This is a genomic window from Pelagibius sp. Alg239-R121 (assembly GCF_947331435.1).
In the GTDB taxonomy this organism is placed as follows: Bacteria; Pseudomonadota; Alphaproteobacteria; order Kiloniellales; family Kiloniellaceae; genus Denitrobaculum.
In genome coordinates this window covers 113614-226804 of sequence record NZ_CAMZOF010000011.1, presented here as the reverse complement: position 1 = coordinate 226804, position 113191 = coordinate 113614, and the positions used below count along the sequence as shown (strand labels likewise).

Here is a 113191-nt window from a genome sequence, read left to right as displayed (position 1 = left end):
GATCGCGCTTTCCATCCTGGCCGAAATCACCGAACTGCGCCGCCGCAACGTGAATGAAGCAGGCGTTGCAGCTGGTGGCGAGGCCTCGTCAACCCCGCAGGATAGACCCATAGAAAGTGCCTCCCGTACGCAACCCGCCAAGCGGGATTGAACTTATGAATACTTGACAGATGTCTTGCTATCGCGAGTCTGCGCAAAACCAATCCAGAGATGTAAGGAGAACCTGCCGGTGGATATGACAGGTGAATATCGGCTCAATGCGTCCCGCGAAGCGGTTTACGATGCCTTGAACGATCCGGAAATACTGAAGCAGTGCATTCCCGGCTGCGAGGAAATCGACAAGACCTCCGACACCGAAATGACGGCCCGTGTCGTGGCCAAGGTCGGGCCGGTGAAAGCCAAATTCAGTGGTGCAGTGACTCTCTCAGATTTGAACCGTCCGGAAAGTTACACCATTTCCGGTGAGGGCAAGGGCGGTGCTGCGGGTTTTGCCAAGGGCGGCGCCAAGGTCCGTCTGGAGCCGGATGGCGATGGAACTCTGATGCATTACGAAGTGCATGCCGATATCGGCGGTAAGCTGGCCCAGCTCGGCAGCCGCTTGATCGACGGGACCGCCAAGAAGATGGCCAAGGATTTCTTCGAAACCTTTGCCGGACTGGTCGATGGAGCGCAGGCGGAATCAGCCGAAGCGGCAGCACCCGCGGAAGAGGTGACCTCCGAAACGCCGGCAGCGGAGGAAGCGTCTGCTGCTCCCGAACCTGCGCCCGTTGCCGCAGCACCGAAGCCTGCGGCGGCACCCAGCACTCAGGCGCCTGAAAAATCCGGCGGGCTCAGCCCGATGGTCTGGGTTGTCGGCGTGATCCTGCTTGCAGCCGTGGCCGTTCTGATTAGTCTGTCCTGAACATCAGATTCGTTCGTCATCCGCAATGGTTCAACGCAAGAGCCGTCATTAGGGGTGGCGACTGCCAGGGAGCCGCCAGTGTCTTCGGAAGAGCCTAAATCGAGATCCTTTAAACCCGTCTCCGGTGCGGTCCTGCCGCGCTATGCGGGCATCCCGACCTTTATGCGCCTGCCGAACATCGCGCTGGATGATCTCGATGATGTTGATATTGGCGTCTGCGGGGTTCCCTGGGACGGCGGCACCACCAACCGGCCGGGCGCGCGCCATGGTCCGCGGCAGATGCGCGATCTCTCGACCATGGTCCGCAGCGTTCATCACGTCTCGAAGTTGAAACCCTTCGAACTGGCGAACTGCGCTGATCTAGGCGATTCGCCGGTCAATCCGATCGATATCGAGGATACGCTCAGTCGGGTCGAGACCTACTACAGGACTCTTCACGATGCCGGCGTCGTGCCCTTGACCGCCGGCGGCGACCACCTGATTACCCTGCCGGTTATGCGTGCGATCTGCGATAAGGGTCCGATCGGCATGGTGCATTTCGACGCCCATACCGATACCTGGGACCGTTATTTCGGCGGCTCGAAATACACCCACGGCACACCGTTCCGCCGTGCGATCGAGGAAGGCCTGCTGGATCCCAAGCGGACCGTCCAGATCGGCATTCGCGGTGGTCTTTACGGTGATTTCGACAACGACTGGGGTCTGGAGCAGGGCATCCGCGTGATCACCATCGAAGAATACTTCGACCTGGGCGTCGAGGCGGTGATCGAAGAAGCCCGGCGGGTCGTCGGTGACGGCAAGACCTACATCAGCTTCGACGTCGACGGACTCGATCCGGTCTATGCACCCGGTACCGGCACGCCGGAAATCGGTGGCTTCAGCACCCGGGATGCCCAGCAGATGATTCGCGGTCTGCGCGGGCTCAATCTGGTCGGCGGAGACGTGGTCGAGGTTTCGCCGCCCTTTGATCCCAGCGGCAATACGGCGCTGGTTGGCGTGACTATGATGTTCGAGATCATCTGCCTGCTTGCCGAGTGTGTCGCCGGTAAAAAAGGCGGATAGGTCTCCGCAGCAGTTAGACGGGCTTGGCAACCGCCAGTATCGCGACCACGACAATGCCGACGACCGTCGCAGGTCCGGCGAAACGCAGAAGGGACGGTGTTTCCTGCCCCGCCAGTCCTGTCCGCCGACGTAATCGGCCCGACAGCGCGCCATGCACGGCCGAAAGGCCAAGGACGATCGGCAGCTTGATGAGCAGCCAAGGGGCTGTGAACCAGTCCGCCTGAACCGCCATAGTGATCCCGAGGCCCCAGGCGAGAAGCATGGCAGGAGAGGTAACCCACCTGTTCCAGCGTGCCACGGCCTCTATCATCGGTGACGGAGTGGCTGGAGTTCCCGAAGCCGATGCCGGCAGCGCTGCGACGGCAAGCGACAGCATCAGCATGCCGCCGATCCAGATTGCCACAGTTGCAACGTGAAAAGCCTTGAACCAAAGGTATTCCATAGCTGTTTCCGATCAGCGAGATAGGGTCAGATCAGTCTCAATTCGTTTCAGCCTGCGCTCGTTGACGAACGCGCCGAAGGGAATGAACCCCATGACGAAGAGTGGAATGATATCGCTTTTGGGCCAGGCAAAGGACGAAGCCGCCTGTGCCAGCATCCAGATGTAGAGCAGGAACGCGAATCCATGGACTGGTCCCATGACCGAGGTTGCCGCTGGAAAGCCTGCAAAGTGCTTGAGCGGGACGGCGATAAAGACCAGAGCGACGAGCGTCGTGCCTTCCAGCAGGGACACAAACCGCATCCAACGCATCTGCGTGCGCGCCGCCTCAATGCTTGCCGCGTCCGGATATCTCATTCGACTTCGCGCAGAACCTTCTCGATGCCGGTCATCCGGTCCTTCATCTCGGCGATATCGGTCTCAAGCTGTGCCAGTACCGCGGCGCTGGCTGACTGGATGGTGGCGGTTCGGGCGGCCAGTTCTTGATAGGTGCCTTCGTTCGCAAGGAGCTGTCGTGTCCGTTGTAGCGCCGAGAAATACTTCATGCCGAACACGAGTAGAATGGTGACGAGAGAGAGGATCGTTAAGAGCAGAAAGGTATCCGCCTGTTCAGTCATATCGGGTTCCTTTGCTATTTGGCGTTTGCAGAGTGGGGTGGCAGCGACCTGACGGCGGCTGCGATAGCCTCGGGAGTCAGTTCGAAACTGAAATCCGAAGCGGTAAAAAACTTGCGGGCTTTTCCGTCGTCCATAACTTCGAACTCACTCGTGACGAGCCCTGCATCCTCGAGTTTTTGCAGATGAAGATGCAGAAGCGGGCGGCTAATCCCTGCCTCTCTGGCGAGCTGACTTACGTAGTTGCGCCCGTTGGCACTCAGGGAGGCAAGAATGCGCAACCGGTGAGGGTTCGCCAAGGCGGCAAACATCGTCAGCATTTGATCTTCAGTAGCTTTTTGCAAAAAAGCGATCTCTTCGTTTCATATGTCAGAAATTTCTTACATATGAAACGAAATAGAGTCAAATCATTCCTCGCAGCAATACGCGCCAGGCGATAAAACACCTGATTGCGGTCGGAAATCCAATAATTTGACAGCTGGTTCTGCGTAAATTCCTTGTATTCGCACAAACTTGATTTATGTCATCATGATCTTTCCGCAGAAATCTGCATAATGGATGCAGTTGATCAGGCTTGGGCGACAGCGCTAGAGGTCTGGGCCATAAAGCGTTGATGGTAGGAGTTATGGTTCTGAAGGCTGGAGATAGGCGCGCAATGGAGGCTGCTGCCGGTCACTCTGCAGTACACATTGGCGTCGAATCAACACCGAAGCGCAATGCGATCGTCAGTGCGGCGTCGCGTCTGTTCCTCGATTCCGGCTACGGTGAAACCAGCATGGATGCGATCGCCGCAGAAGCCGAGGTCTCCAAGCGCACGGTCTACAGCTATTTCCCCGGCAAGGACGCTCTGTTCGAGGCGGTTATGACCGACCTCTGCGAGAGCGAAACGGGGATGTCGAATGCTGACCTGCCGGACGATCCCGCGGATCAGGTTCTGCCCTGCGTCGGCCGTAATTTCCTGAAGATCATCTCCTCGGACATGGTCCTCACCATCTTTCGGATTGCCGCTTCGGAATCCGCAAGATTTCCCGAACTCGGCGACACCTTTTACCGGGCTGGCCCACAGCGTTCGATTCAGAACCTGGCCGCATATCTGCGCGGCCGCGAACGTGCCGGAGAGCTCCAGATCGCCGACCCAGAGATGGCCGCGGCGCAGTTCCTGGCCCTGGTCAAAAGCGACTATTTCGTGCGTCTGGTGCTTGGGGTTGGCCCAAAACCGAGCGAGGCGGATGTCGAGCGGGTGGTGAGTTCCGCTGTTCAGGTGTTTCTACGCGGGTATAGCCGACCGGCGGGATAAAGCACTTGCTGCGTTGACAAAGCGAGCGCCTGCCGAAGATTGCATTCGTCATAAATTTCATGGCGGTTGATTGGCTTGGCGGGCATTGGCCTGTCAGGACAGGGGCTGTGCACGTGCCGCATCGCGCAACGGCAGGAAGATGATTTTACGCATCATGCGTTCGGCCAGCCTGGGAGACGCGATGCCGATCCCGCTATAGAGCTTGGCGCGCCAACCCGGCACCAGGCTTTCCCGTTTGCTCTGAACCGCCCGGTAGATCTCGTCCGCGGCTGCTGCCGGGTCCAGCCGGCCGCGTTCATCTGCGCCTGGCGGGGCATGTATACGGGCATGTGCCGTATCGAGCGGTCCGGGCAGGACTGAGAGGCAGGCGATCCGGCGGCGTGCGAGCGCAGGCGTCAGGCTCTTGGCATAGGCCAGCAGTCCGTCTTTGCTTGCTGCATAGGTCGCCGCCCCCGGATAGCTGAGGTAGGAACTGAGCGATCCGACGAAGACGAGGCTTCCGCCTTCCGAGATGAGGCCCTGTTTCAGGAGCGCCGCAGTCATGAGCATCGGGGCGCGCAGGTTGACGGCGATAATCCGGTGCATCGCAGGTTGGTCAAGATTTTCGAAGGGTCCCGCCGCATTGATTCCGGCGTTGTGAATGACCACATCAATGGCGCCCGCCTCGCAGATCCTTTCAACCAGTCCGGCGATCGCAGTGCGATCGGCGAGATCGGCCCGATACCGCATTATGGCGTTGGGAACGTTGGTCTCTTCGTGTTGGTCCTGCGGCCAGGCACAGTCGATCCCCAGGACCGTATGGCGGGCCGAGAGAAAGCGCGTCGACAACGCGGCACCCAGGCCACTCGCGGCTCCGGTAACAACAATTCTCACATCAGCCCTCCGGCATGACGGACCCATTCCCCGAGCAAGGCTTTGTAGCCGAGTGTCGAGACCGCTCGGTTGCTCTGCATTGCCCGCAAGACTCTCTCTGCAACGCCCTCGGGATCCATGAAAAGGCGGGCGAGGCCGTGAGATCGAACCCCCGATTTGGCATGAAATCCGGTGCGGGTCGGCCCGGGATGGATAATTTGCACACCAACCTCTCCGGCCAGTTCCAGCCGGAGGCTGCGCGCGAATCCCGTTAGAGCCGACTTGGTCGCGCCGTAGACTGCAAAGGAAGGGCAGGGAACCCCGGCCGCGACCGAACCTATGAAGACAATCTTGCCGCGTGCCCACCGAAGATGCGGCAGCAAGAGGCTAGTCAAGGCAACGGGACTCAGCAGGTTGGTCACAAGTAACTCGTCTACGGAGTCCGCCGACTGCTGCTCCGATGGGCCGATCCATCCGACCGCCGCGTTATGCACCAGCATGTTGACCTGCTGCCAGCCGATCCGGGTCAGGGCTTCCGTCACCTGCGTCGGGCCATCCGCGTGAGAGAGATCTGCACGAACGTAACTTTGTCGAGGTGTCAGCAGGGGTTCGACTTCGGTCTCGGCGCGTCTGCCGACGATCAGTACGTCGGCGCCACGCATTGCCAGTTTCTTCGCGAGGTGCCTGCCAATGCCGTCGGTTCCACCGGTGATCACGACACGCTTGCCCGCCCACTGACGAGAATGCAACCGCGAACCTACGGTCCCTGCGCCTGCCGCCCGGTTCTTCAGCCCGGCGTGATGGGAGGGCCGGAGGGGTTCAATAACTCTTTGATACATAGGGAGATCCCTGTTGGCCTTGGGGCGAATTGATGAAAATCGACAGTCCCAGTGAACCGGCCATATAGTCAATTTGGTTGACTATTTATTAGGAGATTATTTTCAATTAGTCAACTAAATTGACAAAATTAACGCACCTGACCATAGTGCGGTCATGCAGGAGAATCTTGATCAGCGTCGCTCGCGGCTTATCGGCCGGCTGGTGACGCGCTTGTCCATGGCTTACCAGCGCCGGCTCGAAGAGCGGGGAAATGTTAGCCATAACCTGCCGCCTGCGCAGAAATCCCTGCTGGTGCACATCGAGGCCGAGGGCAGCCGCGTGACGGCACTCGCCGAGCGTCTGAGAATTTCAAAACAGGCGGTCAGCAAACTGGTTCAAGAACTCGAGGCGCAGGGATATGTGACTCGGCAGCCGGATGAAACAGACGGTCGTGCCATGCGCGTCTGCTTTACGCGCCGGGGCAGGGATCTGGTTCAGGACACCGTGTCCGTCTTCGAGGCTCTGGATCAGGAAGCTGTCAAAGTGCTCGGCAAACAGGACGCCGCTGCCTTGCGCAGCCTGCTTGAGCGCTGGGCTGCTCATCTCGATCCAAAGGCCTTTTAACGCACGAAGGGGCAGGCGTAGGTCCATGCCGCCACGTTGAAAACCGCTGCGTCGTTTTTTGCGCAGGGGCGAAGCTATCAGGCTTTGTCATCTGACGCAGACGGGACACCCGCGCGACAAAGTGCAGCGGCAAAGGTGTGAAGCGGGATTCGCGGAATGTTTTGAAAAGTCCTGAAGATGCGAACCCAGCTTCCCAGGTGAAAATTCTTAAGCTATTGAAAAATCGATAAAATACACATGGCATGATGCTTGCTCCGTGATCTGTGCATTCCCCTTGGTTCGTTTGCGCATTCATGGAGATAAGTCATGCATAACTTGGATCGAACGCGACTCGAAGCCGACTTCGATGACGAGCTCGAATATGAAGAGGAGTTCGAAGACGAAGAAGAACTCGGCGAGTACGAATTCGAAGACGACGAAGAAGAATTGGGCGAGTTGGAAGGAGAGTGGGAAAGCTCTGCCGGTACGTCCGTTTTCGATGAAGGCGAGGAAATGGAGCTCGCTCTGGAATTGCTCGAAGTCTCGGATGACGCAGAGCTCGAAATGTTCTTTGGCCGTGCGTTAAGGCGCGGATTTCGCAAGCTCAAAAAAAGGGCAAGGCGGGCGATCCGGGGCCGGCTCGGGCGGCGTTTACGTCGCGGACTTCGCTCGGTTGCACGGCGTGCCTTAAAGGGCGCAGGCCGCGCTGCAGGCGGTTTCTTCGGCGGTCCTGTTGGGGCTGCGATCGGCGGACGCCTGGCATCCGGCGCGGGCAGGGCATTTGGTCTCGAACTCGAAGGCATGAGTCCTGAGGATCAGGAATTCGAAGTGGCCCGCCGGGTCGTTCGAATGACCGGCGAAGCGGCACTTGCAGCCGCCGATATGCCAGAAGAAATCGAGGACGATGAAGCGGCGCGTGGCGCGGTACAGCAGGCCGTGCGCCGGCATGCACCCGGGTTGGCTCGAGGTGCCGGTGTCGGTCGAAAAGGAATGCGCAATGCGGGACGATGGATTCGTCGCGGACGCCGTATTGTCCTGATGGGCGTGTGAGGCAATGGTCTCCCCCGCCGCTGCCCGGCTGTTGACCCACGATGCGGGTGCCTTGATGACCCGCCTCGAGCAAGTCAAGCCGTTTGCTTTGCACATGCCGATGGTCGGGGCAGCTGCGCCGGCGGTGGCGGCACGCCAACAGATCGAGATCTTTCTGGAAAGTGCAAAGCACCGGCTCACGGGCATGCTGTCGGAGCTTCTCGCCTGGCTTAATGGGCCAGGAGGGAAGGCGGCGGAAGATCATGTCGCACAACGCCGTTTCACGGTGGTTCGCTTGCAGTTTCAAAAACTGCTGACGCAGTTCGATCTGTTCGCGGATGTCCTGACACAGCGAAGCGAGCATGAATTTGGCGTGTGGCTTGCGGGTCTCGACGTTCTTGCCGACGACGCCCTTGCGATATCCCAGGCGCCCTATCGGTCGCCGCCTCTGCTTTGCTATCTGGATCGGGGCATTGGCGCCGCGATACGCCGGGCGCGGACCAGGCTTCCCGGCGGCGGCTTGAACCCGGTGGCGATCATCCGCGTGCCCAGGGAGCGTATGGTTGGAAGCAGCGTGGGAGGTTCCCTGGTCCACGAGGTGGGACATCAGGGGGCCGCATTGCTGGGATTGGTCGACTCGCTTCGACCAGCTCTTCAGGCCAAGCACGAGGCGACGGGCCGCCGGCAGTCCGCCTGGAAACTCTGGGAACGCTGGATCTCCGAAATCGTGGCGGACTATTGGTCGGTCGCACAACTCGGAATCGGCGCGACCTACGGCATGATCGGTGTTGTGGCTCTGCCGCGCGCCTTCATCTTCAGGCTCTCTCTCGACGATCCCCATCCGCCGCCCTGGGTCCGGGTGCGGTTGAGCGCCACTTTGGGACGGACGCTTTACCCCGACCCGCAATGGGATGATTTGCTTCGGGTCTGGTCGCGGCTCTACCCGCCGGGTGGATTGGACCCGAGGATCCGGGAGGTCTTTAGGGACGTAGAGCAATCGATCCCGGATTTCGTGGCCTTGTTGGTGAGCCACCGTCCTGCCGCGCTTCGCGGGCGCAGTCTGCGTGAAATATTTCCGCTCGCCGACCGGCAGCCGAAAACCCTGCGGTCTCTCGCGATGAAAACGAAACTGTCTGCGCGCCGCCTTACGCGCCTCAAGCCTACTGCCGCTTTGGCGGTCTTGGGACAGGCACGGGCGGACAGTCAGATCTCGCCGGAAGACGAAGCACGTGTCGCCGGCGATTTGCTCAGAACTTGGGCGATTCAGCGGCAATTCGCCAAGCACTGCGGTTGTTCGCACTGACGCATATTGGAGGAAAAGGACGATGCCTAGCGAAAATGGAAAGTTTGTCGCCGAAAACTTCAAACTCGTTGCCTCGCACCGCACCCAGGTTCCCAACGGTGCCGTTACACTCGAGGTCAAAACGACGGAAGACGTGAATTTTGTGGTGGCCTGGTCTGCCGATCCTGATCGGGGTGGTTTTGATCCGGACAGCAAGGCGGGTCTGAAAACCGTATGGACATCGCCGCCGGAGATGGCGGCATCCTATATCATCCGTGCGACGATCACTCAGGGGTCCGCCGATCCTGGCACGCCGCCAAAGCCATCTTCCACCCGGGGCCAAAAGCGCAGCCGCGCGGCAACGCCGCCATCGCCGGATACGGCTGGCGACCCCATTGTGCTGAGCCATAGCATCGAGGTGACACCGGCGGCATTGCCCAACGAAGTGCTCGAAAAAATCGACGCGGGCGTTGCGGCTCTCAAGCAGGGTCTGCCCGGTGACGCAATTCGTCTGCAGCGGCAACATCCGCCGTTGGGGCCGCAAAAGGCTCTATGGGCCATTATCCGCAACCGGGCCGAAGCGATCGGCTTCAACAATTACAAAAAGTTCGTCGATGCGGTGATGTGCGACGGAAAAGTCCCCGAGACCTCCAGCGACCCGGCGCGCGACCTCGGCGAGCTGCGCTACCGGGGTACCGACGCCTATGAAATTCTGAAAAAGGCGACTGAAGCATTCCTGATGCACGAGACCGGCATAGCCCACCAAGACATTGCTTTTGACGGCAAGGAGGAAAGGCGCCGGCTGCCACAGCTGGCGGGTTCATCCGACGAAGAGGCGAAAGCTGATCTGGAGAGCAATCGAGACGCTTATCTGACCAGTTTGGACGACGAGACGCGCACCTTTCCTTATTTTGCGGTGATCCGGGACAGACTCTCGGAAATTCCGCTCAAGCCGCCGGGCGCCCCGACCGAGGGCTGTTACGGCATCTTGAAATCCCGGATTGCACCACCGGTTCTGCTCGAACTGATCTGGTCCTATTGGAATGAAGAAGGGATGCTGGTTCAGACACTGAAAGCGATCAGTATGCGGTTCCAGAACCGCACTCTGAAGAGGACAGCGGCAGGCGGCAATCCGCTCGCCTCTATGAACCTCGATCCCCTGCGCCCGCTCAGCAACATCATCTGGGGGTATGTCCAGGACGAACACAATCGGCTCACGCTGGCCCGGCGCGCCTACGAATACGATCATCACTACGGATTTACCATCGTCGGCAAAGCTGTTCCGAAGATTGAGCCGGCGGATAGCCGCATCGGTTTCTTGCCCTCGTTCCACAGTCTGCTTCATCGGGTCTCCATCTTTTTTAAGGAGCAAGCCGATACCACAAAGGTGCCTGACGGTTATCCGCTGCTCAATGCGCTGAAGGAGTGTCATCTGTTGCTCGCCCAAGGCGCCCATAACCAGTACGGAGAGTTACCCTGGACGGCGCGGCAGGAAATGCTGATCGAACAGTGGCTGCTGGCCCGCCCCGAAACGCGCGATTTCCTGAGCAGGCGCGCAATGGTCCCCTATCCGGAAGAGTGGATGCCGGCAGTCGAGCAGATGCGAGATCTGATGGGTTGGCGCGGCGCCTCGATCCGGCACTTCCAGGATCTAGCTGTGTACGGAGAGATGATTCTGCTGTCGATCCGCTTCGGTAACTGGAGCGACGAGATTGACGAAAATGTCGCCATGGTCTGGGCTCAGTATTGGCGCCAGGAACTGCAGGCCTACAACAATGCCTACCGTGCCGTCACAGGCGTCGATCTGTCCGCTGACGGTGACCAGGCCAATCAGTCGCTGCTCGAACGCCGCAGAACCAGTCCGGCAGCCCTGCTGAACGCACAGGCGAAGATTGCTGCACCTGCCAAGTAAGACCGGTGCAGTGCGCAAGGTTTCCGGGGTCGGGTATTTAGATGACCGCGATCCCGGAAGCCGAGCCAATCGAGCTTGATTTTAAGACAGCTCTTTAAGCCCACAACTCGAGCACTCTGGTCTTCGAATTCCTAGGAGGCTGATATGATTTATGACAGCTATTCCGAAACCGGCGTCGATACCGCTCATGGATTGGTCGCGCCTGAAGCGGAGTTGGAGGCGTCGGGGGGGCGCTCCTGCGTTACGCCTGGAAATCCCTACGTGCTGCATTGCTTTCCGGCATTCGGTGCCAGGCCGACGAAGCAGCATCAGGCGCATTTGAAATGGATCGCGGCGAAGATCGCGCGAAGTTTTCGGACGTCAACGCCGATTACCAAAGTGCGTATTGTTGGTCATTCTTCGACATGGCGCGGCACCTCGCGTAAGCAGTTGGAACATCGCGCCATAAAGCGTGCAGGTAATGCCGGAAACGAGTTGATTCTTCTTCTCGACTCTGGTGTTGCCAAACGCGTAAGGATCGTTACGGACGGCCGGTCTGACAACGAACCCTGGCGAGGAATAGCTTACTCATCGACCAGTGTCAGCCAGAAGTCGCGCCGGGACCGCGCCCTAAACCGGCGGGTGGAGATATTCCTTAGGGCGCGCCGGGCTCCCAAAAAGAGGCCTAAACCACGTCCGAAGCCCCGTTCGGTGCCCAAAACGCCGATCGATGCGGCCACGGCCAAGCTGATGGTTTGGGCGATTTTAGGCGAGAAGCCTTCGGACTCTGCGTGGAAGCGAAATCTGAAGATAGCGAAGTTCGCGATTGAAGGTTTAAAGGCGGCTGTAGATGGCTTGGTTGGCTCAGCTAATCCCATAGGACCAGGATTTATCCTTCAGGTGTTTCGGCAGTTTGATACAGAGCGGCAGGACCGGCCTTTCGTTGTCAGGGGAGTTGCCATGGGCATGGCTTACGCCCTGGTTGACACTGCGGCCGGGAAAAAAAGATCGTCGGACGAGTTGCGAAAACCCAGGGGGATTCCACTCAATATCCGGGACGGTTTCTCGACCGGCTATCAAAAGATGCGCCGCAGGATACAGACAATGAAGCGCGAGAATCCGAGGACCCTGAAAGTGTTGCTAAAAGCAGTTTCGGATGCGGGCGGTAAGGCATCCTTCGTCAAGCACGCCTTCAACGCCCTGTGGGCCGTTCTGAAGCGGAAAAAAGGTGTCGATCCGCACGAGTTTCCCCAATCCGAGACGATGTTGCGCTTCTGCAATTTCAAATACCCGAGGATAAAAGCCTGCTGCGGCCACAGGCCCGGTTGCAGGCTCGATCTCTGAGGTACTCGTCTGGAGGCGTCGAAGTGTTGGTAGGTGACGCCGGCGCGTGGAAGGAGACATTGTTATGCAACAGGCAAACAAACAGGCCGCTGCTGAAGATGAAGATCAATGGGTCGATCTGGACAATCCGGACGAGGTGTTCGAGGGGATGGTTCCCGACCGTATTCGGTTTGATGAGACGGCGATCAGCCTGCCGCCAGCGAATACGCTCGATATCTGCAACGATGGCGATGACGACCGCGCCGCTTTGCGCCATATGCTGGCTGCTCCCAACCGCTGGCTCTGCAAGCTTCAGGTTGCTTACGTCGATCCGGATACGGGCGCGGTGAGTTACACCGAAGGAAGCGGCCTGTTGATCGCGGATCAGTTCGTGCTGACGGCGGCGCACGTTTTGATGGATGCCGTGGAGGATGATGACGGCAAATTCCTGCGCGCGATCGATGCCGGTGCCGTGGTTGTTATTCCCGGACTGAATGGGCGCCGGCGACGTCGCAGAAGCCGCGCGGCCGATACCATGCCCTTTGGGTGGAGCCAGGGGACAGCCTTTCGAACAAACTCGCTGTTTCGCTCTGCCATGCAAAAGAGCGGCAGACAGTTTGCACACCTGGACTACGCCGTGATCAAGCTGGCGGCCCCTATCGGGCGCCGGCGGTTCAAGGCTCTCAAAAACCGCCGGCTTGGAAACTGGGGCGTGTCGACGCATCGCGGACGAACGCGGATACGTGTACTTTCGCCCAAGCGGGTTAAGAATGTGAAGGTCAATGCCGTCGGTTATCCCGGAGACAAGTGCATGGGTCGTCCGAGAAGAGGATCGATCTCCCAAACGGACCTCTCTGCCTGCAGATCCGCAGATCGCGGCTCTGTGCCATGGTATTCCTTCGACCGCGTCCGATCGGCCGGCTCGGCACCTGCGATTTTTGCGCAGTTGACGCTTGATCATGACGTGGCACCCGGAATGAGCGGCGGGCCGGTATGGCTGCGCTGGAAGGGCGTCCGCAATCTGATCGGCATCAATCATGCCTGCACGCTGGACGATGACGACAACGTGATTTCGTCATCTGCGACACGGATAACCGACAGGGTAAAACGGGATATCACAGCCTGGGTGTCGTGACGGACGTGCGACGTCCATCAAACATCATGTTTGCTGCGCCGCAGATGGATCGCGCGCGGCGTAATTCCCAGTCGCCGGGCCGCCTTGGAAACAGATCCGGCTTCCAATCGCAGCGCGGCCGTTACGGCCTGTTCGGCGGCGCTTTCCTTGATCTCGGCGAGGCTGCGGCCAAGTTCGACCATCGTCTCCACAGCCTTGTGCAGAGGGGTGCTGGGTGGTCGTGAATTCCGCGTATCCGGGAGGGCTGCAATCAGATCTCCGACTGACACGGCGGTTCCGGTCAAGCCGACGGCGATACGACGGCAGAGCTGCTGCAAGGCCCGCACGTTGCCGTCTGGAGACAGGTCAAGCAGGTGGTCACGCACAATGGGATCGAAAACCGGATCGGCGTTCAGCCCGGCTGCGGCACGCACGAAGCGCGTTGAAAGCGGTATGATGTCTTCGGGGCGGTCTGCAAGTGGTGGCAGATGAACCGTCAGCGCCGCAATTCGGTGATAAAGATCGGACCGGAAACGCCCTTCCTGCATCGCAGTCTCGAGATTCCGATTGGTGGCGCAGATCAGGCGGAACCGGCTTTCTCGCCAGGTGTTGCCACCCAGCCGGCGATAGGTACCCTCCTGCAGCACACGCAGGAACTGCGCCTGCAAGTCAATGGGCAATTCACCGATTTCGTCCAGGAACAGAACGCCGCCATCGGCAAGGGCGATCGCGCCCTCACGCATGGAAGTCGCGCCCGTGAAGGCGCCTCGTTCATGGCCGAAAAGTTCGCTGCCGATAAGGTCGGGTGACAGGGTGGCGCAATCCACGACTCTCATGGTGTCCGGCGCGCCTGAGATGAGGTAGGTCATGGCGCGCGCCACGACTTCCTTGCCAGTCCCGGTTTCGCCGGTGAGCAAGACAGGCGCGTCGGAGTAGAGTGCTGCTTCAGCAATCCGGCGCATGGCCCGGATCCAGCATACACTTTGTCCGAGCGCGACTTTTTGGAAATCCAGGGAACGTACGCGGGATTCAACCTTCAGCCACCGCGACACGCGATTGGATATGCGGTCGGCGCAGGTGTCGTCAGACCAGATCTGAACATCTTCGCAGCCGCGCGTCACCAGAGACCAGACCGCATGCGGATCCGGGTTACAGTCCGAGGGTAGAACAGCGGCAATCCGGGTGCCACAGGCACCCGCTTCCAAAACTATTTGGTCAGATAAGGCATCAGGACAGCCTAAGAACAGCACAAGAGGATAGGACTTAAATTTGCTGCGCTCCGAGATTTCGGAGAAATTAACTCTTCGCTTTATAAACGTGGCTTTTTGTCGTTCGACGATTGCCTCTGGCACCCCCCGATTTATGATCTGTGTTGCGATCATCTTCTCGGTGAGCGTTGTTCAATCACTCAGTCTACGATGGCATTCCCGTCAGAAGTCAAGTGACCGATTCGTGGCCGAAGTTTTTGGACCCTGCATGTCATTGAAATGCCGACGTTCACTCGATAAAAAACGGATGCGGACCATCGATGTCGCCGATGAAACTCTGATGTATCAACAGGCTTCCGAACCTTGAACCATCGTCCTGCCAGACATGTAGATGTAGAGAGGGCGGATCCATGTGAAAGCTGGAAGGCGCGCCCGGGCCAAGCGCGAGACTAACCGCGTGAGCCTGACTGGGACAGATGGAAGCGGGCTTGCCGGCGAAGCGGGTCAGGATGTTGCGGTGGACATGACCACAGGCCAGGGCGAGCACCTGCGGATGTGTGGACAGGACCTCCGCGAGGGCCTCGGCACCCCGGCAGTTTTGCACGTCCATATGCCCGATGCCGGTAAGGAAGGGGGGATGATGCATGGCGACGAGGGTCGGTTTTTCCGGTTCTGATGCCAGTGTGTTTTCCAGCCAGTCCACATGCCCAGCGGTTACTTCACCGTGGGGCTTGCCCGGCACTGTGTCATCGATCATGACCAGGCGCAGAGGATAACGCTCCACGGCGTAGCTGAGGTGTGCGTTGCCTGATGGCAGCTCCATACGTCCGGCGAAGGCTGCTCGAAAAGTTTCGCGCCGGTCGTGGTTGCCGGGCAGGGCCAGCAGCGGCGCCTTCAAGGGAGCGAGGAGTTTAACGACATGATCGTATTCCTCGACCGCGCCCGTATCAGCAACATCGCCGGTCAAGATAACGACGTCGGGTGCCGGGTCGAGCGCATTGATATGTGCAATCGCCTGCGCGAGAAAGGCGCCGGTATCGACCCGGCCATAGGCCAAGGATCCGGGAGGTCTGATATGGGTATCGGTGATTTGAGCGACGATCATCATGGTTTCATCGGAGACGAGAATCGGCCAGACGTCAAGCGGACGCGATTTTTTCGCGAGGGCTGCGTTGCGCCCTTGACCTTCCAGTTACTGGAATTCTTATCTTTGCTTTGAACCGGAGCCACGATTGTTCGCTCCTGCAGGGCCTATGGGTCGTACCCGCGCCAAAGAGAAATTGGATAACACCGTGAGTTCATACGTTTTCGCGATTGAGGGCATGACTTGCGCCAACTGTGCTCAGCGCGTGGAGAAGGCGTTGCGCAAGGTGCCCGGCGTGCTGAAGGCGGATGTGAGCTTTGCCCTGGAAAAGGCTGACGTGACCGGTGCCGTGGATCGCGCGACCCTGTTCGAGAGCGTGCGCGACGCCGGCTATGCCGCAGTCGATCCCGCTGCGCGGACTGGGAATGCTTTAGAGTCCGGAACGGCGATCTTTGGCCTTTCCGGCGAGCTGGGTCAGCTCGTGGTCTCGGCGCTGCTTAGCTTGCCGTTCGTCGCTCAGATGATCCTGATGTTTCTGGGCTTCGGTGAACTGCTGTCAGGGTGGCTTCAATTTGCTTTGGCACTCCCTGTGCAGTTCTGGATCGGTCGCAGATTTTACGTCGGCGCCTGGAATGCCTTGCGTTCCGGTGCTGCGAACATGGACGTTCTGGTCGCGCTCGGCACCTCGGCGGCCTTTTTTTACAGCCTCGCAGTTCTGCTGTCGGCGGAGTCCGTGATCCCGCTTTCGCTAGCCGAAGGGCACCTCTATTTTGAGGCAGCGGTGATCGTGATCACGCTGATCCTTGCCGGTAAGGTATTGGAATCGCGGGCGAAGCGGAGCACGACTTCGGCGATTCGGGAATTGATGGCTTTGCGCCCGGAAACTGCAAGGATCGTGCGCGGCGGTATCGAAGCGGTCCTGGCCATCGCCGAGGTGCGCCGGGGCGATGTGGTCATCGTCAAGCCGGGGGAGAAGATCCCCGTCGACGGTCTGGTCACCGAAGGCGCCAGCGAAGTGGACGAGGCTCTGGTGACCGGCGAGAGCCTTCCTGTTCTGCGTGCCGGGGGCGCGGCCGTGATCGGCGGGTCCATCAACGGCAGCGGACTGTTGAAGCTGGAAGCGCAGGCGGTCGGCGCGGACTCCACACTTTCGCGGATCATCCGGCTGGTCGAGCGGGCGCAAAGCGGCAAGGCGCCGGTGCAGCAGCTGGTCGACCGCATCAGCGCGGTCTTCGTGCCGGTCATCGTGCTCATTGCGATCGCGACCTTCGGCGGCTGGCTGCTGGCCGGAGCCGGCTTCGAGGCGGCGCTGGTGGCGGCGGTTTCCGTGCTGGTCATCGCCTGTCCCTGTGCCCTGGGACTGGCGACCCCGACCGCGATTGTCGCGGGGACCGGCGCGGCAGCGAAGGCGGGAATTCTGATCAAGGATGTCGAGGCCCTGGAGCGCGCCAACCGAGTGACCGCCGTGGCCTTCGACAAGACCGGCACCCTGACCGAGGGGGCCCCCGCGATCACCACCGTTGAAAGCCTTGATGGCGAGGGCAATAGCGAGAGCAAGGGCGAGGGCGACGCGCTGCTGCGGCTGGCGGCCTCTGCGCAGCAGGGCAGCGAGCATCCGCTGGCGAAGGCCTTTCTGCGGCTGGCGGCGGATAAGGCGCTGGAACTTTCCCCGGTGAAAGGTTTCGAAAGCCGCCCGGGCCGGGGCATTGCGGCCCGGGTCGAAGATCTGGACCTGGTGATCGGGAATCCCGAGATGATGGCGGAAGCCGGCATCGATACGGGCGCTCTGAAGGGCCAGCAGGACGCGATGGCAGGGGCGGGAGAGACACCGGTGCTGATCGCGGTGGACGGCGTGCTGCGCGGCCTCTTCGGCTTGAGCGACCCGCTGCGCGAAACCTCGGCGGAGGCGGTCGCCCAATTGAAGAGCGCGGGGATCGAAACCCTCATGCTGAGCGGTGACAATCAGGCCGTGGTCGCGCGCATCGGCGGGATCCTCGGACTTGACCGGTCCCTTGGGCCGCTGCGTCCGGAGGGCAAGGTCGCCGAACTCGCGCGCCTCAAGGCAGAGGGGCGGGTGGTGGCGATGATCGGCGACGGGGTCAACGACGCACCGGCGCTGGCGGAATCGGATGTCGGGATCGCCATGGGCAGCGGCAGCGACGTGGCCATGGAGACGGCGGGCATCACGCTGATGCGTCCGGATCCGCGCCTGGTGCCGGCGGCCTTGCAAGTGGCGCGGGCGACGCTTTCGAAGATCCGGCAGAACCTCTTCTGGGCTTTCATCTACAATCTGGTTTGCATTCCCCTTGCCGTATCCGGCGTTCTGAACCCGGCTTTTGCCGGGGCGGCCATGGCCTTTTCCAGCGTAAGCGTGGTGGCGAATTCTCTGCTCTTGAAGCGCTGGAAGCCGCAGATCTGATCATAAAAGGCCGATGACGGTTTCCTGCATCAAAAGGGGAATCAATGCAGGAATCGTGTAAATCACGGCCCAAATTGTCCCAAAAAGCACGCACTTTGCGGCCCTTTTCTCCTATCCTTAAAGCCTAAAAGCCATAAAGCACCGGCTGCCGATACGCCGGGCAAACAACAGCGTTTAACGGTGAGAGGGATGAGCATGGAGAACTTGCCAGCGGGATTCCGGCTGCAGAGGTCGTTCGGGGAGGCACGCGATGCTTGAACAGCTTCCACAGCCGGCCGGAGACCCGATCCTGGCTTTGATGCAGCAGGTGCGCGCGGACGAGCGGCCCGGCAAGCTCGACCTGACGGTAGGGGTCTACCGGGATGCGGAGGGGCGCACGCCGGTGATGGCGGCGGTGCGGCTGGCCGAGGCGCGGGTGCTTCGGGATCAAAACTCGAAGGCCTACGTCGGGCTGTTGGGCGATCCGGGGTTCTGTGAAGGGATCCGCCGGCTGGTGCTCGGCGATGGTATCGCCGGTTCGCAGGTAACGGGCTCACAGGTCGCCGCCACACAGATAACGGGTGCGCAGGTCGCTGCCACGCAGACCCCGGGTGGAAGCGGTGCGCTGCGCGTGCTGGCGGATCTGGTCATCGCGGCCAATCCCGGTGCAACGATCTGGCTGAGCGACCCGACCTGGCCGAACCATCTGGCCCTGTTCCGGGGCGCCGGGCTGCGCTGTAAAAGCTATCCCTACTTCGACCGTGAAAAGCAGAGCCTGCATTTCGAAGCGCTGCTTGCCGGACTGGCGGAGGCGCAAGCCGGCGACGTGGTCGTGCTGCATGGCTGTTGCCATAACCCGACGGGCTGCGATCTGTCGCCCGGGCAGTGGCAGGCGCTCGCCGAAGTCCTTTCGGCGCGGGGGCTGATCCCGCTCGTGGATCTGGCCTACGCCGGATTGGGGCAGGGCTTGAACGAAGATACCGCCGGGCTGCGGATTTTGGCGGACAGCCTGCCCGAGGTTCTGGTGGCGGTTTCCTGTTCGAAGAATTTCGGCGTCTACCGGGACCGGGTCGGCGCGGCGCTGGTGATCAACCGCGACCCTGATCTAAGCCGGCGGACGTCCGATAACCTGGCCGCCATCGGCCGGAAGCTCTATTCCATGCCGCCGCATCATGGCGCGGCGGTCGTGCATCGGGTGCTGGAAGATCCGGCGCTTCGCCAGCTCTGGTCCGAAGAACTGTCAGGCATGCGCGAACGCCTGACGTCGCTGCGCAAGGGACTGGCCGCCGCGCTGGCCGGGTTCAATGACGACGGTTCCTGGGCGCAGATCGGGTCGCAGAACGGCATGTTTTCGCTGCTGGGCCTGAGTGACGCGGAAGTCTCCTGGCTGCGCGATGAGAAGGCGATTTACCTGGTGCCCGGCGGGCGGATCAATTTCGCCGCCCTGCGCGAGCGTGAGATTCCGGCGCTGGCCGAAGCCTTGTCGGAACTGCGCCACCGGCGGGCCGCCTAACGTTCACTCAACGATCAGACTCGAGAGTGCGATCGTTCTTGATTGAAGCAATCAAGGACGTGAATCGCCCTCTAACTAAATGGAATCGAGGCTGATTCACGCTTTTCACTAAAATAGTGAAAAACGATCAGACTCGAGCAAACAAGGAACGAGCCATGTTGCCGCAACTGCGTGCCGAAGGGCCTTCGGCCGATATCCCCAAGAACCGCACCGCCGGTGCGCAGCGGGCCGCCGACTTCACCATCGATCAGGCCTGGTCGAGTTACACACCTGAGGAACATGACCGCTGGGACCGTCTGTTGGCCCGCCAGTCGGAAATCCTGCCGGGGCGGGCCTGCGATAGCTTTTTGGAGGCCGTGGCGAAGCTGAAACTCTCCGAAGCGGGGATTCCCGAATTCGAGCGACTCAGCGACCGCCTGCAGGACCTGACCGGCTGGCGGGTCGTTCCGGTGGCGGAGCTGGTTCCCGACGAGATCTTTTTCGATCACCTGGCGAACCGGCGCTTTCCCGCCGGCGCCTTTATCCGGCCCGAGGCGGAGCTCGACTATCTGAAGGAGCCGGACGTTTTTCACGATGTCTTCGGCCATGTGCCGCTGCTCGCCGATCCGGTCTTCGCCGATTTCATGCAGGCCTATGGTCAAGGTGGCCAGCGTGCCCTGGCCCGCGGGCAGCTTCCCAATCTGGCGCGGCTCTACTGGTACAGCGTTGAGTTCGGTCTGATCCAGACGGCGGAGGGTTTGCGCATCTTCGGCGCGGGCATTCTGTCGTCGCCGGCGGAATCGGTTTTCAGCCTGGATTCCGCCTCGCCCAACCGCATCGGCTTCGATCTGGAACGGGTGATGCGCACGAATTACATCATCGACGATTTCCAGCAGAGCTACTTCGTGATCGAGAGTTTTCAACAGCTGCTCGACGACTGTTACGTCGACTTCGCGGGGCTTTACGACCGGCTGGGTTCTCAGACGGATCTGGAGGCGGACGCGCTGGTTCCCGGGGATCGGATTATAACTACGGGCGATCGCAGTTACTTCGACCGGTCCCCTGTAGCAAATGAGTTCATGAGCAAGGGAGGGCGCGATGTCCATGGATAATCAACTGCCCAAAGATCTTGCGGCTGCCGGCTGGCAGGAAGAGGCGGGCGGCAAGGCCATCGTGAAGACCTACCAATGCGACAGCTTTCCCGCGGCGATGTCCTTTATGCTGCAGGTCTCCTTTACCGCTGAGCGCCTGGATCATCACCCCGAATGGTCCAACGTCTATGACCGGGTGGTGGTGTGCCTGACCACGCACGACGCCGGTGGGGTGACGGAGAAGGATTTCGCCCTGGCGCGGGCGATGGAGCAGGTGATGTCAAGCCGGAGGATCGCAGCATGAGATTTACCGATAAGACCGTCGTCGTCACAGGGGCGGCGGGCAACCTGGGCCAGGCGGTCGCTGCCGCCTTTGCGGCGGAAGGGGCGCAGCTGATACTGGTCGATGTCGATGCCGCGCGACTGGACGAAGTCTATCCCGGCAGCTCCGCCAGGCGCGGGAAACTGGCGGTGGATCTGCGCGACGAAGCGGCGACAGCCGCGGCCTTGGCAGAGGTCCTGCCGGATGGCCGCGCCTGCGACGTGCTCTGCGCCATTGCCGGCGGGTTTCATATGGGCGAAGCGGTCCATGAAACTTCGGCGGAGGTCTGGGACCTGATGCTGGGCCTCAACGCGCAAACGCTCCTGAACGCGGTGAAAGCCCTGGTGCCGGGGATGGTGGCGCAGGGGCAGGGGCGTGTCGTGACCGTTGGCGCGGCGGCCGCCCGCAGCGGCGTTGCCGGCATGGGCGCCTACACCGCCACCAAGAGCGTGGTCATGCGCCTGACCGAAGCCATGGCCGGGGAACTGGCCGGCAAGGGCGTAACGGTCAATGCGGTCCTGCCGAGCATCATCGATACGCCGCAAAACCGGGCGGCCATGCCCAAGGCGGATCCCGCAAACTGGGTGGCGCCCGCCGACCTGGCATCGGTCGTCACCTTTCTGGCTTCGGCGGAGGCACGGGCGGTCAGCGGCGCGCTGGTGCCGGTAACCGGGGGGCGCTAGAGCGAAATCGCGGATTTTTGAATTCTCTTCCCAGACTTGCGAGTTCGTTAACCCGTTAATTGTTTTTAGAAACGGGGGTGTTTTTGAAGGATTGTGAAAATCCTGAGAAAAGCGGCTTTGATCGTACAGTGCGATCAATTCCTTTCGTGCCATGTTGGAGTTTTTGAAATGGACGGCGCGGCAAGAGTGGTAGGCCAAGGTAGCGCGCACCCCGGCTTGGCGCTGTTTCATAGATCCTTTTAGCCTCTAGAGTATACTGCTTTGGTGCTCAGCGTTCGAAAGCCGACCCCTTGTGATCTGAAGGCCGTCATAAATGTCGCAACACATCTATTCAGTGCGACGCGGACAAATCTTATGATTAAGAAAATCAACAGATTAAGCGCTGTTTTCTGGCGCATGGACCACCTTTCAAAGGGCACTTCTCATGGTTTCAAGGCCAGAAACCGACCCATGGTACTGGTTTATTTCAAGAAATGGGGTGACGGTTTCTCGCCAATCCTATGTATTGCTCTAGAAATATAACGTGTTCAGCAGGGGAAATAATATGAACGAGATCTTCAAACGCTTCGCTATCGGTCTGACCGGTATCGGCCTCAGCATGTCTGCGGCTTCGGCAGAGGAATGGCGTTTCAACAATTTTCTTCCGGAAACGCGTCCGGAAAGTGCGCAGCTTGAGCAGTTCGTTTCCGAAGTGAACGCAGCGCTTGGCGGAGAGACATCCCTTAAGCTCTATAGTGGTGGCTCTTTGGGTCTTCCCAATACAGACACACTTCGGTTCTTGCCTAAGGGCGCGGTAGAGATGAGCCTGATGTGGGCAAACTACCTGGGCCGTGATGCGCCCGCACTTAGCTCTGTCGTGGTTCAGGGCACCATCGGTTCTATTGAAGAGTTTGAAAAAGCGATCCCGACTGTTCGTGATATCTACGAAGAAGAGTTCGCTGAATGGGACGTTGCTTCAGTGGGCTACGTTGCAATCCCGATGTTGTCTGTTTCGGTATTTTGCCGCGAAGAGCCCGTCCGGACAATCGAAGGTCTTAAGTCGAAGAAACTGCGGGTCTGGGCACGCGATCAGGTTGAAGCCTTCACCCGTCTTGGCGTGTCCGCGCAGATCATTCCGCAAGAAGAAATGTATGTCGCCATGAAAACTGGCGTTGTGGATTGCGCACTGTATCCCGCTCTCTACGCGCATACCGTATCGCTGCAGGAAGTATCTAAGTTTGCGTCGTTCCTATATCCGATGGCCTCTGGCCCTTATGTGATTGGCGTCTCGACAGACCGTTGGGAAAAGACGGACGACACTGTCAAAGCAGCAATTTCGGATGCAGCTGATGACTTGTGGGAACGCACGAACCAGTACGAGGCTGATTATCAGCGCGAACTAGAGGCCCGCGACAAGCTGGGCGAACAGGGCATCGCCTGGGGTGAGGATTTCTCGGATGAAGACCGCGAAGCATTCGTGTCCTCCGTCACCGAGACATGGAAGATGCTGGCTGAAGAAGCGGGCGGCAATGCACCTGCTTACCGTGAGCGTGTTCTTAAGGCATTGGGGCGCTAAGGCGCGTGCTTGAGGATGCGGATTAAAAACACCGTTGCGCTGGGGCTGGAGTATCTGGCCCTGGCCTTCGCGGCACTGGCGGCTTTGGGCCTGACACTTATTGTCGGCATTATCGTGACCAGCGTCGTGATGCGCAAATTCGCAAATTCACCCCTGCATATCACCGAAGAAGTCGTTGGCCTTTTGCTAAGCGTTGCGCTGTTCCTTGGGTTGCCGATGGTGACGCTAAGGTCAAAACATGTGCGTGTCTCACTGCTTACCACCTATGTCACAAGCAAAAGCAGGGCTGTGTTGCAAGTCGCAGGATTGCTGGTCGGTATCGGGTTCTTTGGCTGGCTGATCTGGGAAACCATTCCTTGGTTTGAATTTGCCTTCAAACGTAGCCTCAAAACGGAAACGACACGGATACTGCTTTATCCGTGGATGGCTTTGATGCCGCTTTCCTTGGCCGTGACCGGTGCCATCCTGGTCGCCCGCTTGGTCGGGATACTTGAGCGCGAAGAGAACACCGAAAGCAAATTGCCAACGTCCGGTGAGGCGCGCTAATGTCGCTTTGGCTTACATTGGTCGGTGGCGTTATTGCGACTGCCGGAACGGGTGTTGCGTTGGGCGCAGCACTTGGCATTACCGGCCTTTTCATACTGCAATTCTATTCCAACGGGGCAACGTCGGTCGCGATTGACGCGATTTGGAACGTCTTTAACTCCTTCACCCTAAGTGCCGTCCCGATGTTTATTCTACTGGGTGAAATCCTTTTGCGCAGTGGCATCAGCGAAAAAGCTTACTCCGCTTTCTCGCCTGTCTTTCGTCGGATACCCGGCGGTCTTTTGCACACCAACATCGCTGTTTGCACCTTGTTCGGCGCCGTCAGTGGGTCAAGCCTTTCAACGGCTGCTGCCGTAGGATCGGTGGCTTACCCCGAGATGTCAAAGCGCGGCTATGACAAAAATACGGTGGTCGGCAGCCTTGCTGGCGGCGGCACGTTGGGCCTTTTGATCCCACCCAGTCTGTCCTTTCTGATTTACGGCGCACTGACAGAAACATCTATCGGCAGGTTGTTTGCGGCAGGCATTATCCCGGGAATTATGGTGGGGGCGATGTTCATGCTGTATCTTCTGGTGAAGTGCATCCAGAACCCCGCTATTGCTCCGCGCGATCCGCACAAATCCTCGATTGGCGAGATCTTTGTTGGGTTCCGACACATCTGGCCGCTGCTTGTGCTGATCTTTGCAGTGATTGGCTCTATCGTTGCGGGTATCGCGACACCAACAGAATCTGCTGGCGTCGGCGTGGTGCTGGCCATTGTCATTTGCTCGATGTGGGGTGATCTGACCTTCTCCAAATTGATCGAGGCGGTGTATCAGTCAGTTTTACTGTTCTCGTCGATCGGCTTTTTGGTGTTGGGGGCAACGATCCTAGCGCAATCGGTCAGTATCCTAGGCCTTCCCCAACAGATTTTGGAGACCGTCGCCCAGAGCGGGTTCGGCAAATACAGCGTTCTGATGATCGTTGTCTTGATCTATCTTATTTTGGGCTGTTTCTTTGATGGTCTTTCCTTGATGATCATGACCTTGCCAGTTGTGTTTCCGTTGCTGACGGGTCTTGGTTTTGATCCAATATGGATCGGGGTGATTATCACCATCGTGATCGAAATCGGTCAAATCACCCCCCCGGTCGGGCTGAACCTTTCCGTTCTGACAGCGCTTACGAAAAACGAGGTCAGTCTGGGGCGTGTCGCTTACGCAACCGTACCCTATTGGCTGATCCATTTGTGTGCGATCGTGATACTGACGCTGTTCCCAATGCTCGCTCTTTTCCTTCCGAATCTCCTTTTTTGAGATCGCAGAACACCAACGAGTGTGAAAGCGAAACCGAAAACTTTTGGTCCTGTGGTTGCCTTTTATGATGGGGCTGAAACCACGCGATACGCGTCTGATCTGTTGTCAGAGCAATCCCCGCACCCGCCCGTACCTCCCGTGTAAGCCAATGGCAAAAATTATCCCCTACTGTCGTCACTGGTGAGGCGCGCAGCGAATTCACCCTTTGAACCCAAATGGCCTCTTTACGTATCGGCAAAGGTTGCTCTCAAGTGATCGGCGACAGCCGATACCGGCGCCGTGACTTCTTTGCCGGTCATCATTCCGATTGGATAGCTGGATTGTTCGGGCAATCCATGTTCCGGGCCAAGGGGAATGATGGAATTGTCGCAGGCCGAAACCGGAATGAGCGCGATTGCGCGGTCGGCCAGGATGGCGGCTTTTTGACCTGATATATGCGCACTGTCGAACACGATCTGATAGTCGCGGCCTTGTTTTTCGAGAGCCGTCAGGCCCATCGTGCGCCAGGCGCAGCCATCTTCCCAAACCGAAACCGGCAAGGGGGTCTGTTCAACGGCGATACCGTTCTTGAGACCGGCCCAGGCCAAGGCTTCGTGATAGACCGTTTCGACTTCCTCGCTCCTGGCATCGCTGGAATCAACGATGATGATTGCAATGTCGAGCTGCCTGCTGCGGACTTTCTGTACTAACTGCGGCGAGTTTTCGACAGTTATGTGAACCATGATACCAGGGTGCGTATCCGCCAGTTGGCGCAGCAGGTTTGGCAGGTACCGCTCCGCGGCGTGGACCAGGACCCCAAGCCGCACGATCCCGAAAATCTCAGGGGCAATGAATTTTTCCACGATGTCCCGGTTGAGCGCCAAAACCCTTCTCGCGTGCGTGATCAGGAGCATCCCGTGCTCAGTCGGCGTGACCGAACGGGCGCCTCGGTGGAAGATCGCTTTGCCCAATTGGTCTTCAAGCCGCTTTACCTGCATGGAAACCGCCGAAGGCGTCCGGAACAGCAGCTCTGACGCCGCAGAGAAGTTTCCGGTTTCCGAGATCATCACCAGCGTGTTCAGCAGATCGAGATCCAAAAGGGGTGTGCGGGCTTTTGAGGTCACGTTCATGGTTTGGATTTTTCTGTGAATTTTCCTGATAGCATAAGCAAATTCTATTCGTTTTATTGAAACATGAAGCCGTGCCACTGTCCAGATTGAGAGGCCGGCAACCGATCGAGGCGCACAGCTGATGAATGATGAGCTTCAGACCGGTCTTTGCCGAAGCGTCCATGATCAAAACCCACAGGAGTAACGCAATGTCCCGCCGCCTGATTTCCTCCGGCTCATTCTTTGAAAAGAAAGCCGGGTTCTATTCTCGCGCGCTAGTCGATGGCGCATGGTGTTTTGTTTCCGGCTCAACAGGCCTGGATGTGGAAACAGGGGTTTTGCCCGATGACATTGAGGAGCAATGTAAAAACACATTGCAGACGATCGAGCGCACGCTTACCGAGGCCGGCTTTAGTTTCCACGATGTCGTGCGCGTAACCTATATTCTTCCGGACCGGACGGAATTCGAGCGCTGTTGGCCACAGCTGCAAGCCGTTTTCGGCGAGGTGCGCCCGCCCTCCACATTGCTTCAGGCCGGGCTTATCGACCCCAAGATGCGTATTGAAATTGAGGTCACTGCATACGCTCCTTCCAAGGCTTGAGGATTGCCGGCGATAAAGCGAAGGAGGCCTTACACAGGTCTGGCGTCCGCGCGATAAAAGAAGCCGATAAGCCTCGGTGAGGCAGGCTGTATCAACGTGAAACAAGGGCGGCTTTTGTTCCGCGTTGCCGTCATTGGTTCAAGGTGCAACGAACTTCGGCTCTGCGCCCAAAGTGCATCCCTTCAGATCTAACAACAGTGATCAGATCCGCTTGCTATTTGGGTGTGTCTGAAAATGGCTCTGCGACGACTTGGCTCTCATCTTCATAAACAATGTATCCGATACGTTTGGATTTCAGCATTTCGATCCTGCACCCATTTTCTTCGAGCAATGAGATTAGTTCGAAAGACTTCGCAAGCGCATCTTTTGCGTTCGGTTTAAACCAACTCAGCCCCTTTGCATCGCGCCTATATGCGCCCTTTGACGTTGATTTGTTGAACTTATTGGGAATTGTTAAATGCTTTCGAAACCACGCCAACAAGGTTTCAAGACGTTCCAACGAGTGTCGGTCCAAGGTTGCATTCTCGCGCAATTCATACGCCGCACAGAAGAAACCTTCTCTCGCAGCCAAACCGTCTACCGTCTTGGAACGAACAAATCTTAAAAACATCAATTGCTAGGACTTCAGCCAATTCTTCTCAGCGTATGTACCGTCGTTTCAATTAATCTAATGTTAACCTCAAAGTCCGCAATGTCCGGATGCTGTTGAAAAAGTCTCTTGATCGCCTTCTAATCGGCTGATTCAGTTTTCCCATTGATTTGGGAGATTGCTGACGATGATGGGCCCGAGGAAGGAACCGCAGGCGGCGCTGTTCTATGAGTTCAATCTAGATCGGCACGTGCCGATTGACCACGTGCTACGCCAGATTGACCGGTTTGTGGATTTGTCCGACATCCGCTCAGTTTTAGCGCCTTACTACAGTTCCATTGGTCGTCCTTCGATTGATCCCGAGTTGATGATCCGCATGCTGCTTGTCGGCTACTGCATGGGTGTCCGGTCTGAGCGGCGCTTGTGCGAAGAGGTCCATCTGAACCTCGCCTATCGTTGGTTCTGCCGGCTGGATCTGAACGATGCGATCCCCGATCACTCCACGTTCTCGAAGAACCGGCATGGCCGCTTCCGTGAGAGCGATCTGTTCCGCCACCTGTTCAACACGGTGCTGACACGTTGCATCGCTGAAGGCCTGGTCGGTGGCGATGACTTCGGTGTTGATGCATCGCTCATCAAGGCTGACGCCAGCCGCTATACGAAGATCGAGATGGCCGATTGGTCAGTCCCCGATCAGGTGTCGAGAGCAACGCGAGAGTATCTCGACACGCTGGATGATGCGGCTTTCGGCGGTTCGACGCCCGTGCAACCCAAGGCCATTTCTCCGGCTGACCCGGCAGCGCGCTATACAGGCGCCAATGGCGACCGGCCGTTCTTTGCCTATTCCACAAACTATCTGGTCGATCTGGACAATGCCGTTATCGTCGATGTCGATGCGACCGCTCCAATCCGGCAGGCGGAAGTCGAGATCACCAAGGAGATGATCCTGCGAACCAGAGATCGGTTCGGTTTGTACCCCGCGAAGCTGGTGGCCGACACGGCCTACGGTTCAGCGCCCATGCTGAGTTGGCTGGTCGAAGAGGAAGGGATCGAACCGTACATCCCCGTCATCGACAAGTCTGAACGCAAAGACGGCACCTTCTCGCGTGACCACTTCACCTATGACCATGACAGCGACAGCTACACCTGCCCTGGTGGCAAACAGCTTGTGCGATTCAGGCGCACCTACAAGAAGCCACGCTCCGGCATCGATAAGGAAGGCCTGATGCGCTATCGGGCTAGCAAAAAGGACTGTGATGTCTGTCCGCTGAAGCAGCATTGTTGCCCGAAGGAGCCAGCCCGAAAAGTCCTGCGCTCTATCCACGAGGGCGCACGCAATATGGCGCGCGACATCACCAAGACCGACGCCTACGTTGCCGCAAGCTATGCCCGCAAGAAGGTCGAGATGCTGTTCGCCCACCTAAAACGCATCATCAGGCTTGATCGCCTGCGTCTCCGAGGACCCAACGGCGCAAAAGATGAGTTCTTGATAGCCGCGACAGTCCAAAACCTTCGCAAGCTCGCAAAGCTGGCGCCGAACCCAGCGTGATGGCCGAACCGACCACGCTCATCGCTTTGTCAAACCCAACACAAACAACGACTTTTTCAACAGCATCTCCGCACAGCCGACATTGCTTCAGAATGCAACGAACTACCCCTTGAGCCCGAGTGAGGCCTTCGCTGCGCAGTCCCCATCAACCTGCCGAATGCCCCAGCGTCCGGTCGAAAGTTCCCACAGCCTTGGTGAGGCGGTACACCTTGGCCGGCCGACGATTGTCGCCCTGACGGCTGCGGCCGGTGTCAGTCAGGATTCCAAGGCTGAGGACCTTGCGGCGGAACGAGCTGGAATCGACTCTCGTTCCCAGTGCAGTTTCGTAGGCGCTTTGCATCTCCGTCAGCGTAAAGTTCTTTCCAAGGAAGGACGCCGGGAGCGTGGAGTAAGCGCCCTTTCCCCGGAGGCGGGCGACGGCATCCTTTATTATCTTGCCGTGATCGAACGGAAGCTTGGGTAAATCGTCGATTGACACCAACGCGGCCTTACCTTCGTCGATCGCCAGCTTGGCGCCTGGAACCAGGGCGAGATGCGCAATTGAGATCGACCATCCGCGCGGGTCCCGATCCGGTCCGGAGTAGGTCGCAAGCTGTTCAAGGTACAGGCCTGTAACTCCGGCTTTGTCCTTCAAAATCCGGCGTATGGCGCTCTCGGCGTCCGCATCTTCGTCCACACGAATAAAGCCGCCAGGCAACGCCCAAGAGCCTTCGTAGGGCTGAACCGGGCGGCAGTGAAGCAGGACCTTGAGTTCACCCTCCAGGATAGAAAGAACGACTGCGTCGACGGTGGAAATTGCGGTCATCTCGTTAGGCATAGGCCCCCTCTAGATCAGCTGATTTCAGCAAGTTTAGATTTATAACTGGCAATTTGCAAGTAGCATGTTTATATCGGAGGGGAAATTACAGAGAAGGGCGCCGCGATGAAGATGACAGCCGATTACGCAGCAATCTGGGCAAACCGGAGAAATGGGCAGACTTCGCCCCTAAATTGATCCTTTCGAATCATGTTGGCGATTTCGATGCCGTCAAGGGTTGCAGCTGCAGATGAGAATGACTTGAACCCCAGCATCGGACGGATCTGCCGTTTGATGAATTGATGATCCTGTTCAACGATATTGTTAAGGTGAATTAGTTTCGATCTGATCTGGCACTGCTCCGCTGGAGGAGCGAAGGTTACCGGTTTTGATGGTGGTGCAAACCCAACCATCGAAACACTTCACGGAGGTAACCCTCATGTTGCAGAATAATCAAAAAGTCATTCGCTACAAAGTCGGTCTTCTCAATCTGGCAGAAGAGCTGGGCAACGTATCGCGCGCCTGTCAGGTCATAGACCTGTCACGCGATACATTTTACCGTTACAGGGATGCGGTCGAGGAAGGTGGCGTAGAGGCGCTGCTGGAACGAACGCGCCGGGTTCCGAATCCGAGGAACCGTGTTGATATTGAGATCGAGAATGTGGTTATCGATTACGCCATTGAATACCCTGCCCACGGCCCAGTCCGTGTCAGCAATGAGCTACGCAAGTTGGGCGTGTTCGTGTCGCCCAGCGGGGTACGCTCTATCTGGCTGCGTCATGACCTGGCCAACTTCAAGAAACGATTAAAAGCCCTGGAGGCCAAGGTCGCCGAAGAAGGCATTGTCCTCACCGAGGCTCAGGTCCAGGCACTGGAAAAGAAGAAGCTGGATGATGAGGCCTGGAGCGAGATCGAGACCGCGCACCCTGGCTATCTTGGCTCACAGGACACATTCTATGTCGGTACGTTGAAGGGCGTCGGCCGGGTCTATCAGCAAACCTACATTGACACCTACGCCAAGGTTGCTCAGGCCAAGCTCTACACCACCAAGACCCCGATCACGGCAGCCGACATGCTCAACGACAAGGTTTTAGCATTCTATGAGACCATCGAGCAGCTGCAAAACGACCTGGACGAATGGATCGTCTACTACAACAATGAACGCACTCATCTGGGTAAAATCTGCGAAGGTCGAACGCCCTTGCAGACCCTGGTGGAAGGCAAGACTATCTGGAAGGAAAAGTTTGTAGACCAAACTTGACCTGACAGACGCCACATCAAAACCGGTAACTATCAGATCGAGTCCGAACTACTACATTTCAAGTCGCCAGGATCTGCTCAATGTTTCCTTTCAATCCATGCCGCTGTCTACAATCATTTTAACATCCAGCGCCACCTGATATCCCGACGAACGCTTGGTGAAATTCGTATTGCCGCCATGGACGAATGGCACGCAGCTGTAGCCGCTTGAATCCTTAGAGAGAAGTCTTCTTGCACCCACTGTGCCGTTAATATGACAGTGCCTCACAGCTCATTCGGCAGGATTTCAACAAGGCATGAAAATTCCCCCTGCTTGAAGAGTCGGTTCAGGTGCTGGCTTGCAAAGTTCTCCGGGACAAAAGCCAGTCCCGGCGGAAATTGCTTATTCGTTCTAATTGATAACGTCGTTTCGCCGTGAGGGGACCGGATCTTGACCAAATCACCTTGCGCAAACCCCATTGCCTGGCAATCGGACTGCCTGACTTCCACATAGGCCTCCGCCCTGATCCCACTCAAAGTGGCTGAATGTTCAGAAGCGTAGCCTGAGTGAAACCCGCAGTCGCCTGTGACCAGGGTCAGCTTTCCATTGCTTTGCCCTGTCCTTTCGACGCTGGATGGCAACGGTAAGGCGCTCGACTGGGGAATGTCGCGATATCCCGCACGCCTGCTCAGCGCGCCCTCTTCGGCAACATTTGCGGGCGACAGTTCCGCAAAAGAGGGTACGAGCTGTGTTATCTCCGAAAAGACATGCTCAGGCTTTAAATTACCCAGGCTATATCCACAGAAGTTACCTCCAAAGATTTCGGTTATCTGCGTGAGAATGTCGATGTTACGGCGCGTGTCTGCTATCGGCGGACGGAAAGCACGAATCGACTGTATCCGACCCTCGTTGTTCATCACTGTGCCTGCTTCTTCACCAAATGCGGCACCCGGCAAGACGATATCCGCAAGCTTAGTGGTCGCAGAGTGATGAGAGGCCTGTACGATAAGAAGATCCGCTGACGAGAGGGCATTTTCCACCTGGATCCTATCCGGGTATGCAGACATCGGATCGCTGCCAAGGATATAGAGGCAATCCATAGCTCCCGCCGCGCAGCGTCGCAGCATCTCATGGATATCTGCTCCCGGATCTGATGAAAGCTGCACATCCCAGGCCTGTTCAAACAAACGCTCTCCATTTTTCTGCCAGCCGGGCAGGTGGTTTGGTAGAACACCCATTTCCCACGCACCCAGCTGGTTACAGCGATCAAACAGGAATTGCAGAGCCGCCGCTTTGCCTGACCCTTGCAGGCGCCGTATCAACCCGTCCAACCACGGCAGGGCCAACTTGGCGTTTGGTGTGCGTAAAAAATCCATGCCGACCAGCACTGTAACGGTCGTGGCGGCCTTGACGGCTTCCGCGCACTGCCGGCTGAATTCCGCGAGCGACTCAACCCCTGACTGGTGCGTCCCGGCGCGTGAATCAAATATCCTATTGGTGATCGTTGAGATTAAAACAGCTTCATCGCCGGGTAACAGGCGTACGCAAGCGCTGGCATCAGCATCCAGCCGTGATGGCCGCACAGATGCCAGGAATAAATGGTTCTTTTGCTGTCTGATCTTGCTGCGGAGCAGATAATCGGTGACCGGATTGTCGTCGGTAACGTTGCTGCCGACGACAAGGACCACATCTGCCGAAATGACTTCCTCCAGTGATTGCCTTGAATAGAGACCACCAATCAGGCCTGGGAGCTCGTCATAAATTCCACCGGTCCAGCGGTTCGAGCTATCGATGTTGTTGGTGTGGAATACCGTGCGAAGCATCTTCTGGAAGAGATAAAGCGTCTCATTGCTCAGTTGTGCGGACGCCAGACCCCCGATGCGACGACCGTCTATATCTGATTGATCTCCGATATGGCCACGCATAGCATCGAAGGCGTCATTCCAGGAGGCGGGTTCAAGGGCTCCGTTTCGGCGGACCAAGGGAGTTTCAATTCGCTGTTCACTGTCGATGTAGTCAATTCCGAAGCGCCCTTTTACGCAGAGCGTTTCGCCATTGATACCGGTTTCGTACTTGGACCGCACCCGGGCCAACTCGCCGTCCCGCGCGCCAATCGTCAACTGGCATCCAGTCCCACAAAACGGACAGGTCGTTTCGGTTTCAACAAGATCCCAAGGGCGCGCCTTATAACGATAGGGCTGGCTCATAAGCGCGCCGACCGGGCATACTTCGATGCAATTGCCGCAATGGTCGCAATCATCAAGGCTGTTTTCAAAACCGGTGACTTCGCTGTCCATGCCTTTGTCTATGGTTCCCAGCGCAACAGCACCGACCACATCCTCACAGATACGCACGCAGCGTTGGCACTGTATGCAACGGTTGGCGTTGAAAATGATCACCTGATTGAGTGACAGATCGCGGCTGCGGAAAACGCGCTTTTGGTCCCGGAAGCGGCTGGCTCCCGCCCCGTACTCGAAAACCATGTCCTGCAGCTCGCACTCGCCACCCTTATCGCAAACCGGGCAGTCTAGCGGGTGGTTCGCCAGCAGCAGTTCAAGCATGCTTTGGCGGGTCAGGGCGACTTGTTCGCTTGCGGTATGCACGACCATGCCGTCCGTGACAGGGGTTGCACAAGCCGGTTGTAGTTTGGGCATGTTTTCGACAGACACCAGGCACATACGGCAGGAGGCAAGCGGCGCCAGGCGTTTCTGATAGCAGAAAGTCGGTACAGCGATGTTCTGGCTTTGCGCTGCCTCCAGGATCAGCGTGCCTTCGGACACATCAAGCTCGATACCGTCGATCGTTACATGAACCATCTCGCTCCGGCCTTCCTTTTTACTGTGCCAACCAGAATGTGGTCATTTGAGGTTGGCTCAGTACAAAAACATCAACCGCTCTAATGGAACGGGCATTCTCCATCGTCGATGTGCTGCTCGAACTCATAGCGGAAGTGTTTGAGGGCGGCCCCCAGTGACCAAGCCGCGGCATCTCCCAGGGCGCAAAAGGAATTGCCAAAAATTCCAGCGCATAGAAACGCCAATTGATCCAGGTCTTCCCGTTGCCCGCTACCTGCCTCCAGTCGGCGCAAGACTTTTGCCGCCCAGTCGTTGCCTTCACGGCAAGGGGTGCATTTGCCGCAAGACTCGTGATTGAAGAATTCCATGATCCTGGCGGCTACCCGCACCACGCATGCTGTGTCGTCGAGTGCGATCACACCGGCCGACCCCAGCATGCTGCCGGCACCAGCCAGAGAATCGAAGTCCATGCCGACATCGATATCGCTTCCCGGGATCATCGGTGCCGAAACCCCTCCAGGGATGACGGCCTTGAAATTATCTGAAAGGGGGCCGCCCGCGTGATCCTCCAGCAGCTCCCGCATCGATATGCCCATTGGCAATTCATAAAGGCCGGGTTTTTTGACCTGTCCGCTGACGCAAAAGAGTTTCGGGCCGGGGCTGCTCTCTGGGCCGATACTGCGGAACCAATCCGTTCCTCTTTCAACGATATGCGGTAAACAGGAAAGGGTTTCCACATTGTTGATCACGGTTGGGCATCCATAAATTCCCGCGACCGCCGGGAAGGGTGGCTTCAACTTTGGTTGCGCCCTACGCCCCTCAATAGATTCCAAAAGCGCTGTCTCTTCGCCGCAAATATAGGCGCCTGCACCGCGGTGCACGTAGATGTCGTGACTGAATTCGCTGCCGAGGATGTTTTGGCCTAACAATCCCTTTGCATAGGCTTGTGCCAGCGCGGCTTCCACCCGTTCGGTGCTGACGCCATATTCACCGCGGATATAGAAATAGGATGTTGCAGCCCCGATAGCGTAGGCAGCGATCAGAATGCCCTCGATCACCATATGGGGGTCGTTTTCCATCAGGGCCCGGTCCTTGAAGGTTCCGGGCTCCGCCTCGTCTGCGTTGCAGCAGAGGTAGACGGGTTTTTCTGTGTCCTTGGGCACAAAGCTCCATTTGAGCCCGGTCGGAAATCCAGCGCCACCGCGTCCTCTAAGGCCAGAAGCCTTGACCAGTTCGATCAGCTCATCGGGGGAGTGGTTGGCGAGCACAGACGCCAGGGACTTAAAGCCGCCCGCAGCCTCGTAGGCCGACAAGTCCTGCGACTCCGGGACATCTAAGCTACGCAGCAAAACCTTTTCGAACATGCCGGCATATGCCTTTGCGTCAAGTAGCTGCCTGTCGTTTCAACTGAACAAGCAGCTCGTCGATCCGATGTTCATTCAAGTTTTCGTGGTAATCCTGGTTCACCATCAGCACCGGCGCCGTATCACAAGATCCCAGGCATTCCACGGTGCTCAGGGTGAACAGACCGTCGGGGGTCGTGCCACCTTTGGAGATATGGAGCTGTGATTCCAGATGCTGCAGCAGCCGTTCGGCTTGTGCCAGCATGCAGGAGACGTTGGTGCAGAGCTGAAGATGAAATTTGCCGACTTGTTCCGTATTGAACATGCCGTAGAAGGTGGCGACCTCGTACACCCAGATTTCCGGAACTTCGAGGACATCAGCGACCTCCTTCAAAACGTCGCCGTGCAGTCTGTCGACGCTTTCCTGGACCAGGGCAAGTGCCGGCATGATAGCGGATCGCCGCGTCTGATAGCGGCCAACCACCGCATTGATCTGGTCTTTCATTTCAACTTGCATTTCATCTCCCTGAAATGCGGTCTCAGAAATGAGTCTCTATTTGTCTACTTCGGCAATGACTGGATCCAGGCTGCCGAGCATGGCGATTACATCGGCAAGGTATTTCATGTTGCCGACCTTGCCCTCCAGTGCCTGGAGGTTGACGAATGACGGTGCGCGGACTCTCATCCGGAACGGTTTTTGGCTGCCGTCGCTGATAACGTAGTATCCCAACTCGCCCTTCGGCGCTTCGATGGCGGCATAGACTTCGCCCTTGGGCACTTTGAAGCCGTAGGCAGAAAGTTCGAAATGATGAATGTGAGTCTCCATGGAGGTTTCCAGCAATCCCTTGTCCACAGGAAAAGCGATGGTCGGCAGAGCCACCTGGAAATCCCCTTGCGGCATATGATCAAGGCATTGTTCGATGATACGCACGCTTTCGCGCATCTCATGCACGCGACAGATCCAGCGCGCGTAGCAGTCGCCGTCGTCGTGGGTGATCACGTTAAAGTCCAGGCGGTCATAGATTTCATAGGGACTGTCCCGGCGCATATCCCAATCGACCCCTGACGCCCGCAAGTTGGGGCCGCTCAGTCCTAAATCGATGGCATCCTTCGGTGCTATGACGCCAATGTTCTTGGTCCGATTTAAGAAAACGCGATTGCCCGCGACGAGGCGTTCGTAATCTTTCAAGCGTTTTGGAAGGATCTCGCAGAATTCCCGAATGCGTTCGGCTGCGCCCTCAGGCAGATCCTCGCGTACCCCGCCAACGCGGATGTAGGAGGTGTGCATGCGCGCCCCGGTGATCATTTCCATCAGGTCCATGAGCATCTCGCGTTCGCGCATGGTGTAGAGCAGGGCAGTCATTGCACCCAGATCCATCGGGAGCGCGCCGACGATCAGAAGATGGCCCGATATTCGGGCGAGCTCGACCATCATGACACGAATGTATAAAGCCCGTTCGGGCACATCGATGCCTAGAAGACGCTCGACGGCAAGTGCGAATCCAAGATTGTTGGACGGTGGACATACGTAGTCCAGACGATCGGTTAGAGGAAAAATCTGCGTGTAGGTAAAGGTCTCGGCGAGCTTCTCGGTGCCGCGATGCAGATATCCAATATGAGGCTCCGTACGCTCGACGATTTCTCCGTTGAGTTGCAGCACCAACTGCAAGACACCATGGGTGCTGGGATGTTGCGGACCCAAATTGAGCAGCACTTCCTGCGTGACCCGGCTTTTGTTTTCGGCTTCCTGCAATACGGTCACGCTGGTCATTGGTCGCCCCGTTCTTCACCGAAAGGGTTGTAGGCGTCCTTGTAACCGCGCACCGGGTAGTCCTTGCGCATGGGATAGCCCTCAAACTCATCCCACATGTAGATGCGTTTGAGATTGGGGTGGCCGTCAAAGACAATGCCGTACATGTCGAAGGCCTCGCGCTCGTGCCAATTGGCCGTCGTCCATATGTCGGTAATGCTGGGAACATGCGGTGGGTCGCCCAATCGGCATTTGAGGCGCAGGCGGTGTTGGTGGGCTACTGAATAGAGGTGGTAGACCACCGCGAACCGTGGGCTGTCTGGGAGAAAATCCACCCCGCAAAGATCAGACAGGAAGTCGAAGGACAGTTCCGGCGATTCCTTGAGGAAGCCGCACAGCTCCTTCAGATGTTCCGGCGCCACTTCAATGTTGTGCATGTCGATGCCGGCCCCGCCGTCGTCGACCCTATCACCGAAGTGATGCAGTATCTGATCGCAAAAGGCTGGCCGTAGGTCGCTCATAGCTCCGATGCCGCTTGTCCAGGTTCCTTTCGCAAAACGTGCGTGCGCATGATCTTTTCCTGCAACAGTACGAGGCCATGCATCAGCGCTTCCGGCCGCGGCGGGCAGCCGGGTACAAAAACATCAACAGGAACGATCAGTTCAGATCCCTGAACAACTGCGTAGGTATTGTAAACGCCGCCCGAAATAGCGCAGGTACCCATTGCCACAACCCAACGGGGCTCAGGCATCTGGTCATATAAGCGGCGTACGACGGGGGCGAACTTCTTAACAACTGTGCCTGCAATGATCATCACGTCGGACTGCCTCGGCGAGGGCCGGAACACGATGCCAAATCGATCCAGGTCGTAGCGTGAGCACCCGGTCGAGATCATCTCGATGGCGCAGCAGGCAATGCCAAAGGTTTCCGGCCACAATGAAGACTTCCGGCTCCAGTTGATGATGCTGTCGGTGGTGCTGAAGAAGACGTTGTCGGGGAACCGATTTTCTAAGAGACCCATTCGAGCGCTCCCTTGATCCAGGCATAGACGAAGCCCACGAGCAGGAGGAAAATAAAGACGAACATTTCCAGATAGCCGATAAAGCCGATGTCCTGGAGAACGACGGCCCAAGGGAACAGGAACATCGCTTCGACGTCGAATACGACGAACAATATGGCGACCACGAAATACTGGATATGGAACAATCCGCCGGAGGCCTCACCTACGTGATCGACCCCGCACTCATAAGGGCGGTTTTTCTCCGGATAGGGATTGGAGGGCCTGAATAATGACCCTACGGTCAGGATGAACAAGCAGAGGCCGATGGCCACGGCCACCATCAGAAAAATTGGCAGGTAATCCAGAAGCATTTTGGGTGCTCCTATGAAGAGCAAGCCCCGGACCAATCATTGCCGAAACCCCGGCACAGACCGGAACTCGTTCCACTATATATGAAATCAGTGCAATAGGCTACTGCTCCTGGCCTGGGCCAGGGGAGCCTCAAAGGCAGCGTTTTGCGCCTGATCCAGAAACCAACCTGGTATGAGGCCAATACCCACGGTTCCGATCCCGGCAACGACCAGGGAAATGCGAAGCATAGGTGTCAGTGCGAGATCGAAGTGTCGGGTCGGCGGTTTCATATACATCACCATTATGACGCGGATGTAGAAGTAGGCGGCTACCGCGCTCAGCAAAACTGCAATGACCGCCAAAACCACATAGCCCTGATTGATCAGCGCGACCAGAATATAGAATTTGGCGAAGAAACCGGCGGTCGGAGGAATACCGGCCAGCGAGAACAGAAATATCAACGCCAGAAATGCCCAGAATGGGTGGCTCGTGGCCAGGCCGGTATAATCATCGATATTGTCGCCGCGGACCGCTCCGCTCCGCATCATCACGATGATGGCGAACATGCCGAGGTTCATGAAGGTATAGATCAGCAGATAGAGCATGACACTGGCGACCCCGTCCTGGCCACCGGCGACGATCCCCAGCAGAGCGATTCCGGCGTGAGCAATGCTGGAATAGGCCAACATTCGTTTGATATTGGTCTGAACCAGCGCGACGAAACTTCCCAACGCCATGGTTATCACGGCGATAACGGTTACGGCGTCGATCCAAATAGTGCCAACCTGGTTCATGCCTTCCAGGAATATACGCAGTACGATGGCAAAGGCGGCGGCTTTAGAGGCGACCGACAAATAGGCGGTAATCGGCGTTGGCGCGCCTTCATACACATCGGGTACCCACATGTGGAAGGGGACGGCGCCTAACTTGAACAAGAGGCCGGTCATCAGAAACAGGATCGCAAGGATCAACGCCAGCCCGGGCGGCTCCTCGCCGGATAACGAGACGGCAATTGCGGAAAGTTCGGTGGTTCCGGTCAAGCCATAGACCAGCGACAAGCCATAGAGAAAAATTCCCGATGATACCGCGCCTAGTATGACATATTTGAGGGCTGCTTCGGTCGACTTCGGATCGCGGCGCTGATAACCGACAAGCACATAGAAGGCCAGCGCCTGCAGCTCCAGTCCCATATAGATAACCAAAAGATCGCGGCCCGAAACCATGATCATCATGCCGACGAGCGCAAAGAGAAGGAGGGCATGGTATTCACCTTCCCCGATATTTTCCTCTTCGAGATAACGCTTTGAAATGAAAAGCGTCAACGCGGTCGCCAGGAAGAAAATCGCCTTAAAGAAAATGGCGAGGCCGTCAACGACGAACGTGTCACCATAGGCCGATTGCGGTGCGCCCACGAGGCCGGCCGTTATTCCTGCTGCAAGGACGACAATGGCCAGCGACAGGCCGGTCAGGATGTTGAGCTGATGTTTATTTTTCATCAGCGCGACAAACAACATCAGGCAGGCACCGAGGATCACGATGATCTCGGGGGAGCTCACGATAATCGATCGGATGATTGCCTGTTTATCCATCGCAATTCTCCGTCAGGGGCCCAAAACCTGCCCGAGCAGGTGGTCAAGTGACGGGCCGAGAATGTCCAGAAATGGCGCGGGATAAAATCCCACCCAGATGACAAAAATTGCCAGCGGCAAGGCGGCCGACATTTCCCGACCGTTAATTTCCCAAAGCGACCTCGTTTTGTCGTGGATGAGTGGGCCGAGGCCGACCCGGCGTATCAGCCGCAGCATGTAGGCAGCACTCAGCATGGCGCCAACTATGGCAATCGCCCCGGTGGCCTTGCCTGTTGCAAAGGCACCGGACAACACCAGCAGTTCGCCCACGAAGCCGTTGGTGCCCGGCACCGCCATCGATGCAAGGCTGAACAATCCCAAAAAGAGCGTGTAGACCGGCACAACCTTCATCAAACCGCCATATTCCGCGATCTGGCGGGTATGGGTGCGCTCGTAGATCAGACCGACGAATAGAAACAGCGCCCCGGTTGTGATTCCGTGGTTGAACATCTGCAGCACGGCGCCATTGAGACCGTTGGATTTAAAGGTGAACAGGCCAAGCGTTACGAACCCCATATGGCTGACACTGGAATAGGCGATCAGTTTCTTGAGGTCCTCCTGGGCCAGCGCAAGGAAACCACCATAGACGATGGCGACCGCCGACAGGGCGATGACAAATGGCGCAAAATACTGCGCGGCATCGGGAAGCATCGGCAGGGAAAAGCGCAAGAATCCATAGGCGCCCATCTTTAAAAGGACGCCTGCCAGGATGATGCTTCCGGCGGTGGGCGCCTGGACATGGGCATCCGGCAGCCAGGTGTGCACCGGCACCATGGGAACCTTGACCGCAAAGGCGACGAAGAAGGCCAGGAATACCCACGCTTGAATATGAAACGGAAAATCACGTTCCATCAACACTAGAATGTCGAAGCTGCGGCCGCCCTCGAAATACAACACCACGACACCGACCAGGAACAACAGGCTGCCTGCCAGGGTGTAGAGAAAAAACTTGAATGCCGCGTAGACCCGGTTGTCGCCACCCCAGACGCCGATGATCACATACATCGGGATCAGCATGGCTTCCCAGAACACGTAGAACAGGAACAGATCGAGCGCGCAGAATACGCCCAGCATGAAGGTCTGCATGACCAACAGGTTGATCATGAAAGTCTTGATCTTGGTGTCTATTGCCGTCCAGGAGGCGACAACGCAGATCCACCCGAGCAGTGAGGTCAGGAATACGAACAGCACGCTGATGCCGTCCACCCCGACAGCATAGGAGATGCCGAGCGCCCGGATCCAAACGACGCTTTCAGCGAACTGCATGGTTGCTGTTGAGGCGTCGAACGCAAACACCAGCGACGTCGCAAGCAGAAAATCGGCTGTCAAAATCGCCAGCGTTGCCCATTTTATCGCCGCGTCGCTTTTCAGCCCCAGAATCACGGGTATGCCGGCAATCGGCAGGAAGATGACGATACTGAGCAGTGGTAAGTCAGACATCAATATCCCGCTCTAAGCGGCCCAAAGAAAAACATAAAGCGCAATGCAGGCCAGCACACCGCTGATCATCGCGCCGGCATAATGGCTTACGACTCCGGACTGCACGCGCCGCATCACCGCGCCACAACGCAATGCGGTTCTGGCGACGCTGTTGACGACCGCATCGACACCCTTCAAATCGCCTATCAGGCTGAAGTGCGCGCCGATATTGAGCCAGCGCCAGATAACGGTATCCGAAAGACTCGTGATCATCTGCTCCCAGCGGGCCAGCGGCCTGTTTGCCACCCACATGAACAGTCCGGACCCCCTGCGATAGGCCCAGTCAGTGTCCAGGGATATGGTTCGCTCCGGGTCCAAAGATCTGAGAAACAGGAAAAACGCGAGCGCGGTAAACATCAAGATGTTCAGGCTCTCGGTGACATGGGCACCGGTATAGGGGTGGTAGTTGACCGGATGAGGCAGCATCCCATAGAGCAGGCCTGGTAGAACCCCTATTCCGACGCACAAGACAGCGGCGATACCCATGGCCAGCAGCATGTTAATCGGTGGTTCTGTCGGCCGAAGTCCGCAATCCCGGCCGAAAAACATGTAATAGGGAAGCTTCAGCCCGGTGTGCAGGAACGTTCCCGACGACGCGACCGTCAGCATCAAAACAATGACAGCGCGCTGATCTCCGGCCGCCGCAGCCACGACCATCGACTTACTGACGAAGCCGCTGAACAATGGGAAGGCGGAAATGGCGAATGCGCCGATCATGTAGAGCGCTACGGTCCAGGGCATGGTCCGGTAGAGCCCGCCCAGTTCGGTCAGCTTGCGCCGTCCGGTCATATGGATGACCGCGCCCGCTCCCATGAAAAGCAGCCCTTTGTAAATTATGTGTGCGAAGGCGTGCGAAGCGGATCCGTTCAACGCCATTTCCGTGCCGATTCCCACCCCGGCGACCATGTAGCCGACTTGACTGACGATATGATAGGCGAGCAGCCGGCGGCAGTCGTTTTCCAGAACCGCATAGATAACACCGTAAAGCGCCATCACTGCGCCCAACCAGACAAGCACTTCGGTGCCCGGGTAGGCGCGGATGAGCACGTAAATTGCGGTTTTCGTGGTGAAGGCGCTGAGGAAAACGGCCCCCGTCACCGTCGCTTCCGGATAGGCATCGGTCAGCCAGGCATTAAGCGGCGGTACCGCTGCATTGATGATGAAAGAGATCAGGATCAAGCTGTAGGCGAGCCCGCCGGTCTCGGCTATCGGGCCGAACAGATAGGAGCCGGTTTCCTGACCGTGCAGAACGATGCCACCGAACAACAGTACGCCGCCAGTGACGTGCACCATGAGATAGCGCATGCCGGCCCGCGTCGCGGCAAGGCCATCGGCCGCGAAAATCAGATAGGCGGACGCGAAGGCCATGATCTCCCAGGACACTAAAAGGGTGAACCAGTCACCGGCGAAGACGACCCCCAGGGCGCTCCCCACATAGAGGAAGGCTGCAACATGCTGGGCGGCGCTGCGCACATGCAGGCTGTAGAGGCAGCCAATCACGGCCATGATGGTGAACACCCAAGCGAAAACCAGAGCGAGCTTATCGACTTTGGCAATCAGTAATTTCTGACCAACAAAGTTGAAGCCGCCGTATTCCCCGGGCGTCATGATCGCCACGCTAGCCAACGCGGCCAGCGGAATCGCTAACTGCCAGAGCTGCCTAAAGTGTCCCTTGAGCAGTGGCAGAACCAACGCGCCGGCGAGAAAAATCAGAGCCGGATGAATCCAGTCAGTCATAATAGTCCTCGTCGCGCATGATGCCGCCCTGATGGCCGATGAATTTGCTGACGAAGATGATGACAACGCAGGAAACGAAGCCGAAGCCGGCGCCCCAACCTGGAAGGAGATCCCAGAAATATTCACCGTGGTCGCGCAGCACGAGGAAATCAGCGAACACGATGACCACAAGGACGGCGACAAAAATGCGCCACTTCAACCTGACATTTGCTGTATTGCCGAAAAACTGAACAATTCGCCCGATCATGGGACCACCCCCCGGGCCAGGGCCAGGAAGTAGTCGGGGTAAACACCCATGGCCAGTGAAAACACGGCGGTAACGACAAGCGGAACAGTAACAAGTGGAATTTCCCGAATGTCGTCGGCCGCCACTTCCATATTCTGATTGTCCTTTTCCCTGACGAAAAAGGCGGTATAGGAAACCGGTAGAAAATAGGCTGCGTTAAGGACGGCGCTGACCAGCAGAACAACGAGAAACACGATGCTCTGCGCTTCCACCGCGCCCAGCACCAGATACCATTTGCTGATAAAGCCGCCCGACGGCGGCACCCCGATCATTCCCAGGGAGCCAACAAAAAAGGCCGCCATGGTCCAGGGCAGGCGCCGGCCAATTCCGGCCATGTCACTGATCTTTCTCCGCCGTGAGGCGCAGTAGATTGAACCGGCGCAAAAAAACAGGGTGATCTTGGACAGTGCATGCGCGGGAATGTGCGCTACACCACCGACAATGCCGGACGGAGACAAAAGCGCTGCACCCAAGACGATGTATGACAACTGGCTGACTGTGGAATAGGCGAGCCGTGCTTTCAGGTCGTCGCGTGTCAGGGCGTACACGGACGCCATCACGATTGTGAACGAGACCAGATAGGCGGTGGCGATGTCGAGATCCAGGCTGTGCATCAAGCGCGGACCCATAACGTCGAATATGACCCGCAGGACGCAAAAAACGCCCATTTTGACAACCGCGACCGCGTGCAGCAGGGCGCTGACCGGTGTTGGGGCCACCATGGCGGCGGGCAACCAGGCGTGAAACGGCATGATCGCCGCTTTGGCGAAACCGGCGAGGTAACAGAAATAGATGCCGATGAGCAGGCCGTCCGACAGAGTGGTATCGTTGAACAGTCCGCCCGGTTTGAAGTCCAACGTCCCGGCGAACTGATAGGTCATCGCCAGCGCGGCCAGAAGAAAGGTTTTTGATGCCCCCATGAGGTAAACCATGTATCGGCGTGAGCCGTGCCATGATTCTTCGTCCTCGTGGTGGTAGACCAGCGGATAGGTGATGAGACTTAGAACTTCGTAGAAGATGACCAAAGTAAACAGGTTGGCAGCAAAGGCGCCGCCAACCGCGGCCGAAAGGCTGATGGCGAAACATACGAAAAAGCGTGTTTGGGCGTGTTCTTCCAGGCTGCGCATGTAGCCAACGGAATAAACTGCAGCAGCAATCCACAGAAGCGAGGCAATGGTCGCAAAGACCATCGCCAGTGCATCGGCGCGAAAAGCAAAATCGATACCGGGTAGGATGGTGAAGAGAGTTACTTCGATAGTGGTTCCGGCCAGCACAGTTGGGGCCAATGATATGACGACGAGAAATTGGGTCACCGCTGCCGCAAGGGATATGGTGTCACGCAAAAAGGCGTTGCGACGTAATCCCAGTATGGCTCCGGCCGCCACCAGGGGAATCATGATGGCCAGAAGAGGGAGCAGCGAATAGTCGATGTCCATGAGGTAGGATCCTACCCTTTCAGTATCGTGACTTCGTCAACCTCCAGCGTCGCATTGTTACGCATTAGAACCACCAGAATGCCGAGTGCGATGGCGACCTCGGCTGCGGTGATGGTAATGACAAAAATGGCAATGATTTGTCCTTGATAGCCACCAAGAGTGTTGGAAAAGGCCACCAGATTAATGTTGACCGAATTGAGCATCAATTCCAGGGACAGTAATACGATTAAAACGTTGCGACGGAGCAGGACGCCGGCAATACCGATGACAAACAACACTGCGCCTAAGGTCAGATACCATGACAAGGGAACCATTAATTGGTTTCCTTTCGAGTCAGTATGATTGCACCGACCAAGGCCACCAAGAGAATGACCGAGGCGATTTCAAAGGGAAAAAGAAATTCAGTGAACAGCGCGATGCTAAGTTCGCGAACGGAACTCATTTGCCCGGACTTTAGTGCGAAGGACGGCGTTTGCCATTGTTCGCCCAGCAATAAAAGAGCGAACATTTCTGCGGCTAGCAAGACGACGATTGTAACCGCGACTGCAGTCCACCGCTTTAGAAAAGGAGTGCGGATTTCTTTGCGCACATCCAGCATCATGATCACGAACAAAAACAGAATGATCACCGCGCCCACGTAGACGAACATCTGGATGACGGCCAGAAGCGGAGCCCGCAGCAGAAGAAAAACAGCGGCCACCTGCACAAAACAGACGATGAGAGCGAGCGCGCTGTGGATCGGGTTCCTCGCCATGACCACAGCCAAGCCCGAGGCTGTGGCCACTACCGCAACAAACAAAAAAAAGGCCTGCTCCATGAAAGGTGCCTTTCTCGTGATGCGCCTATTTGATTTGCGTTTCCATGTTTGCCCAAACCGGTAGGTTTAGTAAGTATTTTGCCTTTACTTACAAGAGCATGCGCTTGCCAAATCCCGCCAGTAGGACCCAAGGATTGCAAACCGATAGATAACTATGGGTACAGAAAAACGAGTTGGAATGCAAATTACGGCAAGAGGCAGTTCGAAAATGAAACGGCAGATGTTTATCATGATTGGATCACCAAATTTGCATTTTAAGTACCGATCGGAGGCAACTCAGCTGCGTCTTATGTTACGCCACCAGTCGTAACCCTCGTCTTCGGTTTGTTCGCTAATCGGGGCACCATTTGAAGTTGTCAGTTTGGCTTTGACGACCTTACCGCCCTGTTCGGCCTTGCGGGGGGAAGCGATAAGGGCATCGCGTCCAACGACCAATGCCTCGCTATTTTCGGATGAGAATTCATAGTGCTGTCCGAGCTTGATCGCATCGGCTGGGCAGGCATCTTCACATAGGCCGCAAAACAGGCACCGAGCCATATCGATATTGAAAACCAGCGGTCGGCGATTGCCGTTTTCATCTTCGTAAGGAACGACTTCCATACAATCGCAAGGGCAAATCTTGGCACAGAGTTCACAGCCGACGCACTTGACCTCACCGTTTTCATCGGTGTTCAGAAAATGGTGGCCACGGTATCGCTCGAAAGGAACCCATTTCTCGTTATCGGGATAGTGTTCGGTCACTGTCTTCGAAAACATGTAGCTCAGCGTCAACGACAGCCCGTTGATGATATCGGAGAAAAACACCCAACCGATCCATCGTGATATCTGCTTGCCGGCCATTGCCATGTCTCATTGCCTCGAGTTGGTTGCTCCAGTCAGGACAGAATGACGCCGCTAATCAGTATATTTGCCAGTGACAATGGCAGCAACACCTTCCAACCGATTGTCATCAGTTGGTCGTAGCGGTAGCGGGGAAACGTGAAACGGAACCACATGAAGAGCCACACAAAGAACGCGACTTTAAGGAGGAACCAGATCAGGGGTGGTAACGGCAGGAAGAGAGGGTTCCAACCGCCGAAGAACAGGACCACATTCAGCGCAGCCAGAAGGATCAGGACAAGATACTCGCCGATCATAAAGAACGAAAACCGCATGCCGCTGTATTCTGTGTGATAGCCGGCCCCGAGATCGCCTTCGGCCTCTGGCAAGTCGAAGGGTATGCGTTGCGCTTCGGCCAGACCGGCAATAAAAAACACCACAAAACCGAGGGGTTGATAGACGATGTTCCATAGTTCCGATTGGGCCTCGACAATGGCCACCAAACTCATCGACTGAGCCAGCATCACCACGCCTACGACTGCAAATCCCATCGGGATTTCATAGGAAATCAACTGCGCGCAAGTGCGCAAGGCGCCAAGCACGGCGTATTTGCTGTTGGATGCCCAGCCGCCGATAATCACACCAAAGACGTCGATACCGGCGATTGCCAGAACATACATCACGGCGACATTCATATCGGTGAGGTACAGCGTTATTTCGGTTCCGTAGACTGTGATCGTTTCACCGAAGGGAATAGCGACAAACACTGTGAGTGTTGCAACAAGTGTGATGATCGGCGCAAGGGTGAACAGGAACCTGTCCGCAGCGTCAGGGATATGGTCTTCTTTGCTCAGGAGTTTGATGCCGTCGGCCAGCGGCTGCAAAAGACCATGCCAACCGACCCGCATGGGACCGGGGCGCTGCTGGATGTGTGCGGCGATCTTGCGCTCCAGCCACGTCAACGGGATCGGCAGCATCAACAACACCGCGACAAGAACAGCCAATTTCAGCAACATCACGAGAACAACGAAAATCTCGACCATAGCGTAACCACCTTACGCCAAGTTTCCCGCATAGGTTCGCTCTGCACCACGTCGCCTGATGCTGCAGGCCCAATTTATAAAAGTTCCAGTTTTGAACCGCGATCGGGTTCAGACCTTTGGGCCATACACAACTGATGGCGCAACTCCACTGCAACCACTATACCGACGAGAGCTGCTTCTGTCACCCAACCTGCGGTGTCAGTATGGTGGCGTTCATCTCAACGGAAATTTTCGTTTCGCCTACAACTGAAAGGGCGTACGATATGAGAGCAAAGGCGCATTGTCAGACAGTTGTCAATTTTGGTTCCTAAACAAGGAGGAAACAAATGACAAATATAAAGCAAGTGCTCGGCGAAAAGAAACGAAGAATTTTATCAATTGAACCGGATGATAGCGTGTTCAATGCCGTCAAAATGATGGCGGACAACAACATCGGGTCACTCATTGTATTAGAAAACGGAAATTTAGTAGGCATCGTTACGGAGCGAGATTACTCGCGAAAGGTCATACTAAAGGGAAAGTCATCGCCCAATACGGCGGTTAAAGAAATCATGTCTACGCAAGTTATTTGCGTGCGCCCCGAGAAGTCGGTCAAAGAATGTATGGCCATCATGACCGAAAAAGCCATAAGACACTTACCGGTGGTCGTTGAAGGCGAAGTGATCGGGGTTATTTCAATAGGCGACTTGGTAAAAAGCATCATCAGCGACCAACAATTTATCATTGATCAGCTTGAGCACTACATTGCTGGTTAGGGCTGAGACAAGTTGACTTGCTGACCCCGCCAAACTAGGCGCGGTCGCTTTGTTGGATGATAAAGACTTAAAAAAACGCCGCTGATTTCAAGCAAGGTAATGTCAGAGGAAAATGCGTTGTGCGTTAGGACTACAGATCCTGGCGTTAGTCGAACATGAAGGAGGGGTGGTGGTGGTTTTTTTGTGACATCGCGTCGAAACCGTATGGTTTGCGCTCAAGTTTCCGAAGCCAGCGATGAAACGCAGCGACCGACCGAAGAGATGTCTTGGCCGCGTGATGTCAGCTTGCCGCCTGAAAAATTTACCAAGCACAGCGATGATTTCTTTTGCTAGGTTTCGAGTTGGCTCAAGTACCACCACGTTGTTTGCAGGAAGAAATGATTTAGGTTTCAGAACTTGCTTTCCTCTTCTTCTTGCTCAATCGCAAATTCCAGGCATTCATAGAAATTGTTCCATATTGTTGGGTCGCGGAGTGGCCCTCCTTTTGCCAGGTTGGGTGCGTCCGAAGCATCACACCAAATCGTCGACCCAATTTCACAATCAATCAGAAGAAGGCTACCGGGCGGTTCGCCAATGACAAGGTAGCGATTAGGCAAACTAATGCTCTCGCGTAAGCGCTGAGTTTCGCCAAAAATGTTTGGTTCGACCGCCCGATCGATATTGTGGAAAAAGTTGCCGCAACCAGACCCATCGAAGAATTTGCAGGCTTCGTAGAAGGATTCGGGAAATGTAAGTCCGAGTTCAGATTGCGTATTGATTAGGCGCTGGGTATCAACTGCACATAAGCCATTTAATTTGATGTAACGATCTCGCAGTTCCTGCATGCCTATTATCTTTTTTTGGAGTTTGTGCGTTTTCAAAATTAAATGAGATATCGCTGCTGAGCAGCAATACAGCACTGTGCGAAAACAAAACAAGTTGGAAGTTCGATTTCAGATAGCCACAAAAGCTCAAAATAGATGTCGGCGTTTGGCATAAGCTGCCGACAAAAGAGGTGCTGTCAGATTAAAGGCGTAGAGCGTAGGGGCTCGTTGGTTGAGACAAAGCCCGGACAGCCAACTGTCGCCATCCCGCCAGTACAGTTTCACGCTTCATTTTGGAATTTTTACAGCTGTTCAGAGGGCGTTCTTTTTTGAATTGTTTGTGGAGTAGGACGTGGACCGAAGCGGATCATGTTTTTCGGACGCGCCTTGTGGTTCCGCAAAACACGTGAGGCCACTCTATGTCATATGGTTGGAGTAGATTTATCGGGACGACTCCCTCTGACAACAGCCTTCCTGGAGAAACCGACTGAACGCTGTGTTGAAGGCGTCGGGACGATTGAAGAAGGGCGCGTGGGCGCCTTCCTCAACATCGCAAGGGGCGCCGGTCCATAAGGAGCCATAAGGTAAACCCGCGATGTAGGCGTGATCCAGGAATGGATCGTCGGCTCCGTTCAGCACAGCGAAGGGAATAGCTCCAGCCCGCAGCATGCGCATCTGGCGTGGCCAGTCAACGACCGACAGTTTGGTGATCATGTAGTATCGCGTGCGTCCGTCGGTTCGGTCGAAATTTTCGTGCAGGAATGCGCTTTCCGGTGAAAGGGGCACGGTGGCGGAGCCGGCGAAACGCTTCTGTTCCGCCAGCGTGAGAAACTGTTTGCCCGCCAGTACTACGTGGGAGTCGGGGTCGTAACCACGCGCGAAATCGTCGGGCACAACGTTTAAGGGCGAAGTCCCGGTGATCGCCAGACCGGCGTAAGCGGATGGCGCGCGGGCAGTGAGTTCCAGGGCCACGTAACCGCCCAGCGACCAGCCAAGGACCACCGGACACTCGACCTCCAGCTCGGTTAGCACATCCTCGGCCACATCGGCATAGGCGGGCACATTGTAGGTCTCTTCGGGGTCCGCATTGTCGGACGCGCCGTGTCCCGGTAGGTCGAAGGCAATGACGCGGTGGTTGTCCCGAAATGCGGCGAACTGATGCAGGAAAGCTTCCTTGCAGGCGGAGTTTCCGTGAAGCATCAATATCGGCGGACCGGATTGTCCCGTCGCTGGGCCGCTATCGGCCACGGCAACTGCGCCGTAACGCGTCCGAATCATCCGCTCTGCCGTGCGCAAGCGTTCTTCGCGGGCCATCCGCAAGACACGCCGGCGCCGGCGTGCGCGCAGGGACGACAAAGCCACAGCGGCGGCCTCGCGCAGTTCCTGTGTCAGCCCCCAGAGGCCGCCGGGATAGAAAACCATCACGACGATGATCAAAAGTGCCGTGATGATGTTCCGCCAAGCTCCCAGATCGGCAATGGCCTCCGACAGTAGCGTGATCGCGAAGGCCGCCATAACCGGTCCCCAGATGGTGCCGGCCCCACCGACCAGCAGGATCGAGAGAAGCAGTGCCAGCGAGCCAAGTCCGAAGATATCCGGCGAGGCCACGCGAACGTAAGAGCCGTAAAATCCTCCTGCAATGCCGGTGAACAACGCGCTGGCGCAGAGTGTTTGTAGGCGGGTTCGGCCCTCTGCAACGCCTCGGGAGATGGCGTAATATTTGTTGTCGCGCAGCGCCACAATGGCCCTCCCGACGCGCGAGCGCACCGTCAGGTGCAGGAAGATGCAGGCCGCGACCAGCAGCACAAGTCCTGTGTAGTAATAACCGATCTTGCCGTCCTTGACGAAACGATAGCCATCAACTGAGAGCGGAGGCAGCGTCACCATGCCGGAGGTGCCGCCCGTAATCTGCGACTGGCTGATGATGATCTGATAGATCAGCTGTGAGAAGGCGATTGTTACCAGGATCACGTAGATTCCGTCGAGACGCAGGACCGGCAGTGCCACTGCTGCGGCGAAGATCATCGCCACGGGCCCGGCGGCCAGCACGGCCAGCCACGGATTCAGTCCGAAGGTTTTCGCCAGGATGCCATAGGTGTAGATACCGACGGCGAAAAGCGCGACATGGGCGAAATTGAACAACCCGCCATAGCCTAGGCTGAGATCCCAGCTCGCCGCCACGACAGCAAAAACGAAAGCCAGGATCATCAGATGGCGAAGGTAACTCGCCTCGAATATCAATGGGAAAACGGCCAGAACGACGATCGCGGCAATCGCCGGAGTCAGTCCGTTCGAACGGTGAAAGGGTGGATCATAGCGCATCAGAGCGTCCTCTGATGCTTGCCGAACAGGCCCGCAGGTTTCAAAACCAGCACGACCATCATTAGAGCGAACAGAACAGCAGGCGTCCAATAGAGGCCGACGAAATAGGTCGAAAAGGCCTCAACCATGCCGATGATCAGGGCCGCGTAGATCGGACTGGTGAAGCGCGCGACGCCGCCGAAGATTACGACAATCAGCGCCTTCATCAAGGGATCCGCGCCCATGGTCGGCGTCATGAAGCGGATCGAGCCGATGAAGATACCCGCGAGCCCGGCCATGGCCGCAGAGAGGCCGAAGGCGGCCGCGTAAAGCCGCGGTACATCCAATCCCATCAGCTCGGCTGCTTCGCGATTCTGAGCGACCGCCCGCATCGAACGCCCGGTCCTTGTAGCGCCGAGAAACCAGCCAACCAAGCCCAGGGTGGCGACGACAATGACGACCAACGCCAGATCGTTCATCGACAAAGCAATCGGGCCCAACGAGAAATCACCATCCAGCATGCGTCCGATCTGCTTGGATCTCGGTCCCCATATCAGGTTGATGACATTCTCTATCACCGTCGCGCCCGCGAGGGTCGTGATGACCGAGGCAGCGACGATGTTCGCCCTCCGTTCAAAGGGCCGCACCAGTGCGATGTGGAACAGGACTCCGAAAACAAACATTGCGAGCAGCGTGCCCAAAGTGCCCGCCACAAGGCCCAGGCCAGAGGCATCGGCGTGCGCGATTTGCCAGCCGATGTAGGCACCGGCGGCGATAAATGCGCCATGAGCGAAGTTGAAGATTCCCAGTGTCGTCCACACGACTGCCAAACCCGATGCCATCAGCGCATAGATTGCTCCAAGGACCAGGCCGCCTGATGTTACGATCAGAATGGTGTCGAGACTTATCATACCGCCTCGCCAAACAGCATGGCCATCAGTTGATCGTGTGAAGGAATCTCAGCACGTTCCAGACGACGTGATATGCTGCCGTGATCAAACAGATAGAGCACGTCGATCAGCTCCGTCAGGAACCCGATATCCTGATCGATCACGATGAGTGGCACGCCTGCCGCGCGGATCGTCTTGATGGCTTCGCAAAGCTCGAGCCGCAGCTTGGGTGACAGTCCCAGAGTAGGTTCGTCCAGGATCAGAAGTTTTGGATCGGCCAGCAAGCCGGCGGCAATTGAAACCATCTGACGCTCGCCGCCCGAAAGAAACCGGTTCTTATGGTTGCGCCGTTCCTGCAGCCGGGGAAAGAGCGCGCCAACCTTTTCGTGCAATGCAGACTCGTGAGCAGACGACTGATGCCGTTCCGCCGCGACGAGGGGTGCGATGGATAGGGTCTCTTCCACCGTCATCTCCGGAAATAACAGATTGCCTTGCGGCACGTGGATCAGTCCTGCACGCGCCACGGTTTTGGGATCCATCCGCCTCGGCGTCACGACGTCGTAGTTGAAGTTGCGCCACCGGCGGCTGCCGCGGGCCTTGGCGCGGTTCAGGCGCTGGCCTTCAAAAATCACGTCGCCCCGCCAGGGCTCCAGGACACCGCTTATGGTTTTCATCAGTGTCGTCTTGCCGTGACCGTTCGGCCCGAAAAATCCGATCGAGGCACCCTGCTCAACTGTGAGGTCGACGTTCTGAAAAATCTGGATCGGCTGATATCCGCCCGATAGGCCACGCAGTTCCAACAGAGGCGTGCTCATATGGCTACGCCCAGGTAGGCTTCGACCACATTCGGGTCGCGGATCACCGCGTCCGGTGCACCCATTGCAATGATGCGCCCCTGATCCATCACCATCAGGCGGTCGGAGACACTGGTCAGCAAAGGCAGCACGTGTTCGATCAGCAGGATCGTGACGTTCATTGCCTTGAGATTGGCGATCAACGCCCGCATCCGCTCGATCTCCTCGGGCGTCAGGCTCGATGCCGGTTCGTCCAGCAGCAGGATCTTGGGGTCCAGCGCCATCGCGGATCCGATCATGACCAGCTTGCGCAAAAAGATCGGCAGCTCGGCGGCGCGCCAGTTGTGCAACGTGGCCGGAAAGCCGACGACGTCCAGCGCCTGTTCCGCAAGCACTACATTGCGTTGGAACGAGCCACCGCGGCGTGTCTGCTCGATTGCGGTCAGTACATTGTCGATGGCACTGAGCGAGGGGAAGACGCTTTCACGTTGAAAGGTTCGGGCAATGCCGGCCGTGGCAATATCGTGGGGCAACAGGTGATGAACCTCTTGTCCCTCGAACAACACAACTCCCGCCGTAGCGGAAAAAGGTATGCGCGTAATTGCGTTGAACAAAGTGCTCTTGCCGCTGCCATTAGGCCCGGCAATACCTAGAATCTCGCCAGGCGCGACATCGAAACTGATGTCGTCCACGGCTTTGAGCGCACCGAACGTCTTGGTCAATCCGGAAACGGCGAGAATTGTCCTGGATGATTCCAGATCCGAAAGTGTCATCGCTGCATCCGCCCGGCAATACCGACGCCCCTATGCGGGACGGCGGCCAAAGATTACTTCGACATCCAAGACGGCAGGACGAATGCGCCGTTGGAGAACTTCTCGGGTTCGATCAGCACGCGATTGCCATCCTGAATCTGCCAGAAGGAGACCGGGACGTGATTGTTGCTTTGTAATGCCACGTGGGTGGCCGGGTCGAACTCGTGGAAACCGGCTACCGTCTCACGCTTGATTGCACCGATCGCGGCCCCGATTGCCTTGTGATCGGTTGGGTCGCCGACCTTTTCCAAGGCTTCGAAATACATGTTGGTCATTTCGTAGAGACTGACTCCGTAGGTTCCTGAATCAGCCCCATATCTGTCTTTATAGGCGCCCATCAGCTGCTGCCCCCGGGGCCAGCCCGGCGTGTCGAGCGGCGCGGTGATGAGATTGTAAAGGACGCCGCTTGAGTTCTTACCCGTCAGTTTTACAAACTCCGGGACCGAAGGCGCATACTGCAGGAACACCAGACTGTTGGTCGGCGATTCCAGGAACTGGTTTAGGAACAACGCCGAGTTTCCCGGCAGATAATCAGTGTTGATAACCAGATCCGGCGAGGTTTCACGCACCTTTGCCAGAATGGCCCGCCAGTCGCCGACCTCGCCAAAGGGCACCAACTCGTCCACGACGATCTTCCAGCCGCCCTCTTCAAATGACAGTTTCATGCCTTCGGAAATCGTGCGGGAATAGGCATTGTCCGACGAAATGATTGCCACCGATTTGTCTCGCAAGGAGATTTCACCCCGTGCGGCGAGGGCCTCGACAGCCGGGCGCACATCGGTCTCGTAACCTTTGAAAGACGCCGTGTAGGACCAGCAGCACCAGTAATCCTCCGGCGCAGGTGAGACGATAGCGGCGAAGGACGGCGACGGACCAGCGGCCAGATATGGCATATCCGCTTCGGCCATCAAATCGACTTCAAACATCGAAAGGCTGGCATAGCCGGTCAGGATCACCTCGACGCCGTTTGTGCCCAGCAAACGCTCGGCGGCGCTGGAGACGTTGGCGGCGGAATGGTCTTTCACATCGGCCACCACCACTTCGAAGGTGTGCCCTGCGACGCCGCCTTTGGCGTTGGCTTCCTCGATCGCCCACTCGACGCCTTTAACGAATTCATCACCATCTGCGGCCGAGGGGCCGGTCAAGGGCGCGAGCAGGCCGATTTTGACCTGATCCGCGGCGGCAGGCACCGCCAAGCCAGGCGCCAGTGCAATGTAGACCAACAGCGCCACAGGTATCTTTTGCATGCCAAACCTCCCCGATGATTTTGTTTCAGTTAAGGGAGCATGAATGCCGGAGCCAAGTACACTAGCAGTTCTGTTAGTTTGAAGCCTGTCTGTCCTAAACAGCAATCTCGTGATAGGGTTTTCCACTAAGGGAGGGAGTAAGATTTACAGCCTTTGGAACATATCTGAGAAGTCGCTGGATGCTTGCGGCAATCTGGACGCCGTCGGAGACTCCCTGGCGGAGGTCGCCGCGGACCTTGGCCTGCCTTTCTTCTCCTATCTTCTGGTTCGCCCCGGTGAGGGATTGGCAAAGTCCGGTAGTGACGTACTAATCACGAACTACGCGCCTGAATGGTGCACACGGTATCAACATAAGCTCTACAAGCACTATGATCCGGTCGCGCTGATCGCCGGCCGGTCACGTCTGCCGTTCTTCTGGGATAGCGGAAGCTTCCTGCGGCCCTTCCGCAAGGACCAGCGCCGTGTGTTTCACGAAGGACGGACCTTCAACATCGCCTGCGGCTATTCAATTCCTATCGCGGGGCCTGATGGGGACGTAGGGGTTTTCTCGGTCGTTGCCTCGCGAGACGGTCACTTGACCGATGCGGTCAAGGGCGCTGGGGGCGATATCTATGTTTCCGCAATTCACGCCCACGATCGCGTCATGCGTCTGCTCAGCGATGATACGGACGATCATGAAGATGTCAGGCTCTCCGCGCGAGAGATCGAGTGCCTGAAATGGACTGCCGAAGGTATGACGACAAATGCCATCGCGGAAACCATTTCGATCTCTCCGGCGACGGTGAACTATCACCTCAACAAAGCCATCCGGAAACTCGAAGCAAGCAACCGTCACCACGCTGCGATCAAAGCGATCCGCGCTGGACTGATTTGATAGAATGGGGCGACGCAATCAACCGGATTGACAGCTTCTGCAACGCGGGATGTGGCCCCGCCCGGATTGCTGCAGTATCGCGCTTTTCACGCTACGCCTGAGCTTTCGAGTCGCGCATCGACTCCAAATTCCAATGCAGTAGGCAATAGGCAAACGACACGCCAGGCCAATCAAATTCACTGTGTTCGATTTTCACTGGTCCTGCCGCAAAATTTCTTCTACCCACTATGGAGAGTATGAATTTGGCTCGCATAGCCCACGACATTCTATGGCCCTGAAAGACTTTACGACAGAACCCATCAGGTGGTTTTGTGCATCACAACCCCAGTGTGATCACCAGTTTCCCGTTTTCGACAACCACGCTTTTGAGCACTAGCTGAACCGCCGATTGCTTAACGCTCGTTTCCTTCAGAGTGAGGATCGGGTGCTCTGCGTAGTAGGCCGCCAAGGCTTTGGTCAGAACATTCTTGACCTTGGTGGCGTATTTGGCCGGTATTCCCTGCACCCCTAAATTTTCAATCACCGGATCGGTCAGATAAAACGCGCCTGCCTCCGGCACATAGGACGGGATGCCCGATGCATCGACCGCGCCACCGAGCGGTTTCGGCTGCCCGCCGATCTGGATATTCAGGCCCAGGTCTAATCCCGCCTGTACTCGGCTCGAACCCTCTGTAAGTGTTATCCGCGGATTATCGAGCGTGACTTCGAAGAAGAGGAGGTAGGTCTTCGTGAAGGGCAGTTTTTTTGCCAACTTCTCCTGCAATTGATCTTCAGTGAAGCGGAATCTGTACTCCTTGCCCGAGAAAAAGAAATAGGTGCCGGCGGCAATCGCCAACACCACGACAACAGTGACAGCAATTCTAGGCAACGACATTCCCCAAAATACCTTCCAAAACAGCGGTTATCATATCGGAATCGCCATGCAAGTGGAGCGGGTTTTTCTCTGCGGTCACCGGGAATGTCAGCCGTCGAGCCGTCAAAGCAATCTCGGTGTGCAAGACCAATGTTACAGCAGCGTCAGTCACAGGGAGGGGTAAAGAGCGACTCTGCGAACCGAAAGCCAGCCGTCAGTACCCCACCCCTTGGAAATACTACCAAGACCGCGTATACAGCTTGCGATAGAGTCTCGCGAATCCGGCACTCTCGGTGTTTTGGCCGGAAGATAACTCACAGGGGATGAGTATTATGGCGTTAGCTGTTTCGACCAACGATCTCGGTAAGGATGATGCCGAGGAATTTATCTGGACCGTCATCGAGTTGATTGCCGAAGCCGGCGGCTCTGGCGCGGTGGCTGTGGCCAAATTGATCCATCTGCTGAAGTCAACCAGCGGTACCGGTATGTACGATGACGACTACGCGGATAAGCTGGTTCCCAACCCCTATTTCGTTTCCAACGGCCATGAAGGTCAGTCGCCAAAGACGAAGCGTTATCTGCGGAATCGTGGCTTCAAGAGCCTGGGCGGCGCCGCGGTCGGTATTGCTGGCGGCCTTGGCAGCTCGGTCACACAGGTTGATGTGCTCAGCGCGATCCAGCACGGCAGTGCTATTGGCACGACGACAGCCCACATGGTCGGTGTAAATGCGGCCGGCCAGGGTTTCCGCAAGAGCGAGACGGTGACCGGCTGGATCTCGGCCATCCAGAAAGCTAAAGCTGCCAAAATTGGTGTGCGAGGGGTGGATCTTGCCGGGGCGGTGATTCCGGTCGCAGGCCTCGGCATTGCAACCGGTGCGGCGACCGCGATCGCTAAGCTGGGGATCAAACTCACTCTGGGTAAGCTGATTGCGCGCACTGCCATTGAAGTGCACTGGCGCGCCCATGTGGAAACCCAGATCTCCAGCGCGTTTGGCGGCGGCGCGGGCAAGCCGCAAGGCCCTGCAAGCGCCATCATGTACGAGATCTTCACCAAGCGCGGCTTCACCCGGCTGTTCGGCAAGTACGACACTGCGGCGATCATGCGCGAACCCTCAGGGTGGCTCGCGCTGAACGATAAGCTGATGCTGATGTAAGGCTGGAGCGGATCGGGTTTTGTCGGTGCCACTCTGTGGTTCCGTCAAAGCCTGTGAATTACCTTCTCACCTAGTGGTCCGAGAGCGGAACTCACTTCGCGCGCAGCTTTGCCGCACGTTCCCGCCGAACCAGGATCAGGGCGCCGGTGATAATCAAGGCGATACCTGCGGCACTTAGCGCTGAAAGCGGCTGACCGAACAAAGCAAAATCATAGGCCGCTGCGAACACCGGAGTTGCATAGAGTAACGGCACCACAAAGCTGGCATCGGCGCGTTTCATCGATTGGATAAAACAAAACTGCGCAGTGACCATGGTTATGCCGAGGGCGATCAGCAGCTGCCATTGGAGCAGGCTTGGCTCTCGCCAGAAAAAAGCCGCGACGAGGATTGAGATACCGGCGCCGATGCCGTTGTTGATGGCCAGTATGCGCAAGGGTGGCTCACCGTTGCTCAGTTTTTTGATGAAGATAACTTCGACACCCATAAAGAAAGCCGAAAGCAGGGCGAGGATTGCGGCCGGCTGAAAGGCTTCCGTACCCGGCCGGGTCAATACCAGCGCACCGAACAGCGCCAGTGCCGCTGCGCCCCAGCGTTTTGGGCCCACCTTCTCTCCCAGGAACGGGATGGACAGTGCCATGGTGACCATCGGGCTGAGGAAGCTGATGGCGTTGGCGTCGGCCAGCGGCATTTGCGCGGCCGCGGCAAAGAGGAAGCTGACACCGATCCAGCCGAAAAACGACCTTCCGATATGTGTGGGCCAGGGCGCGCCGTGAAAGCCCGGCCGGCACCAAAGGAGAAAAGGCATCAGGGTCAGGAAAGCGAAGCAGAAGCGCCCGGCCGAGACCTGAACCGGATGCAGCTCGGACCCGCCAAGACCCTTGCCGAGCGCCTTGGCCAGCAGCGATGTGACGGCAATCAGAGCCGCGGCGAGCGCCATCAGCAGCAGCCCCTGGACGCGCGGAGAGATAGATATTTGTCTCGGCATGATCGATCTGAATGGACGGCAGTCACGCCGCGCTGAACGGGAAGCTTTCAGAGCCGATTCCAATTGATTGGAAAAGACTCTTCGGCTCCTTAGCACGTACGGTGATTCAGTGAAATGCCCTTGAGCAATCGCTTTCCGATTCAGGTGCAATAGGGGTGTTCAGGCACAGTAGGGATGGTCGCCGGTCCAGCGATGGTACATTTCCGGCTTGCTGGCACCGGCCAATCGCGCGTGGGCATCCCGCCACATTGCGGCCCACTGAGCCGGGTCCCGCAGGGTTTGACCCGGCGCGATCCGGCTACGGGCTACAAAATCCGGGAACTGCGGGCGTCCGGTCGGCTCGCCGGTGCGATTGAAACGCAGATCGAAACTCCAACGCAACCGCTTGCTGCGGTTCGGAAGAGAGCCATGAATGGTCAAGGGATGAAAGAAAATGACGCCGCCGCTCTGAACCGGAAGTGAAACAACCCTGTCTTGATCGATCAGTCTCGCAGGTATGCCCACCTGGGGGCTTGGGCAGTGAACCTGCATCTCCTTGCGGTGGCTGCCGGCCACGACCCGCAGGCAACCGTTCTCTTCGTCGGCTTCAGTGATGGCGCACCATGCGGTAACCATCTGCGTCCGGTCTGCTTCTGGGCGGGCGACCGCTCGATCCTGGTGCCAATCAGTTGAGGTGATATGCGCGCGGATTTCGTCGTTGTTCAACAGTTTCTGCGGCGGCTTGATACGCACATGCTGGATTGGATTGCTGGTGATTTCGGGACCGATCAGGGCTTCGACGGCGTCCAGCATATCCGGTGACGTCATCAGATTGAAAATTGCCGGTCCGCAATGCATTGGCGTGTCTTCGTCGAACGGTCCTGTCGGCAGGGAAATATCCATCGGCTGGAAGTAATCGCAGCCAGCTTCGTAGCTCGCGACGATCTTGTCCTGAAAACTGGATGCACTGTCGAGGGCGCAAAGCGCGCCACTGCGGTGCCAGTCCCTGCAGAGCCGGTCAAGCAGTGCCTCGTATTCCTCCACGACCGGACGGATACAGCCTTGCTGGTCGAGCAGGCCGTCTGCAACGAGATAACCGTTGTCTTCGAAGAACTGGATTTGGTCCAGGGACAGCATTACCGAATTCCAGAAAATTTGTAATTTCGGAATTTAAGAACTTTGTGTAGCCAAGGGTCATTCCAGCGCAAAAACCGCAACCCTGCACGGTTCTTTCGCCGATAACTGCGCACAAGTCGGCGCCGGTTTCGGCAAAAACGCAAAGAGGTTGCTATGATGCCTCAAATGCGGCGCACGGCTGAGCAGAAACCCGGTTTCGTCAACCCTTTAGCGTCATGACAGGAGTCACCTTGCGTAGTGCGACAGCGCATCCGCTTCAACGCTGTCGATCCAGTTGCTCTTGCAAGTGCCATAGGCGTGATGGTCGTTACGATGAAGGGTCTGGCAGCGCAGCTTTTCAGCTTCGTAAGCCTGTGCGATTTCGGGGTTTTCGATCAGGTAGTCGCGAAAGGCCAGATGTCTGGTGATTTCCGGGGAGCCGATTTGATAGCAGTGCAGTTGAAGCAGACGTTTGCCGCTCACCGGGTCATTCTTGAAACAATAGCGGCGCCCGGGCAGCCCGAGTTCACCCTTCCATTCATATCCGAGCAGGGATAGCTTTTCCTTGTTCCCATCCAGTAACTCCAAATCTGCAACAATGGGCAGGAGGTCGATGATCGGTTTTGCCATGATCCCGGGAATCGAAGTCGAGCCGACGTGATGAACCCTCAGCAGGTTTTCGCCGATTGCCGCTTTCAGCTTGGCCGTCTCGTCAAGCGCGCGACGTGACCAGTGTAGATCATGCGGTTCGAGCTGAACTTCGAAGGGTGTAAGCATTGATCACCATGCACTCTGCTGTTTCAGCGCGAAGTTGATCCTATCGACCGTTTCGAAGATCCGAAAGTCCTCCTTCCGGCCAGCCCAATTTCGGCCAATTCAAGTCCTGCAAACCTAAATCCGGAACCAGGCCGACTTAATCTGGGTGTACTCCAGCAGGCTCTCGAAGCATTTGTCACGGGAGTTGCCCGATTGCTTCCAGCCGCCGAAAGGCTGGGTCATGTCGCCGTCGTTGAAGCTGTTGACCCAGACAACACCCGCTTCGATTTCCTTCACCAGGCGATGGGCGAGAGAGAGGTCCTGAGTCCAGAGACCGGCGGCCAGGCCGTAAACGCTGTCATTGGCAATGGCTAGCGCCTCATCAGGATCGTCGAAAGGGATGATGGCTGCGACCGGGCCGAAGATCTCGTCGCGTGCCAGGCTCATGTCGTTGCGCACATCGGCAAAGGCGGTCGGTGCGATATAGGCGCCATCTGCGAGGTGATCCGGAACGGTGCCGCGGTAGATCGCGCGCGCGCCGGCCTGTCCGGCGGCCTCGATGGCGGCCTGGACACGTACTTGCGCATTTCGATCGACGAGGGGACCGAGCGTCGTGGCAGGGTCCAAGGGATCGCCGGGTTGATAGGCACCCTCAGCGAGTTCGGCAAAACGCGCCAGAAAGTCCGCGTAGATCGGCCGTTCGACCAGCAGGCGCGAGCCCGCATTGCAGACCTCACCCATGTTGGCAAAAATGCCGTCGATGGCGGAGGTGACGGCGCGGTCCAGGTCGGCCAGGTCCCTGCAGAAGATCTGCGGGCTTTTGCCGCCGCATTCCAGACCGACTTTTTTGAGGTTTGACTGACCGGCATAGGCAAGCATTTTGCGCCCGACCGCCGTGGAACCGGTGAAGCTGATCTTGGAGACATCCATATGCAGGGCAAGCGCTTCGCCCGCCTCGGTTCCGTAGCCGCTGACGACATTGAAGACACCCGGCGGCCCGCCCGCCTCGACGAAGAGTTCTGCTGCCCGCAGGCAGGAGAGCGAGGCGGCTTCGGAGGGTTTTAGAACCGCGGTGTTTCCGGCGGCGAGGGCCGGTGCCACTTTCCACATTGCCATAAGCAGCGGGTAGTTCCAGGGCGATATGGCGCCAACGACACCCAGTGGCTGGCGAAGCGTGTAGTGCAGGACATCGGATTCCGTCGCGGTGGTTGTGCCCTCGACCTTATCGATGGCCTCGGCGAAGTAGCGCAGAGTCTTCACGATCTCCGGGATATCGATCGTCATCATGTCAGAGACGGGTTTCCCCATCTCGACCGAGTCCAGAAGGCTCAGCTCGGTGGCCTCGCGTTCGATCAGGTCGGCAAAACGATAGAGCGTTTCCAGTCGCTCGCGGGGTGCAATGCGCGACCAGATGCCCGAGCGAAAGGCCCGCTTCGCCGCGCCGACGGCCAGATCGACATCTGCCGCGCCGCCGCGGGCAATGCTGCAGACAGGAACGTTGTTTGCGGGATTGATGGACTCGAAACAACGGCCGTCCGCGGCATTCACGCTGTCGCCATCGATGAACAGCCGGGCCTTGTGCTTGATGCCCGCCGCCCGCTGTTTCCAATCCTCGTGAGTCAGAGGTGATGGCAGAGCCATAGCCAGGGCCGTGTGTGATATCACTTCTTCACCTTCGTTATGTCGACAGAGACCGATACTGCGGCGGCGCAGTCGGTTAATCCAAGTCTGCTACTTCGCGACTGTTACTCTGCGGCGGCGACCGTGCGTCCCTTGACCTGGACTTCGTAGCCGCGTTCCTCAGGCTCGTCGTCGGTCATCTCCGGCGGGAAGCCCGGCGCACGGATGTCGAGCCCGGTGGCGTCTTCAAGGCGACGGACGATGTTGGGCGACAGCTCGCGAGAGCCATAGCGTTTTTCGCCATCCTTGAAGATGTCGATCAGAACCGGCGAGACTTCGAGCGGCACGCCGGCGCGTTCGGCGATTTCCTGAAACAGGGAGATGTCCTTGACCACGAGATCCATGGTGAAATTGATGTCGCGCGAACCGTTCAGAATTACCTGACTCTCGGTTTCGTGGACGAAGGAGTTGCCCGATGATATCCGGATTGCCTCGTAGGTGGTGTTGAGGTCCATGCCGGCCGCCTTGGAGGTCACCAGAGCTTCGGCAAGTGTGACCAGATTGGCGGTCGCCAGGTAGTTCGTCATGACCTTGAGAGTGGAGGCCGATCCGATGTCGCCGGTGTGCAGCACACGGCGGCCCAGGACCGTGAGGATCGGCAGAGCCCGCTCGAAGGTCGGGCGTGCACAGCCTGCGAAGATCGCGATGTTGCCGGTCGCCGCACGGTGGCAGCCTCCCGAAACCGGACAGTCGATCGGCTCCGCACCCTTGGCTTTCACCAGCTCGGCAATGCGGCGTACTTCGCTCTCGTCCGTGGTGGACATCTCCGCCCAGATCTTGCCTTCGGACAAACCTGCCAGGATGCCGTCTTCAGCTTCCATGACTGCCGAACAGATGGCGGGAGACGGCAGGCAGGTGATGACCATGTCGACAGATTCGGCCATGGCCTTGGGACTCTCCGCCCAATGGGCACCTTGGTCGAGAAAGGGCTGTGCGGCGGCGCGATCCAGATCGCGGACGGTAAGGTCGAAGCCATTGCGCAGCACACTTCCTGCGAGTTTCCCCCCGACGTTGCCGAGACCGATAAATCCGATTTTCATTTCGTATCTCCTATAAAAAGAACCTGCGGGCGCTGTACGCTAAATTCAGGCAGGTGTTTCCGACATTTCCAGGTGCAGGGCCTTGCCCTCGTAGGGATGGGCCAGGGCGACGTCTTCATTCAACTCGACGCCGAGACCGGGATCGCTGGGGGGAATGACGTAGCCGTCCTCCCATTGGATCGGTTTTTTCAGGATCTCAGTGTGAAAGCCGCCCCAGGTCTGGATGCTCTCCAGGATCAGGAAGTTGGGGGTGCAGGCGCTGATCTGAATGTTGGCTGCGCCTTCGATGGGGCCGCAGTAAAGGTGCGGCGCAATCTGGGCGTAATAGGTTTCGGCCATGCCTGCGATCTTCTTGGCTTCCAGGATGCCGCCGACCCGTCCGAGCGCCATCTGCAGAATCGAGGCGGCCTGGTGTTCCAGCACGCGGGCGAATTCGTATTTGGTGGTCAGGCGCTCACCGGTGGCGATGGGGATCGACGTCTGGCGCGCGACCCGGGCCATTTCGGCGGGGTTCTCCGGCGGGGTCGGCTCTTCGAACCATAGCGGGTCGTACGGCTCTAGCTGCCGGGCCAGGCGGATGGCGCCCGAAGTGGTGAACTGGCCGTGCGTCCCAAACAGCATATCGGCCTTGGTGCCGACGGCTTCGCGGATTTTTTTCACGAACTCGACCGAGCGGGCGATGTCTTCCAGGCTCGGCTGATGACCGTCGTAGACCGTGTAGGCGCCGGCCGGGTCGAACTTGACGGCGGTAAAACCCTGAGCGACATATTCGGCGGCACGTTCGGCTGAGCGGTCCGCGTCGTGATAGAAGTCCGCGGTCTCGCCTTCTCCGGGATAGAGATAGGTGTAGGAACGCAGCCGTTCGTGCACCTGGCCGCCCAGAAGCTCGTAGACTGGTTTATTCAGTTCCTTGCCGACAATGTCCCAGCAGGCCATCTCGATGCCGCTGAGCACGCCCATGGCCGAAACGTCGGGCCGCAGGGTGTAGCCGGCGCCATAGACGTTGCGCCACAGCTTCTCGATCTTGAAGGGGTCGGTGCCGATCACATGGCGTTCACAGACGTCCTCGATCATCTTCGCGACCACGTGGGGACCGAAGGTCGCAGTGTAGACCTCACCGACGCCGGTAATGCCGCTGTCGGTCGTCAGTTTCAGAAAGATGAAATATTTGCCGCCGAAATGCGGCGGCGGGTTGCCGACCACAAAAGTTCTGACGTCGGTGATTTTCATGAGCGCTTCGCCTTTCAGGCCGATTTTTCGCTAAAAGAGGATCACGTTGCGAAGGGCTTCGCCGCGCTTGACGGAGTCGATGGCTTCGTTGATCTCATCCAACGCATAACGGCCGGTAATCAGTTCATCGAGTTTCAGCCGGCCCTGTTTATAGAGCGTGACCAGATTGGGGATATCGACCTGGATCTGGGCCGAACCCATTTTGGAGCCCATAATGTTCTGGCCATAGGCTGCAATGCTGCCCGGATCGATCTCCGACATGACCCCGGTCGCCGGCATGCCGACCAGAACCACCGTCCCGGTCGGGCAGATGAGCCCGTAGGACTGATCAAATGCCGCCTTGGCGCCCACCGTTACGAACACATAGTCGGCACCGCGCCCGCCGGTCCGGGCCCGTACGGCTTCCGCGACGTCTTCCCGGGTCGGGTTGATTGTGGAGGTTGCGCCGAACTTGATGGCGGCTTCGAGTTTGTCGTCGGCGAGATCGACGGCGATGATCTCCGTTGCCCCACAGAGCGCGGCGCCCTGCACTGCGTTCAGGCCGACGCCGCCGGTGCCGATAACCACGACGTTCGCGCCGGGTCGGACCTTGGCTGTGTTCACCACGGCACCCAATCCGGTGATGACACCACAGGCCAGCAGCGATGCGGATTCGAGCGGAACGTCCTTGGGAATCGGAACGACCTGCGAAGCATCGACCACGACATGTTCGGCAAAGGCACCGGTTCGCATCCCATGGACCAGGTCTTCGCCGTGCGCCGTCTTCAAGGGCGAGTCTTCGTCCAGTGGAAAGCTCGTTTCGCAGGCGACCAGCGCACCTTGAGAGCAGTAGTGGCAATGGCCGCAGGAGCGGATCAAGGTCACCACCACGTGGTCGCCGGGCGCAACCGTGCTCACGCCACTGCCGACGGCTTCCACAACCCCTGAGGCTTCGTGGCCATAGACTGCGGGCAGATCGCCGCCCCAGGCGCCCTCGGCATAGAAGATATCGCTGTGACAAATGGCACAGGCGGCGAGTTTAACCTTGATTTCACCGGCCTGCGGAGCGGCGATTTCGATGTCTTCGATGACGAGCGGTTCTCCGAACGTCCGGCAAACGGCGGCTTTCACGCTGATGATCTCCTGATCGACGGAATGACTGGAGGCAAAGTGTCCGCGAAGCGGATTCGAAAATCAAACGAATGAAATGCGGGCTGAGCCCAATAATTATTTGTGGCTTTCTATCCTTGATGGCGGTGCCGGTGTTCGGGCTTGCCGTTTGTTCGGAAAGCTGTCTTTAGTCGGATCAATTCGGATTGGAGGAGTTTTGGAGATGCCGCTGGAGCTTTGGTTCGCCTTTTCCCTGACCAGTATCGTCTTGTTGGTCGTGCCGGGACCAACCGTCATGCTGGTGTTCAGCTACGCGTTGGGGCACGGCAAACGCACGGCCTGGGCGACCGTACCGGGGGTGGCACTGGGTGACTTCACGGCTATGACCATTTCGCTGGCTGGTGCCGGTGCTGTATTGGCTGCCTCGGCAACCCTCTTTGCGATCCTGAAGTATGTCGGCGCCGCTTATTTGATCTGGCTCGGGATCAAGCTCTGGCGTGCGGAACCGAGACTCGAGCAGCCAGGCGATGCGTTGCCGGAGACTGAACTGGGCGTCAAAGACAGGCGATCCATGTTCTGGTCGGCCTATGTCGTGACCGCCCTCAACCCCAAGAGCATTGTATTCTTCATCGCCTTCTTGCCGCAGTTTGTCGCGCCCGCGCAGCCGGTACTGCCCCAATTCGTGATCCTCGGCGCGACCTTTCTGGTTCTCGCAACCGTTTCCTCCGCCATCTGGGCTCTGGCGGCGGGTGCGATGCGGGCCGGTTTCCGCAAACCCCGTACGTTAAAGCTGGCCAACCGTTTCGGCGGCGGATTTATGATCGGTGCCGGACTTCTGACTGCCGCTGTCCGACGAGTGTAGAGCGGTTCTGCCGTTTCCGCTCACCTGCTCATCAATCGAAAACCACGCCCTTGGTGAGCAGGAAACAGCCATAGGGCCGGTCTTCGGTGGTCTGCACCACGGCAAAGCTCTTCTTGGCAGCCTCGTAAAAAGCGAAGCGCTCAATCGACCCCATCTGGATCTCCCGTCCTTCGGCGGCATCGCAGGCGGCCTGGATGTCCTGATGAACCTCCAGCAGCTCGTCCGGTTTATCGACTACCTCCATGCGATACACCGGCGTGTCGATGAAGCTGTCCAGCGGATAGAGCTGCAGGATCGCTTTGGCGGCTTCGGTGTCATCGACGCCGTTCAACTGGACCAGCCGGCCAGTGGTGGTTTCCTTCGCGACCGTGGCGGCGGGGAAGTTCCGGTCTGCCAGTGTCAGGACATCGCCGTGCCCCATGGCGCGCAGCACCCACAGCAGGTCTGCGGAAATGATCGAAGGGATGGTTTTCAGCATGTTTGCTCCCGATTCTTATCGGTTACGATTCTGTCAAGGGTCCGAGCAGTGTCTTATTCGCCTCATACGCCCGCCGGTAGGCTTCATAGAAGGGCCGGTAAGCCTCGTGTGCGGCCATATCGGGTTCAACCCGGCGTGCGACATGGACCATGGCATCGCTGGCCTCGGCGATGCTTGAAAAGCTTCCACTCGCCGTGGCCGCCAGAATGGCGCAGCCCAGGGCTGGTGCGTCAGCCACGCGCGTGACTGTCAGTGGCAAGCCCGAAACGTCGGCATGGATCTGCATCCAGAGGTCGGAGTTAGTCACTCCGCCCGCAATCACCAGTTCGTCGGGCCGGTAGCCGCCCGCGCGCTGGGTTTCCAGGATCAGTTCCGTGCCATAGGCGATGCCCTCCAGGATCGCCCGGAAGAGGTGCCCACGGCCGTGACTGAGAGTAAGGCCGGACACCGCACCGCGTGACAGCGGATCTGTATGGGGTGTCCGGTTGCCCTGGAAATGATCCTGGACGATCAGCCCGTCGGATCCGGGCGGCAAACCGGCCGCCTCTTCGTTGAGCTGATCGAAGGTCGTGGCGGGATCGAGCAGACGTTTCAGCCAGGCGACGATGGAGCCGGTCGAGGTCTGCCCGCCTTCGACCACGTGGTAGCCCGGCAGCAGTGCGTCGGCGTAGGTGCCCCAGATTCCCTGACCGTGAAAGGCGTGGTCGGCCAGACCGAGATGCAGGTGCGAAGACCCGGTGATGAAGGCCATCTTGCCGGGCTTAACGACACCGAGGCCGATCATCGCGATGAAGGCATCCGCGCCGCCCTGCGCAACTGGAAGGCCCTTAGGAAGCCCGAGATGTTCCGACGCTTTGGCTGTCAGGCCGCCAAGAATTTCACCGAGCGGCAGGACTTCCTGCGGCCATTTTTCCAGCAGAGCGTCCAGGCCAAGTTTGGCGAGAAGGCTTGGCTGGAATCCACCGTGCTCGGAGAGGTAATGCCAGCGAACCGCGACGTTGTTGATGGAGGCAACCCGCCGGCCGGTGAGGTGGAAGTTGAGGTAATCCTGATACTCGCAGATGGTCGTGGCGCGGTCGAAATTGCCGGGCTCGTTTTCCTTCAGCCACAAAGCCTTGGGGATCATCCATTCCGCGGATACTGGGCCCTTGCCGTCTGAATTGATGCGCAGTGCGGGGTCGCCGCTACCGGCAACACGGTCGGCTTCCTTGGCGGCGCGCACGTCCATCCAGATCAGCGCCGGTCGAACGGCATCACCGTTTTCGTCCAAAGCCACCACTGAGCAGCAGGTGGTGTCGACACAGAGGGCGGCGATGTCGTCTGCTGAAATGCCGCTGTCGGACACCGCTTTACGCACCGATCTGCCGACCGCCGCCCACCAGTCCGCGGGATTCTGTTCGGCCTGTCCCGGTCTGGGGAACTTTGTTTCGTAGGGGGTCGCGGCGAAGGCAAGCGGTGTACCGCCGCTATCGAATACGCCGGCCCTCAGGGATTCGGTGCCGCCGTCTATTCCTATGAAGTATTGGCCAGCCATGGAGCTTATGTGTCCTAGTCCTGCATTGGTTTACAACAAGCCTGACGGATCAGGGCGATGACTTCCTGCGGTATTTCCATGTGCGGCAGATGGCCGATGCCTTCGAAACGGTAGAGGGAAGCGGACCAAAGTGCTTCGGCCTGTTCGATCGGCACCGTCGAATCCCGGCTGCCCCAGATCAATCGGATCGGGATAGGCAAGGCATTGACCTCGTCAAGTGGAAGAACCTTCTGCTTGTCACCTACGACCAGCGTTTCCAGGATCTCCTCGAGTTTTTCCGTAATCCGTGGATCGCTGCGCTGTTCGACGATCAGATCTGCGAGGTTCCGGGGCAGGCGGCTGCGCCAGCCGATGAGCTGCTCAAGGATGATGGAGATGACTTCGTGGCTGCGGGTTTTCGCGAAGCGCCGCAGCAGCCGGTGATTGACGTCGGTGCTCAAGCCCGCCGGCGCCAGCAAAGTCAGCGATTTAATGCGCGACCGGTCCTGCAGGGCGAGGGATAGCGCGACGGCACCCCCCATTGAATGCCCGACCAGATGGACCCGGCCGAGTTGCCGCTGTTCCAGTGCTTCCTTTACCGCTTGAGCCATTGCCGACACGCCGCCGATGCCCGGATGCTCGAGGGAGCGCGCATGGCCCGGCAGGTCAAAAGCGATCGTGTGCATTCCCCGTGAAAGCGGGAGTTGGATATTGACCCAGGCGTCCGCATCGCCCGCAAAGCCATGCAGGAACACGATTGTTTCTGCGCTCGCCGGGCCTAGCTCCTTGGCATAGAGCCGATGGTCGTCGTCCATGCCGGACTCTACTGCAGTGTCCCCTACTTCAGTGTCTCCAACACCGTCCTTGTCCAGGGCCTTCAGAACATCTTCTTGCTGAACGCGCCCGCGCCGGCCGCTGCCTGTCAAGCTTGCGAGGTCGAGACTCGAGCGCTGTGCCAGGCGCCGCGCTGCCGGTGATGCCGCGATCTTCTCGTCCAGGACACAGGAAGAAGGAGCTTTGCGAAGGGAGATGACCGACGAGGAGATTGTAGCAGCGGGCTCCTGGTCCGAAGCTTCGCGCTCTCGTCCGCCGGCAATTCCATCTTCGCCTTCGCCGCCCTCCAGTTCGGCGAGCCGGTTTCCGACGGCGACAACTTCGCCTTCCTGTGCGAGATAGGCCAGGATCCTGCCATCTTCCAGCGCCGGGAACTCGACGACTGTCTTGTCCGTCTCGATCTCGGCAATGGTTTCGCCCCGTTTATAGGGTTGCCCGGGTTGGACCAGCCATTTCTGCAGCGTGCCCTCTTCCATGGTTTCGCCCAGGCGCGGCATGATGAGATACCTGCTCATCGGCGCATCAGCTTTCTGGCGGTGGAGATTATCCGTGCGGGGGAGGGGATCGAACCCGCCTCGAGCTCCGGTGCCACCGGGATCGGGATATCTTCGCCGGCCAGACGGATGACCGGTTCTTCGAGCCAGTCGAAGGCTTCTTCCTGCAGGATCGCGGCAATTTCGGCAGAGACGCCTGCCGTCAAGGTGTCCTCGGTGACCACGAGCGCCCGTCCGGTCTTGGCAACCGAGGCGACGATGGTTTCACGGTCGAGAGGGTTGAGTGTGCGCAGGTCGATGACCTCGGCGTCGATACCGTCGTCCGCGAGCGAGCCGGCGGCTTCCAGAGCGAAATGAACCATACGCGAATAGGTGACGATGGTGAGGTCACTGCCTGCGCGTAAGACTTTTGCTTGGCCCCAGTCGGCCGGTTGCTCGCGATCAAGTATTCCCTTTTGCGTATAAAGCGCCTTGTGTTCGATAAAGACGGTGGGATCCGGCAGTGTCAGCGCATGGCGCAATAGAACGTAGGCATCGGTGACCGTGGCGGGCATGGCGAGCCGGAGCCCCGGCGTATGCATAATCCAGGCTTCCAGTGACTGTGAGTGCTGCGCCGCACCCGAGCGGCCGGTCCCGCCCTGAGTCCGCAGGAGCATGGGCACGCCGATCTGGCCGCCGAACATGTAACGGATTTTCGCAGCCTGATTGGCGATCTGATCCATGGCGAGACCGATGAAGTCGACATACATCAACTCCGCTACAGGCCGAAGGCCGGTCATGGCCGCACCCACCGCCGCACCGACGAGTCCGGCTTCGGAGATGGGCGTATCGATCAGGCGTTCCGGACCGAAGTCGTCGATCAGGCCTTTGGTCACACCGTAGGCCCCGCCATACAGACCGACCTCTTCCCCGATGACGATGATACTGGAGTCTGCCGTCATGGCGTCGCGCAGCGCCAAGCGCAGGGCATCCCGGTAGGTGAATTCGATAGGCTCACTCATTCCGCCAACACCTTGGCGATCCGCTGATCGACCGGTTCCGGTGCAGGTTGGCCGGGTGCGTAAACGTCCTGGAACAATGCATCTTGCGCAGGTTGCCGGCCTTTGATCGCGAAATCCACGGCAGCATCCATTTCTTCGGTCACGGACTCAGCTATCTCGTCGCACTGGCTTTCCGAAAGTAGAGCGTCTTCGATCAGGCGCCTGCGTTGTAAGGCCAGAGGGTCGGTCTTGCGTCCCTCGGTTTCTTCTGCGTCGTCGCGATAGGGTGATTTATCCATGCGGGCATGGCCGTGAAAGCGATAGCAGTCCACGACAAGAAAACCGGCTGCGCCTGCCCTTGCCGCTTCGATCAGCTCACCGGCAACCTCTGCGACCTTTTCGACATCGCCGCCGTCCGCCCGGGCACCACGCAGTCCGAAGGCGGTGGCACGGTCTTCGAATTCGGTGCGCGCCGCGGAGCGGTCGATCTTGGTACCCATGCCGTATTGATTGTTGATGCAGACGAAAAGGCAGGGCAGGGACCAGAGCGCGGCCATGTTCATGCTCTCGTAGAGCACGCCCTGCTGTGCGGCGCCGTCGCCGAAGAAGGCGACCGAGACTGCGTTGCTTTTGAAGTGCCGGGCCGAGAGACCGGCGCCGATCACGGCGGGAATCCCGCCGCCGACGATGGCATTGGCGCCCAGATGTCCGAGTTCACGGTCGGCGATGTGCATGGAGCCGCCCTTGCCGGCGCAGTAGCCGCTTTCAGCCCCGGCGATCTCCGCCATCATGCGGTTGGGGTCGGCACCCCGCGCCAGGAAGATGCCGTGACCACGATGGTGGGTGGTGAAACTGTCGCCGTCGCCCATGTGCGCGGTCACACCGACCGCCGCGGCTTCCTCGCCGATGGAGAGATGCAGCATGGAGCCCGCCGTGCCGCCGCGCACGAAGAGTTCGCCGACCCGTTCCTCAAAGGTGCGAACCCGCAGCAGTTGCCGGTAGTACTCTGTGCTGCGGCTGTTGCGGGGAGCGTCGTTCACGCCTCTAACTCTCCATTTTGCCGGTCAGGCCATCGATCATGCGCCGCAGGGCCAGCATGCCCGGGTCGTCGAGGCCGATGGATTTCTCGCCGAACATGCGGGCCCGTCCCAGTTTTGAGGGCTGGTCTCGGAATCGCTCGAGCGCTTTCGTGGCGGCGGCATCGGTGGCGGTCAATATCTCCTGCGGATCCGCCTTGCCGGCCGTCGCGAGCCTGATTTCCTCCAGCATGTCGATGACGGTCTTGTCGCCGAGCGCGCCCTTGCCGCGTTTGAGCATGGCCTCGATGGCGCCTTCGAGCAGAGCGGAGGATTCAGAAAAAGGAATGTCGCTCCGGCCTTTGCAGGCCTTGGCCGCGGACATCAGACCGGTCGCAATCAGCGTCCCGAAGGACGAGGAGGAGACTCGCTGAAAAGCTTTCGAGCAGGCGAGGAAGGCCATGCCGACGTCGTCCGGCAGCTCTGTCGCCCCATCCGCGGCTTCACGCCAGCCGCGCGCCACCGTGATGCCAAGATCGCCGTCGCCCAGCTTGCCGTCCTGTGCGTTTAATTCGTCATGCGCGGACGCACCGGCAGCGGCAAGGCGTTCAAGGGCGATCTGGAGATGAGCGCGCGAGATGCCTGTCATGGTCAGACACGCCAGAACGCACAGTCCGCGGGTGCCTTGAGTAAGGCTTCCAGTTCATCATCGAGCTTGCAGAGCGTGATGGTTGCGCCGGTCATCTCCATGGAGGTCGCGTAGCGGCCGACCAGCGGCATGACGATACTTGCGCCGGCTGCCTCCAACTGCATCTTGGCGTGGCGATACATGATGTAGAGTTCTTCGTCGGGCGTTGCGCCGAGAGAGTTGACCAGGATCGAAACTCGGTCGCCGGAGGACAGCGGCATATCGGCCAGCAGGCGTTCGATCATCTCACCGGTGATGGCATCGGCGGGTTTCAGCTTGTCGCGCCATATGCCCGGTTCGCCGTGAATGCCCATGCCCATTTCCATCTCGTCTTCGCCGAGAGTAAAGGTAGGCTTGCCTGCCTGGGGTACCGTGCAGGGAGTGAGCGCCATGCCGATCGAACGGCAGGCGTCTGCAGTCTTTTGAGCGATCCGGGTTACGTTCGCCAGATCCGCCATTTCTTCGGCTTTCGCGCCTGCGGTTTTGAAGGCGTAGACCATTCCCGCGACACCACGGCGTTTTTCGGCTTCCTCTGGCGGGGCCGAGACCACGTCGTCAGCCAACAGGACGGTCGTGGACTCAATGTCGTCCTCCAGCTCCACGGTTTCACCCGCCATGTCGAAGTTCATGACGTCACCGCCGTAGTTGCCGTAGAGGCGCAGGATACCAGCACCGCCGTTCGCATGGCGCATGGCGCCCGCCATCTGTTCGGCGGAAGGGGAGGCAAAGACATCGCCGATGGCGGCAGCGTCCAGCAGTCCCTTGCCGACGTAACCGGTGAAGATCGGCAGGTGGCCCGAGCCGCCGCCGGTTACGATGCCGACTTTGCCTTGGGTTGCGCCGCCGCTGCGTGCGATCACGCGCCGTTCCGGCTGCGCGTAGAATTCAGGATGGGCTGTGCACATCCCGTCCAGCATCTCGTCAACGTAGTCTTGCGGAGCGTTCAGGATCTTTTTCATGACACAGTGCCCTCTTCAAATATCTATACCAATGAGCGCTGGTATTTGGCCTTCAAGTTTTGGATGACAGCTTAAGAAATGGAATTGGGGGAGGCCGGAACCTCCCCCTTTTTCGCGTCAGATCTTGTAGCCAAGCTCGCGCGCGCCATCGAGGAAGTTCTTGTACTGCCTCTTCTGGCTGTCGATGCCCAGGCGTTGGACGATCTTCACCCATTCCTCGGCGGCCTCGTCGAGCGCCTGCTGCGAGGTCAGCTCGCCTGAAATGGACTTCGAGATGTTCCGGCCCAGAGCGTCGGCATATTCCGGCGCGCCTTCCCAGAAGAACTGCGGATAGCCGACCTCGACGTTCTTGAGGCCTGCGTCCAGATGGTTCTTGGCGGTCTCGAAGTTCTTGAAGATCCCCGAGTTGGTCTGCCAGAGATCGCTGGTGCCGCGTTGCGGATTGGCCTCCAGATACTTCTGTGCCGCGGCGTCGCCGTAATGGGTTTTGCCGAAGGGATCCGAACCGCAATATTCGTCCGCCACGATGTCGTTGGAGTAATCCGGGTGCGACATGCGGTAGATGAAGTAGAAGGCGGCGTCTTTGACGTCCTGCGGCAGATTTTTCGGGATCGATGCGGTCCGGCACCAGAGCGAGATCGCCCGGTTGGTAATGGAGCCGTCGTCGTTCCGCCAGCCGGGCACGATATCCGCCCGCTGGTCCTCGGCTTTTTCGGGACCCTGCTGCTGGACCGTGAACTCGGCGAGATCGATCCACCAGACCGACATGACGTCGGAACCCGACTGCCAGCGCTGGATGGTCGTGCCGATATCCATGGCTTCTGCGCCCGGAGGCCCGAATTTGATGATCTCCTTGTAGATATCCAACGCCTCGGCGGCTTTGCCCTGGTTGATCACCGGATGCATGTTTTCGTCGAAGTAGTTCACCCCGGCGGAGGCGGCGATATCCATCCAGAAACCCCAGCCGAAAGCCGGCGGGTTGACCACCATGGAGGTGCCATAGATTCCCTGACTCGAAAGTTCCTCGGTGAAGAACTGCGTGGCCTGAAGGAACTCGTCCCAGGTCTTCGGCACATCCAGTTCGCGCTGGAAACGGCCCGAAAACTTTTTCTGCAATTCCGGATTTTCGAAATGGCTTTTGCGGTAATGCAGGATATGGATGTCGCCATCCAGCATGGTGCCGTAGGTCTTGCCGTCCCACTTGGTGTAGAACTCGCGGTAGGCGGGCATGACCCAGTCCAGGTAATCCTGGCTGCCTTCGTACTGGGCGAAGTAGTCATCCAGAGGTTCGAGCTGCCCGGTCTCGGCCAGGGCCCCGAAGTAGAGCGACGGATACTGCACGAAGTCGAAACGCGGACGCTTGGTCAGCAACTGCGGCAGGATCTTTGCGACCGCGTCGCCACCATCATACATTTCCCGGCTTTCGATGCCGACACCGGCTTCTTTCTCTAACAGGGGCGACAGCCACATGGGGGCGTGCAGCCAGTTGGAGTCCTGAAAGTATTTAAGCTTGATATCTTTAAACAGCTTCTTGCCCGGCGGCACGGCAGTGGCCGCAGAGGCGGGTCGGATAATCGAGGGTGCCGATGACGCAGCCAAGGCACTGGCCGCGACGCCCTTCATGAACTTCCGGCGCGTAAAACCGCTGAAAATACTCATTATCTGTTCCTCCCTTTATTGGCTAATCCGATGCGTAACGTCAGCTCAATTCAATCGATCAGGGCCTCCGTCTGTGCGTCGAACACCATCACGTCTTCGGGACGATACCCGAGCGTCACGGCTTCTCCCGGCGCGGCCCGCGTTTCAGGCGGGACCAATGCGCGGAATTTGGTATCTCCGTTGGCGAAAGTCAGGATCGACCTTTCGCCGAGATATTCGTTGATCAGGATCGAGGCGGTGATGTCATGCACATCGCTGCCGGTATGGGCGCTTGACTTGCCCTCTGAATCCTTCAGGCGCAGGTTTTGCGGCCGGATCCCGACGATGAAATCTCGGCCCCCCAGCGCGCGGATCTTTCCGGCGCGATGTTCGGTCAAGTGGAAGACCAGCGCTCCGTCTTTTGTCTTGAGAGCGAGCCCGCCGCCGTTGTCGCTGACCTCTGCCTGAAAGAAATTGGTCGGCGGCTCGCCGATGAAGTCGGCGACGAAGACATTGGCCGGCGCGTTATAGAGCTCGTTGCGGGTGCCGACCTGCTGGAGCTTGGCATTCGACATCACCGCCACGCGGTCGGCCAGGGCAAGTGCTTCGACCTGATCGTGGGTCACATAGACCATGGTCTTACCCAGGTCCCGGTGGATGGCCTTGAGATCGAACAGCATCTGGAACTTCAGGTGCGCGTCGATATGGCTCATGACTTCGTCGAGAATGAAAACCGACGGATCCCTGATCAGGGCACGTCCTAAACTCACGCGCTGCTGCTGACCCCCGGACAGCGCCCCCGGGCGTTGATCCAGGATCGACGTCAGTTTGAGGATCTCCGCGATGTCGCGGGCCTTGCGGCGCCGTTCATCTTCCGGCACGCCGCGCACTTCAAGAGGGAATGCCAGATTCTCCTCAATGGTGAAATTGGGATAAAGCGCGTAGGTCTCGAATGCCATGGCGACATTGCGGTGCTGCGGCTCGAGTTCGTTGACGCGCTTGCCGTTGAAGTTGATGTCGCCTGAGGAGATCTCTTCAAGACCGACGATCATGCGCAACGTCGAGGTCTTGCCGCAGCCCGAGGGCCCCAATAGTGCGACGAACTCGCCATTGTTGATCTCAAGATTGAGATCCTGGACCGCATGCACTTCGGTGCGGCCCGACCGGTAGATCTTGTTGACGTTCTGGAGGTTGACCTGCGCCATGACTATGCCTCGGCCCTGCTGGATATCCCGCTCGCCACGGAGCTCGCCATTGCCGTCGCCGCGCCGGCGCCAGGTGTCTGCAAAGTGAGGTTGGCACCTGTTCTCGGGTCGAAGTAATGCAGGGCCGCAGTGTCCACGGCCAGCTGTACCTGGGTATCGTGTTCGAAGATACGCTCGGGCGAGGTCAGAGCGGTGATCCGAAGTCCCAGGATGTCGGCGATCAGGATACCCGTCGAACCCAGGGCTTCGTAGAGGTCGACGTTGGCGGTCACCTGTGCGCTGCCGGCCGGCATCTCGTCGGCCGGCCGTACGAACTGGGGCCGCAGGCCGATGGTTACGGCGCCGTCGTTTCGGGCGGCAAGAAGATGAGCTCTCGCAGGATCGACAGGCAAGAGAAGATCGCCTTGGTTGGCGCGCAGATGAAGGACGTCTGCATGGGATTCGAGGCGAGCCGGGATCACGTTGATGGTCGGTTGGCCCAGATGCTCGGCGACGAAGAGGTTGGCCGGGCGCTCAAAGAGATCCCTTGCCGTGCCGACATCCACCAGTCCGCCACTGCCCATAACCCCGATCCGGTCGCCGAGGGACAGGGCTTCGGCATAATCGTGGGTTACGTAAAGCGTGGCGACTTTGCGCAGATCCTCCAGGGTGTGGAATTGCTGGCGCAATTCATGCCGGATCTTGGCGTCCAAATGGCTGATGGGCTCGTCCAGCAGGAAAATCTCGGGATCGGCAACCAGCGTCCGGCCGAGGGCGGTGCGTTGTTTCTGGCCGCCGGAGACTTCGCCGGGTTTGCGGTCAAGCAGATGATCGATGCGCAGCAACTCGGCGACCGACTGCACCCGCTTTGCGATGGTGGCTGCGTCGGTCTTACGGGCACGCAGAGGGCTGGCGATGTTTTCTGCGACAGTCTTGTGGGGATAGAGCGCATAGGATTCAAAGGTCATAGCGACCCGGCGGCGGTAGGGCGGCAGGGCGGTAATGTCTCGCCCATCGACCAGTACCTTGCCGGCGTCGGGAGCTTCCAGTCCGGCGACCAGACGTAACAGAGTAGTTTTGCCGATGCCCGAAGGACCCACGATGACGAAGAACTCGCCCTCTTCGACTGTCAGGTCCATCCGGTCGATCACCGGAAAATCCCAGCCTTTGCAAAGTCCCTGAAGTTCAAGTCTTGCCATGGTTCAGCCCTTCACCACGCCAAGAGAGAGGCCGCGGACCATATAGCGGCGCAGGAGAATGAAGAGCGCGACCGGCGGCAGCATGGCCATGAGCGAGAAGGCCATCTGCAGGTTCCAGAGAGTCTGGCTTCCATGGGTGAAGGTCGGGATCACAATGGTGTAGGTTTTCACGTCGGTTCCGACAAAAAGGTTGGCAAAGAGATATTCGTTCCAGGCGAAGATCCAGCAGAGCATGGAGACCGAAATCATCCCGGGTAAAACGAGAGGCAGGGTTATGCGCATGAAGGCCTGCAGCGGCGTCCAGCCATCGAGATAGGCCGCTTCCTCGAGTTCTCGAGGGGCGTCTCGGAAAAACACCATCATCAGCCAGGTCGCCAGCGGCATGTTAAAGACCAGATAGAGGATGATCAGCGAGATCCGGCTGTCGGTGCCCCAGGGCGTTGCATCGAACAGAAAGAACATGGGGATTAGAACCGCAACCGGCGGGAACATGCGGTTCGAGAGGATCCAGAAGGCCAGGTTCTCGCCGCCCGCCTGCTTGGGAAAGCGCGCGAAGGCATAACCGGCCAGGGTGCCTAGAAACAGAGACAGCAGTGTATTGCCCGACGCGATCACAAAGGAATCCACCAGCGACTGGAAATTGGAGGACTCCGCAAAGACCGAAACGAAGTTCTCCGGGTGCCATTCCTTGGGCCAAAAACTGGGGATTGTACTGTTGGTTTCGGCCGGTGACTTGAAGGCCGTGATCGCCTTGAAATAGATGGGAAACAGCGTGAGAACGGTCCAGAGGCCGAGGAAGATCAGCAGCAGCGTGCGGACCAGGCGGTAGTTTTTTTCCGACATCCCGCGATCTCCCTAAGCAATACCCTGTGCCTTCAAGACCCGCTTCAGGTACTTGAGGAACAGTGTGATGATAACCGCCGAGATGGCGAAGATGATGATGGCGTAGGCGGCGGCCTCGCCGATGGCGAATTCACGTATGCCGCGCTGGAAGGCGATGTAGGTCGGCAGTTCGGAGGATTGCGCCGGGCCGCCGGAGGTCATGATGTAGACCAGATCGACGAACTTGAAAGCATCGGTGAAGCGCAGGATAAAGGCGATCGCAATCACCTCTTTCAGCATGGGCAGGGTGATGCGGCGCATGACCTGCCAGCCGCTGGCGCCGTCCACCTTCGCCGCTTCGTAGACCGCAGGCGGCAGGGAGACCCGGCCCGAATAGACGATCAAAAGAGGCAGCGCGGTCCAGTTCCAGATGTCGGCGACGATGATCGACCAAAGGGAGATACCTGAATTGAACCATTCGATGTGCTTTGAGATCAGACCCAGATTCAGCAACGCCTGATTGACCGCGCCGTTTGAGGGTGTCAGCAGGAACTTCCAGAGCACGCCCACGATCGAAGGCGACATCATCATCGGCAGGACCAGCAGAATCAGAATGAGGGTCCGAAGGGCATTGTTCTTGACCAGCTCGAAGAGGATCAGCGCCAGGACCGTCCCGAGCACGACCTGAAGACAGGCGCCGAAACTCAGATATTGCAGCAGATGGACAGTACTGTCCCAGAAGCGGTCGGACCCCAAAACCGTGGCGAAGTTTTCAAATCCGATGTAGCTCCAGTTGCCTTGGAACAGGCGCATCATGTTGGTGTCGTGAACCGAGTGATAGAACATCCAGATGGTCGGGTAGACCACGATTCCGAACAGCACCAGCACCGGCAGGCCGACCAGAACGATCGGCACCCAGCGCGCGACGATCAGATTGCTGCGTGCTTTGCGTGCGCGAAACCAATCCGGGAAGGTGGCGGGATCGTCACGGTCGATCGAGTTCGCCTTGGGACCTGATTCTGTCTGACTGATTTCCGACGAGGTGGCCGTCATATCGCTCACGCCGCGCATCCCTTCGAACGGTTGGAAGTTCCGACGGAGCTGCGCTCCATCAATTCCGGTTTCAGCAGCATGGTGCGCTGTGCCTTTTCTCCGGTCTTGAGGTGATCGATCAGGACTTTCGCCGCCCGGTGGCCGAGTTCGAAAGCCGGTTGCCTGATGGTCGTTAAGGGCGGCGACATGAAAGCGGCATATTCGATGTCGTCATAACCCATCACCGAGATGTCGCCGGGCACACTCAAACCTCCCTCGTGTATGGCACAGAGTGCCCCCATGGCGGAAAGGTCGTTGCAGGCGAAAACCGCATCGGGGCGCTCCTGCGCCGGAAGTCGGAGAAGCTCCTGCATCGCCAGATAGCCGCCTTGCACCGTCAGATCCGACACGGCCCGCAGATTGGCCGGAACCTTTGTGCCGCTTGTCTGAAGCGCGGCCTCAAGACCAGCCACCCTCTCGCGGCTGCGGGGATGGTCCGCAGGGCCGGTGATGCAGCCGACACGCTCGAAGCCAAAGGACGCCAGGTAGTTGCCGGCCATGCGGCCGCCGAGCAGTGAATCGTCGTTGATGACCGACACCACGTCCGCATCGCCCGTGTCGATGGCGACGACCGGTGTGCGCTTTAGGGCTTCGAGGCGCTTGAAGAACTGTGGATCGCCGTTGGTGGTCATGACCACGAGGCCGTCGATCCGCTTCATCATCAGCGCACGCAGGTGCACTACGAGCTTGTCGAGCACATCGTCGGTGTTGCAGAGGATCAGGCTGAAACCCTGGTCGAAGCAGCCGGTCTCGACACCGTGGATGACCTCGGCGAAGAAGGGGTTGGTCGAATTGGTAACCAGCATGCCGATGGAGTAGGTTTTCTTCACCTTGAGCGCACGGGCCACGCCGCTGGGTTCATACCCCAGCATCTCGATGGCTTTTTCGACCCGTTCGACCGTATCGGGCGATACACGCCGGGTCGAGTTCAGGACATGCGAGACGGTGGTCGCCGAGACACCGGATTCTCTTGCCACGTCCTTGATCGTCGCCATGGTCCGCCCCGTCTCCCGCTACCGTGACGCACCTCGCCGGCGCATCCGGGTTCAACAAGAAAAGCAATCGACCAGGGAGATTACAATCCGATGTCCGGGAAACGATAGCGGCACTTTAGATTAAGTACCCCTGCAGATTTTCCCTTTGAAAAAGTCTTTCCTAACAGACCGCCGCAGATTTTCGGACACCTTTGCGATGCACCAATTTGGCGATACTGCCTGTCTCCCCGAATCTTATTTTCAGAAACGATAGAGGCGCGCAAACGTTTGCGCAAACGATTTCGTTGCCGCAACGCAGCAATTCCAGGCGGACAGAGGGTTGGGGGAAGACGGCTTTTTTGAGCGGCCTGTCGGCGCAGGCGATCTTTTAAGTCGGGAGTTTTGCGGGTCAGCGCAGTCGGCGGTGTTACGCCGTCTGAAGGCGTCCCGGCGACAGGGAACAGCGGCCGCGGTGCGGATTGACCTCGACTTCGTCACGCTGCAGGACTTCCTTGAGTTGATCTGCGCCGCCGATGTATTGGCCGTCGATCCAGATTTGCGGCACCGTCACCGGGGTCTTGGGGCCGATGATCGGTTTCACGCGGCCCAGCATCTCGTAGAGTGCGCGCGGGTTTTTCACCACATCATGGTACTCGTAGTCCCTGCCGGATTCATCCAGATAGGCCTTCGCCTTCACGCAGTAGGGACAGGAAGCCTTGCCGAACACGTGGCTGCCGGTGATCGGGGTGCGCTCAACGTGGGCTTCGATGATGGCTTCGGTCAGCACACCGCGGTTCAGTGCGTGGCCCTGGCTGATGATCTTACCCTCGACCATGACGATCGGCGCATGCCAGCCGCCCTTGGGGAGGGGCTTCCACCATTCGCTCAGCCATTCGCGGGTATCGAGCTCGACCGGGATGCCGGCGAGCTCTGTCTCGAAGGTGTCCTGAATGACATCGGTGGTCAGGGCGCATTCGCCGCAGGGAATATTGACCTTAAAGGGTCCCCAGGCGCCTGCCCATTTGAATAGCTGCACTTGAACCGGTGCTGCACTCATAACCGTTCTCCGTCTCTCAGAATATGGGAACCCTTGCGCTTCAATCCAGGTGGCGAGACTCATTGGCGCTTTAAAGGCAAAAGAGCCTGAATCTCGCGGTTCTAACGGGATTGTGACGTCCCGTGTGCCGGCGAAACTGCTGTTTTAGAGAGCACTGCTTCGTAAAAACAAAAGCAATTCCACAAAAAGAACTATTTCCCTTATTCAAGGCTTTGGCGGAGACTGCATTTCAAGAGTTTAGCCAAGCGCATCGGCGTAACACCGCTACCACTAGACGAATCGAGCCTCTGCAATGAGGCTGAACGAGAGAGAAGACCTCTATGCCGCACACCAGGATCCGTCAGTTCAACACCAAGGAAACCTACCCTGAACAAAAACTGGACAATGACCTCTGCCAGACCGTGGTCGCCAGAGGAACCATGGTCTTTGTGCGCGGGCAGATCGGACAAGACCTCGACACCGCTGTCTCGGTTGGCATTGGCGATGCAGCGGCGCAGGCCGATCAGGCCATGGCCAACATTGCCAAGTTGTTGGAAGAGGCCGGTTCGCAGCTTGATCACATCTGCAAGGTGACGGTCTATATTACGGACCCGCGCTATCGGGAAGACGTTTACCGGACGATGGGAAAGTGGTTGAAGGGGGTCTTTCCTGTTTCCACCGGTTTGGTGGTGTCGGCGCTTGCCCGACCGGAGTGGCTGGTCGAGATTGATGCAATCGCCGTGATACCCGACGATGTCTGATCTTTGCTGCAACGAGATCTTTGCCGCAGCTAATATCTTTGCCACCGCTGCGAAATTGAGGACCAGGTGATGCCTTTACGTGCCTTAAACCAAGCTCAGGTTGATGAATTCCGGGCCAAGGGTGTTTTGACAGTCGAAAACGCCGTTACGTCCGAACAGTTGGCGGCTTTACGGGCAGAATTCGCCGGTTGGGTCGAAGAAAGCCGCGGGCAATCGGAAAGCTACGGCAAAGCAGTCGATGGCCGTCCCCGGTTCGATCTGGAGGCCTCCCACAGCGCAGCAAAGCCGGCACTGCGGCGGGTCAACGCGCCGGTCGATGTCTCCGACGTCTACCGCGAGGTCGCGCGGGACAGCCGGATGGTCGACATGGTGGCCGATCTGATCGGCCCCGATCTGCGCTATCATCACTCCAAGATCAATTCCAAGCTGCCGGGCACTAAAACGGAAGTGAAGTGGCATCAGGATTTCCCCTTCACCCCGCACAGCAATCCGGATTTGGTGACAGCTCTCCTGATGGTCGACGAAGTGACCGAGGAAAACGGGCCTTTGGAAGTCGTGCCCGGTTCGCATGTCGGGCCGATTCACTCACTTTGGCACGATGGGCACTTCACCGGTGCCGTGGCGGAGGATATTGCAGCGGACTTCCAAAAGCGTGCGGTGAAGTGTTTCGGGCCGGCCGGTTCGGTCTGCCTGATGCACACCAGGCTGGCACATGGATCGGCGCCGAATCTTTCCCAGCAGCCGCGCACGTTGTCTATCACGGTTTATGCTGCTGCCGATGCCGCCGCCTGTTCGCCCAATCCCGTACCTTCGACACTGGATGGCGAGATCGTGCGGGGAACCGAGCCCAACAGAATCCGGTGCGAAGCCTATGAGGTCGAGATACCCGAGTATCCGCGCGGCGCGTCTTTCTTCCTGCAGCAGGAAGCCAGTTAGGGGCCGGTGATATGACCTTTTCGATCGCAGCCCGCTGTGAAGAAACCGGAATGTTCGGTCTCGCCGTCTCATCGTCGTCGCCTGCCGTCGCCGCGCGCTGCGCCTATGCACGTGCCGGCGTTGGCGCGGTTGCCAGCCAGAACATTACGGACCCGACGCTGGGGCCGAAGGCACTGGATCTGATGTCTCGAGGACTGTCGGCGACAGATGCCATAAACACGCTCGTTGCTGACGAGCCCTTCGTCGCCTACCGGCAGCTGACCGCGATCGATGTTATGGGTCGGACGGCTCATTTCTCCGGCGACGGTACGCTCGGCTGCAACGCGGTGGCGGAAGGGAAGAACGTCGTTTGCGCGGGCAATCTTCTGGCGAATGAAGAGGTGCCGCAGGCGATGGTGGCGGCCTTCGGGAAGTCCGGCGGGGTTCTGGGTGACCGGATGTTGGTGGCCATGAAGGCAGCTTTGGCGGCTGGCGGAGAAGAGGGGCCGGTTCATTCCGCCGGCCTCTATCTGGTGCGTGACGTTGCCTGGCCGATTGCCGACCTGCGTGTCGACTGGCGCGAAGAAGATCCGGTCGGTGCTCTCGCGGATCTCTGGGAACTCTATAAGCCCCAGTTGGAGGCTTATGTCACCCGTGCCCTCGATCCACGCGAAGCGCCGAGCTACGGTGTGCCCGGAGATGCCTAGCCTGGTTTCAAAGCCTGCTTTCATTTCGGCTGCGTCCATGCTCTAGATTCGGGTATGCGCTTTACGCTTCGACAGCTTGAGTACTTTGTGGCCGCCGGCGAGACGCTCAGCATTACGCGCGCTTCCGAACGCACGTCGATCTCGCAGCCCTCGATCTCGACCGCGATCAGCCAGCTTGAGAAGGAGCTCGCTGTGCAACTCTTCGTCCGGCATCACGCCCAGGGGCTCTCGCTAACGTCAGCGGGCCGGCGCCTGCTGCGTGAAGCCAAGGCGTTGCTGGATCAGGCCGAAGGGCTCTACCATCTGGCAGATGAGGTGAGCGGTCAGCTGCGCGGCAGCCTCGCCGTTGGCTGCCTGGTCACTCTGGCACCGATGATCGTGCCGGAGCTGTCGCATTCCTTTTCCACTGCCTATCCCGGCACCGAGGTCCGGGCGGAAGAGGCGCATCAGGAAGCCTTGTTGGAGCGCTTGCGCCAGGCGGAGATCGAAGTTGCTATTACCTACGATCTGCAGATCCCCAATGACATCGCCTTCCGGCCGCTCGTCTCGCTGCCGCCGCACGCACTGGTGGGCGAAAGTCATCCCTTGGCCGGGCGGAGAGAAATCGACTTGGCAGAGCTGGCCTCCGATCCGCTGGTCCTGCTGGATCTGCCCATGAGCAGGGAGTACTTCCTGGCCATGTTCATGCGCGAGGGCCTGGAGCCGGTGATTGCCGCCCGCTCCGCGCATCAGGAGGTTGTGCGCACCATGGTGGCGAACGGTCAGGGTTATAGCCTGGCGAATATCCGGCCGCGCTCTGACCAGGCAATGGACGGCCGTAAGCTTGTGCGCCTGTCGCTCACTGGAGACTATCGCCCTATGTCGATCGGCACCGCGACCGCCGCGCAGATCGGAAAGTCCAAGCTGCTGGAAGCCTTCGAAGAACACTGCGCCTCGCGGATTTCGGTAAGTCATATCCCGGGTATGATTGCGCCGGGCGAAGATTAGGCTCGATAGGGATCAACCGAGCCAATTGAGGTCATTGAAAAAAAAAGCTTGAGCCGGACCCAACGTCACAGCTTAAGACTCTCTGTATGACTGCTAAATCAAACAGCAATTCCAAAGGTGAGAAACTGCTCACCGCTGCCGAATGCGCCGCCAGCATCGGCCTGACGGTGCGGGCCCTGAGACTGTATGAGGCCCGCGGTTTACTCACACCGCAACGTACAGAGAAGAACTGGCGGCTATACGGCGCAAGCGAGATTGCGCGTCTCAGTGAGATCCTGGTCCTGAAGCAGCTGGGCCTCAGTCTTACCAGTATCGTCGAACTGCTCGTGAACCAGGATAGCCGGTTCGACGAATTGCTTGCGGTTCAGCAGGCCAGTCTCACAGAGCGCCGGAACCAGATGGAACAAAGTCTGCGGCTGGTGACAACGCTGCGCGAAAAAGCAGCGCGGGGTGAAGTTCTAAGCGTCGAGGATCTCTTGAAACTCGCGAAGGAAACGCAGATGTCCGATACAACATCCGAAGCCATGGCCTGGAAACGGTACGAGCAAGCCCGCCCGCGCGTCGAAATCCCGGCCGATCTCGAAACTATGACGGATTACGTCGGTTCCTACCTTTTTGACGACGGATTGGCGGCCCGGATCTCCGAAGACGAGGGGCGACTGTTCGTTCAAATGGTGGGGCAGCCGCCGGTCGAACTCTACGCCGAGGCAAGAGACCGCTTTTTCCTGAAAGTGGTGCCCGCGCAGGTGACCTTTACCCGTGCCGCAGGCGGATCGGTTGAAGCCCTGATCCTGCATCAGGGCGGATTCGAAAAACGCGCGGACCGAGCTGGCTCTGGTGACTTTGAGGCTGCGGAAGCCGCGCTTGCCGAGCGGGTCCGGCGGAAGCAGTCGATGCCCGGAAGCGAAGATTTATTGCGCCGCGTGATCGCGGAACACCGGGCAGGGAAGCCGGATTACGACCAGATGAGCGAACCACTCGCTCAGTTGGCGCGCGAACAGTTGCCGGTCATCGTGCCCGAGCTTGAACGTTTGGGCGAAGTCCAGACGATCACCTTCAAAGGGGTGGGGCCCGACGGCTTCGATGTCTATGATGTCCGTTTCGAAAACGGCAACCTGGAGTGGGGGCTTTGTCAGGCGACCGACGGAATAATTAGCGGGCTCTACCTGCGCCAGACTCCATAAAGCTTAGGTTCCCACCACCATCGGCGAAACCAACCGACGTAAGGTGGCCATAACACTAAGGGCGGTGATCTTCCCCGTCGGTGGATTTTCCGGCGTCGGAATGTTCTCGATGGTCATGGTCAGACGAGAAGAATCCGATTCCACTGCAATGCTGTGGGTGTTGCGCGTAATCGTGGGGTCGGCCCAGATCTCGACCTGCGTGCGCTCCGGCCCGATTCCAGCTAGCGCCAGGGCGGCCCCGACATTGACGTTGGCGGGGAAGCCGATCGCCGCTTCCCGCGCGTTGCCGGAGAAGACTTTGACCGGTTCGGTGATGTTTTCGACATCGATATCGTTCTGAACCAGATGAGGCGCGCCCTTGAGACCGGCGGGCGGTTTACGGGTGGTCATGCGGATGGATTCCACGTCACCCTCAGCCACGGCTTTGACCGCATCCAGACCGAGCAGAGCTCCGGTCGGCACTACGATTTTCGCGCCGGCTTCTTCAAGGCTTTCCATGACTTCCGGGTACTTGAGCAACACGCCAACGGAGAGGGGAACGAGCGTCTTGCCTTCGGCGATGACTGAATCTGCGATCTCCCGGAAAACGGCGGCGGGGGCGCATTCGACGATAACGTCGGCCACTTCGGCCAGTTCGCCGAGCGCCAGAACCTTTGGTGGGGAGCGAAAATCCGAGAGGCGTTTCGCGGCCGCTTCCCGATCCCGCGCAGAGACAGCGGTGAGGACCATTCCGGGCAGTTCGCCGGCGTCGATCCTGCGGGCGACTGACAGCCCGATGGTTCCCAGACCGGCGATGGCCAGCCGCGTAGGGGTTTTATCCTGCATCAAAAATTTCCGCCGATCTTCAGTTCAGCCGTACGCCAGGGTTGGCGGACTGGCGGCATAATAGAGTCTCTCCCTGCGAAAAATCCATGCTATGGTTCCGTATCTTTGCATTCAAAAAACAAAATTAACCAAATAACAGGGAGTGATTGATGACAAAGTTTACGCCGATTCTGGGAGCCGCGGTTGCCGCGGCCACCTTTGTTTCCGCGACCGGCTTCTCAGGCGCAACATCAGGCGCTTATGCCGCGGACATCCCTTGCAGCACCGCAAAGTTGATCGTGCCGTGGAAAGCGGGCGGTGGCACGCATATTATCTTCTCGACCTTCGAGGAAACTATCAAAAAACTCGATGTCGAACCCAAAATTCAGGTAGTCACCGTCCCCGGGCAGGGTGGTAACAAGGGCGCCAAGGAAGCCCGTAAGGCCAAGGCCGACGGCTGCACGCTCTTTGCCATTCACCAGAGCGCCATCGTGGGTTATCTCAACGGCCGTGTGGATTTCACCTGGGACGCTTTCGACATGGTTGCGCAGGTGACCAGTACACCGGAGCTGATTGGCGCGGCCGGCGGTGTTCCCTGGAACAGCTACGACGACATGATTGCAGCGGCGAAGGCCGATCCGGAGAGCCTCAAGTTGGGCGCGACCTTCGGTTCCACCAGCCAGTTCATGTGGGTTTTGCTGGAAGGCCTGACCGACACCAAGTTCAAGTACGTGCCCTTTGATGGCACCAGAGAGCGTATCACGGCGTTGCTTGCCAACACGATCGAGCTGGCAACCATCAACGTCCCCACGGCGCGCAAGTATGTGGCCACCGGTGAGTTGAAGGCTTTCGCCATTGCCGCCGATAAGCGCTCCAAGCACCTGCCCGACGTACCGACGCTGAAAGAACTCGGCACCGACATGACCTATGCGCTCGACCGGGGCATCGTCGCGCCGAAAGGCACGCCGAAGGATGTGATCGCCCACTGGGGTGAAATCTTCAAGAAAGCCGCGCAGGATCCAGAGCTGATCGCGGCGATGGAAGCCAAGGGCACGGATGTGAAGTGGGTCGGACCGGAAGGCTACGCTGCCTGGTTCAAGGAGACCTACACTGCGCACGAAAAGGTCGCCATCGACATCGGCATGTATAAGAAATAGGCAATGACCCGCAGACCGCGGCGCGGTTTGCTGTGCAACGAAGTCTGGCCGGATCGTTCTTGCGGCCCGGCCGGCTTCAGGCACGGGATGTTCTTTACTCATGACCGGCATCTGTAACTGAAACGTTGGCGCCCTTATGTCCCTGCCCAATCGGGATACGATCATTGCGATCGTACTGCTGTTTTTCACCGGTGTGCTGATCTGGGCGAGCTTCGATATTCGCAGTCCTGATTACGGTATCTTGGCGCCTTCGGCCTGGCCGCGGTCTGTCCTGGCGATTTTGACCGTATTCGGTCTGATTTACCTCTTCCAGTCCCTGCGTACGCCGCAGAGCCAGAGGCCTGCGGAAGATACTGACGCAGGTGGCGGCCTGATCGGCTGGTTTGTCAGGTACCGCAATCCGCTCTGGTGCTATCTCATTTATTTTCTCTTTCTGGCGACCCTGCCGTTTTTTGGTACCTTGATCGGCGGCATTCTGCTGGTCTTTCTGCTGCTCTCCGTCTTGGGCGGCTTTGCGCCGAAAAAGCTCCTGCTCCACGGTGTCATCGCCTCGGTTTCCATGGGCGCCATGTGGGCGATCTTTACCTTCGGTTTGCGCGTGATCCTGCCTCGGGGCTCACTCTTCGAAGTGATATAGGGGCAGGGGGCGGATATTATGCTGTTTGAAAATCTCCTCGGCGCCATTAACGAAATCGGCAACTTCCAGACTTTGGCCTTCATGGTCATCGGTGCGACCGCGGGCTTGATCTCGGGGGCCATCCCGGGCTTTACCATCGCCATGGCGGTAGTTCTTACCCTGCCCTTTACCTTTGGCATGCCGCCGGCACAGGGCATCGCAACCATGATCGGCGTGTTCGTCGGCGGTCTTTCCGGTGGTTTGATGTCCGGCATTCTGACCGGCATTCCCGGCACGCCCTCCTCGGTGGCGACGACCTTTGACGGCTTTCCCATGGCGCGGACGGGTAATCCGGGCCTTGCACTGGGATTGGGTGTCTGGGCCTCCTTTTTCGGTGGCGTGATTTCGGCCGTCCTGCTGATCGCCGTGGCACCGCAACTGGCGCGGGTCGGGCTCGAATTTCAGCCCTGGGACTACTTTTCCCTGGTGTTCTTCGCCCTGACCATCACGGCCAGTCTGGCTGGTCAAAATCTGGTCAAGGGCCTGATTGCAGGCGCGCTGGGACTTCTGATCGCGACTTTTGGCGAGGATGACATCAACGGCGTTTCGCGCTTCGATTTCGGGATCGAGTATCTTCAGGAAGGCTTCGGGTTTCTGCCGGTGCTGATTGGTCTCTTTGCCTTCAGCCGTCTGATGACCGACGTGCGCGATCCCAAGACCGCGACCATGGCTTTGACCGATATGCAGGAGGTTAGCATCCGGATCGAGCATCGACGGGCTGCGCTGACTGTTTTGAAAAGCTGGGGCAATCTGCTGCGTTCGTCGCTGATTGGAGTCTTCACCGGCATACTGCCGGCGGCGGGATCTTCGATCTCGAACGTCCTGGCCTACGATCAGGCGAAGAAGGCCTCCAAGACGCCGGAAAAATTCGGCAGTGGCTTCGCCGACGGCATCATTGCACCGGAATCCGCCAACAACGCCACGGCCGGCGGTTCGCTGATCACCATGATGGCACTCGGTATTCCCGGCGACATTATCACCGCCGTCATGCTGGGCGCGCTGCTCATTCATGACGTGATCCCCAGTCCGAGCTTTATTACCGAAGCGCCGGTTCTGGCTTATTCGATCTTCCTGGCATTTTTCATAGCCAACTTTCTGGTGCTGGGCCTGCAGTCCGGCGCCCTCAAGCTCTTCGTCCTGGTGACGCGTGTGCGCATGTACGTGCTTGCGGCGATCATCCTGGCCTACTGCGGGATCGGCGTCTTCGCCCTGCACAACATTGTTTCCGACATCTGGACGCTCTTCATCTTCGGGATCGTGGGGTATGTCCTGCGCAATCTGGGCTTTCCCCTGGCGCCGGTCATTCTGGGTGTTGTGCTCGGGCCAATCGCAGAGAAGTGGCTGTCCCGCTCCCTCGCGATCTCGACCGATGTCTCAATGTTCTTTACCCAGCCCTGGTCGCTCTTTTTTGTTATCGCCAGCGTTTTTTCCCTGCTTTTCACTCTGTACCAGCGCGACCGCGGCAAGAAGCCCTGGACCCGTTTCTATCCACCGGCTTTGATGCTCTCGCTGTCGCTGCCCATTATCATGATGGGAGGCGTCGTGCGGCCGGTTGTCGGTGCCGGCCTGATCGTGGCTGCACTCTATCTGCTTTACCGCACGCAGCAGGACGGCAAAGCCGCTGAAAACTGACCGGTAAGGCGATGGAATATCTAACACTGGGCCGGACGGGTCTGAACGTCAGTGTCGCCGGGCTCGGCTGCGGAGGCGCGAGCCGCCTCGGACAGGGCTACGGCGAAAGCCACGCGCACTCCGTGGGCATCGTAAAAGCCGCAATGGATCTGGGCATCAATTTCATCGACACGGCTGCGGTCTACGGCACCGAGCCGATCGTGGGTGAAGCTGTAGCGGGGCGGAGAGAGGATATCGTCATCTCCACGAAGCTCCCGATCGTGCCGCCGGGCGCCTCCGCGCTGGGTCAGGATTTGATTTCCGGAGAAGACTTGGCTGTCAGTCTGGAAAAAAGCCTGACCAGGCTGGGAAGCGACTACGTCGATATCCTTCACCTGCATGGCGTCGTGCCCGCCCAATACGAGTATTGCCTGCGCGAATTGGTGCCGGTGCTCCAACGCTTCCGCGACCAGGGCAAGATCCGCTTCCTAGGTCTGACAGAACGCTTTATCTATGATCCTCAGCACGCAATGCTGAACCGGGCGTTGGAAGACGACGTCTGGGATGTCGTGATGACCGGTTTCAACCTGATCAATCAGTCGGCGCGGCAACGGGTATTTATCCCTGCCGGTGAAAAAAGCGTTGGGGCCCTGATCATGTTTGCCGTGCGGCGGGCGCTCAGCAACCCGGAAGCACTGCAGGCCATGCTTGGCGAATTGGTCAATGAAGGCCTGGTCGATCCGAACGCCTTCGCGGCGGACGATCCGCTTGGTTTTCTGCGGACGCTGGGCGGTGCCGAGACGGTCGTCGATGGCGCCTACCGCTTTTGCCGTCATGAGGCGCGGACAGGCGTGGTGTTGACCGGAACCGGAAGCGCGGATCATCTTCGTGAAAACGTGGCATCCATTACCTCTCCAGCTTTGGCGCCGGATTGCGTGATCCGCCTTGAACAGCTCTTCGGCGCCATTGATAGTGTCTCCTGCAACTAGAGCCTTTATCTCATTTCAGTTCCGAGGCCGTAAGATGCGCCTACTTGCCTGCCAGATCGATATTCCTTCCACCGCGACCCCTGATGCGCGGGACCGGCATCTCGATAGCCTGGAACGCAGGGTTTCCGAAGCGCTTGTAAAGACCCCGGCGGATTTGGTTGTGCTGCCCGAACTCTCGGCGATCGATTACTCTCGTGAAAGCTTCGCCCGGCTCGATCTTCTCGCCGAGGATCTGGAGGGGCCGTCCTTTGAGCGGTTTCGCGAAATCGCAAAACGCTTCGATATTGCCGTCGTCTACGGCATTCCGCGCAAGGGCGATGATGGTTATCACATCTCCCAGGTTGCGGTCGGACCCGACGGCGCGGTTATCGGCTGTTTCGACAAGCTTCATCTCGCGCAGTACGGCGCCTCGATGGAAAAGGAATATTTTACACGGGGCAAGGCACCCTTTTCCTTCTCCTTTCGCGGCGTCAAGATCGCGCCGATCATCTGTTACGATATCCGCTTTCCGGAACTTTCGAGATCCCTGGCATTGGAGCACGGGGTCGATCTGATCCTGCATTGCGGTGCCTATGCGCGGGATCGTTCCTTTTACAGTTGGCATCATTTCGTTGTTTCCAGAGCCCTGGAGAACCAGCTCTATTTTCTCAGTCTCAATCGCGCGGGGGTTGATTTCGGACATTCCATCTTCTGCCCGCCCTGGATCGACGAGGAGCTTCCCGCTCTCACTTTTCCGGAGCACGCGGAAGCCTTCGTGCGCTGCGATGTGGATCTGGAGCAGATGAAGGCTGTGCGGCGCGAATACAGTTTTCTGGCTGACCGGCTCGCGCGGTACGGTAACGCGGAGTGAGCTTGAAGACCCCGTCCGTGATCGCCTGAATTTCCCGTACCGACCGGCGGTACTCAGTTGATTAGTCTCGCAAAAGCAGTGTTCTGTCGGTTCAATGGACGCGAGCGTGCGGTCTTCGATCTGAAATACCTTCAATAAAACACATGCATAAAAAACGTATAGGGATATACAAAAATGTTGTATCATGAATTAACGAAATATTAGTGTTCAAAATTAACGAGATATATTGCAGTTTTTAAAGCTATTTAGTGTTGAAAATACAGCGGAAAATGCGAACTAAAACTGTTCTAAAGAACAAATTCAGCCACTGGAGTTCTGGAAATCGACGATTTAGTCAATTGATTTACAACGCAAAAAAATAATTCTCTGAAATGTATCTGCGGCGTCTCAGGAATATTTGTGTGCGATCGCGAACTTTGCCGGGAATTAGGCTTTTATATTTCCCCTGTGCACCTATTCATTGTTCGCCTGTGATTGCCATTAACTCTTTATAATCACAGTTTGCGCTAAAAGCTGTGCTTGTCACGAAATCTTCGGTGTGGAGAAATTGATGCTGAAAGGGACAAGGCAGCAGCTGTTGCGGGTTCTCTCTCTGGTAGCTGCCTTTGCTATGGGCGGTGAGGCGAATGCGGCCAAACCATCGGGTGATGTGTATGCCGACTTGAAGGCGCAATACGCACGGCCGCTCTATATCCCATTTCCCTCAGGAACCCCATATTCACCCCAGTTGGCGACCCTCGGGAAAATGCTGTTCTTCGATCCGCGGTTATCGAGCACGGGGAGCATGAACTGCGTAAGTTGTCACACGCCGTCCTTCGGATATGAAGCGCCGGTCGAACAGGCCGTCGGCGCCGGTGGACAGGCGTTGCCACGGCATGCGAATACCTTGCTGAATATGGCATGGGTGGCGCCCTTATTCTGGGACGGTCGTGCCGCGAACCTCGAACAACAGGCTGTAGGACCGATTACGTCTCCCTTGGAAATGGCAGGCGATTTCGACGACATCGTTGCGCAGCTTTCGGAAATCGAAGAATACCGCAGCTGGTTCGACAAGCTCTTCCCCGATGAAGGGGTTTCACGCGATAGTATTCTGACCGCAATTGCGACCTATGAACGGACAATTGTCAGCGGTTGGGCGCCCTTCGACCGCTGGGTCGACGGGGATGAGGACGCTGTCGGCGACGACGCCAAGCGTGGCTTCGCCGTCTTCAATGGCAAGGCTCAGTGCTCCAATTGCCACACAGGCTGGAACTTCACCGACAATGCCTTTCACGACATTGGAATGGGTGATGAAGACCGCGGCCGCGGCGTGCTGGATGCCGACAGCCAAAAGGCTCAATATGCATTCAAGACTCCCGGTCTGCGGGATCTGACCCTGCGGGCGCCGTTCATGCACAACGGTGCTCTGGCAGATTTGGAATCGGTGATCATGCATTACGAGTCGGGTGGCATGGGGCGGCCTTCCGCGTCGCCGATGATGCAGCCCTTTGAACTGACGGATGATGAGCGTGAGGATCTCTTGGCCTTCCTCCGCAGCTTGACGGCAGAGATTTCCGAGACGGCGATGCCGATACTTCCGAATTGAACGTTAGTTAAGACTGCAACGCGTCTGTTCGGTGCGTGCGAAATCCGAACAGGCTTAACCGATTACCGCAGAGCAAAGCACGAAACATGTCGATCAGAAGCAAAATATTTCTTCCGTTACTGGGCGCCATCCTGCTCGGTGTGTTGCTGACCGGGCTCATGGCTTGGCAAGCCAATCGGGAGCACCAAAACGTCAGTGACGCTTTGACAAATGTCGTGGCGGCGAACCAGCATGCACGTGCGCTCGTCGAGGATTTCGAGTTGGCTGTCGCTTTGATTGAACGCGTGACGGCAATGACGGCTCTGGTGACGGCGGAGGAGATTGAGGAAGCTTTCCACGCGATCGACGAACGCATGCTTGAGAGTCTGTCCGGATTGCGCCAGGCGGCCCTGTCGGTGGAGGTCGAAACCTCTATCGCCGAGATTGGCGGCGAATATGAGATGTGGCGCGAGGATGCGCAGATTCTTCTCGGCCTTCAGCAGGCTGCCGAAGTGCCGACCAGCGAAAAGCTGATGCGTCACCAAAGGGCGCTGACGAACCTGATCGGGCACGCACGCGAAATGGTGGACCGGGATGCGGGGACTGTTGTCTATGAAGCTGAAGCCTCGATGCAATCCGCCCTCTTGGTCGCTTTCGGAGTGACTCTCGTGTTCATCGCGCTGGGCGTGGGCATTGCCTTTGCTGTGTCGCGGAATCTGAGCCTGCCGCTTGTAAGACTCGTCGAGAGCGCCGAAAAGCTCGTCGCTGGCGATTCCAAGGTGGAGTTTCCCGGCTGCGCGCGCCAGGACGAGGTTGGAGCGGTGGCGCGGGCCATTGCCGGTTTCCGGGACGGTGTCGTAGCCAACGCAGAGTTGGAAACCAAGGCCCAGTGTCTGCAGAAACGCCGTGAAGAGCGGACCAGTAAAATCGAAAGCCTCATCAACAGTTTCAGTAGCAAGACGGAGGAACTCCTCGGGTCGGTCGAAGCCAAGATGGGGACGATGAAGCAGACCGCCGTGACCCTCTCCGAGATCGCCAATGCCACGTCGGACAAGGCGACCGGCGTTTCCAACGCGTCCGAGAAGGCCTCGACGAGCGTTACGACTGTCGCCGGCGCAGCGGAGAAGTTGTCGGCCTCCATTTCAGAGATCTCACAGCAGGTTGGCCAGACCTCCAGGATTGTTGGAGAGGCGACCGCGAGTGCCCTCTCGACCAACGACAAGGTTGCGGGCCTTGCCGAGGCCGCCAGCAAGATCGGGGATATCGTCTCGTTGATTCAGGAGATTGCCGAGCAGACCAATCTGCTCGCCCTGAATGCCACCATCGAAGCAGCGCGCGCCGGCGAAGCCGGGAAGGGTTTTTCCGTAGTGGCCTCCGAGGTCAAGGCCCTGGCAAACCAGACGGCGAGTGCCACGGAAGAAATCTCGACCCAGATCACCGCTATCCAGAATTCCACAGGTGATGCCGTGACCGCGATTTCGGCGATCACAGAAACCATGAACAAGGTCAACAGCTATACGACCTCGATTGCCGACGCCATGGAAGAGCAGGGCGCAGCAACTCAGGAGATCAGCCAGAGCATCTTCCTGGCCTCGGATGGGGCAAGCAAGGTGTCGGAAAATATCTCCGGGGTTTCCGTGTCGGTTGCCGATACCAGCCGCTCCGCCGGCGAAGTCGGAAGCGTCGCCAGCGAGGTCAGCCAGGAAACGCTGATGCTCAAGCAGACCGTGCAGCACTTCCTGACCGACGTCAAAAGCGCGTAGCCGCGCCAGTCTTTACTCTCCAGGTACCAGTTCTCTCTCGACACGCCGCCGTTCTTTGGAAGGAGCGAGTTCATCCATGATCTCGTGCCAACAGGCCTTTTGATTGGAAAAGGCGAGCAGGTCTGACGTTTGCCCCGCGTCTTCGTCGAGAAGGCCGCTGTTCAAGATCAAGTAGGGCGTACCCTCCAGTTCGACCGGGAGCGGAGAGCCGCAGGCCTTGCAAAAAGCACGCTTGTAGGCCGGCGGCGATTTAAGAAGAGGGGCCCTGTATTCGCCAACAAGGTCTTGACCGCTTGTCCAGCGAAAGCCTGCACCATGGGCCAGCATTTCCGGTGTAAAGGCGCCGCCAGTCGCTTTGCGGCACCGTGCCGCGTGGCAGTTCTGGATTGGGCTGACATAGCCGGTGATCTCAAACTTGACGTCGCCGCAGAGGCAACTGCCTTGAATCATACCTGTTTCCCCTTTGAGCTCGGGTTTAGAGCGCGCTCGATCTCGATTATCGCGATCAAGAATAGGGATCGCCCTCTAACCAAATGAACGAGAGACTGATTCACGATACCTCTGTGAGCATTAGAAAATGATCAGGCTCTACTCAGGCTCGTTCAGGCGCACCTGTCCGGCTGTGCCCGCGAGCGGATTGCTTCACAGATAAGGGGCCGGCGGGGGAGTTTTGAGAGGAACACAAACAGTCATTTGTGAAACTTGCCGGTCCAATTTTGAACCAGCGTATTGCGGCCTCCTGCGGATGTAATCGGCGCTTGTGTCCTTGCATTGCTTCGATCAGCCGGATCGATATCTTCCTGGGCGAAGCGGTTTAACGGGTGAAGGGCGCAGAGGAAATCGAATTCTTCTGCGCCGCTTCCATTTCGCCTCACAGGCTTTTCATCACCGCTTCCACCGCGCCTTTGGTTGCCGTGACGATGGTATCGGCCTCCTCCCGGCTCAGGCAGAGCGGCGGTGCGAAACCGAGGATGTCGCCCTGGGGCATGGCGCGGGCGATAACACCGCGTTCAAGCAGTGCTGCGGCAATCTGCGGGCCGATCTTTTGTGTAGGATCGAAGAACGCCCGGTCGTCTTTGTCCGCGACGAATTCGATTGCCGCCAGCAGGCCTTCGCCGCGTACCTCACCGACGTTTGGATGGTCTGCAAAGGCCTCTCGAAGGGTCTCGTTGAAGTAACCACCGGTCGTACCGGCATTTGAAATCAGATCCAGTTCATCCACCAGCTTGAGATTGGCGACACCCGCGGCCGCACAGATCGGGTGGGCCGAATAAGTCCAGCCATGGCCGATCGGACCCATCTCGTCGGAGCCCTGTTCGAGGACCTTCCAGACCCGGTCGGCGACGATCGAGCCGGAGAGCGGGGCGTACGCCGAGGTCAGACCCTTGGCAATGGTGATGATGTCCGGTTTGATGTCGTAGTGATGCGCGCCGAACTTGGATCCCAGGCGCCCAAAGCCAGTGACTACCTCGTCGGCGATCAGCAACACGTCGTATTTGTTCAGGACCTGTTGGATTTTGTCCCAATAGCCGCTGGGCGGGGGAACGATGCCGCCCGTGCCCAGAACCGGCTCGCCGATGAAGGCGGCGACGGTATCGGGACCTTCGGCAAGAATCATCTCTTCCAGCTTGTCTGCGCAGAACTGAGAAAAGGCATCCTCGCTCATATCCGGGTCGGCGCGGCGAAAATAATAAGGCGCTTCCGTATGGAGGATTGGTGCGCGCGGCAGATCGAAGGCATTGTGAAAGAGCTGCAGACCGGTCAGCGAGCCGGTCATAACCCCCGATCCGTGGTAGCCGCGCCAACGCGAGATGATCTTCTTTTTTTCCGGCCGACCGAGAACATTGTTGTAGTACCAGACCAGTTTGATGTTGGTCTCGTTGGCATCGGATCCGGAAAGGCCGAAGTAGACCCGGTTCAGGCCCTCAGGCGCGCGCTCGGCAATCATCTTCGCCAGTGTGATGGACGCATCCGTGCCGTGGCCGACGTAGCTGTGGTAGTAGGCGAGTTCATGTGCCTGCTTCGAAATGGCCTCGGCAATCTCGGTGCGGCCATAGCCGACGTTGACGCAGTAGAGGCCGGCGAAGGCGTCCAGACTCTTCTTGCCGTCCCGATCGACGATGTAGGCGCCGCTGCCCCCGGTGACGATCCGGTTCGGCGTCTCGCCGCGTGCGTGGGCCGCCATGTGGGTCGAGGGGTGAAAAAAATGCGCGCGATCCCAGTGATCGAGCTGATCGTTGTGCTGGAGCATTTAGGGCCTGCTTTCGTCGTTGGCTAGCTGGGTTGTATTGTTGTTACTGCAAAGTATGGCGCCTGGCTTATGCGGCGTCGATACAGCAGTATTTTAACTCGGTGAAGGCTTCCATGCCGTGGCGCGAGCCTTCGCGTCCCAGACCGGATTGCTTGATGCCGCCGAAGGGCACCGGCGCGCCGGTCAGCTTGACCCGATTAACGGCAATCATGCCGACCTCAAGAGCCTCACGCATGCGACGGATGCGCTGCTGGTCTTGCGTGATCAGATAGGCGGCCAGGCCGTATTCACTGTCGTTGGCGCGGGTGATCACTTCGGTCTCACTGTCGAAGGGAACGATGGCGGCGACCGGTCCGAAGGTCTCCTCGGACATGATTCTGGCCGAGTCGGGAACGTCCGCGAGAACCGTTGGCTGATAGAAAAGCGGACCAGAATCATCGCGTTTGCCGCCTGTCAGGCAGCGCGCGCCCTGGGCGAGAGCGTCTGCCACCTGGTCCTCGAGCTTTTCGATTGCGCGTTCGTGCATCAACGGACCGATCGCCGCTTCAGGCTGGAATCCGCGCCCGACCCGAAGAGCGGCACTGCGCCCGGCGAAGGCCGCACAGAATGCCGGATAAAGCTTTCGCTGCACATAGATGCGGTTCGCCGCCAGACAGTCCTGGCCCGAGGTCGCAAACTTTGCCGGGACTGCGATCTCAACGGCCTTTTTCAGATCTGCATCGTCAAATACGATCAAAGGCGCATGGCCGCCAAGCTCCATGACCAGTTGCTTCATGGTCTTGGCGCAGCGCGCGGCGAGCAGGCGGCCGATTTCCGTCGAGCCGGTAAAGCTCAGCGCACGAACGCGCGTGTCGTCGCAGAGCATTCCAACAATGCGTTCGGCGTCACCGGTCACCACATTGAAAAGTCCGGCGGGGAAACCCACGCGGTCCGCAAGTGCTGCGAGGGCCAGCGCCGAGAGTGGTGTCCAGGAAGAGGGGTGTGCAACAACCGTGCAGCCCGCTGCAAGGGCCGCCGCGGCTTTCCTGGTCACCATGGCTGAGGGGAAGTTCCAGGGCGTCACGATCCCGGCGACGCCGACCGGCACCCGTTGCAGAGACATTTCCGCGTTCGGCAGATGGCTGGCGATGCTCTCGACGTTTGTGCGTTTTGCCTCTTCTGCATACCACTCGACAAAAGAAGCGGCATAGTCGATCTCCCCGCGCGATTCCTCCAGCGGCTTACCCTGTTCCAGGGTCATGAGGATCGCCAGATCCTCCCGAGCCGCCAGGATGGCCTCGTGCCAGGCCCTCAAGAGGGCCGCGCGTTCCTGCGGCAGCGTGCTGCGCCAGGCCGAAAAGGCGCGGGCGGCCGCGTCGATTGCCTTTCGGGTTTCTTCGGCACCGCAGTTGGCCACCTGCTGGAAATCCCCGCCGGTTGCCGGATCCCGCACCGGGAAGCAGGTTCCATCGGCCGCAGGCATCCAAGCTCCGCCGATATAGGCGGCAGCGCGCAGGAGCGAAGGGTCGGCAAGCAGGTCCAGTTCGTGCGGCTGGTCCGGTGATATAGAGGCGGTCTGTACGGCCATGTTCTTCTGACAATCCGTGTGATCAGGAATTCAGCCGGAGGATAGGCTCGAAAGCGTGGAGATTGGGTCTGACTTTGACGCTCCAGGCAGAAATTCAGGCTGAAAATAACCGGCTTTTCAGAGGATTCTTCTCCAATCCCGGTTCGCATCTGAATTCCGGGGCGGTCACAGGCCGTCGCGGCGTCCGGTTCCCAAGAGAGTTTCGACCGGCAGTTGGAGGCCGTCCTTCACCACCTTGGTCACGACATAGGTGAAATACTTGTCGATCCCGATGTTTTGTTCGAGCAGCCGGTCGACGAGTTGCTGATAGTCCTCAATGTCCCGGGTCGCGGTGGTGAGCAGGTAATCGATCCCGCCGCCGACCGCCCAGCAACCGGTAATTTCCGGGACTTCTTTGATCGTTTTCTCAAATCGTTCGAAATCGCTTTGGCGATGATTGGCCAGAGTGACCTCCATGAATACCCGCGCGAAGCCCCCGAGTGCTTTGATCGAAAGATGAGCGTAATAACCGGTGATGAAGCCTTGTTGTTCCAAGCGGCGCAGGCGGGTCCAGGCAGGTGTGGGAGAAAGGCCGACACGCTCGGCGAGGGCGACCTTGGTGATGCGGCCTTCGCGTTGGATTTCGGCCAGGATCCGGACATCGATTGCATCGAGTTTCATTGTCGTCATAGGGGCCCGGACCGTCTGTTTTGTTCATCTGGAGATGGAACTCCCAAGCTTTCTGCCACGCTGAGCATCCTATGCAAGGTTTTTCGGTTGCCAGTTCATAGCTAAATTGTCATGAATTAAATCATGACAAACTGGCACCCCGATCCCAAGCAACTGAAGCGGCCCGCTTATTTATCCCTGTCGGAACAGTTTGCGGAGGCGATCGCCGAAGGGGCGCTCTCCGCCGGAGAACGTTTGCCGACTCATCGCCAGCTAGCCTACGATCTGGGGCTTTCGATCCAGACCGTCAGCCGGGCCTACGACGAGCTGTCGCGCCTCGGGCTCGTCACCGGTGAAACAGGCCGCGGTACCTTTGTCGCGCGGACCGGGCGTGAGCCGGACCTTCCCTACATCCCCGAACGCACGAACCAGACCATCGACGTCTCGATGCTTAAACCCGTGTGTGAGCAGATGCATATCAAGCGTCTGCGCTCGGCCCTTGCCGAAGTCGCTTTGGAGTTACCGGCCAGCGACATTACCTCCTTTCGGCCCAACGCGGTCTTTACGCGTCATCGGGCAGTGGCGGTTGAGTGGCTGAAGCACTGCGGCGTGGAAACCGATGCGCATAATGTGCTGGTGACCAACGGCGCCACGCCGGCCATGACGATTGCTCTTATGACCGCGGCCAAGCCGAAGGGGATGATCGTGACCGAGCAACTGGGGCATCATACCCTGATGCCGCTGGTATCCTATCTCGGTATGCGGCTGGAAGGGATCGCCATCGACGAACAGGGTATCCGCCCGGATGCCCTGGAGAAGGCCTGCAGGAATCTCGACGTTCAGGCGCTTTATCTCTTGCCCAACGGTGCCAATCCGACCAACGCGATCATGGGCTTCGAACGGCGCTCGGCCCTGGTGGAGATCGCCCGCCGCGCCGATATTCAAATCATCGAAAACGATTCCTGGGGGCCGTTGGTCGAAGACCATCCGGCGCCTTTCGTGACCCTGGCACCCGAGCGTACCCACTACTTCACCAGTTTTACCAAGATCGTGGTGCCCGGTCTTAGAACCGGTTATCTGGTCGTGCCGGAACGGTTTGTCGCGGCGGCCGCGAACCGTCACCTCGTCACCAACTGGATGGCGACGCCGATCATCGCCGAGTTGGCAACACGGTGGGTGGAGGACGGCACCGCCATGGAATTTGTCCATTGGCAGCGGGACGCTCTACGGCGGCGGCACCGGATCGTCGATGAGGTTTTGCAGGGTGTTGACTATCGCGCCCATCCGGAAAGCCTTCATGTCTGGCTGCCGCTTCCAAAGGGGCGTAAGGAAGATGAATTTACCGCTCTCGCAAGGGTTCAGGGGGTTGCCGTCGCGCCTGGAAAATCCTTTGCGATTTCTCACGAGCATGCCGATCCCGCCATAAGGATCTGTATCGGTGCGCCCAGCGAGCGTGATTTGCGGGCGGCCCTGATCACGCTTGCCGGGCTTTACCACGGTGACCCGGAACCGGCGCTTCTCGCTATCTGAAGATTTGGCGTTGCCGGATATCCGTAGGCTGTTCGTATTTACTGCATTGATATTGTCATGATACGTTTTTAAAATTGACATGATTTAATGTCGAACCCATCGTAGCCGGGAAATCAGGGTCTCAGGCGGGGAACGACGGCTTCATGCTTCAGCCGATTATCGAAATTGATGGCGTGTCCAAGAGCTTTGGCGCCTTGGAGGTTCTCAAGGACCTCTCTTTTAACGTCGCGCCGGGCGAAAAGCTGGCGTTGATCGGCCCTTCAGGTTCGGGAAAGACGACGATCCTGCGCATCCTGATGACGTTGGAGACCATCAACGGCGGCACCATCAAGGTCGATGGCGAGCAGCTTTGGCACCGCGAACACGAAGGCGGGCTGATCCCAGCCGACGAGCGCCATTTGCATAAGATGCGCGCCAAGATCGGCATGGTCTTTCAGCTCTTCAATCTCTTTCCCCACAAGACCGTTCTGGAAAATGTGACCCTGGCGCCGATCTTGACCAAAGGTGCCGGCCGCGAAGATGCGAAACGCAGCGCCATGACTCTGTTGGAAATGGTCGGCATGGCCGAAAAGGCCGATGCGAAACCGGCGCAGCTCTCGGGCGGCCAGAAGCAGCGCGTTGCGATCGCCCGCGCCCTGGCTTTGCAGCCCAAGATCATGCTGTTCGACGAGGTGACCTCTGCGCTGGATCCCGAACTGGTTGAGGAAGTGCTCAACGTCATGCGGCGCCTCGCCGAGGAAACCGACATGACCATGCTGCTGGTCACGCACGAAATGAGTTTTGCCCATGATTTTGCCGACCGCGTCCTGTTTTTCGACGGCGGCCGGATCGTGGAGGAAGGGCCACCCGACGATATCTTCACCCAGCCGAAGGAAGAACGCACACAGGCCTTCCTGAAAAAGATCATCGCTGCGGGGCAGCGGATCTGATCCGCCGGACGCTGCAACGGACTTGAACGACAATAAACCAAAAAGGGAGAAAAGCAGATGACCAGATTAATGACGACCTTCCGGTCGATCCTGCCGACCGCTGCTGTGGCTGCGGTTCTCGTCACATCGCTCGGCGGCGTGAGCGATGTCAGGGCCGAGGGCGATTTAGAACGCTTGAAGGAACAGGGGTTTGCGCGCATCGCAATTGCCAACGAGCCACCCTGGACCGAAGTGAAGTCGGACGGAAAGGTCACCGGCGCGGCCCCGGAAGTGGCGCGCGCGGTTCTTAAACGCCTTGGAGTCGGCGACGTCGTTGCTTCCATCTCGGAATACGGCGCGATGATTCCGGGTATCCAGGCCAAGCGTTTCGATATGGTTGCAGCAGGCCTCTTTATCAAACCGGAGCGCTGCAATGCGGTTCTCTTTTCCGAACCCGATCTTTGCGATGCAGAATCCTTTGCGGTCAAAAAGGGTAATCCGCTCGGGGTCAAAAGTTTCGAAGCCATCGCGGCCTCCGAGAGTGCCAAGGTCGGCGTCGTGGGCGGCGGCACCGAGGAGAAGCTTGCTCTCGGCGCCGGCGTCCCCCGGGAGCGCGTGGTCGTGGTGCCCGACCCACAGAGCGGGCTGAAGATGTTGCAGGACGGCCGGATCGACGTCTACGCCCTGCCGGTGCTCTCGATCAGCGATCTTCTGAAAAAGGCCAACGACCCGGGCCTGGAAATGTTCGCGCCGGTTGAGAACACGCCGATTTTCTGTGCGGGCGTTGCCTTCCCCAAAGGCGCCGGTGCTCTGCGGGACTCCTACGACAAGGTGCTCGCTGAAATGAAGTCGAGTGGCGAGTTCGCCAAGATCGTCGAGCCGTTCGGCTATTCCGCCGAAGCGGCCAGCTTGACCAGCCGCGAGAAGCTCTGCGGCGGCCCGAACTGAACTGATGACCGGAGAGGGGTGCGGTTTAGAAACTGTGCCCCTCTGCCTTTCTTTCCCAGGGCGTCATGCATCCGCCAAAGGCCGGGTGGGGACATGCCTTGGAAAGTGTGAAAAGAGAAGATTGCGAAATTCGCTATGGCGCAGTGGTCCGGTTATCTGGAGCTGATCCTTCAAGGGGCTCTGGTCACGCTGCAACTGACTGTCCTTGGGACGGTCGTTGCTTTGATCATGGCATTCCTCGGCGGCCTCGGCCGTTTGTCGAGACACTGGTGGATTCGCTGGCTGGCGACCGGTTACATCGAGTTCTTCCGCGGCACCTCGATCTTCGTGCAGCTTTTTTGGGCTTACTTTGTGCTGCCGCTCTTCGGAATTCCCTTGTCACCTCTGCAGGCGGGTGTTCTCGCGCTGGGACTGAACGTCGGTGCCTACGGGGCTGAAGTAGTGCGAGGCGCCATTCAGTCGGTACCCAAGGAGCAGTACGAAGCCTGCACGGCACTGAATCTGACCGGCTGGCAGCGGATGCGGCACGTGATTCTGCCGCAGGCTTTTGTCCTGATGCTGCCGACCTTCGGTAACAACGCGATCGAGCTCTTGAAGGGAACCGCAGTCGTGTCCTTGATTTCGTTGTCGGACATGACCTTTCAAGCCCAGGTCGTGCGCGCTCAAACCGGCGAAACAGCTCTTCCTTTCCTGACCATCCTGTTGCTGTATTTCGTCTTTTCCACCGCCATTTCCACCGCCATTCGCGGGCTTGAGCGGCATCTGGCCCGCGGCCTCGACGGCACCAGAAGTTAGGATCTGTAGAGATGGACTGGGATTGGGTCTTTGCCGCCGAAATCATCCCCACACTTTTGGATGGTGTGGTGATTACGATCCAGGCGACGTTGCTCGGTTCGGCGGTCGCCATGGTCGTCGGTATGTTTTTCGCGATTCTCAGGCGTTCAAGAAATGTCTTCGTGTCTAAGCCGGTCGGCTTCTTCATTGACTTCGTGCGCGGAACGCCCCTGCTGGTTCAGCTCTATTTCCTCTTCTATATCCTGCCCGATATCGGGATCCTATTGTCGCCTCTGGTTGCCGGTGTCATCGGCCTCGGGCTGCACTACGGAACTTATACGTCTGAGGTCTACCGCGCCGGAATCGACAATGTTCCGAGCGGTCAGTGGGAGGCCGCCAAGGCTGCCAACCTGACCATGCCGCAAACCTGGTGCCATGTAATCCTGCCTCAGGCGATTCCGCCCATGATCCCGGTCCTGGCCAACTACATCGTTTCCATGTTCAAGGAGACGCCGCTGCTGGCGGCAATCACGGTACTGGAGTTGATGAACCAGGCGCGCAGCCTCGCGAACTTCCACTATCGTTATCTGGAACCCATGACTTTGGTCGGTGTGTTTTTTCTTATCATCAGTGTCTTTTCTGTCGTTCTGCTCCGGTGGCTTGAAAACCGCTTCAAACGGGTGGGCTAGGGTGACTATGAAGGCATCCGCCCTGCGCTTAGCCGACACTCGCATCGTCTATGATGATGAAAATGTGATCAAACGTATCGGCCTGATTCTCTTGGCAACCGACCTGACGTCCGAGCGGGATTTCGCGCGTATGCTTCCAAGAGATGCGGTTGATCTCTATTGCAGCCGCATCGCCTACGCCAACCCCACCACACCGGACAATCTGCGCAAGATGCAGACGAAACTGTCGGAGACCGCGGCGCTTCTGCTGCCGGATGAAGCTCTGGATGTGGTCTGCTACTCCTGCACGGCGGCATCGGTGGTGATCGGTGACGAAGAGGTGGAGGCGGCCGTTGCGCTGGGCAAACCCGGTGCCGCCGTCGTCACCCCGCCGTCCGCCGTCTGCAGGGGACTGGGCGCCCTGGGGGCGCAGCGGATCAGTATGCTGACGCCTTATACCAAGGAGACTTCGGCCCCGATGGCGCGCTATTTCGAGGCCCACGGATTCGAGGTGCAGGGCTTGAGATGTTTCGGCCTCGAGGACGACCGGGTTATGGCGCGGGTGACGCCGCAGAGCATCGTGGAAGCAGCGCGGGAAGCCATGTCGGAGAGTGCCGATGCCCTGTTCATTTCCTGCACCGCATTGCGTGCGGCGGAGGTTGCAGGAGAAATCGAGAGAGCCATCGGTAAACCGGTGGTAACCTCCAATCAGGCCAGTGTTTGGATGGCCCTGCGGCGCGCTGGCGTCGTGACGGCGATTGAGGGTTATGGCCACCTGCTGCGCTGCCCCTTAACGGCCACCTGAAGTAAGACGGGAAAGATATGGCGGAAGGTACCGGCAAGGTCAGCGGTCTGATTGCAGCCGAAGAAATTGAGCAGGCCCGCGAGCGCATTGCGGGCCGCGTGGTCCGGACGCCGCTGGTCCGTTCGCCGGCGCTCACCGACATGTGCGGCGTTCCTGTGCACCTGAAGCTGGAGCATCGGCAGACCACCGGCAGTTTTAAACTGCGCGGCGCGACCAATGCCGTGCTGTCGCTCGGTGAGCAGGAGAGGGCCCGCGGCGTCGTGGGCGTATCGACCGGCAATCACGGACGGGGCCTGGCCTATGCGGCGAAGGCAGCGGGCGTGCGCTGCATTATCTGCATGTCGGAGCTGGTGCCCGGTAACAAGGTTGCGGGGATCGAGGCTCTGGGTGCTGAAGTGCGGATTGTAGGGCGCTCTCAGGACGACGCCCAAGTTGAGGTTGACCGCCTGGTGCGTGAGGCGGGCATGACCATGCTGCCGCCCTTCGATCATCGCGCCGTGATCGCTGGGCAGGGGACGCTGGGCCTCGAAATTCTGGAAGATCTTCCGGCGCTGGATACGGTGTTGGTTCCCTTGTCGGGCGGAGGTCTGATTTCCGGATTGGCGCTGGCAGTCAAGTCTGCCCGGCCAGAGGTACGTGTCATCGGAATCTCTATGGAACGCGGCGCCGCCATGCGCGATTGCCAGAAAGCCGGTAAGCCAATTCCGGTCGAGGAGATGACGACCCTGGCGGATTCGCTGGGCGGCGGAATCGGCCTGGAAAACCGTTATACCTTTGCCATGGTGCGCGAGCTTGTGGACGACATCGTCACTCTCAGCGAAAGTGAGATCGCCGAGGGGATCCGCCATGCCTACTGGCGGGAACAGGAGGTCATCGAGGGGTCCGGGGCGGTCGGGATCGGCGCCCTGCTGGCGGGCAAGGTTCAGGCAGAAGGGCCCTTGGTGGCTCTGGTTTCAGGGCGCAACATCGACATGGCGCTGCATCACAAAGTCATCTCCGGCGAAGAGCCGGATATCTACGGAGAAACATGATGCCGAGTATGAGCATCCTGACCGAGTCCGAACTGCGCGATCTGGTGGCGCTCGATCTGGATGCGGTCGCATGTGTCGAAAATGCCTTTACCGCCCTGGCATCGGGGCGCGTGGTGATGCCGCCCATCCTGCGGCTGGACATTCACGAAAGTAATGGCGAAGTCGACGTCAAGACCGCTTATGTTCCCGGGCTGGATGGCTTTGCGATCAAGATCAGCCCCGGTTTCTTCGACAATCCCAAACTGGGCCTTCCCAGCGTGAACGGCCTGATGGTTTTCTTCTCAGCAAAGACCGGCATGATCGAGGCACTGCTGCTGGACAACGGTTATCTGACCGATGTTCGTACGGCAGCGGCCGGTGCCGTTGCCGCCAAGCATCTCTCGCGGCAGGACTCCCAAACCGCCGCTGTATTTGGGGCCGGCGTTCAGGCGCAGCTGCAGCTCAAAGCCCTCACGCTGGTACGGCCGATCCGACAAGCGCGGATCTGGGGCCGCCACGCCGATAAGGCCATTGCCGCCGCCAAGGCGCTGAGCGACGAACTGGGAATATCCGTGACCGCGGTGTCCGATCCTTCAGCGACGGCAAAGGGCGCCGACATCGTCGTCACCACGACCCCCGCCGACGCGCCCATCTTCCATGCCGAATGGCTGGAGGCCGGGCAGCATGTCACTGCTATGGGCTCGGACGCCGAGCACAAGAATGAGTTGGATCCCGCGGTCTTCGCGCGTGCCGATCACTATGTTGCCGACAGCCTTTCACAAACACGCCGCCTTGGAGAGTTGCATCATGCCATCGATGCAGGGGTCGTCCCGGCCGAACGCGATTTCCCCGAACTGGGCGCGGTCATTGCGGGCGGTACTCCGCTGCGGCGTAGCGATGGCGAGATCACCCTCTGCGATTTAACCGGGACAGGCGTGCAGGATACTGCTATTGCCGCTTTGACCGTTGCCCGGGCTGAGACCGCCCAACGTGGAACCAGATTTGATGCCTAATACCTAGGAGCGTTGATAATGACCCCTATAGACAACCGAAACGGCGACTTCGCGCGACTTTCAGGCTGCGTCCCGTGCGACTTCCGATGCACCGCATCGCTGCGCCGCTCGTTCCTATCTGAAAGACGCGTAAAGAAGTCTCTAAGGGTCATTATCAACGCTCCTAGGTATTAACCCCCAAACCCTATCGAGAGAACTGCCGTGCCCGACATCACCCTGAATTTCAGCCGCGCCGAATATGCCGAGCGGCTTGCCAAAACCCGGCGCGCCATGGAGAAGGCCGGCGTGGATCTGATTATCGTCTCCGACCCTTCGAACATGGCGTGGCTGACCGGATATGACGGCTGGTCCTTTTACGTGCATCAGGCGGTTGTCGTTGCGCTGGACGGCGAGCCGGTCTGGTGGGGCCGCAATATGGACGGCAACGGCGCGCGCCGTACTGTCTACATGGCCGAGGACAATATCGTCGGTTACCCGGATCACTTCGTTCAGTCGACCGAACGCCACCCCATGGATCATCTCTCCGACAGTCTGAAAAGCCGTGGCTGGGACAGTCTGCGCATTGGGGTGGAGATGGACAACTACTGGTTCTCGGCGGCGGCCTTTGAATCGCTCAAGAGCCATTTGACCGGCGCCAGCTTCAGCGATGCGACCGGTCTGGTGAACTGGCAGCGGGCGGTCAAGAGCCCGACCGAGATCACCTTCATGCGCCGGGCAGCGCGTATCGTCGAAGCCATGCATGCAAAGATCCTCGAGCTGGCCGAACCGGGGTTGCCGAAAAACGAACTGGTCGCCGAGATATATGCCACCGGCATCCGAGGCGCCGACGGCCACTGGGGTGATTATTCTGCGTTCGTGCCGATGCTGCCCTCGGGCGTGGATGCGACCGCGCCGCACCTGACCTGGGACGACCGGCCCTTCAAAGACGGCGAAGGCACCTTCTTTGAGATCGGCGGCTGCTACCGCCGCTACCAGTGCCCACAGTCGCGCTCAATCTTTTTCGGCAAGCCGCCTCAGAAGTATCTGGATGCCGAAGCCGCTGTGCTGGAAGCCACTGCGGCCGGCCTGGAAGCGGCGAAGCCCGGCAATACCTGCGAAGACCTGGCGGCAGCTTTCTTCACGACCCTTGATAAATTCGGCATCGAGAAAGAGGGCCGCTGCGGCTACGCGATCGGTCTCTCCTATCCGCCGGACTGGGGTGAGCGCACCATGTCGTTCCGCCCCGGCGACAAGACGGTCCTGCAACCCGGTATGACGTTCCATTTCATGCCAGCGATCTGGCTGGACGACGGCGGTCTGGAGATCACCGAGCCGATTCTGATCACAGAGGCCGGCGCGGAGTGCCTCTGCAACACGCCGCGCAAGCTCTTTGTGAAGTCGTGACGGAGTGCAAGCCATGACAAAAACGGAAACGCGCCCTTCGTCGATCACTGCCACTGTCGATTTCGAGGCTGACGGCGTGCATCACGGCTTTTTGCAATTGCCCTATAGCCGGGACGATTCTGCCTGGGGTTCGGTGATGGTTCCTCTGGCCGTAGTTAAGAACGGTGAAGGGCCGACAGCGTTGCTGACCGGCGGCAATCACGGAGATGAGTACGAAGGTCCGGTTGCTCTCTTTGACTTGGCGCAAAAGCTGACGGCAGAAGAAGTGTCCGGCCGGGTGATCATTATCCCAGCCATGAACTATCCTGCTTTCTGTGCGGGAACCCGGACCTCACCCATCGATAAGGGCAATATGAACCGAAGCTTCCCCGGCCGCCCGGACGGCACGGTGACGGAGAAGCTGGCTGACTACTTTCAACGAACTCTCCTGCCGCTTGCCGACGTGGTTCTGGATATACACTCCGGTGGTAAGACGCTCGACTTCCTGCCTTTTGCCGCAGCGCACACTCTGGAAGACAAGGATCAGGAAGCGAAGTGCTTCGCCGGTGTTGCCGCTTTCGCCGCGCCCTGGTCTCTGCGCATGGTCGAGATCGACGCGGCCGGCATGTACGACACGGCGGCCGAGGAAATGGGCAAGGTTTTCGTCACCACCGAACTCGGCGGCGGTGGCTCGGCGCGAGCCGAGACCATCGAGATCGCCAAACGCGGCGTGCGGAACTTGCTCTGCCATTCGGGAATTCTAACCGGCGAGATCGAGCAAGCCCCGACCCGCTGGCTCGACATGCCTTCCGGCGAGTGCTTTGTCTTTGCGGAGGATCCGGGTCTGGTCGAAGTTTGCCGTGATCTCGGTGATCTGGTGAAAGCCGGCGAGGTGATCGCCCGCGTGCATCCGATCGGCAAAACCGGTGCCGCGCCGGTGGAATACCGGGCTAAGATCGACGGTATTATTGCCGGGCGCCACTTCCCCGGACTGGTCAAGTCGGGCGACTTCCTGGCTGTGGTTGGGGTTGCCGAGTAACCGTAGACAAGACTGCCATCGGATGAGGTGCAGTGCGTTGATATCTCGCTTTCGGTTTCGCTACTCTGTGCGAGATTGAGCACCGCCCGGTAAACCTCCATCGGTTGAGTGGTGACCCGAGCAGCTTAGCTTAGTTTAGTTTAGTTGGCTGTTGGGTCTCCCTCCTCCTTGCTAGCCGCCACCCCAGGATTGGCCCCCCAGCCATCGCGCTCCCGGGTTGGGCGGGTAGGGAGCCCGTAGTGCCGAGACCGTTCGAAGATCGGCAACCCGGACGCAAGCATTGAATGGAAAAACCAATTCATCGCATTTGATACATCTTCCGGGCATTCCCAGGTAACGAAGTGTCCTGAATCGAGCACAAGAATGGCCTCGAGGCCTGGAATGTGTTCGTCCATACCCTTCGCGTAATCAATCGGCTGCCGAGGATCATGCTCGCCGTGGATGTACAGCACCGGCATCGTGAACTTTGAGTAGTCAACCGGGTTGCTGTGCCTGATATGGCTAAAGTAGAGCGGCACCACTTCCGATATTCCGGGGTAGGAAAACTCCTTCACGATCTCGGCGATCTCAGCTTCGTCAGGCCTCGTCTCGGCTTTACAGGAGGTGTCGAACCAGACCCGGACATAGGCCTCCGCGTTCTTCATCAGCGCCGCGGCCTTCTCGGGGTTGAGTCCGTTCCATTGATGATGCAGCGAATTTCGGGCGTCATAGGTATGGAGCGAGAGGCAGCATCGGACATAGCGTTCGATCCGGTGTGGCGCGGCGCTGATGATGTTGTCGGCAACGACGACGCCCCAGTCATGGCCCGCAATGTGGAAGTTTTCGACTCCTATGCTGTCCAGGAATGCCAGCGTCTCTTCAGCGACCACGCTTGCAGCGTAATCGCCCTTCGGCTTTCCGGATTGTCCGTATCCCTTCATATCCGGCACAATCACACGGAACTGCTTGCTTAGGACCGGGATCTGATGCTGCCAGCACCGCCAGCTCTCCGGAATGCCGTGGAGCAGCACCACCGCAGGGCCGCTACCCGCCTCGACCCAATGCCAGTCCAGGCCGTCGACGGTCGTCGTGTAATGATCAAATGTGTCGTTTGTCATTGTCAGGACTGCCCCTTTCTAAGCCGAGCGCCACCATCGTCGCGGCTCAACGTTTTCCGGAAGAACGTCGGCACTTACTTCACGAGCGATTTTGTGAATCTCGGTGTAAGTATCGAGGCCGCCTGACCATTCGTTCAAGCGTTCACGCCACGACTCCCAGGGTTCTGGATTGAACTCTGGCGATGAGCGTTCTTCCGCTTCTTTGAGTGCTTCACGTGAAAGCTCGACAAAGGGCACGCCTGCCTTGCCAAAAATTGTGTCTGGATGCTGTGGATTGCTGGCGCCTACGACATTGATCAGGGCGGCTTCCTGGGCATTCTGGACATAGATCTGAGTCTGATAGGCCGATTCCATCACGGCATCCTGAAGCTCACCCGGAAGCCCGTCGAAGACGGATGCGTTCATGGACGTCGCTTCGGTTCCGCAGAACATCCTGAGATCGACCGCCTGTCCCATCACAGGGCTCATATTTGCGTAAGCGGCGGCTGACGCCCAGGTTTCGGCACCGTCGATCAATCCTTGCTTCAGCCCATCGAGGGTTTCTTCCCAGGCGACGGGAACCGGGTTCAAATCAAGCTGTTGCATCGCGATCCGGCCGAGCTGCGTCCCGGTGACGCGGTTCTTCGTGCCGGCAAGATCGTTCACCGAAGTGACTCTCGGCTTGTCGCCCCAGGCTGAACCCAGCATCAACCCGCGCAGTTCACAGTGAGAGAACAGCATGTGGATTCCATGACGCTTGCGCAGCGGTTCACGAAGGAGCTGTTCGCTCTTGGGATGGTAGAGAAAATGGTACTGTGCGGACCGGCCCGGAAACATATAGGCGTAATCGAGTACATTGAGATAAGGCGCTCCGCCTGCTGAATTTTGTGTGGAGGCGGTGAAAAGGTCGATAATGCCTTGCTGGGTTTTCTTGACGCAGTTGAGCTCGCCGCAAATCTGATTCTGGCCGAAATACTCAATCCGGATCTCTCCGTCGGTACGTTCTTCCAAGTCCCGGGCGAAATGCACGCCTCCGGTGACAAGGATGTTCTCCGTTCTCGGGCTGAAACCGGCCGCGCCGAATTTGAGGGTGAACTTAGGCTCCTTCCCGAAGCGCTTTTGATAGGTTGATTCGGCCGCCACCGCGAGACTTGCGAGCGTGAGCGGGCCCGTTGCGGCCGCACCTGCAAACAGCACAGAGGATAACCCGTACTGCTTCGCCAAGCTCAAAAATTCCCGCTTTGAGATCCCGTTCTGCCGATCTTCGATCATGACTTCCTCCCTAGATCAACTGAGCAAATTTTGATTTCGCTTTCATAGGCGGCAGACTGGTGATCTTATTAGTATGTAGCAAATGCTATATATGAATGAGTTAAATGCTGAATTGGAATACAACTCTTAAGTACATGCACTGGCTGGATAGATGAACCTCCGTGGCCTCAGGTATTTTGCCGCCGTGGCTCAAGCTCGGAGCTTCACTAAAGCTGCTGCGCGTCTCAACGTGGCGCAGCCAGCGGTTTCTCGGCAAATCCAAAATCTCGAAGCCGATCTCGGCGTTGATCTCCTGAAACGCACTCGAAATGGCGTTGAACTTACCGGCGCCGGCGACTTCTTCCTCCAACGAGTGATGCCGCTGCTGGTTGAACTCGATCAAGCGAAGGATCTGCTGTCGCATCAATCTGAGGCACAAGTAAAGGACGTGGCGATCGGCCTGACCACAGGCGAGGGTTTGGCCGTTGCCCCCATGCTCATCCGCCGTTGGGCCGAAATGTTCCCGGCAGCCAAACTAAAGATCGTCGAGGGCTTGGCTCCATTGATCTATTCCGGTTTACAGAATGGATCGATCGACATCGGTGTCGCACCTGAGCCACTTTCCTTCGCCGGGATTTGGACACGCCCCTTGTTCGAAGAACCCCTGGTTCTGATTGGCCCAATGAACCCAGTCCCTCCTATGCCCGATATCGGATCGATCGACCTCACCGATATTCAGGCTCTATTGCGGTTACCTCTGATAGCACCGAGCAGTCCAAACCCCTTGAGGGGCAACATCGAAGCACTGTCGCAAGCGTACGAAGTTGAAGCCAACGTAGCCGTTGAACTCGACTCGATGGCAATCATCAAGGACCTGGTTCGCCGGGGCGTGGGCTGTGCACTGACGACCTATGCTCACCTTGCAAATGAGATCGAGCACGACATGGTGAGGGTCTTACCGGTTGAAGCGCCGGGCTTTTGGCGAAACGTGAGCCTTTTCG

The 113191-nt window shown here is 58.4% G+C and carries 110 protein-coding genes and 2 pseudogenes (2 of these 112 running past the window's edge); 49 read left to right on the top strand and 63 right to left on the bottom strand.

The window, feature by feature from the left end; all coding sequences use genetic code 11:
- The 3 genes from QMZ18_RS30615 to speB all read left to right on the top strand — a co-directional run.
- Nucleotides 1-151, top strand: the 3' portion of a protein-coding gene (locus QMZ18_RS30615) for an XdhC family protein (RefSeq protein WP_282610214.1). The gene continues 746 nt to the left of window position 1, outside the view; 151 of the gene's 897 nt are visible here — the last part of the coding sequence; its start codon lies off the left edge, out of view; its stop codon occupies nucleotides 149-151.
- A gap of 84 nt (nucleotides 152-235) precedes the next feature.
- Nucleotides 236-901 carry a carbon monoxide dehydrogenase subunit G gene (locus QMZ18_RS30610; protein ID WP_322097469.1) on the top strand — a complete coding sequence of 222 codons (666 nt, stop codon included), beginning with the start codon at nucleotides 236-238 and terminating at the stop codon, nucleotides 899-901.
- 78 nt (nucleotides 902-979) lie between these two features.
- Nucleotides 980-1963, top strand: coding sequence for an agmatinase (speB, locus tag QMZ18_RS30605; RefSeq protein WP_282610212.1), 984 nt, complete (start codon nucleotides 980-982; stop codon nucleotides 1961-1963).
- A gap of 13 nt (nucleotides 1964-1976) precedes the next feature.
- Here the strand turns inward: speB and QMZ18_RS30600 are convergent, their stop codons facing one another.
- From QMZ18_RS30600 to QMZ18_RS30585, 4 genes are read right to left on the bottom strand one after another with little or no spacing between them, the layout of a single operon-like run.
- Nucleotides 1977-2405, bottom strand: coding sequence for a CopD family protein (locus QMZ18_RS30600; protein ID WP_282610211.1), 429 nt, complete (start codon nucleotides 2403-2405; stop codon nucleotides 1977-1979).
- A gap of 12 nt (nucleotides 2406-2417) precedes the next feature.
- Entirely contained in the window at nucleotides 2418-2759 is a 342-nt protein-coding gene (locus tag QMZ18_RS30595) for a DUF3817 domain-containing protein (RefSeq protein ID WP_282610210.1), read from the bottom strand.
- Nucleotides 2756-3019, bottom strand: a complete 264-nt coding sequence (locus QMZ18_RS30590; RefSeq protein ID WP_282610209.1) for a hypothetical protein — start codon at nucleotides 3017-3019, stop codon at nucleotides 2756-2758. Before QMZ18_RS30590 ends, QMZ18_RS30595 begins: the two co-directional genes overlap by 4 nt.
- A 14-nt stretch (nucleotides 3020-3033) precedes the next feature.
- Complete coding sequence (locus QMZ18_RS30585) at nucleotides 3034-3336, bottom strand: ArsR family transcriptional regulator (protein WP_282610208.1); 303 nt, start codon at nucleotides 3334-3336, stop codon at nucleotides 3034-3036.
- Between the two features lie 335 nt (nucleotides 3337-3671).
- Between QMZ18_RS30585 and QMZ18_RS30580 the strand changes: the two genes are divergently transcribed.
- A complete protein-coding gene (locus QMZ18_RS30580; RefSeq protein ID WP_282610207.1) occupies nucleotides 3672-4313 on the top strand; it encodes a TetR/AcrR family transcriptional regulator in 642 nt (213 codons plus the stop codon).
- Nucleotides 4314-4406: 93 nt separating this feature from the next.
- On the opposite strand, the gene QMZ18_RS30575 is transcribed toward QMZ18_RS30580, so the two are convergent.
- Nucleotides 4407-5186: an SDR family oxidoreductase gene (locus QMZ18_RS30575; protein WP_282610206.1), complete on the bottom strand. Its 780-nt coding sequence runs from the start codon at nucleotides 5184-5186 to the stop codon at nucleotides 4407-4409.
- Nucleotides 5183-6004, bottom strand: a complete 822-nt coding sequence (locus QMZ18_RS30570) for an SDR family oxidoreductase (RefSeq protein ID WP_282610205.1) — start codon at nucleotides 6002-6004, stop codon at nucleotides 5183-5185. Before QMZ18_RS30570 ends, QMZ18_RS30575 begins: the two co-directional genes overlap by 4 nt.
- A 154-nt stretch (nucleotides 6005-6158) precedes the next feature.
- On the opposite strand from QMZ18_RS30570, the gene QMZ18_RS30565 reads away from it, so the two are divergent.
- The 6 genes from QMZ18_RS30565 (at nucleotide 6159) to QMZ18_RS30540 (ending at nucleotide 13247) form a co-directional block, all read left to right on the top strand.
- Complete coding sequence (locus tag QMZ18_RS30565) at nucleotides 6159-6608, top strand: MarR family winged helix-turn-helix transcriptional regulator (protein WP_282610204.1); 450 nt, start codon at nucleotides 6159-6161, stop codon at nucleotides 6606-6608.
- Nucleotides 6609-6914: 306 nt separating this feature from the next.
- On the top strand, nucleotides 6915-7637 hold the full coding sequence (locus tag QMZ18_RS30560) for a hypothetical protein (RefSeq protein WP_282610203.1): 723 nt from the start codon (nucleotides 6915-6917) through the stop codon (nucleotides 7635-7637).
- Nucleotides 7638-7641: 4 nt separating this feature from the next.
- Nucleotides 7642-8919, top strand: coding sequence for a hypothetical protein (locus QMZ18_RS30555; protein WP_282610202.1), 1278 nt, complete (start codon nucleotides 7642-7644; stop codon nucleotides 8917-8919).
- 22 nt (nucleotides 8920-8941) lie between these two features.
- Nucleotides 8942-10810 carry a hypothetical protein gene (locus QMZ18_RS30550; protein ID WP_282610201.1) on the top strand — a complete coding sequence of 623 codons (1869 nt, stop codon included), beginning with the start codon at nucleotides 8942-8944 and terminating at the stop codon, nucleotides 10808-10810.
- Between the two features lie 144 nt (nucleotides 10811-10954).
- On the top strand, nucleotides 10955-12133 hold the full coding sequence (locus tag QMZ18_RS30545; protein ID WP_282610200.1) for a hypothetical protein: 1179 nt from the start codon (nucleotides 10955-10957) through the stop codon (nucleotides 12131-12133).
- 64 nt (nucleotides 12134-12197) lie between these two features.
- The gene (locus QMZ18_RS30540) at nucleotides 12198-13247 is read left to right on the top strand and encodes a serine protease (protein WP_282610199.1); all 1050 of its coding nucleotides are present in this window, start codon (nucleotides 12198-12200) and stop codon (nucleotides 13245-13247) included.
- A gap of 17 nt (nucleotides 13248-13264) precedes the next feature.
- Here QMZ18_RS30540 and QMZ18_RS30535 read toward each other — a convergent pair whose 3' ends face one another.
- On the bottom strand, nucleotides 13265-14431 hold the full coding sequence (locus QMZ18_RS30535) for a sigma 54-interacting transcriptional regulator (RefSeq protein WP_282610198.1): 1167 nt from the start codon (nucleotides 14429-14431) through the stop codon (nucleotides 13265-13267).
- A 292-nt stretch (nucleotides 14432-14723) separates the two neighbouring features.
- Entirely contained in the window at nucleotides 14724-15539 is an 816-nt protein-coding gene (locus tag QMZ18_RS30530) for a phosphodiesterase (protein ID WP_282610197.1), read from the bottom strand.
- Between the two features lie 187 nt (nucleotides 15540-15726).
- Here QMZ18_RS30530 and QMZ18_RS30525 point away from each other — a divergent pair, with 187 nt between their 5' ends.
- The 8 genes from QMZ18_RS30525 (at nucleotide 15727) to QMZ18_RS30490 (ending at nucleotide 24897) form a co-directional block, all read left to right on the top strand.
- The gene (locus tag QMZ18_RS30525; protein ID WP_282610196.1) at nucleotides 15727-17937 is read left to right on the top strand and encodes a cation-translocating P-type ATPase; all 2211 of its coding nucleotides are present in this window, start codon (nucleotides 15727-15729) and stop codon (nucleotides 17935-17937) included.
- 250 nt (nucleotides 17938-18187) lie between these two features.
- A complete protein-coding gene (locus QMZ18_RS30520; protein WP_282610195.1) occupies nucleotides 18188-19429 on the top strand; it encodes an amino acid aminotransferase in 1242 nt (413 codons plus the stop codon).
- A gap of 155 nt (nucleotides 19430-19584) precedes the next feature.
- Nucleotides 19585-20520: a phenylalanine 4-monooxygenase gene (gene phhA, locus QMZ18_RS30515; RefSeq protein ID WP_282610194.1), complete on the top strand. Its 936-nt coding sequence runs from the start codon at nucleotides 19585-19587 to the stop codon at nucleotides 20518-20520.
- On the top strand, nucleotides 20507-20803 hold the full coding sequence (locus QMZ18_RS30510) for a 4a-hydroxytetrahydrobiopterin dehydratase (RefSeq protein ID WP_282610193.1): 297 nt from the start codon (nucleotides 20507-20509) through the stop codon (nucleotides 20801-20803). The genes phhA and QMZ18_RS30510 overlap by 14 nt, the downstream gene beginning before the upstream one ends.
- Nucleotides 20800-21504, top strand: coding sequence for an SDR family NAD(P)-dependent oxidoreductase (locus tag QMZ18_RS30505; protein WP_282610191.1), 705 nt, complete (start codon nucleotides 20800-20802; stop codon nucleotides 21502-21504). Before QMZ18_RS30510 ends, QMZ18_RS30505 begins: the two co-directional genes overlap by 4 nt.
- 544 nt (nucleotides 21505-22048) lie before the next feature.
- Nucleotides 22049-23059 carry a TRAP transporter substrate-binding protein DctP gene (gene dctP / locus QMZ18_RS30500; protein WP_282610190.1) on the top strand — a complete coding sequence of 337 codons (1011 nt, stop codon included), beginning with the start codon at nucleotides 22049-22051 and terminating at the stop codon, nucleotides 23057-23059.
- A 15-nt stretch (nucleotides 23060-23074) separates the two neighbouring features.
- Nucleotides 23075-23605 (top strand): TRAP transporter small permease, encoded by a 531-nt coding sequence (locus tag QMZ18_RS30495; protein ID WP_282610188.1) that lies wholly within the window; start codon nucleotides 23075-23077, stop codon nucleotides 23603-23605.
- Nucleotides 23605-24897: a TRAP transporter large permease gene (locus QMZ18_RS30490; RefSeq protein WP_282610187.1), complete on the top strand. Its 1293-nt coding sequence runs from the start codon at nucleotides 23605-23607 to the stop codon at nucleotides 24895-24897. The genes QMZ18_RS30495 and QMZ18_RS30490 overlap by 1 nt, the downstream gene beginning before the upstream one ends.
- Nucleotides 24898-25121: 224 nt before the next feature.
- Here the strand turns inward: QMZ18_RS30490 and QMZ18_RS30485 are convergent, their stop codons facing one another.
- On the bottom strand, nucleotides 25122-26006 hold the full coding sequence (locus tag QMZ18_RS30485) for a LysR family transcriptional regulator (RefSeq protein WP_282610186.1): 885 nt from the start codon (nucleotides 26004-26006) through the stop codon (nucleotides 25122-25124).
- 188 nt (nucleotides 26007-26194) lie between these two features.
- Between QMZ18_RS30485 and QMZ18_RS30480 the strand changes: the two genes are divergently transcribed.
- Nucleotides 26195-26587, top strand: a complete 393-nt coding sequence (locus tag QMZ18_RS30480) for a RidA family protein (protein WP_282610185.1) — start codon at nucleotides 26195-26197, stop codon at nucleotides 26585-26587.
- 214 nt (nucleotides 26588-26801) lie between these two features.
- Here the strand turns inward: QMZ18_RS30480 and QMZ18_RS30475 are convergent, their stop codons facing one another.
- Nucleotides 26802-27197 carry a hypothetical protein gene (locus QMZ18_RS30475; protein ID WP_282610184.1) on the bottom strand — a complete coding sequence of 132 codons (396 nt, stop codon included), beginning with the start codon at nucleotides 27195-27197 and terminating at the stop codon, nucleotides 26802-26804.
- Nucleotides 27198-27363: 166 nt separating this feature from the next.
- Here QMZ18_RS30475 and QMZ18_RS30470 point away from each other — a divergent pair, with 166 nt between their 5' ends.
- The gene (locus tag QMZ18_RS30470) at nucleotides 27364-28725 is read left to right on the top strand and encodes an IS1182 family transposase (protein ID WP_282610183.1); all 1362 of its coding nucleotides are present in this window, start codon (nucleotides 27364-27366) and stop codon (nucleotides 28723-28725) included.
- A 145-nt stretch (nucleotides 28726-28870) separates the two neighbouring features.
- Here the strand turns inward: QMZ18_RS30470 and QMZ18_RS30465 are convergent, their stop codons facing one another.
- Nucleotides 28871-29542: an NUDIX domain-containing protein gene (locus tag QMZ18_RS30465; RefSeq protein WP_282610182.1), complete on the bottom strand. Its 672-nt coding sequence runs from the start codon at nucleotides 29540-29542 to the stop codon at nucleotides 28871-28873.
- A 122-nt stretch (nucleotides 29543-29664) separates the two neighbouring features.
- Nucleotides 29665-29874: pseudogene (locus tag QMZ18_RS30460) on the bottom strand (DDE-type integrase/transposase/recombinase); the annotation flags it as partial.
- Between the two features lie 86 nt (nucleotides 29875-29960).
- Here QMZ18_RS30460 and QMZ18_RS30455 point away from each other — a divergent pair.
- Nucleotides 29961-30782, top strand: coding sequence for a helix-turn-helix domain-containing protein (locus QMZ18_RS30455; protein WP_282610181.1), 822 nt, complete (start codon nucleotides 29961-29963; stop codon nucleotides 30780-30782).
- 51 nt (nucleotides 30783-30833) lie between these two features.
- Nucleotides 30834-30992 (top strand): annotated as a pseudogene (locus tag QMZ18_RS30450) (IS6 family transposase); the annotation flags it as partial.
- Nucleotides 30993-31045: 53 nt separating this feature from the next.
- Here the strand turns inward: QMZ18_RS30450 and nuoG are convergent.
- The 16 genes from nuoG to nuoH all read right to left on the bottom strand — a co-directional run bounded on the left by nuoG (nucleotide 31046) and on the right by nuoH (nucleotide 47245).
- The gene (gene nuoG / locus QMZ18_RS30445) at nucleotides 31046-33577 is read right to left on the bottom strand and encodes an NADH-quinone oxidoreductase subunit NuoG (RefSeq protein ID WP_282610180.1); all 2532 of its coding nucleotides are present in this window, start codon (nucleotides 33575-33577) and stop codon (nucleotides 31046-31048) included.
- 80 nt (nucleotides 33578-33657) lie between these two features.
- The gene (gene nuoF, locus QMZ18_RS30440; protein ID WP_282610179.1) at nucleotides 33658-34920 is read right to left on the bottom strand and encodes an NADH-quinone oxidoreductase subunit NuoF; all 1263 of its coding nucleotides are present in this window, start codon (nucleotides 34918-34920) and stop codon (nucleotides 33658-33660) included.
- A gap of 19 nt (nucleotides 34921-34939) precedes the next feature.
- Nucleotides 34940-35416 (bottom strand): NADH-quinone oxidoreductase subunit NuoE, encoded by a 477-nt coding sequence (nuoE, locus tag QMZ18_RS30435; RefSeq protein ID WP_282610178.1) that lies wholly within the window; start codon nucleotides 35414-35416, stop codon nucleotides 34940-34942.
- A 36-nt stretch (nucleotides 35417-35452) separates the two neighbouring features.
- On the bottom strand, nucleotides 35453-36670 hold the full coding sequence (nuoD, locus tag QMZ18_RS30430) for an NADH dehydrogenase (quinone) subunit D (protein ID WP_282610177.1): 1218 nt from the start codon (nucleotides 36668-36670) through the stop codon (nucleotides 35453-35455).
- Nucleotides 36667-37170, bottom strand: a complete 504-nt coding sequence (locus tag QMZ18_RS30425) for an NADH-quinone oxidoreductase subunit C (RefSeq protein WP_322097447.1) — start codon at nucleotides 37168-37170, stop codon at nucleotides 36667-36669. The genes nuoD and QMZ18_RS30425 overlap by 4 nt, the downstream gene beginning before the upstream one ends.
- Nucleotides 37167-37670: an NADH-quinone oxidoreductase subunit B family protein gene (locus QMZ18_RS30420; RefSeq protein ID WP_282610176.1), complete on the bottom strand. Its 504-nt coding sequence runs from the start codon at nucleotides 37668-37670 to the stop codon at nucleotides 37167-37169. Before QMZ18_RS30420 ends, QMZ18_RS30425 begins: the two co-directional genes overlap by 4 nt.
- Nucleotides 37658-38020 (bottom strand): NADH-quinone oxidoreductase subunit A, encoded by a 363-nt coding sequence (locus QMZ18_RS30415; protein ID WP_282610175.1) that lies wholly within the window; start codon nucleotides 38018-38020, stop codon nucleotides 37658-37660. Before QMZ18_RS30415 ends, QMZ18_RS30420 begins: the two co-directional genes overlap by 13 nt.
- A gap of 87 nt (nucleotides 38021-38107) precedes the next feature.
- Nucleotides 38108-39589 carry an NADH-quinone oxidoreductase subunit N gene (locus QMZ18_RS30410; RefSeq protein ID WP_282610174.1) on the bottom strand — a complete coding sequence of 494 codons (1482 nt, stop codon included), beginning with the start codon at nucleotides 39587-39589 and terminating at the stop codon, nucleotides 38108-38110.
- A 12-nt stretch (nucleotides 39590-39601) separates the two neighbouring features.
- Nucleotides 39602-41068 carry an NADH-quinone oxidoreductase subunit M gene (locus QMZ18_RS30405; RefSeq protein ID WP_282610173.1) on the bottom strand — a complete coding sequence of 489 codons (1467 nt, stop codon included), beginning with the start codon at nucleotides 41066-41068 and terminating at the stop codon, nucleotides 39602-39604.
- A gap of 12 nt (nucleotides 41069-41080) precedes the next feature.
- Nucleotides 41081-42844, bottom strand: coding sequence for a Na(+)/H(+) antiporter subunit D (locus tag QMZ18_RS30400; protein ID WP_282610172.1), 1764 nt, complete (start codon nucleotides 42842-42844; stop codon nucleotides 41081-41083).
- Nucleotides 42837-43091, bottom strand: a complete 255-nt coding sequence (locus QMZ18_RS30395; RefSeq protein ID WP_282610171.1) for a hypothetical protein — start codon at nucleotides 43089-43091, stop codon at nucleotides 42837-42839. Before QMZ18_RS30395 ends, QMZ18_RS30400 begins: the two co-directional genes overlap by 8 nt.
- Complete coding sequence (locus QMZ18_RS30390; RefSeq protein ID WP_282610170.1) at nucleotides 43088-44566, bottom strand: monovalent cation/H+ antiporter subunit D family protein; 1479 nt, start codon at nucleotides 44564-44566, stop codon at nucleotides 43088-43090. Before QMZ18_RS30390 ends, QMZ18_RS30395 begins: the two co-directional genes overlap by 4 nt.
- Before the next feature lie 11 nt (nucleotides 44567-44577).
- Nucleotides 44578-44880, bottom strand: a complete 303-nt coding sequence (nuoK, locus tag QMZ18_RS30385; RefSeq protein ID WP_282610169.1) for an NADH-quinone oxidoreductase subunit NuoK — start codon at nucleotides 44878-44880, stop codon at nucleotides 44578-44580.
- Nucleotides 44880-45383, bottom strand: a complete 504-nt coding sequence (locus QMZ18_RS30380) for an NADH-quinone oxidoreductase subunit J (protein WP_282610168.1) — start codon at nucleotides 45381-45383, stop codon at nucleotides 44880-44882. Before QMZ18_RS30380 ends, nuoK begins: the two co-directional genes overlap by 1 nt.
- Nucleotides 45384-45659: 276 nt before the next feature.
- Nucleotides 45660-46223, bottom strand: a complete 564-nt coding sequence (locus tag QMZ18_RS30375; RefSeq protein WP_322097444.1) for an NADH-quinone oxidoreductase subunit I — start codon at nucleotides 46221-46223, stop codon at nucleotides 45660-45662.
- Between the two features lie 35 nt (nucleotides 46224-46258).
- Nucleotides 46259-47245 (bottom strand): NADH-quinone oxidoreductase subunit NuoH, encoded by a 987-nt coding sequence (nuoH, locus tag QMZ18_RS30370; protein WP_282610166.1) that lies wholly within the window; start codon nucleotides 47243-47245, stop codon nucleotides 46259-46261.
- A 326-nt stretch (nucleotides 47246-47571) separates the two neighbouring features.
- On the opposite strand from nuoH, the gene QMZ18_RS30365 reads away from it, so the two are divergent.
- On the top strand, nucleotides 47572-48000 hold the full coding sequence (locus QMZ18_RS30365) for a CBS domain-containing protein (RefSeq protein WP_282610165.1): 429 nt from the start codon (nucleotides 47572-47574) through the stop codon (nucleotides 47998-48000).
- 389 nt (nucleotides 48001-48389) lie between these two features.
- Here the strand turns inward: QMZ18_RS30365 and QMZ18_RS30360 are convergent, their stop codons facing one another.
- The 6 genes from QMZ18_RS30360 to QMZ18_RS30335 all read right to left on the bottom strand — a co-directional run bounded on the left by QMZ18_RS30360 (nucleotide 48390) and on the right by QMZ18_RS30335 (nucleotide 54847).
- Nucleotides 48390-48824, bottom strand: coding sequence for a hypothetical protein (locus QMZ18_RS30360; protein ID WP_282610164.1), 435 nt, complete (start codon nucleotides 48822-48824; stop codon nucleotides 48390-48392).
- Nucleotides 48825-49244: 420 nt separating this feature from the next.
- Nucleotides 49245-51125: an alpha/beta fold hydrolase gene (locus QMZ18_RS30355; RefSeq protein ID WP_282610163.1), complete on the bottom strand. Its 1881-nt coding sequence runs from the start codon at nucleotides 51123-51125 to the stop codon at nucleotides 49245-49247.
- Nucleotides 51125-52015: a branched-chain amino acid ABC transporter permease gene (locus QMZ18_RS30350; RefSeq protein WP_282610162.1), complete on the bottom strand. Its 891-nt coding sequence runs from the start codon at nucleotides 52013-52015 to the stop codon at nucleotides 51125-51127. Before QMZ18_RS30350 ends, QMZ18_RS30355 begins: the two co-directional genes overlap by 1 nt.
- A complete protein-coding gene (locus QMZ18_RS30345) occupies nucleotides 52012-52809 on the bottom strand; it encodes an ABC transporter ATP-binding protein (RefSeq protein WP_282610161.1) in 798 nt (265 codons plus the stop codon). Before QMZ18_RS30345 ends, QMZ18_RS30350 begins: the two co-directional genes overlap by 4 nt.
- On the bottom strand, nucleotides 52806-53561 hold the full coding sequence (locus tag QMZ18_RS30340; protein WP_282610160.1) for an ABC transporter ATP-binding protein: 756 nt from the start codon (nucleotides 53559-53561) through the stop codon (nucleotides 52806-52808). The genes QMZ18_RS30345 and QMZ18_RS30340 overlap by 4 nt, the downstream gene beginning before the upstream one ends.
- Nucleotides 53562-53614: 53 nt before the next feature.
- Entirely contained in the window at nucleotides 53615-54847 is a 1233-nt protein-coding gene (locus QMZ18_RS30335) for an ABC transporter substrate-binding protein (RefSeq protein ID WP_282610159.1), read from the bottom strand.
- A gap of 109 nt (nucleotides 54848-54956) precedes the next feature.
- Here QMZ18_RS30335 and QMZ18_RS30330 point away from each other — a divergent pair, with 109 nt between their 5' ends.
- Nucleotides 54957-55721 (top strand): LuxR family transcriptional regulator, encoded by a 765-nt coding sequence (locus QMZ18_RS30330; RefSeq protein ID WP_282610158.1) that lies wholly within the window; start codon nucleotides 54957-54959, stop codon nucleotides 55719-55721.
- Between the two features lie 316 nt (nucleotides 55722-56037).
- Here QMZ18_RS30330 and QMZ18_RS30325 read toward each other — a convergent pair whose 3' ends face one another.
- Nucleotides 56038-56595 (bottom strand): DUF1439 domain-containing protein, encoded by a 558-nt coding sequence (locus QMZ18_RS30325; RefSeq protein ID WP_282610157.1) that lies wholly within the window; start codon nucleotides 56593-56595, stop codon nucleotides 56038-56040.
- A gap of 311 nt (nucleotides 56596-56906) precedes the next feature.
- On the opposite strand from QMZ18_RS30325, the gene QMZ18_RS30320 reads away from it, so the two are divergent.
- A complete protein-coding gene (locus QMZ18_RS30320) occupies nucleotides 56907-57728 on the top strand; it encodes a hypothetical protein (protein ID WP_282610156.1) in 822 nt (273 codons plus the stop codon).
- A gap of 91 nt (nucleotides 57729-57819) precedes the next feature.
- Here QMZ18_RS30320 and QMZ18_RS30315 read toward each other — a convergent pair whose 3' ends face one another.
- The 7 genes from QMZ18_RS30315 to QMZ18_RS30285 form a co-directional block, all read right to left on the bottom strand.
- Nucleotides 57820-58713, bottom strand: coding sequence for a DMT family transporter (locus tag QMZ18_RS30315; protein WP_282610155.1), 894 nt, complete (start codon nucleotides 58711-58713; stop codon nucleotides 57820-57822).
- Nucleotides 58714-58872: 159 nt separating this feature from the next.
- Nucleotides 58873-59829, bottom strand: a complete 957-nt coding sequence (locus QMZ18_RS30310; RefSeq protein WP_282610154.1) for a phytanoyl-CoA dioxygenase family protein — start codon at nucleotides 59827-59829, stop codon at nucleotides 58873-58875.
- A gap of 225 nt (nucleotides 59830-60054) precedes the next feature.
- Entirely contained in the window at nucleotides 60055-60585 is a 531-nt protein-coding gene (locus tag QMZ18_RS30305) for a GrpB family protein (protein WP_282610153.1), read from the bottom strand.
- A gap of 114 nt (nucleotides 60586-60699) precedes the next feature.
- Complete coding sequence (locus QMZ18_RS30300; RefSeq protein ID WP_282610152.1) at nucleotides 60700-62229, bottom strand: aldehyde dehydrogenase family protein; 1530 nt, start codon at nucleotides 62227-62229, stop codon at nucleotides 60700-60702.
- A gap of 80 nt (nucleotides 62230-62309) precedes the next feature.
- Nucleotides 62310-63284, bottom strand: coding sequence for an NAD(P)-dependent oxidoreductase (locus QMZ18_RS30295; RefSeq protein ID WP_282610151.1), 975 nt, complete (start codon nucleotides 63282-63284; stop codon nucleotides 62310-62312).
- A gap of 45 nt (nucleotides 63285-63329) precedes the next feature.
- Nucleotides 63330-64514, bottom strand: coding sequence for a mandelate racemase/muconate lactonizing enzyme family protein (locus QMZ18_RS30290; protein WP_282610150.1), 1185 nt, complete (start codon nucleotides 64512-64514; stop codon nucleotides 63330-63332).
- A 30-nt stretch (nucleotides 64515-64544) separates the two neighbouring features.
- Nucleotides 64545-65624 (bottom strand): Zn-dependent alcohol dehydrogenase, encoded by a 1080-nt coding sequence (locus QMZ18_RS30285; RefSeq protein ID WP_282610149.1) that lies wholly within the window; start codon nucleotides 65622-65624, stop codon nucleotides 64545-64547.
- A 202-nt stretch (nucleotides 65625-65826) separates the two neighbouring features.
- Between QMZ18_RS30285 and QMZ18_RS30280 the strand changes: the two genes are divergently transcribed.
- A complete protein-coding gene (locus QMZ18_RS30280; protein WP_282610148.1) occupies nucleotides 65827-66465 on the top strand; it encodes a LysE family translocator in 639 nt (212 codons plus the stop codon).
- A 31-nt stretch (nucleotides 66466-66496) separates the two neighbouring features.
- On the opposite strand, the gene QMZ18_RS30275 is transcribed toward QMZ18_RS30280, so the two are convergent.
- The 14 genes from QMZ18_RS30275 to QMZ18_RS30210 form a co-directional block, all read right to left on the bottom strand.
- A complete protein-coding gene (locus tag QMZ18_RS30275; RefSeq protein WP_282610147.1) occupies nucleotides 66497-66943 on the bottom strand; it encodes an RbsD/FucU family protein in 447 nt (148 codons plus the stop codon).
- 22 nt (nucleotides 66944-66965) lie between these two features.
- Nucleotides 66966-68477: a ribulokinase gene (locus tag QMZ18_RS30270; protein WP_282610146.1), complete on the bottom strand. Its 1512-nt coding sequence runs from the start codon at nucleotides 68475-68477 to the stop codon at nucleotides 66966-66968.
- A gap of 14 nt (nucleotides 68478-68491) precedes the next feature.
- Nucleotides 68492-69805 carry an acetoin dehydrogenase dihydrolipoyllysine-residue acetyltransferase subunit gene (locus QMZ18_RS30265; RefSeq protein WP_282610145.1) on the bottom strand — a complete coding sequence of 438 codons (1314 nt, stop codon included), beginning with the start codon at nucleotides 69803-69805 and terminating at the stop codon, nucleotides 68492-68494.
- Nucleotides 69802-70785 (bottom strand): alpha-ketoacid dehydrogenase subunit beta, encoded by a 984-nt coding sequence (locus QMZ18_RS30260; protein WP_282610144.1) that lies wholly within the window; start codon nucleotides 70783-70785, stop codon nucleotides 69802-69804. Before QMZ18_RS30260 ends, QMZ18_RS30265 begins: the two co-directional genes overlap by 4 nt.
- A complete protein-coding gene (locus QMZ18_RS30255; RefSeq protein ID WP_282610143.1) occupies nucleotides 70782-71804 on the bottom strand; it encodes a thiamine pyrophosphate-dependent dehydrogenase E1 component subunit alpha in 1023 nt (340 codons plus the stop codon). Before QMZ18_RS30255 ends, QMZ18_RS30260 begins: the two co-directional genes overlap by 4 nt.
- Nucleotides 71805-71808: 4 nt before the next feature.
- Nucleotides 71809-72429, bottom strand: coding sequence for a dihydroxyacetone kinase subunit L (locus QMZ18_RS30250; RefSeq protein ID WP_282610142.1), 621 nt, complete (start codon nucleotides 72427-72429; stop codon nucleotides 71809-71811).
- Nucleotides 72430-72431: 2 nt separating this feature from the next.
- Entirely contained in the window at nucleotides 72432-73427 is a 996-nt protein-coding gene (locus tag QMZ18_RS30245; protein WP_282610141.1) for a dihydroxyacetone kinase subunit DhaK, read from the bottom strand.
- A 117-nt stretch (nucleotides 73428-73544) separates the two neighbouring features.
- Complete coding sequence (locus QMZ18_RS30240; RefSeq protein ID WP_282610140.1) at nucleotides 73545-75086, bottom strand: ABC transporter substrate-binding protein; 1542 nt, start codon at nucleotides 75084-75086, stop codon at nucleotides 73545-73547.
- 50 nt (nucleotides 75087-75136) lie between these two features.
- Nucleotides 75137-76270, bottom strand: coding sequence for an ABC transporter ATP-binding protein (locus QMZ18_RS30235; protein ID WP_282610139.1), 1134 nt, complete (start codon nucleotides 76268-76270; stop codon nucleotides 75137-75139).
- A gap of 2 nt (nucleotides 76271-76272) precedes the next feature.
- Complete coding sequence (locus tag QMZ18_RS30230; RefSeq protein WP_282610138.1) at nucleotides 76273-77448, bottom strand: ABC transporter ATP-binding protein; 1176 nt, start codon at nucleotides 77446-77448, stop codon at nucleotides 76273-76275.
- Nucleotides 77449-77451: 3 nt separating this feature from the next.
- A complete protein-coding gene (locus tag QMZ18_RS30225) occupies nucleotides 77452-78291 on the bottom strand; it encodes a carbohydrate ABC transporter permease (protein WP_282610137.1) in 840 nt (279 codons plus the stop codon).
- Nucleotides 78292-78303: 12 nt separating this feature from the next.
- Entirely contained in the window at nucleotides 78304-79323 is a 1020-nt protein-coding gene (locus QMZ18_RS30220) for a carbohydrate ABC transporter permease (protein ID WP_282610276.1), read from the bottom strand.
- Between the two features lie 5 nt (nucleotides 79324-79328).
- A complete protein-coding gene (locus QMZ18_RS30215; RefSeq protein WP_282610136.1) occupies nucleotides 79329-80357 on the bottom strand; it encodes a substrate-binding domain-containing protein in 1029 nt (342 codons plus the stop codon).
- A gap of 406 nt (nucleotides 80358-80763) precedes the next feature.
- Nucleotides 80764-81393: a glutaredoxin gene (locus tag QMZ18_RS30210; protein WP_282610135.1), complete on the bottom strand. Its 630-nt coding sequence runs from the start codon at nucleotides 81391-81393 to the stop codon at nucleotides 80764-80766.
- A gap of 320 nt (nucleotides 81394-81713) precedes the next feature.
- Here QMZ18_RS30210 and QMZ18_RS30205 point away from each other — a divergent pair, with 320 nt between their 5' ends.
- The 5 genes from QMZ18_RS30205 (at nucleotide 81714) to QMZ18_RS30185 (ending at nucleotide 85926) form a co-directional block, all read left to right on the top strand.
- Entirely contained in the window at nucleotides 81714-82133 is a 420-nt protein-coding gene (locus tag QMZ18_RS30205; RefSeq protein ID WP_282610134.1) for a RidA family protein, read from the top strand.
- A gap of 69 nt (nucleotides 82134-82202) precedes the next feature.
- Nucleotides 82203-83069, top strand: coding sequence for a phytanoyl-CoA dioxygenase family protein (locus QMZ18_RS30200; RefSeq protein WP_282610133.1), 867 nt, complete (start codon nucleotides 82203-82205; stop codon nucleotides 83067-83069).
- Nucleotides 83070-83080: 11 nt separating this feature from the next.
- Nucleotides 83081-83755, top strand: coding sequence for a DUF1028 domain-containing protein (locus QMZ18_RS30195; RefSeq protein WP_282610132.1), 675 nt, complete (start codon nucleotides 83081-83083; stop codon nucleotides 83753-83755).
- Nucleotides 83756-83809: 54 nt separating this feature from the next.
- Nucleotides 83810-84742 (top strand): LysR substrate-binding domain-containing protein, encoded by a 933-nt coding sequence (locus QMZ18_RS30190; protein ID WP_282610131.1) that lies wholly within the window; start codon nucleotides 83810-83812, stop codon nucleotides 84740-84742.
- Nucleotides 84743-84828: 86 nt separating this feature from the next.
- Nucleotides 84829-85926, top strand: coding sequence for a MerR family transcriptional regulator (locus tag QMZ18_RS30185; protein WP_282610130.1), 1098 nt, complete (start codon nucleotides 84829-84831; stop codon nucleotides 85924-85926).
- A 3-nt stretch (nucleotides 85927-85929) separates the two neighbouring features.
- On the opposite strand, the gene QMZ18_RS30180 is transcribed toward QMZ18_RS30185, so the two are convergent.
- Nucleotides 85930-86751 carry an aspartate dehydrogenase gene (locus QMZ18_RS30180; RefSeq protein ID WP_282610129.1) on the bottom strand — a complete coding sequence of 274 codons (822 nt, stop codon included), beginning with the start codon at nucleotides 86749-86751 and terminating at the stop codon, nucleotides 85930-85932.
- A 149-nt stretch (nucleotides 86752-86900) separates the two neighbouring features.
- Between QMZ18_RS30180 and QMZ18_RS30175 the strand changes: the two genes are divergently transcribed.
- The 7 genes from QMZ18_RS30175 (at nucleotide 86901) to QMZ18_RS30145 (ending at nucleotide 95340) form a co-directional block, all read left to right on the top strand.
- Nucleotides 86901-87887, top strand: a complete 987-nt coding sequence (locus tag QMZ18_RS30175; RefSeq protein WP_282610128.1) for a tripartite tricarboxylate transporter substrate binding protein — start codon at nucleotides 86901-86903, stop codon at nucleotides 87885-87887.
- A 136-nt stretch (nucleotides 87888-88023) separates the two neighbouring features.
- Nucleotides 88024-88524 (top strand): tripartite tricarboxylate transporter TctB family protein, encoded by a 501-nt coding sequence (locus tag QMZ18_RS30170; RefSeq protein WP_282610127.1) that lies wholly within the window; start codon nucleotides 88024-88026, stop codon nucleotides 88522-88524.
- Nucleotides 88525-88542: 18 nt separating this feature from the next.
- Nucleotides 88543-90195: a tripartite tricarboxylate transporter permease gene (locus tag QMZ18_RS30165; RefSeq protein ID WP_282610126.1), complete on the top strand. Its 1653-nt coding sequence runs from the start codon at nucleotides 88543-88545 to the stop codon at nucleotides 90193-90195.
- Between the two features lie 11 nt (nucleotides 90196-90206).
- Nucleotides 90207-91163, top strand: coding sequence for an aldo/keto reductase (locus tag QMZ18_RS30160; protein WP_282610125.1), 957 nt, complete (start codon nucleotides 90207-90209; stop codon nucleotides 91161-91163).
- A gap of 34 nt (nucleotides 91164-91197) precedes the next feature.
- Nucleotides 91198-92013 (top strand): carbon-nitrogen hydrolase family protein, encoded by an 816-nt coding sequence (locus QMZ18_RS30155; RefSeq protein WP_282610124.1) that lies wholly within the window; start codon nucleotides 91198-91200, stop codon nucleotides 92011-92013.
- Nucleotides 92014-92563: 550 nt separating this feature from the next.
- Nucleotides 92564-93598, top strand: coding sequence for a cytochrome c peroxidase (locus tag QMZ18_RS30150; RefSeq protein WP_322097436.1), 1035 nt, complete (start codon nucleotides 92564-92566; stop codon nucleotides 93596-93598).
- A gap of 86 nt (nucleotides 93599-93684) precedes the next feature.
- Nucleotides 93685-95340 (top strand): methyl-accepting chemotaxis protein, encoded by a 1656-nt coding sequence (locus QMZ18_RS30145; RefSeq protein WP_282610123.1) that lies wholly within the window; start codon nucleotides 93685-93687, stop codon nucleotides 95338-95340.
- A gap of 12 nt (nucleotides 95341-95352) precedes the next feature.
- On the opposite strand, the gene QMZ18_RS30140 is transcribed toward QMZ18_RS30145, so the two are convergent.
- From QMZ18_RS30140 to QMZ18_RS30125, 4 genes are all read right to left on the bottom strand, one after another.
- Entirely contained in the window at nucleotides 95353-95790 is a 438-nt protein-coding gene (locus QMZ18_RS30140) for a GFA family protein (RefSeq protein ID WP_282610122.1), read from the bottom strand.
- A 421-nt stretch (nucleotides 95791-96211) separates the two neighbouring features.
- Nucleotides 96212-97591 (bottom strand): aspartate aminotransferase family protein, encoded by a 1380-nt coding sequence (locus QMZ18_RS30135; RefSeq protein WP_282610121.1) that lies wholly within the window; start codon nucleotides 97589-97591, stop codon nucleotides 96212-96214.
- A 67-nt stretch (nucleotides 97592-97658) separates the two neighbouring features.
- Nucleotides 97659-99158: an NAD-dependent succinate-semialdehyde dehydrogenase gene (locus tag QMZ18_RS30130; RefSeq protein ID WP_282610120.1), complete on the bottom strand. Its 1500-nt coding sequence runs from the start codon at nucleotides 99156-99158 to the stop codon at nucleotides 97659-97661.
- 165 nt (nucleotides 99159-99323) lie between these two features.
- The gene (locus QMZ18_RS30125) at nucleotides 99324-99827 is read right to left on the bottom strand and encodes an Lrp/AsnC family transcriptional regulator (RefSeq protein ID WP_282610119.1); all 504 of its coding nucleotides are present in this window, start codon (nucleotides 99825-99827) and stop codon (nucleotides 99324-99326) included.
- Nucleotides 99828-99950: 123 nt separating this feature from the next.
- Here QMZ18_RS30125 and QMZ18_RS30120 point away from each other — a divergent pair, with 123 nt between their 5' ends.
- The 10 genes from QMZ18_RS30120 to doeB all read left to right on the top strand — a co-directional run bounded on the left by QMZ18_RS30120 (nucleotide 99951) and on the right by doeB (nucleotide 109863).
- Nucleotides 99951-101336: a PLP-dependent aminotransferase family protein gene (locus QMZ18_RS30120; protein WP_282610118.1), complete on the top strand. Its 1386-nt coding sequence runs from the start codon at nucleotides 99951-99953 to the stop codon at nucleotides 101334-101336.
- 143 nt (nucleotides 101337-101479) lie between these two features.
- Nucleotides 101480-102265 (top strand): ectoine/hydroxyectoine ABC transporter ATP-binding protein EhuA, encoded by a 786-nt coding sequence (ehuA, locus tag QMZ18_RS30115; RefSeq protein WP_282610117.1) that lies wholly within the window; start codon nucleotides 101480-101482, stop codon nucleotides 102263-102265.
- Between the two features lie 57 nt (nucleotides 102266-102322).
- Nucleotides 102323-103192 carry an ectoine/hydroxyectoine ABC transporter substrate-binding protein EhuB gene (gene ehuB, locus QMZ18_RS30110; protein ID WP_282610116.1) on the top strand — a complete coding sequence of 290 codons (870 nt, stop codon included), beginning with the start codon at nucleotides 102323-102325 and terminating at the stop codon, nucleotides 103190-103192.
- Between the two features lie 135 nt (nucleotides 103193-103327).
- On the top strand, nucleotides 103328-103987 hold the full coding sequence (gene ehuC / locus QMZ18_RS30105; protein ID WP_282610115.1) for an ectoine/hydroxyectoine ABC transporter permease subunit EhuC: 660 nt from the start codon (nucleotides 103328-103330) through the stop codon (nucleotides 103985-103987).
- 11 nt (nucleotides 103988-103998) lie between these two features.
- Nucleotides 103999-104655, top strand: a complete 657-nt coding sequence (ehuD, locus tag QMZ18_RS30100) for an ectoine/hydroxyectoine ABC transporter permease subunit EhuD (RefSeq protein ID WP_282610114.1) — start codon at nucleotides 103999-104001, stop codon at nucleotides 104653-104655.
- A gap of 7 nt (nucleotides 104656-104662) precedes the next feature.
- Complete coding sequence (eutA, locus tag QMZ18_RS30095) at nucleotides 104663-105439, top strand: ectoine utilization protein EutA (protein ID WP_282610113.1); 777 nt, start codon at nucleotides 104663-104665, stop codon at nucleotides 105437-105439.
- 17 nt (nucleotides 105440-105456) lie between these two features.
- Nucleotides 105457-106470 carry a hydroxyectoine utilization dehydratase EutB gene (gene eutB / locus QMZ18_RS30090; protein WP_282610112.1) on the top strand — a complete coding sequence of 338 codons (1014 nt, stop codon included), beginning with the start codon at nucleotides 105457-105459 and terminating at the stop codon, nucleotides 106468-106470.
- The gene (eutC, locus tag QMZ18_RS30085; RefSeq protein ID WP_282610111.1) at nucleotides 106470-107462 is read left to right on the top strand and encodes an ectoine utilization protein EutC; all 993 of its coding nucleotides are present in this window, start codon (nucleotides 106470-106472) and stop codon (nucleotides 107460-107462) included. Before eutB ends, eutC begins: the two co-directional genes overlap by 1 nt.
- A 201-nt stretch (nucleotides 107463-107663) precedes the next feature.
- The gene (gene doeA, locus QMZ18_RS30080; protein ID WP_282610110.1) at nucleotides 107664-108845 is read left to right on the top strand and encodes an ectoine hydrolase DoeA; all 1182 of its coding nucleotides are present in this window, start codon (nucleotides 107664-107666) and stop codon (nucleotides 108843-108845) included.
- Nucleotides 108846-108858: 13 nt separating this feature from the next.
- Nucleotides 108859-109863: a N(2)-acetyl-L-2,4-diaminobutanoate deacetylase DoeB gene (gene doeB / locus QMZ18_RS30075; protein WP_282610108.1), complete on the top strand. Its 1005-nt coding sequence runs from the start codon at nucleotides 108859-108861 to the stop codon at nucleotides 109861-109863.
- Nucleotides 109864-110003: 140 nt separating this feature from the next.
- On the opposite strand, the gene QMZ18_RS30070 is transcribed toward doeB, so the two are convergent.
- Together QMZ18_RS30070 and QMZ18_RS30065 are read right to left on the bottom strand one after the other, a co-directional pair.
- Nucleotides 110004-110960, bottom strand: a complete 957-nt coding sequence (locus QMZ18_RS30070) for an alpha/beta fold hydrolase (RefSeq protein WP_282610107.1) — start codon at nucleotides 110958-110960, stop codon at nucleotides 110004-110006.
- Between the two features lie 18 nt (nucleotides 110961-110978).
- On the bottom strand, nucleotides 110979-112211 hold the full coding sequence (locus QMZ18_RS30065; RefSeq protein ID WP_282610106.1) for a TRAP transporter substrate-binding protein: 1233 nt from the start codon (nucleotides 112209-112211) through the stop codon (nucleotides 110979-110981).
- A gap of 151 nt (nucleotides 112212-112362) precedes the next feature.
- On the opposite strand from QMZ18_RS30065, the gene QMZ18_RS30060 reads away from it, so the two are divergent.
- Nucleotides 112363-113191: the 5' portion of a LysR family transcriptional regulator gene (locus QMZ18_RS30060; RefSeq protein ID WP_282610105.1), read on the top strand. 143 nt of this gene lie beyond the right edge of the window; 829 of the gene's 972 nt are visible here — the first part of the coding sequence; the start codon lies at nucleotides 112363-112365; the stop codon falls past the right edge of the window.

Bases quoted from the DNA above. Each gene is read 5' to 3' on its own strand.
- QMZ18_RS30565 (WP_282610204.1), top strand. From the start codon at position 6,159: ATGCAGGAGAATCTTGATCAGCGTCGCTCGCGGCTTATCGGCCGGCTG.
- QMZ18_RS30425 (WP_322097447.1), bottom strand. From the start codon at position 37,170: ATGAGCGACCTACGGCCAGCCTTTTGCGATCAGATACTGCATCACTTC.
- QMZ18_RS30215 (WP_282610136.1), bottom strand. From the start codon at position 80,357: ATGGCGACGATCAAGGACGTGGCAAGAGAATCCGGTGTCTCGGCGACC.
- QMZ18_RS30495 (WP_282610188.1), top strand. From the start codon at position 23,075: ATGCGGATTAAAAACACCGTTGCGCTGGGGCTGGAGTATCTGGCCCTG.
- eutA (WP_282610113.1), top strand. From the start codon at position 104,663: ATGAAGGCATCCGCCCTGCGCTTAGCCGACACTCGCATCGTCTATGAT.
- QMZ18_RS30325 (WP_282610157.1), bottom strand. From the start codon at position 56,595: ATGTCGTTGCCTAGAATTGCTGTCACTGTTGTCGTGGTGTTGGCGATT.
- QMZ18_RS30470 (WP_282610183.1), top strand. From the start codon at position 27,364: ATGATGGGCCCGAGGAAGGAACCGCAGGCGGCGCTGTTCTATGAGTTC.
- QMZ18_RS30350 (WP_282610162.1), bottom strand. From the start codon at position 52,015: ATGATAAGTCTCGACACCATTCTGATCGTAACATCAGGCGGCCTGGTC.
- QMZ18_RS30145 (WP_282610123.1), top strand. From the start codon at position 93,685: ATGTCGATCAGAAGCAAAATATTTCTTCCGTTACTGGGCGCCATCCTG.
- QMZ18_RS30200 (WP_282610133.1), top strand. From the start codon at position 82,203: ATGCCTTTACGTGCCTTAAACCAAGCTCAGGTTGATGAATTCCGGGCC.
- QMZ18_RS30275 (WP_282610147.1), bottom strand. From the start codon at position 66,943: ATGCTGAAAACCATCCCTTCGATCATTTCCGCAGACCTGCTGTGGGTG.
- ehuB (WP_282610116.1), top strand. From the start codon at position 102,323: ATGACCAGATTAATGACGACCTTCCGGTCGATCCTGCCGACCGCTGCT.
- QMZ18_RS30160 (WP_282610125.1), top strand. From the start codon at position 90,207: ATGGAATATCTAACACTGGGCCGGACGGGTCTGAACGTCAGTGTCGCC.
- QMZ18_RS30295 (WP_282610151.1), bottom strand. From the start codon at position 63,284: ATGAAAATCGGATTTATCGGTCTCGGCAACGTCGGGGGGAAACTCGCA.
- QMZ18_RS30265 (WP_282610145.1), bottom strand. From the start codon at position 69,805: ATGAGCAGGTATCTCATCATGCCGCGCCTGGGCGAAACCATGGAAGAG.
- QMZ18_RS30280 (WP_282610148.1), top strand. From the start codon at position 65,827: ATGCCGCTGGAGCTTTGGTTCGCCTTTTCCCTGACCAGTATCGTCTTG.
- ehuD (WP_282610114.1), top strand. From the start codon at position 103,999: ATGGACTGGGATTGGGTCTTTGCCGCCGAAATCATCCCCACACTTTTG.
- QMZ18_RS30610 (WP_322097469.1), top strand. From the start codon at position 236: ATGACAGGTGAATATCGGCTCAATGCGTCCCGCGAAGCGGTTTACGAT.
- nuoG (WP_282610180.1), bottom strand. From the start codon at position 33,577: ATGGTTCATGTAACGATCGACGGTATCGAGCTTGATGTGTCCGAAGGC.
- QMZ18_RS30570 (WP_282610205.1), bottom strand. From the start codon at position 6,004: ATGTATCAAAGAGTTATTGAACCCCTCCGGCCCTCCCATCACGCCGGG.
- QMZ18_RS30315 (WP_282610155.1), bottom strand. From the start codon at position 58,713: ATGCCGAGACAAATATCTATCTCTCCGCGCGTCCAGGGGCTGCTGCTG.
- QMZ18_RS30240 (WP_282610140.1), bottom strand. From the start codon at position 75,086: ATGAGTATTTTCAGCGGTTTTACGCGCCGGAAGTTCATGAAGGGCGTC.
- QMZ18_RS30310 (WP_282610154.1), bottom strand. From the start codon at position 59,829: ATGCTGTCCCTGGACCAAATCCAGTTCTTCGAAGACAACGGTTATCTC.
- QMZ18_RS30475 (WP_282610184.1), bottom strand. From the start codon at position 27,197: ATGTTTTTAAGATTTGTTCGTTCCAAGACGGTAGACGGTTTGGCTGCG.
- phhA (WP_282610194.1), top strand. From the start codon at position 19,585: ATGTTGCCGCAACTGCGTGCCGAAGGGCCTTCGGCCGATATCCCCAAG.
- QMZ18_RS30420 (WP_282610176.1), bottom strand. From the start codon at position 37,670: ATGGGTCTCTTAGAAAATCGGTTCCCCGACAACGTCTTCTTCAGCACC.
- QMZ18_RS30380 (WP_282610168.1), bottom strand. From the start codon at position 45,383: ATGGAGCAGGCCTTTTTTTTGTTTGTTGCGGTAGTGGCCACAGCCTCG.
- ehuC (WP_282610115.1), top strand. From the start codon at position 103,328: ATGGCGCAGTGGTCCGGTTATCTGGAGCTGATCCTTCAAGGGGCTCTG.
- nuoF (WP_282610179.1), bottom strand. From the start codon at position 34,920: ATGTTCGAAAAGGTTTTGCTGCGTAGCTTAGATGTCCCGGAGTCGCAG.
- nuoH (WP_282610166.1), bottom strand. From the start codon at position 47,245: ATGGTCGAGATTTTCGTTGTTCTCGTGATGTTGCTGAAATTGGCTGTT.
- QMZ18_RS30190 (WP_282610131.1), top strand. From the start codon at position 83,810: ATGCGCTTTACGCTTCGACAGCTTGAGTACTTTGTGGCCGCCGGCGAG.
- QMZ18_RS30600 (WP_282610211.1), bottom strand. From the start codon at position 2,405: ATGGAATACCTTTGGTTCAAGGCTTTTCACGTTGCAACTGTGGCAATC.
- QMZ18_RS30390 (WP_282610170.1), bottom strand. From the start codon at position 44,566: ATGGACATCGACTATTCGCTGCTCCCTCTTCTGGCCATCATGATTCCC.
- QMZ18_RS30355 (WP_282610163.1), bottom strand. From the start codon at position 51,125: ATGCGCTATGATCCACCCTTTCACCGTTCGAACGGACTGACTCCGGCG.
- QMZ18_RS30465 (WP_282610182.1), bottom strand. From the start codon at position 29,542: ATGCCTAACGAGATGACCGCAATTTCCACCGTCGACGCAGTCGTTCTT.
- QMZ18_RS30490 (WP_282610187.1), top strand. From the start codon at position 23,605: ATGTCGCTTTGGCTTACATTGGTCGGTGGCGTTATTGCGACTGCCGGA.
- QMZ18_RS30065 (WP_282610106.1), bottom strand. From the start codon at position 112,211: ATGATCGAAGATCGGCAGAACGGGATCTCAAAGCGGGAATTTTTGAGC.
- QMZ18_RS30340 (WP_282610160.1), bottom strand. From the start codon at position 53,561: ATGACACTTTCGGATCTGGAATCATCCAGGACAATTCTCGCCGTTTCC.
- QMZ18_RS30165 (WP_282610126.1), top strand. From the start codon at position 88,543: ATGCTGTTTGAAAATCTCCTCGGCGCCATTAACGAAATCGGCAACTTC.
- QMZ18_RS30595 (WP_282610210.1), bottom strand. From the start codon at position 2,759: ATGAGATATCCGGACGCGGCAAGCATTGAGGCGGCGCGCACGCAGATG.
- QMZ18_RS30230 (WP_282610138.1), bottom strand. From the start codon at position 77,448: ATGGCAAGACTTGAACTTCAGGGACTTTGCAAAGGCTGGGATTTTCCG.
- QMZ18_RS30320 (WP_282610156.1), top strand. From the start codon at position 56,907: ATGGCGTTAGCTGTTTCGACCAACGATCTCGGTAAGGATGATGCCGAG.
- QMZ18_RS30225 (WP_282610137.1), bottom strand. From the start codon at position 78,291: ATGTCGGAAAAAAACTACCGCCTGGTCCGCACGCTGCTGCTGATCTTC.
- QMZ18_RS30520 (WP_282610195.1), top strand. From the start codon at position 18,188: ATGCTTGAACAGCTTCCACAGCCGGCCGGAGACCCGATCCTGGCTTTG.
- QMZ18_RS30555 (WP_282610202.1), top strand. From the start codon at position 7,642: ATGGTCTCCCCCGCCGCTGCCCGGCTGTTGACCCACGATGCGGGTGCC.
- QMZ18_RS30250 (WP_282610142.1), bottom strand. From the start codon at position 72,429: ATGACAGGCATCTCGCGCGCTCATCTCCAGATCGCCCTTGAACGCCTT.
- QMZ18_RS30260 (WP_282610144.1), bottom strand. From the start codon at position 70,785: ATGAGTGAGCCTATCGAATTCACCTACCGGGATGCCCTGCGCTTGGCG.
- QMZ18_RS30480 (WP_282610185.1), top strand. From the start codon at position 26,195: ATGTCCCGCCGCCTGATTTCCTCCGGCTCATTCTTTGAAAAGAAAGCC.
- QMZ18_RS30120 (WP_282610118.1), top strand. From the start codon at position 99,951: ATGACAAACTGGCACCCCGATCCCAAGCAACTGAAGCGGCCCGCTTAT.
- QMZ18_RS30210 (WP_282610135.1), bottom strand. From the start codon at position 81,393: ATGAGTGCAGCACCGGTTCAAGTGCAGCTATTCAAATGGGCAGGCGCC.
- QMZ18_RS30220 (WP_282610276.1), bottom strand. From the start codon at position 79,323: ATGACGGCCACCTCGTCGGAAATCAGTCAGACAGAATCAGGTCCCAAG.
- QMZ18_RS30585 (WP_282610208.1), bottom strand. From the start codon at position 3,336: ATGCTGACGATGTTTGCCGCCTTGGCGAACCCTCACCGGTTGCGCATT.
- QMZ18_RS30180 (WP_282610129.1), bottom strand. From the start codon at position 86,751: ATGCAGGATAAAACCCCTACGCGGCTGGCCATCGCCGGTCTGGGAACC.
- eutC (WP_282610111.1), top strand. From the start codon at position 106,470: ATGCCGAGTATGAGCATCCTGACCGAGTCCGAACTGCGCGATCTGGTG.
- QMZ18_RS30135 (WP_282610121.1), bottom strand. From the start codon at position 97,591: ATGCTCCAGCACAACGATCAGCTCGATCACTGGGATCGCGCGCATTTT.
- ehuA (WP_282610117.1), top strand. From the start codon at position 101,480: ATGCTTCAGCCGATTATCGAAATTGATGGCGTGTCCAAGAGCTTTGGC.
- QMZ18_RS30125 (WP_282610119.1), bottom strand. From the start codon at position 99,827: ATGACGACAATGAAACTCGATGCAATCGATGTCCGGATCCTGGCCGAA.
- QMZ18_RS30335 (WP_282610159.1), bottom strand. From the start codon at position 54,847: ATGCAAAAGATACCTGTGGCGCTGTTGGTCTACATTGCACTGGCGCCT.
- QMZ18_RS30235 (WP_282610139.1), bottom strand. From the start codon at position 76,270: ATGGCGCAGGTCAACCTCCAGAACGTCAACAAGATCTACCGGTCGGGC.
- nuoD (WP_282610177.1), bottom strand. From the start codon at position 36,670: ATGACCAGCGTGACCGTATTGCAGGAAGCCGAAAACAAAAGCCGGGTC.
- QMZ18_RS30205 (WP_282610134.1), top strand. From the start codon at position 81,714: ATGCCGCACACCAGGATCCGTCAGTTCAACACCAAGGAAACCTACCCT.
- doeB (WP_282610108.1), top strand. From the start codon at position 108,859: ATGACAAAAACGGAAACGCGCCCTTCGTCGATCACTGCCACTGTCGAT.
- QMZ18_RS30270 (WP_282610146.1), bottom strand. From the start codon at position 68,477: ATGGCTGGCCAATACTTCATAGGAATAGACGGCGGCACCGAATCCCTG.
- QMZ18_RS30305 (WP_282610153.1), bottom strand. From the start codon at position 60,585: ATGCTTACACCCTTCGAAGTTCAGCTCGAACCGCATGATCTACACTGG.
- QMZ18_RS30580 (WP_282610207.1), top strand. From the start codon at position 3,672: ATGGAGGCTGCTGCCGGTCACTCTGCAGTACACATTGGCGTCGAATCA.
- QMZ18_RS30070 (WP_282610107.1), bottom strand. From the start codon at position 110,960: ATGACAAACGACACATTTGATCATTACACGACGACCGTCGACGGCCTG.
- QMZ18_RS30185 (WP_282610130.1), top strand. From the start codon at position 84,829: ATGACTGCTAAATCAAACAGCAATTCCAAAGGTGAGAAACTGCTCACC.
- QMZ18_RS30375 (WP_322097444.1), bottom strand. From the start codon at position 46,223: ATGGCCGGCAAGCAGATATCACGATGGATCGGTTGGGTGTTTTTCTCC.
- QMZ18_RS30290 (WP_282610150.1), bottom strand. From the start codon at position 64,514: ATGAAAATCACCGACGTCAGAACTTTTGTGGTCGGCAACCCGCCGCCG.
- QMZ18_RS30400 (WP_282610172.1), bottom strand. From the start codon at position 42,844: ATGACTGACTGGATTCATCCGGCTCTGATTTTTCTCGCCGGCGCGTTG.
- QMZ18_RS30365 (WP_282610165.1), top strand. From the start codon at position 47,572: ATGACAAATATAAAGCAAGTGCTCGGCGAAAAGAAACGAAGAATTTTA.
- QMZ18_RS30195 (WP_282610132.1), top strand. From the start codon at position 83,081: ATGACCTTTTCGATCGCAGCCCGCTGTGAAGAAACCGGAATGTTCGGT.
- QMZ18_RS30245 (WP_282610141.1), bottom strand. From the start codon at position 73,427: ATGAAAAAGATCCTGAACGCTCCGCAAGACTACGTTGACGAGATGCTG.
- QMZ18_RS30170 (WP_282610127.1), top strand. From the start codon at position 88,024: ATGTCCCTGCCCAATCGGGATACGATCATTGCGATCGTACTGCTGTTT.
- QMZ18_RS30405 (WP_282610173.1), bottom strand. From the start codon at position 41,068: ATGTCTGACTTACCACTGCTCAGTATCGTCATCTTCCTGCCGATTGCC.
- QMZ18_RS30130 (WP_282610120.1), bottom strand. From the start codon at position 99,158: ATGGCCGTACAGACCGCCTCTATATCACCGGACCAGCCGCACGAACTG.
- QMZ18_RS30360 (WP_282610164.1), bottom strand. From the start codon at position 48,824: ATGCAGGAACTGCGAGATCGTTACATCAAATTAAATGGCTTATGTGCA.
- QMZ18_RS30155 (WP_282610124.1), top strand. From the start codon at position 91,198: ATGCGCCTACTTGCCTGCCAGATCGATATTCCTTCCACCGCGACCCCT.
- QMZ18_RS30530 (WP_282610197.1), bottom strand. From the start codon at position 15,539: ATGATCGTCGCTCAAATCACCGATACCCATATCAGACCTCCCGGATCC.
- eutB (WP_282610112.1), top strand. From the start codon at position 105,457: ATGGCGGAAGGTACCGGCAAGGTCAGCGGTCTGATTGCAGCCGAAGAA.
- QMZ18_RS30150 (WP_322097436.1), top strand. From the start codon at position 92,564: ATGCTGAAAGGGACAAGGCAGCAGCTGTTGCGGGTTCTCTCTCTGGTA.
- dctP (WP_282610190.1), top strand. From the start codon at position 22,049: ATGAACGAGATCTTCAAACGCTTCGCTATCGGTCTGACCGGTATCGGC.
- nuoK (WP_282610169.1), bottom strand. From the start codon at position 44,880: ATGGTTCCCTTGTCATGGTATCTGACCTTAGGCGCAGTGTTGTTTGTC.
- QMZ18_RS30345 (WP_282610161.1), bottom strand. From the start codon at position 52,809: ATGAGCACGCCTCTGTTGGAACTGCGTGGCCTATCGGGCGGATATCAG.
- QMZ18_RS30455 (WP_282610181.1), top strand. From the start codon at position 29,961: ATGTTGCAGAATAATCAAAAAGTCATTCGCTACAAAGTCGGTCTTCTC.
- QMZ18_RS30550 (WP_282610201.1), top strand. From the start codon at position 8,942: ATGCCTAGCGAAAATGGAAAGTTTGTCGCCGAAAACTTCAAACTCGTT.
- QMZ18_RS30485 (WP_282610186.1), bottom strand. From the start codon at position 26,006: ATGAACGTGACCTCAAAAGCCCGCACACCCCTTTTGGATCTCGATCTG.
- QMZ18_RS30410 (WP_282610174.1), bottom strand. From the start codon at position 39,589: ATGGATAAACAGGCAATCATCCGATCGATTATCGTGAGCTCCCCCGAG.
- QMZ18_RS30140 (WP_282610122.1), bottom strand. From the start codon at position 95,790: ATGATTCAAGGCAGTTGCCTCTGCGGCGACGTCAAGTTTGAGATCACC.
- QMZ18_RS30510 (WP_282610193.1), top strand. From the start codon at position 20,507: ATGTCCATGGATAATCAACTGCCCAAAGATCTTGCGGCTGCCGGCTGG.
- QMZ18_RS30415 (WP_282610175.1), bottom strand. From the start codon at position 38,020: ATGCTTCTGGATTACCTGCCAATTTTTCTGATGGTGGCCGTGGCCATC.
- QMZ18_RS30545 (WP_282610200.1), top strand. From the start codon at position 10,955: ATGATTTATGACAGCTATTCCGAAACCGGCGTCGATACCGCTCATGGA.
- QMZ18_RS30395 (WP_282610171.1), bottom strand. From the start codon at position 43,091: ATGATCGGGCGAATTGTTCAGTTTTTCGGCAATACAGCAAATGTCAGG.
- QMZ18_RS30590 (WP_282610209.1), bottom strand. From the start codon at position 3,019: ATGACTGAACAGGCGGATACCTTTCTGCTCTTAACGATCCTCTCTCTC.
- QMZ18_RS30175 (WP_282610128.1), top strand. From the start codon at position 86,901: ATGACAAAGTTTACGCCGATTCTGGGAGCCGCGGTTGCCGCGGCCACC.
- QMZ18_RS30505 (WP_282610191.1), top strand. From the start codon at position 20,800: ATGAGATTTACCGATAAGACCGTCGTCGTCACAGGGGCGGCGGGCAAC.
- nuoE (WP_282610178.1), bottom strand. From the start codon at position 35,416: ATGCAAGTTGAAATGAAAGACCAGATCAATGCGGTGGTTGGCCGCTAT.
- QMZ18_RS30560 (WP_282610203.1), top strand. From the start codon at position 6,915: ATGCATAACTTGGATCGAACGCGACTCGAAGCCGACTTCGATGACGAG.
- QMZ18_RS30540 (WP_282610199.1), top strand. From the start codon at position 12,198: ATGCAACAGGCAAACAAACAGGCCGCTGCTGAAGATGAAGATCAATGG.